Source organism: Pinisolibacter aquiterrae (genome assembly GCF_019160155.1).
GTDB lineage: Bacteria > Pseudomonadota > Alphaproteobacteria > Rhizobiales > Ancalomicrobiaceae > Pinisolibacter > Pinisolibacter aquiterrae.
Window position 1 is genome coordinate 56,641 of sequence record NZ_JAFNIH010000019.1, and the last position, 108,630, is coordinate 165,270.

At 69.6% G+C, this 108,630-nt stretch carries 112 protein-coding genes and 1 tRNA gene (1 of these 113 only partly in view); 62 read left to right on the forward strand and 51 right to left on the reverse strand.

Going from position 1 to position 108,630, the window contains the following annotated elements; genetic code table 11:
- Positions 1-47: 47 nt before the first annotated feature.
- Positions 48-2,393, reverse strand: a complete 2,346-nt coding sequence (locus J3S89_RS23475) for a mechanosensitive ion channel family protein (RefSeq protein ID WP_217926285.1) — start codon at positions 2,391-2,393, stop codon at positions 48-50.
- A gap of 170 nt (positions 2,394-2,563) precedes the next feature.
- Between J3S89_RS23475 and J3S89_RS04505 the strand changes: the two genes are divergently transcribed.
- The 3 genes from J3S89_RS04505 to J3S89_RS04515 are packed head-to-tail and all read left to right on the forward strand — an operon-like array spanning position 2,564 to position 5,108.
- Positions 2,564-3,451, forward strand: a complete 888-nt coding sequence (locus J3S89_RS04505) for an ABC transporter permease (RefSeq protein ID WP_217926286.1) — start codon at positions 2,564-2,566, stop codon at positions 3,449-3,451.
- Positions 3,452-3,453: 2 nt separating this feature from the next.
- Positions 3,454-4,356: an ABC transporter permease gene (locus J3S89_RS04510; RefSeq protein ID WP_217926287.1), complete on the forward strand. Its 903-nt coding sequence runs from the start codon at positions 3,454-3,456 to the stop codon at positions 4,354-4,356.
- A gap of 11 nt (positions 4,357-4,367) precedes the next feature.
- Complete coding sequence (locus J3S89_RS04515) at positions 4,368-5,108, forward strand: aspartate/glutamate racemase family protein (RefSeq protein WP_217926288.1); 741 nt, start codon at positions 4,368-4,370, stop codon at positions 5,106-5,108.
- On the opposite strand, the gene J3S89_RS04520 is transcribed toward J3S89_RS04515, so the two are convergent.
- From J3S89_RS04520 to J3S89_RS04530, 3 genes are all read right to left on the reverse strand, one after another.
- Complete coding sequence (locus J3S89_RS04520; protein ID WP_217926289.1) at positions 5,087-7,735, reverse strand: hybrid sensor histidine kinase/response regulator; 2,649 nt, start codon at positions 7,733-7,735, stop codon at positions 5,087-5,089. The two genes, J3S89_RS04515 and J3S89_RS04520, sit on opposite strands and share 22 nt — an antisense overlap.
- A gap of 52 nt (positions 7,736-7,787) precedes the next feature.
- Complete coding sequence (locus J3S89_RS04525) at positions 7,788-8,300, reverse strand: putative pterin-binding protein (protein ID WP_230489271.1); 513 nt, start codon at positions 8,298-8,300, stop codon at positions 7,788-7,790.
- 67 nt (positions 8,301-8,367) lie between these two features.
- Positions 8,368-9,423 carry an HD-GYP domain-containing protein gene (locus tag J3S89_RS04530; protein WP_217926290.1) on the reverse strand — a complete coding sequence of 352 codons (1,056 nt, stop codon included), beginning with the start codon at positions 9,421-9,423 and terminating at the stop codon, positions 8,368-8,370.
- A 363-nt stretch (positions 9,424-9,786) separates the two neighbouring features.
- On the opposite strand from J3S89_RS04530, the gene J3S89_RS04535 reads away from it, so the two are divergent.
- From J3S89_RS04535 to J3S89_RS04550, 4 genes are all read left to right on the forward strand, one after another.
- Positions 9,787-10,377, forward strand: coding sequence for a TetR/AcrR family transcriptional regulator (locus J3S89_RS04535; protein WP_217926291.1), 591 nt, complete (start codon positions 9,787-9,789; stop codon positions 10,375-10,377).
- A gap of 128 nt (positions 10,378-10,505) precedes the next feature.
- Positions 10,506-12,113 (forward strand): carboxyl transferase domain-containing protein, encoded by a 1,608-nt coding sequence (locus tag J3S89_RS04540; protein WP_217926292.1) that lies wholly within the window; start codon positions 10,506-10,508, stop codon positions 12,111-12,113.
- Positions 12,114-12,123: 10 nt separating this feature from the next.
- Positions 12,124-14,112, forward strand: coding sequence for an acetyl/propionyl/methylcrotonyl-CoA carboxylase subunit alpha (locus J3S89_RS04545; RefSeq protein ID WP_217926293.1), 1,989 nt, complete (start codon positions 12,124-12,126; stop codon positions 14,110-14,112).
- Between the two features lie 387 nt (positions 14,113-14,499).
- Positions 14,500-14,805, forward strand: a complete 306-nt coding sequence (locus tag J3S89_RS04550) for a hypothetical protein (RefSeq protein ID WP_230489270.1) — start codon at positions 14,500-14,502, stop codon at positions 14,803-14,805.
- A 2-nt stretch (positions 14,806-14,807) separates the two neighbouring features.
- Here the strand turns inward: J3S89_RS04550 and J3S89_RS04555 are convergent, their stop codons facing one another.
- The 5 genes from J3S89_RS04555 to J3S89_RS04575 all read right to left on the reverse strand — a co-directional run bounded on the left by J3S89_RS04555 (position 14,808) and on the right by J3S89_RS04575 (position 19,525).
- Positions 14,808-15,530 (reverse strand): HAD family hydrolase, encoded by a 723-nt coding sequence (locus J3S89_RS04555; protein ID WP_217926294.1) that lies wholly within the window; start codon positions 15,528-15,530, stop codon positions 14,808-14,810.
- 5 nt (positions 15,531-15,535) lie between these two features.
- Positions 15,536-16,585 carry an ABC transporter ATP-binding protein gene (locus J3S89_RS04560; RefSeq protein ID WP_217926295.1) on the reverse strand — a complete coding sequence of 350 codons (1,050 nt, stop codon included), beginning with the start codon at positions 16,583-16,585 and terminating at the stop codon, positions 15,536-15,538.
- 40 nt (positions 16,586-16,625) lie between these two features.
- Positions 16,626-17,405: an ABC transporter permease gene (locus J3S89_RS04565; protein ID WP_217926296.1), complete on the reverse strand. Its 780-nt coding sequence runs from the start codon at positions 17,403-17,405 to the stop codon at positions 16,626-16,628.
- Positions 17,402-18,235: an ABC transporter permease gene (locus tag J3S89_RS04570; protein ID WP_217926818.1), complete on the reverse strand. Its 834-nt coding sequence runs from the start codon at positions 18,233-18,235 to the stop codon at positions 17,402-17,404. Before J3S89_RS04570 ends, J3S89_RS04565 begins: the two co-directional genes overlap by 4 nt.
- Positions 18,236-18,427: 192 nt before the next feature.
- Complete coding sequence (locus J3S89_RS04575) at positions 18,428-19,525, reverse strand: ABC transporter substrate-binding protein (protein ID WP_217926297.1); 1,098 nt, start codon at positions 19,523-19,525, stop codon at positions 18,428-18,430.
- 515 nt (positions 19,526-20,040) lie between these two features.
- Here J3S89_RS04575 and acnB point away from each other — a divergent pair.
- The gene (acnB, locus tag J3S89_RS04580; RefSeq protein WP_230489269.1) at positions 20,041-22,632 is read left to right on the forward strand and encodes a bifunctional aconitate hydratase 2/2-methylisocitrate dehydratase; all 2,592 of its coding nucleotides are present in this window, start codon (positions 20,041-20,043) and stop codon (positions 22,630-22,632) included.
- Between the two features lie 395 nt (positions 22,633-23,027).
- On the opposite strand, the gene J3S89_RS04585 is transcribed toward acnB, so the two are convergent.
- Positions 23,028-23,516, reverse strand: coding sequence for a DUF2971 domain-containing protein (locus tag J3S89_RS04585; protein ID WP_217926298.1), 489 nt, complete (start codon positions 23,514-23,516; stop codon positions 23,028-23,030).
- Between the two features lie 642 nt (positions 23,517-24,158).
- Here J3S89_RS04585 and J3S89_RS04590 point away from each other — a divergent pair.
- A complete protein-coding gene (locus J3S89_RS04590) occupies positions 24,159-25,550 on the forward strand; it encodes a patatin-like phospholipase family protein (protein ID WP_217926299.1) in 1,392 nt (463 codons plus the stop codon).
- A gap of 30 nt (positions 25,551-25,580) precedes the next feature.
- The gene (locus J3S89_RS04595; protein ID WP_217926300.1) at positions 25,581-25,874 is read left to right on the forward strand and encodes a hypothetical protein; all 294 of its coding nucleotides are present in this window, start codon (positions 25,581-25,583) and stop codon (positions 25,872-25,874) included.
- 9 nt (positions 25,875-25,883) lie between these two features.
- Here J3S89_RS04595 and nikR read toward each other — a convergent pair whose 3' ends face one another.
- Complete coding sequence (gene nikR, locus J3S89_RS04600; RefSeq protein WP_217926301.1) at positions 25,884-26,339, reverse strand: nickel-responsive transcriptional regulator NikR; 456 nt, start codon at positions 26,337-26,339, stop codon at positions 25,884-25,886.
- A gap of 152 nt (positions 26,340-26,491) precedes the next feature.
- Between nikR and J3S89_RS04605 the strand changes: the two genes are divergently transcribed.
- The 5 genes from J3S89_RS04605 to J3S89_RS04625 all read left to right on the forward strand — a co-directional run bounded on the left by J3S89_RS04605 (position 26,492) and on the right by J3S89_RS04625 (position 30,696).
- Entirely contained in the window at positions 26,492-27,940 is a 1,449-nt protein-coding gene (locus J3S89_RS04605; RefSeq protein WP_217926302.1) for an NAD-dependent succinate-semialdehyde dehydrogenase, read from the forward strand.
- Between the two features lie 182 nt (positions 27,941-28,122).
- Positions 28,123-28,197: transfer RNA gene (locus J3S89_RS04610), tRNA-Glu, on the forward strand.
- 236 nt (positions 28,198-28,433) lie between these two features.
- Complete coding sequence (locus J3S89_RS04615; RefSeq protein WP_217926303.1) at positions 28,434-29,516, forward strand: DUF2336 domain-containing protein; 1,083 nt, start codon at positions 28,434-28,436, stop codon at positions 29,514-29,516.
- 81 nt (positions 29,517-29,597) lie between these two features.
- Entirely contained in the window at positions 29,598-30,314 is a 717-nt protein-coding gene (locus J3S89_RS04620) for a B3/B4 domain-containing protein (RefSeq protein ID WP_217926304.1), read from the forward strand.
- Between the two features lie 79 nt (positions 30,315-30,393).
- Positions 30,394-30,696, forward strand: coding sequence for a DUF6481 family protein (locus J3S89_RS04625; protein WP_217926305.1), 303 nt, complete (start codon positions 30,394-30,396; stop codon positions 30,694-30,696).
- 88 nt (positions 30,697-30,784) lie between these two features.
- On the opposite strand, the gene metH is transcribed toward J3S89_RS04625, so the two are convergent.
- From metH to J3S89_RS04650, 5 genes are all read right to left on the reverse strand, one after another.
- The gene (gene metH / locus J3S89_RS04630; protein ID WP_217926306.1) at positions 30,785-34,525 is read right to left on the reverse strand and encodes a methionine synthase; all 3,741 of its coding nucleotides are present in this window, start codon (positions 34,523-34,525) and stop codon (positions 30,785-30,787) included.
- A 44-nt stretch (positions 34,526-34,569) separates the two neighbouring features.
- Positions 34,570-35,448, reverse strand: a complete 879-nt coding sequence (gene metF, locus J3S89_RS04635) for a methylenetetrahydrofolate reductase [NAD(P)H] (RefSeq protein WP_217926307.1) — start codon at positions 35,446-35,448, stop codon at positions 34,570-34,572.
- Positions 35,445-36,431, reverse strand: coding sequence for an ArsR/SmtB family transcription factor (locus J3S89_RS04640; RefSeq protein ID WP_230489282.1), 987 nt, complete (start codon positions 36,429-36,431; stop codon positions 35,445-35,447). The genes metF and J3S89_RS04640 overlap by 4 nt, the downstream gene beginning before the upstream one ends.
- 220 nt (positions 36,432-36,651) lie before the next feature.
- Complete coding sequence (locus J3S89_RS04645) at positions 36,652-38,115, reverse strand: undecaprenyl-phosphate glucose phosphotransferase (protein WP_217926309.1); 1,464 nt, start codon at positions 38,113-38,115, stop codon at positions 36,652-36,654.
- Between the two features lie 199 nt (positions 38,116-38,314).
- Positions 38,315-40,393, reverse strand: a complete 2,079-nt coding sequence (locus J3S89_RS04650; protein WP_217926310.1) for an elongation factor G — start codon at positions 40,391-40,393, stop codon at positions 38,315-38,317.
- Positions 40,394-40,797: 404 nt separating this feature from the next.
- Between J3S89_RS04650 and J3S89_RS04655 the strand changes: the two genes are divergently transcribed.
- The gene (locus J3S89_RS04655; RefSeq protein WP_217926311.1) at positions 40,798-42,117 is read left to right on the forward strand and encodes a hemolysin family protein; all 1,320 of its coding nucleotides are present in this window, start codon (positions 40,798-40,800) and stop codon (positions 42,115-42,117) included.
- Between the two features lie 3 nt (positions 42,118-42,120).
- Here J3S89_RS04655 and J3S89_RS04660 read toward each other — a convergent pair whose 3' ends face one another.
- The 5 genes from J3S89_RS04660 to J3S89_RS04680 form a co-directional block, all read right to left on the reverse strand.
- A complete protein-coding gene (locus tag J3S89_RS04660; protein WP_217926312.1) occupies positions 42,121-43,323 on the reverse strand; it encodes a glycosyltransferase family 87 protein in 1,203 nt (400 codons plus the stop codon).
- Positions 43,324-43,435: 112 nt separating this feature from the next.
- Positions 43,436-44,638 carry a pyridoxal phosphate-dependent aminotransferase gene (locus J3S89_RS04665; RefSeq protein WP_217926313.1) on the reverse strand — a complete coding sequence of 401 codons (1,203 nt, stop codon included), beginning with the start codon at positions 44,636-44,638 and terminating at the stop codon, positions 43,436-43,438.
- A gap of 133 nt (positions 44,639-44,771) precedes the next feature.
- The gene (locus J3S89_RS04670; protein ID WP_230489268.1) at positions 44,772-45,038 is read right to left on the reverse strand and encodes a SemiSWEET family sugar transporter; all 267 of its coding nucleotides are present in this window, start codon (positions 45,036-45,038) and stop codon (positions 44,772-44,774) included.
- A 120-nt stretch (positions 45,039-45,158) separates the two neighbouring features.
- Complete coding sequence (locus J3S89_RS04675) at positions 45,159-45,881, reverse strand: FkbM family methyltransferase (protein ID WP_217926314.1); 723 nt, start codon at positions 45,879-45,881, stop codon at positions 45,159-45,161.
- Positions 45,882-45,980: 99 nt separating this feature from the next.
- Complete coding sequence (locus J3S89_RS04680; RefSeq protein WP_217926315.1) at positions 45,981-46,340, reverse strand: DMT family protein; 360 nt, start codon at positions 46,338-46,340, stop codon at positions 45,981-45,983.
- A 193-nt stretch (positions 46,341-46,533) separates the two neighbouring features.
- On the opposite strand from J3S89_RS04680, the gene J3S89_RS04685 reads away from it, so the two are divergent.
- Complete coding sequence (locus tag J3S89_RS04685) at positions 46,534-46,911, forward strand: DUF3775 domain-containing protein (protein WP_217926316.1); 378 nt, start codon at positions 46,534-46,536, stop codon at positions 46,909-46,911.
- Positions 46,912-46,915: 4 nt separating this feature from the next.
- Here J3S89_RS04685 and J3S89_RS04690 read toward each other — a convergent pair whose 3' ends face one another.
- On the reverse strand, positions 46,916-47,590 hold the full coding sequence (locus tag J3S89_RS04690) for an MBL fold metallo-hydrolase (protein ID WP_217926317.1): 675 nt from the start codon (positions 47,588-47,590) through the stop codon (positions 46,916-46,918).
- A 169-nt stretch (positions 47,591-47,759) separates the two neighbouring features.
- Here J3S89_RS04690 and J3S89_RS04695 point away from each other — a divergent pair, with 169 nt between their 5' ends.
- Complete coding sequence (locus J3S89_RS04695) at positions 47,760-48,320, forward strand: DM13 domain-containing protein (RefSeq protein WP_217926318.1); 561 nt, start codon at positions 47,760-47,762, stop codon at positions 48,318-48,320.
- A 213-nt stretch (positions 48,321-48,533) separates the two neighbouring features.
- Here the strand turns inward: J3S89_RS04695 and J3S89_RS23480 are convergent, their stop codons facing one another.
- Positions 48,534-49,073: a hypothetical protein gene (locus tag J3S89_RS23480; protein ID WP_230489267.1), complete on the reverse strand. Its 540-nt coding sequence runs from the start codon at positions 49,071-49,073 to the stop codon at positions 48,534-48,536.
- Between J3S89_RS23480 and J3S89_RS23485 the strand changes: the two genes are divergently transcribed.
- The 6 genes from J3S89_RS23485 to J3S89_RS04725 all read left to right on the forward strand — a co-directional run bounded on the left by J3S89_RS23485 (position 49,035) and on the right by J3S89_RS04725 (position 53,284).
- The gene (locus tag J3S89_RS23485; RefSeq protein WP_338020045.1) at positions 49,035-49,247 is read left to right on the forward strand and encodes a cold-shock protein; all 213 of its coding nucleotides are present in this window, start codon (positions 49,035-49,037) and stop codon (positions 49,245-49,247) included. The two genes, J3S89_RS23480 and J3S89_RS23485, sit on opposite strands and share 39 nt — an antisense overlap.
- Positions 49,248-49,405: 158 nt before the next feature.
- The gene (locus J3S89_RS04705) at positions 49,406-50,278 is read left to right on the forward strand and encodes a 23S rRNA (adenine(2030)-N(6))-methyltransferase RlmJ (RefSeq protein ID WP_217926320.1); all 873 of its coding nucleotides are present in this window, start codon (positions 49,406-49,408) and stop codon (positions 50,276-50,278) included.
- 113 nt (positions 50,279-50,391) lie between these two features.
- Entirely contained in the window at positions 50,392-50,853 is a 462-nt protein-coding gene (locus tag J3S89_RS04710) for a hypothetical protein (RefSeq protein WP_217926321.1), read from the forward strand.
- A 50-nt stretch (positions 50,854-50,903) separates the two neighbouring features.
- On the forward strand, positions 50,904-51,596 hold the full coding sequence (locus J3S89_RS04715) for a ribonuclease T2 family protein (protein ID WP_217926322.1): 693 nt from the start codon (positions 50,904-50,906) through the stop codon (positions 51,594-51,596).
- Positions 51,597-51,610: 14 nt separating this feature from the next.
- Positions 51,611-52,639, forward strand: coding sequence for a DUF1176 domain-containing protein (locus J3S89_RS04720; protein ID WP_217926323.1), 1,029 nt, complete (start codon positions 51,611-51,613; stop codon positions 52,637-52,639).
- 36 nt (positions 52,640-52,675) lie between these two features.
- Positions 52,676-53,284, forward strand: coding sequence for a glutathione S-transferase family protein (locus J3S89_RS04725; RefSeq protein WP_217926324.1), 609 nt, complete (start codon positions 52,676-52,678; stop codon positions 53,282-53,284).
- A 106-nt stretch (positions 53,285-53,390) separates the two neighbouring features.
- Here the strand turns inward: J3S89_RS04725 and J3S89_RS04730 are convergent, their stop codons facing one another.
- Together J3S89_RS04730 and J3S89_RS04735 are read right to left on the reverse strand one after the other, a co-directional pair.
- The gene (locus J3S89_RS04730; RefSeq protein ID WP_217926325.1) at positions 53,391-54,032 is read right to left on the reverse strand and encodes an outer membrane protein; all 642 of its coding nucleotides are present in this window, start codon (positions 54,030-54,032) and stop codon (positions 53,391-53,393) included.
- A 219-nt stretch (positions 54,033-54,251) separates the two neighbouring features.
- Entirely contained in the window at positions 54,252-54,890 is a 639-nt protein-coding gene (locus tag J3S89_RS04735; protein ID WP_217926326.1) for an outer membrane protein, read from the reverse strand.
- Between the two features lie 334 nt (positions 54,891-55,224).
- Between J3S89_RS04735 and J3S89_RS04740 the strand changes: the two genes are divergently transcribed.
- The 7 genes from J3S89_RS04740 (at position 55,225) to J3S89_RS04770 (ending at position 61,003) form a co-directional block, all read left to right on the forward strand.
- A complete protein-coding gene (locus J3S89_RS04740) occupies positions 55,225-55,995 on the forward strand; it encodes an SDR family oxidoreductase (RefSeq protein ID WP_217926327.1) in 771 nt (256 codons plus the stop codon).
- A gap of 150 nt (positions 55,996-56,145) precedes the next feature.
- On the forward strand, positions 56,146-58,128 hold the full coding sequence (gene uvrC / locus J3S89_RS04745; protein ID WP_217926328.1) for an excinuclease ABC subunit UvrC: 1,983 nt from the start codon (positions 56,146-56,148) through the stop codon (positions 58,126-58,128).
- A 58-nt stretch (positions 58,129-58,186) separates the two neighbouring features.
- Positions 58,187-59,098: a hypothetical protein gene (locus tag J3S89_RS04750; protein ID WP_217926329.1), complete on the forward strand. Its 912-nt coding sequence runs from the start codon at positions 58,187-58,189 to the stop codon at positions 59,096-59,098.
- Positions 59,099-59,191: 93 nt separating this feature from the next.
- A complete protein-coding gene (gene pgsA, locus J3S89_RS04755; RefSeq protein WP_217926330.1) occupies positions 59,192-59,764 on the forward strand; it encodes a CDP-diacylglycerol--glycerol-3-phosphate 3-phosphatidyltransferase in 573 nt (190 codons plus the stop codon).
- Between the two features lie 3 nt (positions 59,765-59,767).
- Complete coding sequence (moaD, locus tag J3S89_RS04760; protein ID WP_217926331.1) at positions 59,768-60,019, forward strand: molybdopterin converting factor subunit 1; 252 nt, start codon at positions 59,768-59,770, stop codon at positions 60,017-60,019.
- 1 nt (position 60,020) lies between these two features.
- The gene (locus J3S89_RS04765; protein WP_217926332.1) at positions 60,021-60,488 is read left to right on the forward strand and encodes a molybdenum cofactor biosynthesis protein MoaE; all 468 of its coding nucleotides are present in this window, start codon (positions 60,021-60,023) and stop codon (positions 60,486-60,488) included.
- Between the two features lie 107 nt (positions 60,489-60,595).
- Positions 60,596-61,003 (forward strand): hypothetical protein, encoded by a 408-nt coding sequence (locus J3S89_RS04770; RefSeq protein ID WP_230489265.1) that lies wholly within the window; start codon positions 60,596-60,598, stop codon positions 61,001-61,003.
- A 55-nt stretch (positions 61,004-61,058) separates the two neighbouring features.
- Here J3S89_RS04770 and J3S89_RS04775 read toward each other — a convergent pair whose 3' ends face one another.
- Together J3S89_RS04775 and J3S89_RS04780 are read right to left on the reverse strand one after the other, a co-directional pair.
- On the reverse strand, positions 61,059-61,523 hold the full coding sequence (locus J3S89_RS04775; RefSeq protein WP_217926333.1) for a ricin-type beta-trefoil lectin domain protein: 465 nt from the start codon (positions 61,521-61,523) through the stop codon (positions 61,059-61,061).
- A 132-nt stretch (positions 61,524-61,655) separates the two neighbouring features.
- On the reverse strand, positions 61,656-62,528 hold the full coding sequence (locus J3S89_RS04780; protein WP_217926334.1) for a branched-chain amino acid aminotransferase: 873 nt from the start codon (positions 62,526-62,528) through the stop codon (positions 61,656-61,658).
- Positions 62,529-62,745: 217 nt separating this feature from the next.
- Here J3S89_RS04780 and J3S89_RS04785 point away from each other — a divergent pair, with 217 nt between their 5' ends.
- Genes J3S89_RS04785 through J3S89_RS04795 form a run of 3 tightly spaced genes read left to right on the forward strand, consistent with a single transcriptional unit; the run spans position 62,746 to position 65,464 of the window.
- Positions 62,746-63,345, forward strand: a complete 600-nt coding sequence (locus tag J3S89_RS04785; RefSeq protein ID WP_217926335.1) for a MarR family winged helix-turn-helix transcriptional regulator — start codon at positions 62,746-62,748, stop codon at positions 63,343-63,345.
- Positions 63,342-64,064, forward strand: coding sequence for a response regulator (locus J3S89_RS04790; protein WP_217926336.1), 723 nt, complete (start codon positions 63,342-63,344; stop codon positions 64,062-64,064). The genes J3S89_RS04785 and J3S89_RS04790 overlap by 4 nt, the downstream gene beginning before the upstream one ends.
- Positions 64,061-65,464, forward strand: a complete 1,404-nt coding sequence (locus J3S89_RS04795; RefSeq protein ID WP_217926337.1) for an ATP-binding protein — start codon at positions 64,061-64,063, stop codon at positions 65,462-65,464. Before J3S89_RS04790 ends, J3S89_RS04795 begins: the two co-directional genes overlap by 4 nt.
- On the opposite strand, the gene J3S89_RS04800 is transcribed toward J3S89_RS04795, so the two are convergent.
- Positions 65,465-66,136 carry a TetR/AcrR family transcriptional regulator gene (locus tag J3S89_RS04800; protein ID WP_217926338.1) on the reverse strand — a complete coding sequence of 224 codons (672 nt, stop codon included), beginning with the start codon at positions 66,134-66,136 and terminating at the stop codon, positions 65,465-65,467.
- A gap of 76 nt (positions 66,137-66,212) precedes the next feature.
- Positions 66,213-66,755, reverse strand: coding sequence for an RICIN domain-containing protein (locus J3S89_RS04805; RefSeq protein WP_217926339.1), 543 nt, complete (start codon positions 66,753-66,755; stop codon positions 66,213-66,215).
- Positions 66,756-66,999: 244 nt separating this feature from the next.
- Between J3S89_RS04805 and J3S89_RS04810 the strand changes: the two genes are divergently transcribed.
- Positions 67,000-67,353 carry a VHL beta domain-containing protein gene (locus tag J3S89_RS04810; RefSeq protein WP_217926340.1) on the forward strand — a complete coding sequence of 118 codons (354 nt, stop codon included), beginning with the start codon at positions 67,000-67,002 and terminating at the stop codon, positions 67,351-67,353.
- A gap of 90 nt (positions 67,354-67,443) precedes the next feature.
- Here J3S89_RS04810 and J3S89_RS04815 read toward each other — a convergent pair whose 3' ends face one another.
- The 5 genes from J3S89_RS04815 to lgt form a co-directional block, all read right to left on the reverse strand.
- Entirely contained in the window at positions 67,444-68,376 is a 933-nt protein-coding gene (locus J3S89_RS04815; RefSeq protein ID WP_217926341.1) for a ribose-phosphate pyrophosphokinase, read from the reverse strand.
- A gap of 142 nt (positions 68,377-68,518) precedes the next feature.
- Entirely contained in the window at positions 68,519-69,064 is a 546-nt protein-coding gene (locus J3S89_RS04820; RefSeq protein WP_217926342.1) for a hypothetical protein, read from the reverse strand.
- A 109-nt stretch (positions 69,065-69,173) separates the two neighbouring features.
- Positions 69,174-69,941, reverse strand: coding sequence for a peptidoglycan editing factor PgeF (gene pgeF, locus J3S89_RS04825; RefSeq protein ID WP_217926343.1), 768 nt, complete (start codon positions 69,939-69,941; stop codon positions 69,174-69,176).
- Positions 69,938-71,059: a class I SAM-dependent methyltransferase gene (locus tag J3S89_RS04830; protein WP_217926344.1), complete on the reverse strand. Its 1,122-nt coding sequence runs from the start codon at positions 71,057-71,059 to the stop codon at positions 69,938-69,940. The genes pgeF and J3S89_RS04830 overlap by 4 nt, the downstream gene beginning before the upstream one ends.
- Positions 71,056-71,895: a prolipoprotein diacylglyceryl transferase gene (gene lgt, locus J3S89_RS04835; protein WP_217926345.1), complete on the reverse strand. Its 840-nt coding sequence runs from the start codon at positions 71,893-71,895 to the stop codon at positions 71,056-71,058. Before lgt ends, J3S89_RS04830 begins: the two co-directional genes overlap by 4 nt.
- Positions 71,896-72,067: 172 nt before the next feature.
- Between lgt and J3S89_RS04840 the strand changes: the two genes are divergently transcribed.
- From J3S89_RS04840 to proC, 4 genes are all read left to right on the forward strand, one after another.
- Positions 72,068-72,391 (forward strand): accessory factor UbiK family protein, encoded by a 324-nt coding sequence (locus J3S89_RS04840; RefSeq protein ID WP_217926346.1) that lies wholly within the window; start codon positions 72,068-72,070, stop codon positions 72,389-72,391.
- Positions 72,392-72,396: 5 nt separating this feature from the next.
- A complete protein-coding gene (locus J3S89_RS04845) occupies positions 72,397-72,882 on the forward strand; it encodes a 2-thiouracil desulfurase family protein (RefSeq protein WP_217926347.1) in 486 nt (161 codons plus the stop codon).
- Between the two features lie 258 nt (positions 72,883-73,140).
- The gene (locus J3S89_RS04850; protein WP_217926348.1) at positions 73,141-73,641 is read left to right on the forward strand and encodes a type III secretion system chaperone family protein; all 501 of its coding nucleotides are present in this window, start codon (positions 73,141-73,143) and stop codon (positions 73,639-73,641) included.
- Positions 73,638-74,462 carry a pyrroline-5-carboxylate reductase gene (gene proC / locus J3S89_RS04855; protein ID WP_217926349.1) on the forward strand — a complete coding sequence of 275 codons (825 nt, stop codon included), beginning with the start codon at positions 73,638-73,640 and terminating at the stop codon, positions 74,460-74,462. The genes J3S89_RS04850 and proC overlap by 4 nt, the downstream gene beginning before the upstream one ends.
- Before the next feature lie 153 nt (positions 74,463-74,615).
- On the opposite strand, the gene J3S89_RS04860 is transcribed toward proC, so the two are convergent.
- Complete coding sequence (locus tag J3S89_RS04860; protein WP_217926350.1) at positions 74,616-75,248, reverse strand: glutathione S-transferase family protein; 633 nt, start codon at positions 75,246-75,248, stop codon at positions 74,616-74,618.
- Positions 75,249-75,406: 158 nt separating this feature from the next.
- Between J3S89_RS04860 and J3S89_RS04865 the strand changes: the two genes are divergently transcribed.
- The 6 genes from J3S89_RS04865 (at position 75,407) to ychF (ending at position 79,898) form a co-directional block, all read left to right on the forward strand.
- Positions 75,407-76,429, forward strand: coding sequence for an alpha/beta hydrolase (locus J3S89_RS04865; protein WP_217926351.1), 1,023 nt, complete (start codon positions 75,407-75,409; stop codon positions 76,427-76,429).
- Between the two features lie 198 nt (positions 76,430-76,627).
- Positions 76,628-77,239 carry a 50S ribosomal protein L25/general stress protein Ctc gene (locus J3S89_RS04870; RefSeq protein WP_217926352.1) on the forward strand — a complete coding sequence of 204 codons (612 nt, stop codon included), beginning with the start codon at positions 76,628-76,630 and terminating at the stop codon, positions 77,237-77,239.
- Positions 77,240-77,271: 32 nt separating this feature from the next.
- On the forward strand, positions 77,272-77,961 hold the full coding sequence (gene pth / locus J3S89_RS04875) for an aminoacyl-tRNA hydrolase (protein WP_217926353.1): 690 nt from the start codon (positions 77,272-77,274) through the stop codon (positions 77,959-77,961).
- Between the two features lie 210 nt (positions 77,962-78,171).
- Positions 78,172-78,381 carry a cold-shock protein gene (locus tag J3S89_RS04880; RefSeq protein WP_217926354.1) on the forward strand — a complete coding sequence of 70 codons (210 nt, stop codon included), beginning with the start codon at positions 78,172-78,174 and terminating at the stop codon, positions 78,379-78,381.
- A 113-nt stretch (positions 78,382-78,494) separates the two neighbouring features.
- Entirely contained in the window at positions 78,495-78,767 is a 273-nt protein-coding gene (gene infA, locus J3S89_RS04885; RefSeq protein WP_217926355.1) for a translation initiation factor IF-1, read from the forward strand.
- A gap of 33 nt (positions 78,768-78,800) precedes the next feature.
- Positions 78,801-79,898 carry a redox-regulated ATPase YchF gene (ychF, locus tag J3S89_RS04890; protein ID WP_217926356.1) on the forward strand — a complete coding sequence of 366 codons (1,098 nt, stop codon included), beginning with the start codon at positions 78,801-78,803 and terminating at the stop codon, positions 79,896-79,898.
- Positions 79,899-79,939: 41 nt separating this feature from the next.
- Here the strand turns inward: ychF and J3S89_RS04895 are convergent, their stop codons facing one another.
- Positions 79,940-80,230 (reverse strand): DUF4282 domain-containing protein, encoded by a 291-nt coding sequence (locus J3S89_RS04895; RefSeq protein WP_217926357.1) that lies wholly within the window; start codon positions 80,228-80,230, stop codon positions 79,940-79,942.
- A 69-nt stretch (positions 80,231-80,299) separates the two neighbouring features.
- Here J3S89_RS04895 and J3S89_RS04900 point away from each other — a divergent pair, with 69 nt between their 5' ends.
- Together J3S89_RS04900 and J3S89_RS04905 are read left to right on the forward strand one after the other, a co-directional pair.
- Positions 80,300-80,758: a MaoC family dehydratase gene (locus J3S89_RS04900; protein WP_217926358.1), complete on the forward strand. Its 459-nt coding sequence runs from the start codon at positions 80,300-80,302 to the stop codon at positions 80,756-80,758.
- Positions 80,755-81,237, forward strand: coding sequence for a MaoC family dehydratase (locus J3S89_RS04905; protein WP_217926359.1), 483 nt, complete (start codon positions 80,755-80,757; stop codon positions 81,235-81,237). The genes J3S89_RS04900 and J3S89_RS04905 overlap by 4 nt, the downstream gene beginning before the upstream one ends.
- Before the next feature lie 3 nt (positions 81,238-81,240).
- Here the strand turns inward: J3S89_RS04905 and J3S89_RS04910 are convergent, their stop codons facing one another.
- Positions 81,241-81,696 carry a carboxymuconolactone decarboxylase family protein gene (locus J3S89_RS04910; protein WP_217926360.1) on the reverse strand — a complete coding sequence of 152 codons (456 nt, stop codon included), beginning with the start codon at positions 81,694-81,696 and terminating at the stop codon, positions 81,241-81,243.
- A gap of 114 nt (positions 81,697-81,810) precedes the next feature.
- On the opposite strand from J3S89_RS04910, the gene J3S89_RS04915 reads away from it, so the two are divergent.
- The gene (locus J3S89_RS04915) at positions 81,811-82,305 is read left to right on the forward strand and encodes an RrF2 family transcriptional regulator (protein WP_217926361.1); all 495 of its coding nucleotides are present in this window, start codon (positions 81,811-81,813) and stop codon (positions 82,303-82,305) included.
- 95 nt (positions 82,306-82,400) lie between these two features.
- On the forward strand, positions 82,401-83,321 hold the full coding sequence (locus J3S89_RS04920; protein ID WP_217926362.1) for a pirin family protein: 921 nt from the start codon (positions 82,401-82,403) through the stop codon (positions 83,319-83,321).
- Positions 83,322-83,578: 257 nt separating this feature from the next.
- Here the strand turns inward: J3S89_RS04920 and efp are convergent, their stop codons facing one another.
- Positions 83,579-84,145: an elongation factor P gene (efp, locus tag J3S89_RS04925; RefSeq protein ID WP_217926363.1), complete on the reverse strand. Its 567-nt coding sequence runs from the start codon at positions 84,143-84,145 to the stop codon at positions 83,579-83,581.
- A gap of 108 nt (positions 84,146-84,253) precedes the next feature.
- On the opposite strand from efp, the gene epmA reads away from it, so the two are divergent.
- Both epmA and J3S89_RS04935 read left to right on the forward strand, forming a co-directional pair.
- Entirely contained in the window at positions 84,254-85,300 is a 1,047-nt protein-coding gene (gene epmA / locus J3S89_RS04930; protein WP_217926364.1) for an EF-P lysine aminoacylase EpmA, read from the forward strand.
- A gap of 84 nt (positions 85,301-85,384) precedes the next feature.
- Positions 85,385-86,404, forward strand: a complete 1,020-nt coding sequence (locus J3S89_RS04935) for a cation diffusion facilitator family transporter (protein ID WP_217926365.1) — start codon at positions 85,385-85,387, stop codon at positions 86,402-86,404.
- 27 nt (positions 86,405-86,431) lie between these two features.
- Here the strand turns inward: J3S89_RS04935 and J3S89_RS04940 are convergent, their stop codons facing one another.
- The 6 genes from J3S89_RS04940 to petA all read right to left on the reverse strand — a co-directional run bounded on the left by J3S89_RS04940 (position 86,432) and on the right by petA (position 91,126).
- Positions 86,432-86,959: an adenine phosphoribosyltransferase gene (locus J3S89_RS04940; RefSeq protein WP_217926366.1), complete on the reverse strand. Its 528-nt coding sequence runs from the start codon at positions 86,957-86,959 to the stop codon at positions 86,432-86,434.
- Positions 86,959-87,420: an SAM-dependent methyltransferase gene (locus J3S89_RS04945; protein WP_217926367.1), complete on the reverse strand. Its 462-nt coding sequence runs from the start codon at positions 87,418-87,420 to the stop codon at positions 86,959-86,961. The genes J3S89_RS04940 and J3S89_RS04945 overlap by 1 nt, the downstream gene beginning before the upstream one ends.
- The gene (locus tag J3S89_RS04950; RefSeq protein ID WP_217926368.1) at positions 87,417-88,298 is read right to left on the reverse strand and encodes an S-methyl-5'-thioadenosine phosphorylase; all 882 of its coding nucleotides are present in this window, start codon (positions 88,296-88,298) and stop codon (positions 87,417-87,419) included. The genes J3S89_RS04945 and J3S89_RS04950 overlap by 4 nt, the downstream gene beginning before the upstream one ends.
- 159 nt (positions 88,299-88,457) lie before the next feature.
- Positions 88,458-89,318, reverse strand: coding sequence for a cytochrome c1 (locus J3S89_RS04955; protein ID WP_230489264.1), 861 nt, complete (start codon positions 89,316-89,318; stop codon positions 88,458-88,460).
- A 25-nt stretch (positions 89,319-89,343) separates the two neighbouring features.
- Positions 89,344-90,576, reverse strand: a complete 1,233-nt coding sequence (locus J3S89_RS04960; RefSeq protein WP_217926369.1) for a cytochrome b — start codon at positions 90,574-90,576, stop codon at positions 89,344-89,346.
- 25 nt (positions 90,577-90,601) lie between these two features.
- Entirely contained in the window at positions 90,602-91,126 is a 525-nt protein-coding gene (gene petA / locus J3S89_RS04965; protein WP_217926370.1) for a ubiquinol-cytochrome c reductase iron-sulfur subunit, read from the reverse strand.
- A 299-nt stretch (positions 91,127-91,425) separates the two neighbouring features.
- Between petA and J3S89_RS04970 the strand changes: the two genes are divergently transcribed.
- The 3 genes from J3S89_RS04970 to J3S89_RS04980 all read left to right on the forward strand — a co-directional run bounded on the left by J3S89_RS04970 (position 91,426) and on the right by J3S89_RS04980 (position 93,192).
- Positions 91,426-91,998: a tRNA (cytidine(34)-2'-O)-methyltransferase gene (locus J3S89_RS04970; RefSeq protein ID WP_230489263.1), complete on the forward strand. Its 573-nt coding sequence runs from the start codon at positions 91,426-91,428 to the stop codon at positions 91,996-91,998.
- Positions 91,995-92,888 (forward strand): oxygen-dependent coproporphyrinogen oxidase, encoded by an 894-nt coding sequence (gene hemF / locus J3S89_RS04975; protein ID WP_217926371.1) that lies wholly within the window; start codon positions 91,995-91,997, stop codon positions 92,886-92,888. The genes J3S89_RS04970 and hemF overlap by 4 nt, the downstream gene beginning before the upstream one ends.
- 85 nt (positions 92,889-92,973) lie before the next feature.
- Complete coding sequence (locus tag J3S89_RS04980; RefSeq protein ID WP_217926372.1) at positions 92,974-93,192, forward strand: DUF2158 domain-containing protein; 219 nt, start codon at positions 92,974-92,976, stop codon at positions 93,190-93,192.
- 64 nt (positions 93,193-93,256) lie between these two features.
- Here the strand turns inward: J3S89_RS04980 and J3S89_RS04985 are convergent, their stop codons facing one another.
- The 5 genes from J3S89_RS04985 to J3S89_RS05005 are packed head-to-tail and all read right to left on the reverse strand — an operon-like array spanning position 93,257 to position 97,460.
- The gene (locus tag J3S89_RS04985; RefSeq protein ID WP_217926373.1) at positions 93,257-94,522 is read right to left on the reverse strand and encodes a GGDEF domain-containing protein; all 1,266 of its coding nucleotides are present in this window, start codon (positions 94,520-94,522) and stop codon (positions 93,257-93,259) included.
- Between the two features lie 59 nt (positions 94,523-94,581).
- Positions 94,582-95,850 (reverse strand): CCA tRNA nucleotidyltransferase, encoded by a 1,269-nt coding sequence (locus tag J3S89_RS04990; RefSeq protein WP_217926374.1) that lies wholly within the window; start codon positions 95,848-95,850, stop codon positions 94,582-94,584.
- Positions 95,851-95,872: 22 nt separating this feature from the next.
- Positions 95,873-96,136, reverse strand: coding sequence for a DUF6111 family protein (locus tag J3S89_RS04995; RefSeq protein ID WP_217926375.1), 264 nt, complete (start codon positions 96,134-96,136; stop codon positions 95,873-95,875).
- Positions 96,133-96,852 carry a CoA pyrophosphatase gene (locus tag J3S89_RS05000; protein ID WP_217926376.1) on the reverse strand — a complete coding sequence of 240 codons (720 nt, stop codon included), beginning with the start codon at positions 96,850-96,852 and terminating at the stop codon, positions 96,133-96,135. The genes J3S89_RS04995 and J3S89_RS05000 overlap by 4 nt, the downstream gene beginning before the upstream one ends.
- Positions 96,849-97,460: a DUF1285 domain-containing protein gene (locus J3S89_RS05005; protein ID WP_420801354.1), complete on the reverse strand. Its 612-nt coding sequence runs from the start codon at positions 97,458-97,460 to the stop codon at positions 96,849-96,851. The genes J3S89_RS05000 and J3S89_RS05005 overlap by 4 nt, the downstream gene beginning before the upstream one ends.
- Before the next feature lie 160 nt (positions 97,461-97,620).
- On the opposite strand from J3S89_RS05005, the gene J3S89_RS05010 reads away from it, so the two are divergent.
- The 4 genes from J3S89_RS05010 to J3S89_RS05025 are packed head-to-tail and all read left to right on the forward strand — an operon-like array spanning position 97,621 to position 104,636.
- Complete coding sequence (locus tag J3S89_RS05010; protein WP_217926377.1) at positions 97,621-98,628, forward strand: AAA family ATPase; 1,008 nt, start codon at positions 97,621-97,623, stop codon at positions 98,626-98,628.
- A gap of 23 nt (positions 98,629-98,651) precedes the next feature.
- On the forward strand, positions 98,652-99,611 hold the full coding sequence (locus tag J3S89_RS05015; protein WP_217926378.1) for a DUF58 domain-containing protein: 960 nt from the start codon (positions 98,652-98,654) through the stop codon (positions 99,609-99,611).
- Positions 99,608-102,538: a DUF4159 domain-containing protein gene (locus tag J3S89_RS23360; protein ID WP_217926379.1), complete on the forward strand. Its 2,931-nt coding sequence runs from the start codon at positions 99,608-99,610 to the stop codon at positions 102,536-102,538. Before J3S89_RS05015 ends, J3S89_RS23360 begins: the two co-directional genes overlap by 4 nt.
- A gap of 16 nt (positions 102,539-102,554) precedes the next feature.
- The gene (locus J3S89_RS05025) at positions 102,555-104,636 is read left to right on the forward strand and encodes a hypothetical protein (RefSeq protein WP_217926380.1); all 2,082 of its coding nucleotides are present in this window, start codon (positions 102,555-102,557) and stop codon (positions 104,634-104,636) included.
- Between the two features lie 40 nt (positions 104,637-104,676).
- Here J3S89_RS05025 and J3S89_RS05030 read toward each other — a convergent pair whose 3' ends face one another.
- A complete protein-coding gene (locus tag J3S89_RS05030) occupies positions 104,677-105,180 on the reverse strand; it encodes a GNAT family N-acetyltransferase (RefSeq protein ID WP_217926381.1) in 504 nt (167 codons plus the stop codon).
- A gap of 256 nt (positions 105,181-105,436) precedes the next feature.
- The gene (locus J3S89_RS05035; RefSeq protein WP_217926382.1) at positions 105,437-105,907 is read right to left on the reverse strand and encodes an NUDIX domain-containing protein; all 471 of its coding nucleotides are present in this window, start codon (positions 105,905-105,907) and stop codon (positions 105,437-105,439) included.
- Positions 105,908-105,974: 67 nt separating this feature from the next.
- On the opposite strand from J3S89_RS05035, the gene J3S89_RS05040 reads away from it, so the two are divergent.
- The 4 genes from J3S89_RS05040 to folP form a co-directional block, all read left to right on the forward strand.
- Positions 105,975-106,271: a hypothetical protein gene (locus tag J3S89_RS05040; RefSeq protein WP_217926383.1), complete on the forward strand. Its 297-nt coding sequence runs from the start codon at positions 105,975-105,977 to the stop codon at positions 106,269-106,271.
- A gap of 129 nt (positions 106,272-106,400) precedes the next feature.
- Positions 106,401-107,312: a metallophosphoesterase family protein gene (locus J3S89_RS05045; protein WP_217926384.1), complete on the forward strand. Its 912-nt coding sequence runs from the start codon at positions 106,401-106,403 to the stop codon at positions 107,310-107,312.
- A complete protein-coding gene (locus J3S89_RS05050; RefSeq protein ID WP_217926385.1) occupies positions 107,309-107,800 on the forward strand; it encodes a YbaK/EbsC family protein in 492 nt (163 codons plus the stop codon). Before J3S89_RS05045 ends, J3S89_RS05050 begins: the two co-directional genes overlap by 4 nt.
- Positions 107,801-107,908: 108 nt before the next feature.
- On the forward strand, positions 107,909-108,630 hold the 5' portion of the coding sequence (gene folP, locus J3S89_RS05055; protein WP_217926386.1) for a dihydropteroate synthase. Its footprint extends 97 nt past the window's final position; 722 of the gene's 819 nt are visible here — the first part of the coding sequence; it begins with the start codon at positions 107,909-107,911; its stop codon lies off the right edge, out of view.

A 108,630-nucleotide genomic window follows, 5' to 3' on the forward strand; every position in this document is an offset into this window, starting at 1 on the left:
TGCCCCCCGCCGGCCGTCCCGCCACGCCGCCCCCGCGACGCCGGCTCTCAGCCGGCGCCGGTGGCGAGCGCGATGCCGGCCTCGCGGAACTTCATCACCGTCACGTAGATCAGATCCGAGCGCACCGAATTCAGCTTGGCGAGATCGGCGCAGATCACGTTGAGATCGATCTCGATGCCGTTGTCGGCGATCTTCACGAAGTGGACCGACGGCGCCGGATCGCGCAACACGCCCGGATGCGCCGCCGCCACCCCCATCAGGATCGAGAAGACCGCCTTCAGATCGCTCTCGTGCTTGACCGTGAGCTTGATCGTCACCCGATGGGTCGGATCGGAGAGGGTCCGGTTCTTGACGATCGACGAGACGATGTCGGAATTCGGCACGATCACCGACGACTTCTCGCCGAGTTGCAGCTCGGTCGAGCGCACGTTGATGCGCCGCACCTTGCCCTCCTCGCCCTTGACCACGATCACGTCGCCGACCCGGATCGGACGTTCCGCCAGCACGATCAGGCCGGCGACGAAGTTCGACACCACCTGCTGCAGGCCGAAACCGATGCCGACCGAGAGCGCGCCGGCGACGAGGGCGATGTTCTGGAGCTGCACGCCGGCCTGACCGAGCGCCACCGCCAGCGCCACCGCGAAGCCGGCATAGCCGGCGATGGTCGTGACCGAATGGCGCAGACCCACGTCGAAGGTGGTGCGCGGCAGCAGCTGCCGATCGAGCCAGGCCACGAACACCCGCGTGCACAGGAGACCGACGCCGAACAGGACCGTCGCGATCCCCGCCGCGCCGATCCAGCGCCGAAGGTCGGCGAACCGCACGCCGAAGAACACGTCCGAGAACGGATTGACGTGGCCGAACTCGATACCCCACGGGCTGAACAGCATCAGGATCGCCACCGCCGTGACGGCCACGCGCAGGAACCCGCCGACCACGGTACCGACCAGATCGACCGTCCGCGCGTCGAGACCGAGCGCGCCGGCGACGGCGCGATTGGCCGACGTCCCCGGGGAGAAGCCCTCACTGACGAAGACCTCGATCGAGACGTAGAGATAGACCGCCAGACACAGGATGATGCAGGAGGCGACCACGCGGCCGACGATCATGCCGGCGAGCGAGATGAAGCCGAGCAGCAGGGCCGCCACCACGGCGAGGCCGAGCAGCCAGAACAGCGGCCGCATCAGATGGAGCGGCGCCCGCACGAGCCCGGTCGCCCCGGCGGACGCGGTGACGCGGCGCGTCGTCGCCAGCATCGAGAGGCCGGTCACCACCGAGCCCATCGCCGCGAAGGCGGTCATGGCGATCGTGTCGACGGTCGGCGCCGACAGGGCGGCGATCGCCCCGAGCAGCACGAGGCCGATCAGATAGACCACCATCGTCACCCTGAGGATCCGGTCGAAACGCTCCGCCGTGCGGTCGTCGGCGACGACGATGCGATGCGCCGGCGAGCCGGGCGAGAACACCGCATGGACCACGCCGACCGACGCGCCCCAGGCGGCGATCGCCCCGGCGATGCCGCGGATGAAGGTCTCGATCTGATCGGGCAGAATGTGGAACCGCTTGACCAGCATCGCCAGCAGGAACCCGACCGCCATCGATGGCAGCGCACTCACCGCGAACACCAGCGAGGCATGGACGACGACCGCGCGCTTGCTCGGCGCCACCTCGGGCGCATCGGCCAGGAGTCGTCCGACCCAGCGGCGGCGCGCCCACATCAGCCCGAGCCCGGCCACGCTCACCAGACCCACCAGCAGCTTCAGCTCGAACCAGGCATCGGCCCGCGTCAGCTGATAGTCGGCCTCCATCAGAGTGAGACCGGCGCGATAGCGCAGCCGAGGAACGCCCACCTCGAAGAAGTGCCGCCAGAAACCGGGATAGAGAATGCTCTCGGAATACTGGAAGATGCGCGAATTGAACAAGGCGCGCCGGCTGTCGGTGAGCTTCACCCAGATGTTCTCGATGTGGACGAGCATCACCCGCATCGCCGCGACCTCGCGCTCGAGGCGTTCGACCGTCTCGCGCCGTTGCGCCCGGTCGGCCGTCTGACCGGGGGATTCCGCGGGCGCCCCCGCCGCCGGAGCGGGACCGAACGCGGCGAGTTCGGCGCGCGCGCCTCCGAGCTGCTGCTCGGCCTCGCCGATCATGTCGAGCACTTCGTCGTGGATCGGGTCGAGCTGCTCGCGCAGATCGAACAACCCGTCGAAACTGTCGGCCTTTTCGGCCTGTTCCTTCTCGACCTTCTCGAGCGCGGCGCGGGCCGCCTCGAGCCGCGACGTCTCCGCCACCGGCGCGACCACCTGCGCGGACGCCCCGTGCCGATCGGGCATCGTCATCGTGAAGCCGAAGAAGATCATCGCCGCTGCGATGAGAGCGAGAGCGAGGCGATACACGGGACGGCGCCCCTCGATTGGAGAGACAGGGTGGTGGGATCGAAACGATCGGATTCAACAGGTTTCTCGATCGGACACAAGTACCGCCAGGGGCCCCGATCCGCCCGAATTCGCGCCATTTTCCGCCGCCCCGCCCTCCTCCTCCCGCCGCCGCCACCGGAGCCCTGCCCATGACCCCGTCGACGATCTCCCGCCACATGGTGGCCTGGGCCCAGGCCGCGCCGATGGCGCTGGTCTTTCTCGCCTTCTTCCTGGTGCCGTTGGCGCTGGTCGTGATGGTCTCGTTCTGGGACTACAACGATTACGCGATGATCCCGACCTTCTCCGGTCGCGGCTATACCGAGAGCTTCGAGGGCTGCCTCACCAGACTTCCCGAGGCCTGCACCATGCTCAAGACCTACGGCCAGACGCTGAAGTTCTGCGCCATGGTCTGGGCGATCACCCTGGTGGTCGGCTTCACGGTCGCCTATTTCCTCGCCTTCCACGTCAAGTCGGTGACGTGGCAGATCGCCCTGTCGCTGGTCTGCACCATCCCCTTCTGGACCTCCAACGTGATCCGCATGATCGCCTGGATCCCGCTGCTCGGCCGCAACGGGTTGATCAACAAGACGCTGGTGGGGCTGCACATCGTCGACAAGCCGATCGAATGGCTGCTCTATTCGCAGTTCTCGGTGGTCCTGGCGCTGGTGCACCTCTTCACCTTCTTCATGGTGATCCCGATCTTCAATTCGATGATCCGCATCGACAAGTCGCTGATCGAGGCCGCCTACGACGCCGGCGCCTCCGGCTGGCAGACGCTGTGGACGGTGATCGTGCCGCTCTGCAAGCCCGGCATCGTCATCGGCTCGATCTTCGTCGTCACCATCGTCATGGGCGACTTCGTGACGATCGGCGTGATGGGCGGCCAGCAGATCGCCTCCGCCGGCAAGGTCGTCGAAACCCACCTGAACGCGCTGCAGTTCCCGGTCGCCGCCGCCAACGCGGTGATCCTGCTCGGCGTCACCTTGATGATCATCGCGGCGATGTCGAAGCTCGTCGACGTGCGCAAGGAGCTGTGACCATGACCGACGGACGCTCCCGCGCCTTCTATTTCCTGGCCGCCTTCTTCGCCGCCTATGTGCTCTTCCTCTACGGGCCGATGATCGCCATCTTCGTGCTGTCGTTCCAGGGACCGGACGGCGGCCTCACCTTCCCGATGAACGGCGTCTCGCTGACCTGGTTCGCCAAGCTCTGGGAGGGTCAGGGCATCGTCGACATCGGCGCCGCCTTCTGGCGCTCCGCCCGCCTCGGCCTCGTGGTGATGGCGCTGACCGTGGCGATCTCGGTCTCCGCCGGTCTCGCCTTCCGCCGCCGCTTCCCCGGCTCGGCCTTCCTCTTCTATGTGGCGATCGCCAGCCTGATCGTGCCCTCGATCGTCACCTCGCTCGGCATCGGCCTGGAGTTCCGCCTGATCGACGACACGATCAAGCACCTCGCCGACACCTTCGGCTGGGCCTATACCCAGCGCCACTACACCACCGCCATGGGCCTCTTCACCTCCGGCCTCGGCGCCCACCTGACCTGGACGCTGCCCTTCGGCCTCCTGATCATGTTCGCGGTCTTCAACCGCTTCGATCCCCGCTACGAGGAGGCCGCCCGCGACCTCGGCGCCACCCCCTGGCAGACCTTCCGCTTCGTCGTTCTGCCGATCATCCTGCCCTCGGTGGTCGGCATCGGCCTCTTCGGCTTCACCCTGTCGTGGGACGAGATCGCCCGCTCGTCCCAGGCGATCGGCTCGGTCAACACCCTGCCGCTCGATCTCCAGGGCTTGACCACCACCGTCACCACACCCGACATCTACGCGCTCGGCACCGTCACCTCGGCGGTGTCCTTCCTGGTGATCGGCCTCACCTTGACGACGATCCGCTCGCTCGCCCGGCGACGGACCCGCCACGGCGACGATTCCGGCTCGGGACTGGTGTGAGGGACGCCCCCATGTTGATTCATCTGGTCAATCCCAACACGACCCGGTCGATGACCGAGAAGGCGGCGCTCGCCGCCCGCGCCGTCGCCGCCCCCGGCACCGAGATCCGCGCCGACGAGAGCCGCGACGGACCCGCCTCGATCGAGGGCCCCTACGACGGCGCCCTGGCGGTGCCGGGCCTCCTCGCCCGCATCGAGGCTGCGATCGCCGCCGGGGCCGAGGCGCACGTCATCGCCTGTTTCGACGACACCGGCCTCGATGCCGCCCGCGCCCTCTCGCCCCATCCGGTGATCGGCATCGGCGAGGCCGCCTGCCACACCGCCTCGCTGGTCGCCGATCGCTTCACCGTGGTCACCACCCTGTCGCGCTCGGTGCCGACGCTGCGCGCCAACATCGCGCGCTACGGCCTCGCCGGGCGTTGCGCGGCGGTGCGCGCCGCCGAGGTGCCGGTTCTGGCGCTCGAGGAACCGGGGTCCGACGCCTGCCGCCGCATCTCCGCCGAGATCGCCCGCGCCCTCGCCGAGGACGGCAGCGAGGCGATCGTGCTCGGCTGCGCCGGCATGACCGATCTCGCCCGCGCGCTCTCCCGCGAACACGGCGTTCCGGTGATCGACGGTGTCACCGCCGCCGTGGTGATGGCGGAAGGTCTGGTGCGCCAGGGATTGGCGACGTCCAAACGCGGCGGTTGGGCCTCGCCGGCGCCCAAGGCCTGGATCGGCCGCCGCCTCGATCAGGCCCGCGTCGAGGCCTGACCGCGGTCCGGCGCCCGGCTCTCTTCCGCCAGTGCCCGCCACGCGGCGAGCAGCGCCGCGCCGATCCGTCCGACCGCCTCCGGCGCCGTGAGCCCGCCCTCGGCGCGGACCGCGTCGACGGCGGCGACCACCCCGACGAGACCGACGTTGGCCGCCGCGCCCTTCAGCGTGTGCAACGCCCGGCGCCCCGCCTCCTGGTCGCCCTCGGCCTGAGCCCGCACGATTTCCTTGAGGAGCCGGCCGGCGTCCTCCCGGAAGATCTCGGTGAGCTCGGTCGAGCCCTCCGCCCCGAGCGCCTCGAGGAGGCCCTCGCGATGGGCGCGATCGAGGACCGGCGCACGCTCGGGCACCTCGAGCACGTCGAACGCCCCGGCCGTCTCGCTCGAAGCCGCCGGCACCGGCGCCGCCTCCTCTCGCGCCGCCCGCCTCGGCGCCGCTTCCGCCGCCGCGCCCGCGTCGGGGAGGAACCGCGCCAACATCTCCGCCAATTTGTCGAGCGTCACCGGCTTCGACAGGAAGTCGTTCATTCCGGCCGCGACACAGGCCTCGCGATCGGCCGCGAAGGCATTGGCGGTGAGACCGACGATCGGCACCACCGCCGCCGCGCCCTGGCTCGCCCGGATCCGCCGCGTCGCCTCGAGGCCGTCCATCACCGGCATCTGCATGTCCATCAGCACCAGATCGACCCCGCCCCGCGTCATCCGCTCGACCGCGCGGGCGCCGTCCTCGACCATTTCGACGGTGAAGCCGAGCCGTTTCAGAAGACCGCAGGCGACGGTCCGGTTGACCGCGTTGTCCTCCGCCACCAGCACCCGGCCGCGACCGAGCGGGCGCGGGATCGCGGCCTCTCCGGTGAACGGCGACGCCGCCCCGGTGAAACGCGTCCCGGCGATCCGATGAGCGAGCAGTCGCGCCAGCCGCCGCGGCGTCAGCGGCCCCTCCACGAAGTCGGCCGCCTCCCCGGCGAAGGCGCGCGCGCCGACGCCGAACACCACCGCGTCGACGTCCTGCGCGATCCGTCCCGCCAACATCGCCCGGGCGAAGGCGGCAGTGTCGTAGAGGACCACGCGCTTGCGGGTCTCGGCGCGCGCCGCCGCGTGCGTCGAATGGCCGAGGAGCCGCAACGCCCGCATCACCACCGCCTCCACCAGCGGCGCGGCCGCCTCGACCCGCACGTCGAGCCCGGCGAGGACCGGCGCGTCGTCGGCGTCGTCGACCCGATCGACCGGGATCTCGAACCAGAAGGTCGCCCCCGCGCCGGCCCGGCTCTCGACGTGGATCTCCCCGCCGAGCGCATGCACGATCCGCCGGGTGATCGCCAGTCCGAGCCCGGTGCCGCCGTAGCGGCGGCTGATCGAGGCGTCGGCCTGGGTGAACTCCTTGAAGAGACGCGCCTGATTTTCGGCGGAGATGCCGATGCCGGTGTCCTCCACCAGCACCCTGAGGGCGATGCCCCCGTCGCGACGACGCGCCTCGAAGATCCGCACCGCGACGGTGCCGCGATCGGTGAACTTGACGGCGTTGCCGACCAGATTGATCAGGATCTGCCGGAACCGGGTGGGATCGGTGACGTAGCGCGTCATCGGGTGACAGGCGACGATCTCGATCCCCTTGGCCTCCGCCTTCGGCGCCAACATGTCGACGACGCCGTCGACCACCTCGGCGAGCGCCATCGGCCGCCGCTCGAGGTCGATCTGGCCGGATTCCAGCTTGGAGAAGTCGAGCACGTCGTCGATCAGCGCGATCAGACCGTCCGAGCACTGGCGAATGGTGCCGAGCTGTTCGCGTTGCTCGGGCCGGAGCTGCGTCGAGGCCAGAAGCTCGGCCATGCCGATGATGCCGTTGAGCGGCGTGCGGATCTCGTGGCTCATCGTCGCCAGGAACGCCGACTTGGCCTTGTTGCCGGCCTCCGCCGAGGCGGCCGATTGCGCCAGCTCCTCGGAGAGGCGCTGCAGACGGAAGCGCGAGACCTCGATCTGACGCAACTGCCGCCAGATCATCACGATCACCGTGCCCATCGCCAGGGTCATCGCCGCCAGGGCGAACCCGAGGAACGTGTAGATCCGATCGGTCTCGACCCGATCGTCGGCCTGGAGTTCGGCCTGGATGTGATGGGTCCGCGTGAGCAGCGCGTCGGTCGCCGAGCGCAACGCCCGCGCCTCGGCGATCATGCTCTCGAGCTCGTCGGCGCTCGCAACGCCGTCCGCGGCGATCCGATCGAACACCGGCACCATCCGATGCAGGACCGTGCCGACCGCCTCGGTCCGCGTCTCCAATTCGGGATCGTTGCGGAAGCGCGCCGGAAAATCGGCCGCCACCATCACCTCGTTGCGGGAATAGAGAATGTCGAAGCGCAGAGTGACGTCGGCGATCGTCACCTCCTTGGGATGGGCGACCGCTTCGTGCAGCACCTCGGCGAGACGCGTCGCCTCGCGATCGGTCTGATAGGTCGCCCACAACGCATCCTCGCGAATGCTGACCGAGACCGAATGATTGCGGGTCCACAGCGCGTGGAAGGTGGTCAGGACGCCGCCGAGCATCATCAGGCCGGCGAAGAGGAGTGCCACCACCGCCTTGTTGCGGCCGATCGCCCGCGCATAGGACGTCAGGATCCTGCCGGTCTTCATCCACGCCCTCCGACGGTCGACGCGTCCCTTCCGGGGGCGCGCGCCCCCGCCCTCATCGTACCTCGATCGACTTCACCTGCCACGCCGACCGCGCGAAGACCTTCTCGTTGTAGAGCGAGGCGTCCTGGTCGAAGGGATAGATGATGAAGATCGGTCCCTTGTCGCGCACCGCGATCTCCCGGCCGTCCTTGCGGATCGCGAGGATCACCGGCCACTTGCGCAGGTCCTCGACCGGCACGTCGACCGCGTAGTCGTTGAGGGCGACGACGTGCAGCGTCGTGCCGGTGGCCGCGACCGCCTCGAGCAGCGCCGAGCCGAGCGGCCCCTCGAACCGGATCACACCCTTGGTCCACGGCGTCTCGGTCTCGGTGACCCGCCCCGGCAGCGCCGCCAACATCGCCATGTCGAACAGCGCCGCGCCGTCGGCGTTGGTCACGCCGATCTTGCCGGTCACGGTGAGCACCACCGGCCCCTTCGGAGCGGCGAGCGACCCGGCCGCGGCCGGCAGCGCGCCGAGGAGAAGGGCGAGCACGCCGAACGCGGCGCGGCGAAGGTAGGGGATCATGAACGTCTCCGATGCGGACCGCCTGTCGCGGCCTTCTCGTGTTGGGGAAGCGCGATCTCGACCGGCGTCACGCCGCCGAGATCACGTCGTCGTCCCGCCCGGTTCCGGCGATCGCGGCGATCTCGTCGAAATGGGCGAAGAACGCCTCGACGCAGGCCGGATCGAAATGCGAGCCGGACCCGTCGGCGACGAAGGCGATGGCCTTCTCGATCGGCCAGGCGGGCTTGTAGGGCCGCACCGACATCAGCGCGTCGAAGACGTCGGCGAGCGCGGTGATGCGTCCGACCACCGGGATCGCCTCGCCGGCGAGCCCCTTGGGATAGCCGGTGCCGTCCCAACGCTCGTGATGGCTGACGGCGATCTCCGCCGCCATCTGCAGAAGTCGCGACTTCGAGCCCTCGAGGATGGTCCAGCCGAGATCGGTGTGGGTCTCCATCACCTTGCGTTCCTCGGGCGACAGCGCGCCCGGCTTGAACAGGATCTCGTCGGGAATGCCGACCTTGCCGACGTCGTGCATCTGCGCCGCGATCTCCACCAGCCGGCGATCCTCCACCGACAGGCCCATGCCCTCCGCCAGGATGCCGCAGATCCGCGACATGCGGGCGATGTGGTCGCCGGTGTCGGTATCGCGCCGCTCGGTCGCCTTGGTCAGGCGCCAGATGATCTCCTGCTCGCGCTCGACCAGTTCGCTGGTCTTGATCGACACCTCGCGGTCGAGGAGCGCGGCGCGCGCCGCCAACTGCTTCTGCGCCTTGCGCAGCGCCAGGAGATTGCGCACCCGGACTTTGAACTCGAGCGGATCGAGCGGTTTGGTCAGAAAGTCGGTCGCCCCGGCCTCCAGCGCCTGGAGCACCACCTCGCGCTCGTCGGTGGTGGTCACCATCACCACCGGCACGGTGGCATGTCGGCTCATCCGCCGAATCCGCCGGACGAACTCGACGCCGTCGATCTCCGGCATCACGTAGTCGACCAGAATCAGGTCGACGTCCGTCTCTCGGAGGGTCTCCAACGCCGAGGCCGGATCGGTGAAGGCGAGCGTCTCGCAGTCCTCCACGCGGCGCACGAGCTGCCGCACCAGCACCAGATTGGTCATGTTGTCGTCGACCATGAGAACCGTGTTCATGGGCGCGCTCCTCCACTCTTCATCTCCTATCGAAGAGCCATGAAATCACCTTGAAGACAATGATCTCGTTTGATTCGAAGAGGGATTCGGATGGATTGAGTGAACAGAAATTCAATTCAATTGTAGAAAGAGGCCATCGACCCACAGGAAGGAAACATCAACGAGAATCGGTCATGAAGACTTCGGATAAACTTTTAATGATCGTCCGAGCCGAGCCCCGCTCGCGACCCGGACGACCGCAGAGCGCCGCCGGCGCCGGCGCTCGCCCGCCCACCGGCGGGGTTTCCCGAAACGCCTCGCGCGATCCTCGCTTGCGCCGCCCCCTCGCCGCGCCGTAAAGCTCGAACCGAGGAGATCCTTTGCATGGCGCGCACGTTGGGTTCGGTGGGTGAGAAGACGTTCGAGGCGATCCGCGCCGCCGGGACACGTCTGATCTGGCAGCACGGTTTCGAGGCGATGAGCCTGCGCCGCCTCGCCGCCGAGGTCGGCATCCAGCCCGGCTCGCTCTACAATCACTTCGAGACGAAGCAGGCGCTCCTCTTCGACATCGTCCGCGAGCACATGGCGACGCTGACCGCCCGCCTCGACGAGGCCCTGGTCGGCCACGAGGCCCCGCGCGAGCGCCTCGTCGCCTTCACCTCCTTCCATGCCCGCTACCACATGACCCGGCGCATGCAGGTCTATGTCGCCAATTCCGAGCTGCGCAGCCTCGATCCGGAGAACCGCGCCGAGATCGTCGGTCTCCGCCGCGCCTACGAACGCCGCCTCGAGACGATCCTCGAGGCCGGGCGCGACGCCGGGCTCTTCCACGTCGCCGATCTCAAGATCACCACCTATGCCCTGATCTCGATGATGACCGGCATCTGCGAGTGGTATCAGCCCGACGGCCGCCTGACCGAGGCGGAACTGGTGGCGATCCACGTCGACATGGTCCTGCGCGCCGTCGCCGCCTGAGAGCGGGACCACACGCCTCCCCGCCCCCCTCGCGATCGCACGTCTCCCCCCTTCGGCCCCTTGACATCCCTCCGAATAAAAACGAACGTTCGTTCAAATCGAGCCTGAAGTCTCGGGAGGAAACGTCCATGTCGGTCATCGAGGACAGCCTCGATCGGCGCGCGCCCGCTTTCGCCGCCAATCGCGCGGCGTTGGAGGCGCGCGTCGCCGAATTGAACGCGCGCGTCGCCGCCATCGTCGAGGGCGGCGGCGAGACCGCCCGCGCCCGCCACGAGGCGCGCGGCAAGCTCTTCGTGCGCGACCGCATCCGCCTCCTGATCGACCGCGGCACCCCCTTCCTCGAACTCGGGCAACTCGCCGCGAACGGCCTCTACGGCGACGAGGTCCCCTCCGCCGGCCTCGTCACCGGCATCGGCCGCATCGAGGGGCGCGAATGCCTGATCGTCGCCAACGACGCGACCGTGAAGGGCGGCACCTATTTCCCGATGAGCGTGAAGAAGCATCTGCGCGCTCAAGAAATCGCCGCCAAGAACCGCCTGCCCTGCGTCTATCTGGTCGATTCCGGCGGCGCCAACCTGCCCAATCAGGACGAGGTCTTCCCCGACCGCGACCATTTCGGCCGCATCTTCTACAATCAGGCCCGCATGTCCGCCGACGGCATCCCCCAGATCGCCGTCGTCATGGGGTCGTGCACCGCCGGCGGCGCCTATGTGCCGGCCATGTCCGACCAGTCGATCATGGTGCGCGAACAGGCGACGATCTTCCTCGGCGGCCCGCCGCTGGTGAAGGCCGCGACCGGCGAAATCGTCACCGCCGAGGACCTCGGCGGTGCCGACGTCCATACCCGCACCTCCGGCGTCTCGGATCTGATGGCCGAGGACGACGCCCATGCGCTCGGCCTCGCCCGCCGCGCCGTCGCCGGCCTCGCCCGCCCGAAGCCGGCCGGCCCCGAGCTGCGCGAGCCGCGCCCGCCGCTCCTCGATCCGGAAGACCTGTTGTCGGTCGTCTCCGCCGACCCCAAACAGCCCTTCGACGTGCGCCAGATCATCGGCCGCATCGTCGACGGGTCCGAATTCGACGAGTTCAAGCCGCTCTACGGCCAGACGCTGGTCACCGGCTTCGCCCATGTCTGGGGCTATCCCGTCGGCATCGTCGCCAACAACGGCATCCTCTTCTCCGAGAGCGCGCTGAAGGGCGCCCATTTCGTCGAGCTCTGCGCCCAGCGCGGCATTCCCCTGCTGTTCCTCCAGAACATCACCGGCTTCATGGTCGGCCGCAAATACGAGGCCGGCGGCATCGCCAAGGACGGCGCCAAGATGGTGACGGCGGTCGCCTGCGCCGACGTGCCGAAGATCACCATCGTCGTCGGCAATTCCTTCGGCGCCGGCAATTACGGCATGTGCGGCCGCGCCTACGACCCCAATTTCCTCTTCATGTGGCCCAATGCCCGCATCTCCGTGATGGGCGGCGATCAGGCGGCGAACGTCCTCGCCCAGGTCCGCCGCGACGGCATCGAGGCCAAGGGCGGCAGTTGGGATCCGGCCGACGAGGAGGCCTTCAAGGCGCCGATCCGCGCCCAATACGAGGAACAGGGCTCGGCTTGGTATTCGACCGCGCGTCTCTGGGACGACGGCGTCATCGACCCGCGCGACACGCGCATGGTGCTGGCGCTCTCGCTCTCCGCCGCCTTCAACGCCCCCCCGAAGCCGACCCGCTTCGGCGTCTTCCGCATGTGAGGCGCGACCGATGACCCCGACCCGCCCGCTCCGCCGCCTGCTCGTCGCCAATCGCGGCGAGATCGCCGTGCGCATCATGAAGACCGCGAAGACGATGGGGATCGAGACCGTCGCCGTCTTCTCCGACGCCGACGCGGAAGCGCTCCATGTGCGCTCCGCCGATCTCGCCCATCGCCTCGGCCCGGCGCCTGCCCGCGAGAGCTATCTCGACGTCGACAAGATCCTGGAGGCGGCGCGGGCGACCGGCGCCGACGCGATCCATCCGGGCTACGGCTTCCTCTCGGAGAACGCCGATTTCGCCGACGCCGTCGCCGACGCCGGCCTGATCTTCGTCGGCCCGCCCGCTTCCGCGATCCGCGCCATGGGCTCCAAGGCCGCCGCCAAGGCGCTGATGGAAGAGGCCGGCGTCCCCCTCGTCCCCGGCTGGCACGGCGCCGACGCGTCCGAGGCGGTGCTCGCCCGCGAGGCCGAACGCATCGGCTTCCCCGTCCTGATCAAGGCCTCCGCCGGCGGCGGCGGCAAGGGCATGAAGGTGGTCGAGCGCGCCGAGGACCTCGCCGAGACGCTTCTCTCCGCGCGGCGCGAGGCGCAGGCCGCCTTCGGCGACGATCGCGTCCTGATCGAGAAGTATCTGACCCGGCCGCGCCACGTCGAAGTGCAGGTCTTCGCGGATTCCCACGGAGAGACCGTCCATCTCTTCGAGCGCGACTGCTCGCTCCAGCGACGCCATCAGAAGGTGATCGAGGAGGCCCCCGCCCCCGGCATCACCCCCGAGCGCCGCGCCGCCATGGGCAAGGCGGCGATCGACGCCGCCCGAGCCGTCGGTTACGTCGGCGCCGGCACGGTCGAATTCATCACGCAGGGCGACGACTTCTTCTTCATGGAGATGAACACCCGTCTCCAGGTCGAGCATCCGGTGACCGAGGCGATCACAGGCCTCGATCTGGTCGAATGGCAGATCCGGGTCGCCCGGGGCGAGCCGCTGCCGCTCACCCAGGACGAGATCCTGCTCGTCGGCCACGCCGTCGAGGCCCGGCTCTATGCCGAGGATCCCGCGCGCGACTTCCTGCCCCAGACCGGCCGCCTGACGCGGCTCGCCTTCCCCGAGGGTGTGCGCGTCGACACCGGCGTCGAAGAGGGCGACGAGATCTCGCGTCATTATGATCCGATGATCGCCAAGCTGATCGCCCACGGGCCGACCCGCGCCGAGGCGCTCGCCCGTCTCGCGGTGGCGCTGCGCGCGACCGAGCTCGACGGCCCCGCCACCAACCTCGGCTTCCTCGAACGCCTCGTCGGCCATCCGGGCGTCGTCGGCGACACCCACGACACCGGCTTCATCGCCCGTGAGGCCGACGCCCTCCTCGCCGAGCCCCCCGCCGACGAGCGCCTGTGGAACGCCGCCGCACTCGTCCGCCTCGCCCGCGAGGAGGCCGAGGCGAAGCGCGCGCCGGCCGACCCGTTCTCGCCCTTCGCGACCGCCGGGGCCTGGGGCCTCAACGTGGCCGCCCGGCGCGTCGTCACCCTCGACGACGGCACCGCCCCGCGCACGCTGACCTTCGAGACCGACCGCTCCGGCACCCGCCTCGTGACCGCCGGCGGCGCGATGCCCGTCGCCTGCCGGCTCGCGGCCGACCGCGCGACCATCACCCTCGGCGACGCGCGGTTCGCCGTGACCTTCGCCGAGGACGGCGACCGCCTCACCCTCGCCTCCCCGCTCGGCCGCGCCCGCTTCCGCGAGATCGATCCGCGCGCCGGCACCGCCAGCACCCACCACCATGCCGACCGGCTGGTGGCGCCGATGCCGGGTTCGGTGGTCCAGGTCCTGGTCGAGGCCGGCGCCAGCGTCACCGCCGGCACGCCGCTGGTGGTGGTCGAGGCGATGAAGATGGAACACGTCGTCCGCGCCCCCCACGACGGCATCGTCGAAAAGGTCGAGGTCGCCGTCGGCGACGTCGTGGCGGAGGGCTTCGAGCTGGCGGTGATGGCGGCGGAGGCTTGAGCCGGGGGCGGCCCCGCCCCGGCTTCGCCGAGCGTCGTCGCCACCGAACGCCCGTTCACGGTACACCGTCACCCCGGAGCGCCGGCCCGACACCGTGCCCCTGGCGCGTGCCGCGAGCACCACCGTCACTCCCTCCGCGCCGACGGCGCTCCGGCCGGGAACGACGGCCCCCGAGGGCGGTCGCGCGTCGACTTCCTGCCCTGCCCCCTGTTTGGCTTCACCCTGAGACGCCCGATCGAAGATCGGGCCTCGAAGGGCGAAGCCACGACGGACCTCACCCCACGCCCCCGGGGCCACTCGCCCGCCCGCCTCGAAACACAACCAAAAGTCGATTCAACTGCGCAGGGACCCGTGGTGATCTCCTTCCGTCCCGATGGAGCCCCACCCATGCCGGCTTCCCCACATCCCCTCGTTCCGATGCTCGCGTTCGTCGTCTCGGCCTTCCTCGCGCCGGTCGCCGAGGCCGGCTGCGACCTCTCCTCGGCGCCGCCGTGCCGAGGCTGCGGCTGCAAGGGCGGTCCGGGCTGGCGTCACATCGCCACCGGGAGCTGCGTCGGGTTCCGCGACATCGATCAGAAATGCGGCCGCCCGCCGTCGAGCGCGCTCTGCGTCTTCGAGAATGCTCCCGGCACCGGCGCCAATCGCGACTGCGCCCTCGCCCCGGCGACGCCGCCGGCCGCGCCGGGCCGCTGAGATCACCCGAACAGCGCCCGCTCCAGATCGCAGACGCTGTCGAGCACCAGATCCGCCTGCGCCCCCAGGCTCTCGCGCGTGCCGGTCCCGGTCAGGACGCCGATCGCGAGCCCCGCTCCGGCCGCGCGCGCCAGCCCCATGTCGTGGCCGGTGTCGCCGACCACCGCGATCTCCCGCGGGCCGCAGCCGACCGCCGCCGCGAAGGCGAGCGCGATCCCCGCCTCGGGCTTGGCGCCGTGGCCGCTGTCCCAACCGGCGGTGAAGACGAGGAGATCGGCGATGCCGAAGCGTTCGGCCATGGCGCGCACGCTCGCCTCGTTGTCGCTCGAGGCGACGCCGAGCGCGAGCCCGCGCGTCGAAAGCCGCCCGAGGATCACCGGGAGATCGCCGACCGCGACCATGTCGTCGACACCGGCGAGAAAGAGATCGTCGAGCGCCCGTGTCAGCGCCGCCGGCTCGAACCGAGCGCCGGCCGCGACCAGCGCCGCCGCGATCTCGCCCGCCGAGCCCGCGGCCATGATCGACGTCGGCGACAACGCCCGCCCCCCGGCATCGACCCCGACCGCCGCGCGCAACCGCTCGGCCAGCGCCGCGTCACCTTCCGCAGCGAGCGCGATCGCGCGGGCATTGATCGGCGTCCACGAGGCCGCGTAGTCGACCAGCGTTCCGTCCTTGTCGAAGAGGATCGCCCGGATGCCCGGCCGGCGCGGATCGACACCCGGCATCGCCCTCACCCCTCGCCGAGCACCAGCAGATCCTCGGCGCCGAACACCAGCCGCACGGCCGTTCCCGGCTCCGGCGGGCGCTGGGTGGTCTGATTGAAGGCGTCGAGCGTCACCACCTGGGTGTCGAGCCTGACCTTCACGCGCACCACCGCGCCGAGGAAGCTCACCGCCTCCACCGTGCCCGGCAGCCCGGTCGCCGTCGCCCCCAGCGTCACCGCCTCGGGGCGCAGCGCCACCGTCACCGTTTCGCCGGCCCGCCGTCCCGCGAGCCCGCGCCCGACCGTCACCTCGCGCCCGTCGAGCGTCAGCCGTCCCTCGTCGACGACGACGCCGTCGAGGAGATTGAGCGTGCCGACGAAGGAAGCGACGAAACGGTTCTTCGGCCACGTATAGACCTCGAACGGCGTGCCCACCTGCGCCGCCCGCCCCTCGTTCATCACCACGATGCGGTCGGACATCGACAGCGCCTCTTCCTGGTCGTGGGTGACGAAGATGGTGGTGATGCCGAGGTCGCGCTGCAGCGCCCGGATCTCCTCGCGAAGCGAGACGCGGATCTTGGCGTCGAGCGCCGACAGCGGCTCGTCGAGGAGGAGGACCTGCGGCCGGACGGCGATCGCCCGCGCCAGCGCCACACGCTGCTGCTGGCCGCCGGAGAGCTGCCAGGGATAGCGATCGGCGAGATCGGGCAGCTTGATGATCGCCAGCATCTCGGCGACCCGCTCGCGGATCTCCGCCGCGCTCTTTTTGGCGATCCGCAAGCCGAAGGCGATGTTCTCGCCGACGGTCATGTTGGGGAAGAGGGCGTAGGACTGGAACACCATGCCGACGTCGCGCTTGGCCGGCGGCAGGCGCGTCACCTCGCGCCCGTCGATCGCGATGCGCCCGGCGCTGGCCGCCTCGAAGCCGGCGATCATCCTGAGGATCGTCGTCTTGCCGCAGCCCGACGGCCCGAGGAAGGAGACGAACTCGCCCTTCTCGATGCCGAGATCGAAGTCGTGGACGACCGTGACCGGGCCGAAGGCCTTCTTCAGGCCGGTGATGTCGATGAAGCTCATCGTTCCTCCGAAAGAGCTGGAAGGGCGGGGAACGAAGGGCTCATTTCGACCCCTTCCGCGCGGCGCCGAACACCTGGATCAGCCCCAGCGAGGCCCAGGTGACGACGAAGGCGATGATGGCGAGCGCCGCCGGCTCATAGGCCCGATTGGCCCCGACGAGCTGGAGATAGGGACCGAAGGCCGGTCGATTGAGGAGGCTGGCGAAGGTGAACTCGCCGATGACGATCGCGAAGGTCAGGAACGCGCCCGACAGGAGACCGGCACGGATGTTGGGAAAGATCACCCGCGTCAAGGTCGCGGTGCGGCTCGCCCCCAGGCTCTCGGCCGCCTCCGTGAGCGTCGCCACGTCGATCGCGGCGAGCGCGGTGTCGACCGAGCGATACATGTAGGGGAGCGACAGCGTCACGTAGCCGAAGGTGAGCAGCAGATCGGTGCCGAAGGAGGAGTCGGTCAGGGGCAGGATCGACTGCGAATTGTACATCCGGAGATGGCCGAAGACGATGACGATCGCCGGCACCACCAGGGGCAACAGGGTCACGAATTCGACCACCGGCCGCATCTTCGGCAGCTTCAGCCGCACCCAATAGGCGGTCGGCACCACGATCACCGCGCCGACCACGATCGTCGCCAACGCCAGCACCACCGAGTAGAGGAACGACGCCTGGAAACTCGGATCGGTCAACACGATCCGATAGGCCTCGAAGGAATAGACGCCGCGTTTCAGCCGAAGCGAGAATTCGAAGGTCGCGATCAGCGGCAGCAGGAAATAGACCGCGCCGATCGCCACCGAGATCCAGGAACCGAGGGTCGAGCGCTTCATTTCACCCACCTCTCGGCCCGACCGCGCAGCCAGATGTAACCGACGTTGGCGCCGCCGGTGATCACGATCATGCCGAGCGCCAGCGCGTAACCGAGGTTCTGGTCGTGCAGCACGTCGCCGCGGATCTGCGCGTAGAGCAGGATGGTGACGATGTTGAGCGACGAGCCGGTGAGCGCGTAGGCGGTCGCGACCGCGCCGAAGGCGTTGGCGAAGAGGAGCAGCGTCGCCCCGAGCAGGCTCGGCCACAGCACCGGCAGCGCCACCATCCGCCAATATTGCAGGGAGGACGCGCCGAGGATCGAGGCCGCCTCGCCCCATTCCTTCTTCAGCCCCTCCAGCGCGGGGGTGAGGATCAGCACCATCAGCGGGATCTGGAAATAGAGATAGGTGAGCGTCAGCCCGAGGAAACTCAGGAGCTTGAACCCGGTCGCGTAGAGATTGAACCCGAACCACTCCATCAGCGCCCAGGTGACGAGCCCGGTCCGTCCCAGCGTGGCGAGGAACGCGAAGGCGAGCGGCACGCCGGCGAAGTTGGAGGCGACGCCGGAGAAGGTCGTCACCGTCGGGCGCACCCATCCGGGTAGGCCGCCCGAGACGATCGCCCGCGCCAGGAAGAAGCCGATCACCGCGCCGCCGAGCGCGGAAGCCGCCGAGATCTCGAGGCTGATCACATAGGCCGCGACGATCGAGGGATGCAGCAGTCCGGCGAGATTGGCGAGCGTGAAGGACCCGTCGGCGGTCTGGAACGCCCCGACCACCAGAAGCCCGGTCGGCGCGATCAGAAACAGCGTGGCGAAGACGAAGAACGGCACCACCCCGAGCCAAGTCAGCGAGAAGCCGCGTCCCGGCGAAGGCCGTCCCCCCTGCGCCGCCGTTCGCTCGACCGGCGCGCCCGTCGTTTCACTGCCCAAACCCCGTACCCCCGCTCACGACGACGCGCCCTCCCCGACCATGGCCGGAAGAGAGCGCGGCGCGGAAGACCGATCGGGCGCGCTCCCCCCCGGGAGCCGCGCCCGAAGACGTCACTTGCCGACGTTGGCGCCGACCACGGCGTCCCACTGCTTGGTGATCACTTCCTTGGCCGCGCCCTGTTCGGCGAGCGTCGGGAAGACCGCCTTCTCGTAGGATTCCGCCGCCGGCAGCTTCGCCATCACGTCGGCCGGGATCTTGCCGGCCTTGGAGAGGTCGCCGAAGCGGACCGGATGGCAATAGCCCTTGAGCCAGCCGATCTGACCCTCGTCGGAATAGAGATACTCGAGCCACAGCTTGGCGGCGTTCGGATGCGGCGCATAGGCCGAGATCGCCTGGACGTAGACGCCGGCGACGACGCCGGTCTTGGGGATCACCACGTCGACCGGCGGGTTGCCCTTGAGCGTGTCGCGATCGGCGAGAGCGTTGTAGTCCCAACGGATCACGATCGGGGTGGCGCCCTGCGCCAGCGACGCGGCCTTGCCGATGACCGGCACGAAGTTGCCGGCCTTGTTGAGGTCGGCGAAGAACTTCAGACCCGCCTCGCCGGCCTTGGCGGCATCGCCCTTGGCGGCGGAGAGGCCGGCGGCATAGACGCCCTGGATCGCCTGGGACGAGGCGCGCGGATCACCGGCGAGCGCCACCGCGTTCTTGTATTCCGGCTTCAGCAGATCGGCCCAGTCGGAGGGCGAGGACTTGACGATGTCCTTGTTCACCTCGAACGAGAGCACGCCGTAATAGTCGCCGGTCCAATAACCCTCGGGATCCTTCTGGCTCGCCGGGATCGAATCCCAGGTCGAGACCTTGTAGGGCATCAGCAGCCCTTCGGCCTTGGCGCTCGGACCGAACGAGAGGCCGACGTCGATCACGTCGGGCGCCTGCGGACCCTTGTTGCCCTTGTTGGCCTTGATCGCCTCGATCTCGTCGCCCGAACCGGCGTCCGGATTGAGCTCGTTGACCTTGAGACCATACTTCTTCTTGAACCCGTCGATCACGCCGCCGTAGCCGCACCAGTCGTGCGGCAGCGCGATGACCGTCAGCTCGCCTTCCGCCTTGGCGGCGGCGACCAGATCGTCGAGCGAGGCGGCCGAGGCCGGCAGCACGGCCCCCACCAGGAGAAGGGCGGACGAAGCGAGAAGAGCGGTCTTCATGGAAGCACATTCCTTCGACGAACCCACCGGAGCGGCGGGAGGAGGGATGAGGAGGGGACCGCTCGGGGAGCGATCATCCGGTCTTGCGTATCGCCTCGCCATGACGGTTCCGTGTCGGTATCCCCACCGCCGATCCGGCGACGGGCGGTAACGGCCGGCGAGCGCGCCCGAAAGAGCGTCACGAAACCGTCGTGCCGGCGTCATGCGGCGAGTGAAGCCGATGCCCCCCGACCCGGTCAAGGGGGAGGCGCACATCCCGTGGGCGAGATCGGCGAATGATTCGAATATGTGCAGAAGTCGGTCTGGACGCCCCGCCGATCCCCGCTAGATTCCCCTCCGAGCCGGTCGGTCGCGCGACCCCGACGGCGCCGACCGCCACGCCCTCGGGGCGCGTTTTCCACCCCCTCGCCCTCGACCAAGGTCGAGACGAGGAAGCGATGGGATCCGCGCCGAAAAGCGGCTATATACGCGCGACACTTCGTCACGCACTCGCACTTCCACGGAAAGAGTCAGACATGTCGATGCTCGAAACCTACCGTCAGCACGTGTCCGAACGTGGCGCGCTCGGTATTCCGCCGCTGCCGCTCTCGGCAAAGCAGACCGAGGGGCTGATCGCCCTGCTGCGTGAACCGCCTGCCGGTGAGGAAGCCTTCCTCGTCGAACTTCTGACCCATCGCGTTCCCGCCGGCGTCGACGACGCCGCCCGCATCAAGGCCGGCTTCCTCGACGCCGTCGCCAAGGGTGTGGAAAAGAACGCGCTCGTCTCGCGCAAGCTCGCGACCGAACTGCTCGCCACCATGCTCGGCGGCTTCAACATCAAGCCGCTGATCGACCTTCTCGGCGATACGGAAGTCGGCGCCGTGGCGGCCGAGGGTCTGAAGAAGACCCTGCTGATGTTCGACTATTTCCACGACGTCAAGGAACTGGCCGACAAGGGCAACGCCAATGCGAAGGGCGTCCTCCAGTCCTGGGCCGACGGCGAGTGGTTCACCTCGCGCCCCGAGGTCCCGGCCTCCTTCACCGTCACCGTGTTCAAGGTCAACGGCGAGACCAACACCGACGACCTGTCGCCGGCGCCGGACGCCTCGACCCGCCCCGACATCCCGCTGCATGCGCTCGCCATGCTGAAAAACGCCCGCCCCGGCATCGTCCCCGACGAGCCCGGTGTGCGCGGGCCCATCAAGCAGCTCGAGGCGCTGGTCGCCAAGGGCCTGCCGGTCGCCTATGTCGGCGACGTCGTCGGCACCGGCTCCTCGCGCAAGTCGGCCACCAATTCGGTGCTGTGGTTCACCGGGCAGGACATCCCCTACGTCCCCAACAAGCGCTTCGGCGGCGTCTGCCTCGGCTCCAAGATCGCCCCGATCTTCTACAACACCATGGAAGACGCCGGCGCCCTGCCGATCGAACTCGACGTCTCCAAGATGGAGACCGGCGACGTCGTCGAGCTGCGTCCCTATGAGGGCAAGGCGCTGAAGAACGGCGAGGTGATCGCCGAATTCTCCGTCAAGTCCGACGTGATCTTCGACGAGGTGCGCGCCGGCGGCCGCATCCCGCTGATCATCGGCCGCGGCCTCACCACCAAGGCCCGCGAGGCGCTCGGCCTTCCGGTCTCGACGCTGTTCCGTCTGCCGGCGGTTCCCGCCGACACCCACAAGGGCTTCACCCTCGCCCAGAAGATGGTCGGCCGCGCCTGTGGCCTGCCCGAGGGCAAGGGCGTGCGTCCCGGCACCTATTGCGAGCCGAAGATGACGACGGTCGGGTCCCAGGACACCACCGGCCCGATGACCCGCGACGAGCTGAAGGACCTCGCCTGCCTCGGCTTCTCCGCCGATCTGGTGATGCAGTCCTTCTGCCACACCGCCGCCTATCCGAAGCTGGTCGACGTCCAGACCCATCACGAGCTGCCCGGCTTCATCTCCAACCGTGGCGGCATCTCGCTGCGCCCGGGCGACGGCGTCATCCACTCCTGGCTGAACCGCCTGCTGCTCCCCGACACCGTCGGCACCGGCGGCGACAGCCACACCCGCTTCCCGATCGGCATCTCCTTCCCGGCCGGCTCCGGCCTCGTCGCCTTCGCGGCGGCGACCGGCGTGATGCCGCTCGACATGCCGGAATCGGTGCTGGTGCGCTTCAAGGGCGAGATGCAGCCCGGCATCACCCTGCGTGATCTGGTCAACGCCATCCCCTACGCGGCGATCCAGAACGGCTCGCTGACCGTGGAGAAGAAGGGCAAGAAGAACGTCTTCAACGGCCGCATCCTCGAGATCGAGGGGCTGCCGGACCTGAAGGTGGAACAGGCCTTCGAGCTCTCCGACGCCTCCGCCGAGCGCTCCGCCGCCGGCTGCACCGTGCGCCTGAACAAGGAGCCGATCATCGAGTACATGACGTCGAACGTCGTGCTCATGAAGTGGATGATCGCCAACGGCTACGAGGACAAGCGGTCGCTCGAGCGCCGCATCGCCAAGATGGAGGCGTGGATCGCCGATCCGCAGCTCCTCGCCCCCGATGCCGACGCCGAATACGCGGCGGTGTTCGAGATCGATCTGGCGACCATCAAGGAGCCGCTGCTCGCCTGCCCGAACGACCCCGACGACATCAAGCCGCTGTCGGCGGTCGCCGGCGACAAGATCGACGAGGTCTTCATCGGCTCCTGCATGACCAACATCGGTCACTTCCGCGCCGCCGGTAAGATCCTCGCCGGCAACTCGGACATCCCGACCCGCCTGTGGATCGCCCCGCCGACCAAGATGGACGCCCACATCCTGACCGAGGAGGGCTACTACGCCACCCTCGGCAAGTCCGGCGCCCGCATGGAAATGCCCGGCTGCTCGCTGTGCATGGGCAACCAGGCCCAGGTCCGCAAGGGCTCGACGGCGATCTCGACCTCGACCCGCAACTTCCCGAACCGTCTCGGCATCGACACCCGGGTGTATCTCTCCTCGGCGGAGCTCGCCTCCGTCGCGGCACTCCTCGGCAAGATCCCGACCTTCGAGGAGTACATGGCGGAACTCGGCGGCCTGAAGGGCAAGGAAGCCGACGTCTACCGCTACATGAACTTCGACCAGATCCCCGAATTCGCCGACGTCGCGGCGACGGTGACCGCCTGATCGAACTCATCCGAGCACGAGACCAGAGACCCCCGCCGCGAGGCGGGGGTTTTCGTTTGAAGAGGCCCGCCTCGCTCCGCCCTTCTCTCCCCCGCCCTTCTTTCCTCCGCTCTTCTTTCCTCCGCCCTTCTTCTCGCGCTCCCCTCGCCGTCGTCATGCCCGGGCTCGACCCGGGCATCCACGAGGCCACTCCCCGAGCGACCACGCCCCATGGATCCCCGGGTCGAGCCCGGGGATGACGAGGTGGCGAGTTTGGGGAGCGACACTAGCCGTTTGCGTCGGAGGGGAAGAGTGAGAGGTCAGGGAGCCGCTAAGTTCCCTACCTGGCGCGACCCGTAAGTAATTCTTAGCCAATTTGCCAGTCGCTGTGAAATAATGGACTGTCGCTATATGCCTCAGGAAATCTTCGGAGGAGGAGCTAGGAGCTTTGATGCGGTGACTGGGAAGCGGAGACCCAGTTGATCCCTCAATCGTTCGATCATCGACAAATACCAAGAAGGAGCAAATGGCGAAACGATCAATCTCTCTATTAGGACATCGACGTCACACTGAAAAGAATAACCTGGAGTCAAAGTTCTCTGATCTTCCACCAAATCATCAAAGCGCATCGTCAATTCATTCCACGCGTCGTTCGCAAGTGCGTCGTGAAAGACCCCCGTATCCCAATAAACAAGCCTGACCTCCTTCTCGTAGGAGTAGCTCTCGCGTTTGACGAGCAATGAATCGAACAAGTTTGACATCCCAAATTCCAAAATGTCGGGATTCTCATAACGCACTTTGCCAAGGTGGAAGTCCTCGGAATTTGTGGCGAGAGCCTCCCCCAGTCTGCCACCATTGGACACGACCGCAACCCCCGCTCCGGGCGAGCCGTAAATCTTCCACATTGCCAGAGACTCATATTCCGACGCATGCCAACAGTTCACGAAGTACTCACGCCGTCCGAAATGCCTCATTATGCAAACTTGCTCCTCAATCTGAAGCCAAGCGCGAAAGCACGCCTCAGGGGAGGCATCGGAGCCTCGACTATATTTTTTAAGTATCTGCACCCGAAGAACTTCAGGAACTTCCTCAATATTTCTCCACGTTCTGTGAGGGAACTGAATCGGCCCAGGCAAACCCTCATATGGGTCCTCAGAAGCCAGTACCTCCGCGTTCGTCAGCCAGAGCCGTCGTGACGTCAGCAAGTCTAGAAATTTTGGCAAGTCAGTGTATCGCCAGAGTCGCGATGAGATCGGCGGTCGCTCAAAACTAGGGTGCTCTCGGATTGGCAAGTGATCTCTCCGGCCGAAGCTTGAAATTTAATCGAGAAAGGAGCCTGTATGGGCTTCAGTATAGACTACTTCCATATTCTCCGATGTGTTGATCAAAAACACTTTTGATGATGCATCATCGGAGGGAACCCCATAGATCAGTGCGCTCGCCACACCGCACCGCAGCAATTTCCCCTCCCCTCGCCCTCTCCCCGCCGCATTCCCCCGCTTTGTAGGAGCTGCCCCCTCTCCTCCGTCGAAACCGCCGTACGCCTCATGTCGCTCTCGATTCTCTCGCGCGCCCTCGCCGTGCCCGCGCTTCTCGCGGGCCTCCTCACGAGCTGCGCCTCGATCGACAATGCGCCGGTCAATCGCCCCTCCGCCCTGCCGCGTCTGACCCAGGTCAACACGATGGCCGGCGACGACACGCTGCGCTCGACCATCGTCGCGCTCGCCTTCTCCGGCGGCGGCACCCGCGCGGCCGCCTTCTCCTTCGGCGTGCTGAAGGGCCTGTCGCAGGTCGAGGCGCCCGGCGGCGGCGCCATGATCGATCAGGTCCGCTTCGTCTCCGGCGTCTCCGGCGGCTCGGTCACGGCGGCCTATTTCGGCCTCAAGGGACGCGGCGCCCTCACCGATTTCGAGAGCCGCTTCCTCTATCGCGACGCCGAGGAGAGCCTGCGCACCCAGGTCTATTCGGTCGGCAACATGGTCCGCGCCATGGACGGCGGCGTGAACGACCGATCGGGCCTGCCGACCTGGCTCCAGAAGAACCTCTTCGGCAACGCCACCCTGAAGGATCTCTCCCGCCCCGGCCGCCCGGTGGTGTGGATCAACGCCTCCGACATCTACGCCAAGACCCCCTTCGTCTTCGAGCCGGTCACCTTCGCGGCGATCTGCTCGGATTGGGAAAGCTATCCGGTCTCCGAGGCCGTCGCCGCCTCGGCCGCCGTGCCGATCGTCTTCGCGCCGGAGGTGATCCAGAACTACGCCAAGAAATGCGGCTTCAAGCTGCCCGACGACCTCGAGGCCCAGGCCCACAGCCGCGACACCTCGCCGATCGTCAAAGCCTATCTGAAGGCGCTGAACGACTATCGCGACGCCGACAAGATCAAGTTCCTCAAGCTGCTCGACGGCGGCCTGACCGACAACTGGGGCCTCTCCGCCTTCAACGTGCAGATGGCCGCGGCCCGCGAGCCCTATCGCCCGATGACCAAGGCCGACGCGATCTCGGTGTCGAACTTCCAGTTCATCGTCGTCGACGCCGGCCGCAACGTCGCCGGCGACTGGACCAAGACCCTCGAGGGCCCCAACGCCCAGGAGCTGCTCGACGCCGTCGCCGACACCGCCGTCGACAGCGCCGTGCGCTCCTCCTACGAGGTCATGCGGCTTCAGATGAAACTGTGGGAACAGCGGCTGAAACAGTGGCGCTGCTCGCTCCCGCCCGACGAGGTCACCGCCGTGCGCGGCTCGACCGAGGGCTGGGTCTGCGACGCCGTCTCGATCCGTCTCGACCGCGTCTCCTTCGAGGATCTGGGGACCACCCGCGCGGCGGCGCTCGGTCGCGTGCCGACCCGCTTCAAACTCGAGCCCGATCAGGTCAAGATGACGGTGGAAGCGGGCGAGGCGGTGATCCGCAAGGTGTTCGGGCCGAAGTCGGACGAACGCTGATCACGCCCCCGGCGCGAGCGGGAGAACGCGATGCACGACGAGACCACGGCTCATGGCCATGCCCATCCCGAGCCGCACGAGCACCCGCACGAGCATCGCCACGCCCATCCGCACACGCACGTGCATTCTCACGAGCACCGCCACGGCGACCTCGTCCACGACCATCCGCATGCCCATACCCATACCCACGAGCATGCCCATACCCATGAGCATCTGCATCAGGGCGCCCACGATCACGCCGACCCGCACGAGGGCGCCGGCGAGACCCATGATCACGATCACGGCGATCACGTCCACGGCAGCCACGGCCACGGCCACCGCTGAAGGCGCGGCTCAGTCCTGCGCTTCGTAGGCGAGCCCGTCGGCGTCGACGACCGGCCGGGCCTCCTCGCCGAGCGGCACGACGACCAGCCGGCCGTGACGCACCCCGCGCTCGGTGGTGATCGTCTCGGCCAAGCGACGCACCTCCGAGGTCGAGCCCTCGAGCAACGCCACCTCGAGCCGCCCGTCCGCCCCGAGCGGCGTCGCCAGGACGCCGAGCCCGAGATCGCGCCGGCTCTGGTGGATCTCCACCAGCCGCCGCGCCAGATCGCGCACCTGCGGGTCATAGGCATAGATCAGCGCGGCGACGCAAGCGCGATCCGCCCCGACCCCTTCGTCGGCATGGGCGATGCCGGCGCGCGCCAGATCGCGCAGCGCCTCGGAGCGGTTGGAATAGCCGCGATCTCCCATGAAGCGATCGATCTCGCCCATCAGGTCGTCGTCGAGAGTGACGGTCACGCGTTGCATCGGCGAATCCTCGAAATCGAACGGAGCCTAAGCCCTGCGCCGCGCGGCGTCATCCGCTCCGCAGAGCTCTCGAGCGGCGGCGGCCCTTGACGATCGTTCGGGAGGCGGATCCTCTTCTCCCGACCACGAACACCCATGACGGAGGAAACGCCGTGAGCGCGAGCAATCCCTTCCTGCGCGAAGCCAATCTCATCGCCGGCGCCTGGGTCGGCGCCGACAGCGGCGAGACCCACGCCGTGATCAATCCGGCGACCGGCGCCGAGATCGGCCGCATCCCCAACTGCGGCCGCGCCGAGACCGCCCGCGCCATCGCCGCGGCCGAGGCCGCCTTCCCGGCCTGGGCCGCCAAGACCGCCGCCGAGCGCGCCACCATCCTGCACCGCCTCGCCGACCTGATCCTCGAGAACGTCGACGCCCTCGGCGAACTCCTCACCCTCGAACAGGGCAAGCCCCTGGCCGAGGCCAAGGGCGAGGTCTCCGGCTCGGCCGCCTATGTGCGCTGGTTCGCGGAAGAAGCCCGCCGCGTCTACGGCGACACCATCCCCTCGCCCTGGGCCGACCGCCGCATCCTCGTCCAGAAGGAGCCCGTCGGCGTGATCGCCGCGATCACCCCCTGGAACTTCCCCTCCTCGATGATCTCCAGGAAGCTCGGCGCCGCGCTCGCCGCCGGCTGCACGGCGGTGGTGAAGCCGGCCGAGCTCACCCCCTATTCCGGTCTCGCCTGGGGCATCCTCGCCGAGAAGGCCGGAGTACCGGCCGGCGTCGTCAACATCGTCACCGGCACCGCCGCGCCGATCGGCGACGAGTTCATCGAGAACCCGGCCGTCCGCAAGATCACCTTCACCGGCTCGACCGCCGTCGGCCGCCGGCTCGCCGGCCGGGCGTCGGAAGCGCTGAAGCGCGTCTCGATGGAACTCGGCGGCAACGCGCCCTTCCTCATCTTCGACGACACCGACGTCGATCTGGCGGTCACCCAGGCGGTCGCCTCGAAGTTCCGCAACTCCGGCCAGACCTGCGTCTGCACCAACCGCTTCTTCGTCCAGGCCGGCGTCTACGACGCCTTCGCCACCAAGTTCGCGGCCGCCGTCGCGAGCCTGAAGGTCGGCGACGGCTTCGAGGCCGGCGTCGTCCAAGGCCCGCTGATCGAGGAGAAGGCGGTCGTCAAGGTCGAGAGCTTCGTCGCCGACGCCCTCGCCAAGGGCGGCACCATCGCCGTCGGAGGCAAGCGCCATGCGCTCGGGCTGACCTTCTACGAGCCGACCGTGATCACCGGCGCGACGCCCGACATGGCCTTCGCCGTCGACGAGATCTTCGGCCCCGTCGCCCCCCTCTTCCGCTTCGAGACCGAGGAGGAGGCGATCCGCCTCGCCAACGGGTCGGACTACGGCCTCGCCGGCTACGTCTTCACCCGCGACCTCGGCCGCGCCTTCCGCGTCTCGGAGAAGATGAAGTTCGGCCAGATCGGCGTCAACGCCGGCGTCATCACCACCGAGGTCGCCCCGTTCGGCGGCGTCAAGGCGTCGGGATTCGGGCGCGAGGGCTCCAAATACGGCCTCGACGACTATCTCGACGTCAAATACCTGTGCATCGGCGGCCTTTGAGCGCCCCTCGACGGACGGGAGACGGCGGCGGCGACGCCGCCGCTTCCCGCCGCCCGCCCGAGGTTTTCCACGGCCTCGACACGAGGGAACGATTTCGCCGTCGAAATCACGTTCCCCCACTTGCACGGGTCCTCCGACCCCGCTATATCGACCCCCGTCTGGCGCATCGCCGCCGACCCGCTGCTCCCATCGTCTAGCGGTCAGGACGTCGCCCTCTCACGGCGAAAACAGGGGTTCGATTCCCCTTGGGAGTGCCATTTTTCCCGCACGCGTCTCGTCGTCTCCGGCTTGCCGATTTCCATCCGAAATCGCACGATCCGTAGAGTTCGGTAGACGTCGGGGCAGGTCGTGGCTTTCGGCGCGCGCGTCGCTTCTCGCTTCATCTTTCACAAACCCTGGCGACCGTCTCCCCTTGATTTTCGCCCGATTCGAGGCGTTTGATCGATCTCTCGGAACAGGGTGGGACCTCCGACAGATGCCGATTCGAGCCACGATGTCGATTTCGCGAGATCTCGCGCGGGTCGCAGATCAGATCGCCACGAAGAACGATCTGCGACCGGACTTCTGCGATCGACTGACGCGCGCGCTCGCCCAGTTGTGGAGCGCCGGCGCCGATGGCCTCGCGCCCGACGACGTCAGCCGCTTCGATTCCATTTTCGTTCGCATCGTCCCCACCTCCACGGTCGGCACCCGGATCGAACTGTCCGATCGCATCGCCACCGCCGCGGCCCCCCCGCGCGGAGTCCTGCTGGTCCTCGCCCAGGACGACATCGACGTGGCCGGGCCGATCCTGCGGCTCTCCCCGGCCCTCACCGACGAGGATCTCGTCGACGTCGCCCGCCGTTGCGGCAGCAGCCACATGGGCGCCATCGCCGAGCGGCCCGAGCTGTCGATCCGCGTCACCGACGTCCTGGTCCTGCGCGGCGACGACGACGTCCGCCGCATCGTCACCGGCAATGCCGGGGCCCATTTCTCCGACAAGAGCTTCGCCCGCCTGTCGCTCCAGGCGCGCGACGACGAGAAGGTCGGCCTGGTGCTGATCGCCCGCGTCGATCTGCCCGATCTCGTGGTGCGCTTCCTCCAGGCCAACGGCAGCGCGGAAATCCGCCGCTCCCTCGGGGACCGCGTCAGTCATCGCCGCGACGGCGATTCGATCGCCCATGTCGCCCGCTCGATCCGCCTGACCGAGGACGGCTGGCTCGAGAGCTGGGACTTCGATTCTGCCGCCTCCGTGCTCTCGCGCCTCGGCGAGGCCCGCCACCAGCTCGACCCCTTCATCCGCCGGCTCGCCCAGACCGACCGCTTCCCCGAGATCGTCCATGTCCTCACCGAAGTGACCGGGCTGCCGCTCGATCTCGTCAAACACATGATGGTGTCGCTCGACACCGAGGCCTTCGTGAAGGTCGCCCGCGCCGTCGGCCTCAAGAGCGAGACCGTCGCCGAAGTGCTGATGATCGGGCCGTGGCTGCACCGGCTCGACGCGCGCGCCCGCGAGGCGGCGATGCTCGCGTTCCAGGCCACCGACGCCGACGAGGCACGCGCCCGCGTCCGCCGTTGGGCGGGCGAGAAGGTCTGAACCTCGCGACGACCGGGGTTGGAGACGGCGCGCTCCGCCGGTAGGATCGCACCGAGTCCCGCCCACGGCGAAACGGTTTCCATGCACGTCGATCTCTCCGACCTCGCCGCCTCCTTTCCCGATTTCCGCGTCGGGGTCGTCGTCGCCGAGGGGTTGACGATCCCCTCCGAACGCCCGCCCGAACTCGACCGGCTGATCGCCACCCGCGCCGAGGCCGTGCGCGCCGCCTGGGGCGGCCGCGAACTCGGCGACATCCCCGGCATCAAGGCCTGGCGGCTCGCCTACAAGGCCTTCGGCATCAAGTCGACGCGCTACCGCTGCTCGGTCGAGCGGCTGGTCAAGAACGTGCTCGCCGAACGCGAGGCGCCGCGCATCAACGGTTTCGTCGACGCCTACAACGCCGTCTCGTCGAGCCATGTGTTCCCGATCGGCGCCGACGATCTCGACCGCATCGTCGGGGATGTCTTCTTCCGCCTCTCCCGCCCCGACGACACCTTCGTCGACATGGCCGGCGGCGAGGAGGCCGACCCGGCCGATGCCGCGCCGAAGCCGGGCGAAGTGGTCTATACCGACGCCGAGAAGGTGCTCTGCCGCCGCTGGAACTGGCGCCAGGACGCCCGCTCGCTGGTCGCGCCGACCTCGACGCGGGTGGTCCTGACCATCCAGTCCCTCGGCGTCGGCGATCTCGACGCCGCTCTCGCCGACGTCTGCGGCCTGATCGAGGGCTTCTGCGGCGGCCGCACGGCGGTTACGGTCGCCGATGCGGCGACGCCCCGCGCGGCGCTGGCGATGCCGTGACCCCCGCCCCCCTCGAAGACCGCAGGGAAATCCATTCGCCGGGCTGGTCAAACCCGGCCGCGAACACTATGAAGACGCAATGAAGAACCGTGACTCTTTCTCCGAACGCCGCAAGACCGCCGACGCCGCCAAGGCGGCCCTGCTCGAGAAGTTCAAGGCGCGCCCCGCCGCCGACGATCCGGAGGTGATGGCACGCACAGCCGCGCGCCTCGCCGCCGCCGAGGCCAAGGAACAGGCGCGCCTCGCCAAGATCGAGGCCGAGAAGGCCGCCCGCGACGCCGCCGAAGCCCAGGCCGCCGCGGACGCCGAGGCCGCCGCCGCTGCCGCCAAGGCCGCGCGCGACGCCCGCTACGCCGCCCGCAAGGCGCGCAAGCAGGGCTGATCGGCCCCTCCTCGACCGTTCCGAACGGAAACGACCGTCGCCCCCGGGCGACGGTCGCATCGTCGTGTCCGAGTGGATCCGGCGGCCCTCAGGCCGCCGGCTTTCCCGGCTGATAGGCGAGGATCGGCGCCAGCCACCGCTCGGCGGTGGCGAGATCCCAGCCCTTGCGCTTCGCGTAGTCCTCGACCTGATCGCGCTCGATCTTGCCGACGCCGAAATAATGGCTGTCGGGATGCGAGAAATAGAGCCCCGACACCGACGCCGCCGGATGCATGGCGAAGCTCTCGGTCAACTCGATCCCGGCACGATGCGACGGATCGAGCAGCTTCCACAAGGTCGCCTTCTCGGTGTGGTCGGGCTGGGCCGGATAGCCCGGCGCCGGCCGAATGCCCTGGTACTTCTCCGCGATCAGATCGGCCGGCGTCAGCGCCTCGTCGCTCGCATAGCCCCACAGCTCCTTGCGGACCTGCTGGTGCAGCCACTCGGCGAAGGCCTCCGCCAGACGATCGGCGAGCGCCTGACTGAGGATCTTGGAATAGTCGTCGTTGGCCCGCGCATAGGCCTCCGCGATCGCCGCCTCGCCGATGCCGGCGGTGACGGCGAAGGCGCCGACCCAGTCCTTCGGCCCGCCGATCGGCGCGACGAAGTCGGAGAGCGCCAAGTTCGCGCGCGCCCCGCCCTTGCGGTCCATCTGCTGACGCAGGGTGTGGAGCGTGGCGATCCGGGTGTGGCGGCCGTCCTCGGCATAGATCGCGATGTCGTCGCCGTCGGCCTGCGCCGGCCAAAAGCCGACCACGCCCTTGGCGACGAGCGACCCTTCCGCGATCAGCTTCTTCAGCATCGCCTGCGCGTCCTCGAAGAGCGCCTTCGCCGCCGGGCCGACCTTGGCGTCGGAGAGGATCGCCGGATAGCGGCCGATCAGCTCCCAGGTGGCGAAGAACGGCGTCCAGTCGATGAAGGGCACCAGCGTCTCGATCGCCACGTCGATGGGTCGCAGGCCCAGGAGCGACGGCTTCTTCGGCGGATGGGCGACGAAATCGGGCTTGAAGGCGGCGGCGCGCGCGTCGGCCAACGATACCCGCTCCTTCTCGGCTCGACCACGCGCATGACCCTCGCGGATCTTGACGTAGTCGGCGGCGATCTCCGCCTTGACGCGGGTCCGGTCGGCGCCGATCAGCGACGAGGCGACCCCGACCGCGCGGCTGGCGTCGACCACATAGACCGCTTGATTGCGGTCGTAGGCCGGATCGATCTTCACCGCCGTGTGGACGCGCGACGTCGTCGCGCCACCGATCAGAAGCGGCACGTCGAAGCCCTGCCGCTCCATCTCCGAGGCGACGTGCACCATCTCGTCGAGCGACGGCGTGATGAGGCCGGAGAGACCGATGATGTCGGCCTTCTCCTCGCGCGCCCGCTCCAGGATCTTGGCGGCCGGCACCATCACGCCGAGGTCGACCACGTCGAAATTGTTGCAGGCGAGCACGACGCCGACGATGTTCTTGCCGATGTCGTGGACGTCGCCCTTGACGGTGGCGAGCACGATCTTGCCCGCCGTCGAACGCCCCTCGCCGCCACCGGCCGCCTTTTCCGCGTCCATGTAGGGCATCAGCACGGCGACCGCCTGCTTCATCACCCGGGCCGACTTCACCACCTGCGGCAGGAACATCTTGCCCGAGCCGAAGAGGTCGCCGACCACGTTCATGCCGGCCATCAGCGGCCCCTCGATCACGTCGAGCGGACGCGCCGAGGCGACGCGCGCCTCCTCCACGTCGGCCTCGATGTAGTCGGTGATGCCGTTGACCAGCGCGTGTTCGAGCCGCTTCGCGACCGGCGCCTCGCGCCAGGAGAGATCGACCTCGCGCGCCTTGCCGACCTCGCCCTTGAAGCGCGGCGCGGCTTCGAGCAGCCGCTCGGTGGCGTCCGCACGGCGGTTCAGCACCACGTCCTCGGCGAGATCGCGCAGATCCGGCGTCAGCTCGTCATAGACCTTGAGCTGGCCGGCGTTGACGATGCCGAAGTCCATGCCGACCTGGATCGCGTGGTAGAGGAACACCGAATGCATCGCCTCGCGGACGGGATCGTTGCCGCGGAAGGCGAAGGAGAGGTTCGAGACGCCGCCCGAGACATGGGCATGCGGCAGCGTGTCGTGGATGAAGCGGGTCGCCTCGATGAAGTCGACGCCGTAATTGGCGTGTTCCTCGATGCCGGTCGCCACCGCGAAGACGTTGGGATCGAAGATGATGTCTTCCGGCGGGAAGCCGACTTGCCTCGTCAGGATCTCGTAGGAGCGGGCGCAGATCTCCTTCTTGCGGGCGAGCGTGTCGGCCTGTCCGGTCTCGTCGAAGGCCATGACGACCACGGCGGCGCCATAGGCGCGCACCTTCCGCGCCTGCGCGACGAAGGCTTCCTCGCCCTCCTTGAGCGAGATCGAATTGACGATCCCCTTGCCCTGCAGGCACTTCAGCCCCGCCTCGATCACCGACCATTTCGACGAATCGACCATCACCGGCACCTTGGCGATGTCGGGTTCGGAGGCGACGAGATTGAGGAAGGTCGTCATCGCGGCCTCGCCGTCGAGCAGGCCCTCGTCCATGTTGACGTCGATGATCGCCGCGCCCGCCTCGATCTGCTCCTTGGCGACGGCGAGCGCCGCCGTGTAGTCGCCCGCCTGGATCAGCTTGCGGAACTTGGCCGAGCCGGTGACGTTGGTGCGCTCGCCGATGTTGACGAAGCGCATCTCGGGAAGATGCACGAAGGGCTCGAGGCCGGAGAGGCGCATGCGCGGCTCGATCTCCGGCACGACGCGCGGCGCATGGCCGGCGACGGCCTTGGCGATCGCCGCGATGTGGTCCGGCGTGGTGCCGCAGCAGCCGCCGACCACGTTGACGAGGCCGGAGGCGGCGAATTCGCCGACGAGCGCCGACATCGCCTCCGGGCTCTCGTCGTAGAGGCCGAATTCGTTGGGAAGCCCCGCGTTCGGATAGGCGCAGACGAAGGTGTCGGCGACCCGGCCGATCTCGTCGATGTGGGCACGCATCTCGCGCGCGCCGAGCGCGCAGTTGAGGCCGATCGAGAACGGCTTCGCATGGCGGAGCGAGTACCAGAATGCCGCCGGCGTCTGGCCGGAGAGCGTGCGGCCCGAGAGATCGGTGATCGTGCCGGAAATCATCACCGGCAGGCGGAAGCCCTTCTCCTCGAACACCTCGTCGATCGCGAAGAGCGCCGCCTTGGCGTTGAGCGTGTCGAAGATCGTCTCGACCAGGAGAATGTCGGCGCCGCCGTCGACGAGCCCGCGCGCCGCTTCCGCGTAGGCCACCCGCAGATCGTCGAAACTCACGGCGCGGAAGCCGGGATCGTTGACGTCCGGCGAGATCGAGGCGGTGCGGTTGGTCGGCCCGATCGCCCCGGCGACGAAGCGCGGCCGCGACGGATCGGCGGCGAAGGCCGCGTCGCAGGCCTCGCGCGCCCGCCGCGCGCCCTCGACGTTGAGATCGTAGGCGGCGCTCTCGAGCGCGTAATCGGCCTGCGCGATCGTCGTCGCCGAGAAGGTGTTGGTCTCGACGATGTCGGCGCCGGCGGCGAGATACTGGGCATGGATGCCGCGGATCACGTCGGGCCGGGTGATCGAGAGGAGATCGTTGTTGCCCTTGAGGTCGCGCTCGTGGGCCGCGAAGCGGTCGCCGCGATAATCGGCCTCGGTCAGGCCGTGGCGCTGGATCATCGTGCCCATGGCGCCGTCGAGGACGAGGATGCGCGCGCTTGCCGCCGCGTTCAGCGTCTCGGCGAGTTTCGCGGCGGTGGCGGCGGAATGGGTGAAGGGCGCGGTCATGGACGTGTCTTTCGATCGGGAAGCGAGGATGGACGAGGGGTCGGTCAGGCGAGCGTCTCGGGCGACCAGATCCCCAGCGCCTCGACGATGCGCGTGACCAGATCCGCGCGGTTCATCGTGTAGAAATGGAAGTCCTCGACGCCGCGCGCGCGCAAGTCGGCGACCTGCTCGATGCCGAAGTCGATCGCCGCCTGCGCCCGTTCCTCGGGCGTGTCGCCGACCCGACCGAAGCGTTCGCCGACCGAGCGCGGGACGCTGGCGCCGGTCTTCTCGGCGAAGCCCGCGACGGCGGAGAAATTGTGGATCGGAATGATCCCCGGCACGATCGGGATCGAGATCCCGGCCGCGCGCACTCGCTCGAGGAAATCCTCGAAGAGATCGTCGTCGAAGAAGAACTGGGTGATCGCCCGGCTAGCCCCGGCATCGACCTTGCGCTTCAGATTGTCGATCTCGGTCGCCCAGTCGGCGCTCTCGGGATGGCGCTCGGGATAGGCCCCGACCGAAATCTCGAAGCCGCCGATGGCCGCGATCCCGGCGACGAGATCGGAGGCGTAGGCGTAGCCGCCCGGATGGGGCCGATAGGCCTCGCCGACGCCCTCCGGCGGATCGCCGCGCAGCGCCACGATGTGGCCGACGCCCGCCGCCGCATAGGCGCGGATCACCTCGTCGACCTCCGCCCGCGTCGCCGAGACGCAGGTCAGATGCGCCGCCGGCTTCAGCGTCGTCTCGCGCACGATGCGCGCGACCGTGTCGTGGGTGCGCTCCCGCGTCGACCCGCCCGCGCCGTAGGTGACCGAGACGAAGGACGGCGCGAGCGGCGCCAGCGCCTCGATCGCCCGCCACAGGGCGGCTTCCATCTTCTCCGTCTTGGGCGGGAAGAATTCGAAGGAGATCGAGGGACGAGAGGGCGAGGACGCGGTCATGTCGTGACTTTCGAGTGAGTATCGGAGGCGACGAGGATCCGGGGATCGCGGGCGAGCCAGAGCGTGACGGTGAGCGCCCCGTCGCCGCCGCAGGCGCGGTCGGGGCTCGGCGGCAGGTCGCGGATCTCGACGAGTTCGAGCCCGGCCTGTTCCATCAGCCGGGCGAGATCGGCATGGGCGAAGCCGAGCCGGCGATGGGCGTGGCTCTCGCGCAGGAACTCGAGCGCATGCGGCGCGAAGTCGACCACCAGCAGCCGCCCGCCCGGCCGGAGCGCGCGCGCCGCCTCGCGGATCGCCGAACCGGGATCGTCGAGATAGTGCAGCACCTGATGGATGGTGACGACGTCGAAGGCATCGCGCGGCTGCCCGAGCGCATGGACGTCGCCCTGCTGCACCCGCGCCCGCGTCAGTCCGGCGCGATCGAGCTCGCTACGCGCCGCCGTCAACATGTCGTGCGAGGCGTCGATGCCGACGGCGCGGTCGTAGCGATCGGCGAGGAGCGTCAGGAGCCGCCCGGTGCCGGTGCCGACGTCGAGCAGCGCCGCGAAGGGCGCGTTGCCGAGGATCGAGCGGATCGCCTCCTCCACCCGCGCCTCCTCCACATGGAGCGAGCGCAGCCGTTCCCAGTCCCCGGCATGGGCGGCGAAATAGGCGGCGGTGCGTTCCGCATGCGCCCGCTTGACCGCCGCCAGCCGCTCGAGATCGCGCGACGTCGTCGGATCCGCCCGGTCGAGCGCGGCGATCAGCCCGCCGACCAGCGCCCCCACCGCGCCGCGATCGGCGAGCCGGTAATAGACCCAGGCCCCCTCGGGGAAGCGATCGACCAGCCCCGCCTCGGTCAGAAGCTTCAGATGGCGCGAGATGCGCGGCTGCGATTGGCCGAGGATGCCGGTCAGATCCTTGACCGTGAGATCACCCTCGGCGAGCAGCGTCAGGATCCTGAGACGCGACGGTTCGCCCCCCGCCCGGAGCGCCGCCACCATCGCCTCCGACGAGACCCCGTGGAGGCGCGGCGAGGCGAGCGCCACGGCGCCGGAACCCGGTGTCGCGTCGCTCGCGGAGAAAGGAAGGTGGGGCACGGCCTCGGTCGTCATGGAAGAACGATATAAAGATATCTTTATATCATTTCAACGACCGAATGATCGCGCCGTTCGGATCGGCGTCCGAGGCGGGGAGGCGGGGGCGGGCGGCCCTCGCCTGCCCTCAGTAGGCGTTCTCGTCGAAGAAGACCTTGAGCGCCGTCAGCAGGATGATGCGGATGTCGAGCCAGATCGACCAGTTGTTGATGTACCACAGATCGTGCTCGACCCGCGCCCGCATCTGCTCGACGTCGCGGGTCTCGCCGCGCAAGCCCTTCACCTGGGCCCAGCCGGTGATGCCCGGCTTGACGTGCTGGCGCAGCGCATAGGAGGCGATCAGCCCGTCGTAATAATCGTCGTGGGCGACCGCGTGCGGCCGCGGCCCGACGATCGACATGTCGCCCTTCAGCACGTTGAAGAGCTGCGGCAGTTCGTCGATCGAGGTGCGGCGGATCATCCGCCCGACCCGCGTCACCCGCGCGTCGCGGCGCGAGGCCTGGACGACGTCGTCGCCGTTCTCGCGCACCGTCATCGAGCGGAATTTGAGGATGGAGAAGGGCCGCGCCCCGAACCCCTTGCGATGCTGCCGGAACAGCACCGGGAAGCCGCTCTCCGCCACCACCGCCAGCGCGGTGAGCCCCATCAACGGCGCCAGCAGCACCAGCCCGACCAACGCCACGACGATGTCGAGCATCCGCTTCAGCGCGCGGTCGAGCCGGGTCAGCGGCGCGCGCTGCAGCTCGAGCCCGATCAGATCACCGACATGGACCTGGGGACGCCGCAGCATCCGCTCCATCTCGTGATCGGCGAAGAGATGCATCTGCACCGGAACCGGCGACAACACCGCCTTCAACTCCTCGATCCGGCGGCGGTCGTTCCACGAGCCGAACACGAAGATCCCGTCGAGACGACGATCGGCGAGCGCCGTGCGGACGTCGACGGCGACGCTGCGCCCCGCCTCCTCCGCCGCCGCCGCGCTCTGCTCGGACGGCGAGATCAGCGAGACCGAGGCGATCTCGATCCCCTCGCGCGCCAGCCGCTCGACGATGCGGATCGCCCCGACCTCCTCGGCGATCGCCACCACCGCCACCCGGCTGTGCGCGATCCGCCCCTCGACATAGGCCCGCGCCAGCATCTTGGCGCCGAAGCCGTGCGCGGCGAAGAGCAGGAAGCCGCCGATCACGAACCACAGCGAGACCGTGCCGCGCGAGAACGCCTCGGTGCTTCTGAGGAGGAAGGCGATCCACGCCAGATTGAAGAAGACGAACGCCCAGCCCTGCAACACCCACACCGCCTGATGGCGCGCCTCGCTCAGATGAGCGATGCGATAGGCGCCGCGCAGCGCCATGTAGCCGACCAGAAGCAGCGCCGCGAGCAGCGAGACCGAGACCAGAAGGTCGCTCATGTCGGCCGGGAAATAGCCCTGATAGACATAGGCCGCGAGCAGGGCGCTGCCGATGGCGAGGACCACGTCGACGACCACGGCGGTCGCCTGAAGGAATTCGATCGACCATCGCCGGCTGTTGCGGCCGACCAGACCACCCTTCCAGAGATGTGCGCTTGGTCGACTGTGATCGAACGTGGCCATGACCCAACCCGAGACGAAACTGTACCGACGCCATAAACGATTTCTCAACCATTTGACCTCGGGTCAGGCCCGCATTCCAGCGAGAACTGGTTCCAGGGTTAATGTCCACCGCCGCGCCGGAAGGCAGAAGCGCCCGGATCGCGGCGAAAAAAGGCCGGCGAATCGCTCCGCCGGCCGCTGTTCGTCGAATGGAAGGAGATCAGGCCGCGTGACTGGCCGCCGCCGCCCGCGCCCGCTCCAGAACCTTCTGGGCGACGTGGCCGGTGACCTCGGCGAGATTGTCGAAGACCTGGGTGTAGGAGCCCACACCCTGCGTCGCCGACCGGATCTCGACGATGAGATGATCCATCTCCGCCTGCGGGATCAGCGCCTCGACCACGTCCCAGCCCTCCCAACCGGGCCGCGCGTCGTAGCCGAGCAACTGCCCGCGACGACCCGAGACGATCTGGTTGATCCGCGCCGTCGCCTCGGACGGCGTGGCGATCGACACCTTGAGGATCGGTTCGAGCAACACCGAATTGAGCTGGCCCATCGCCTCGCGCATGCCGAGCTGTGCCGCCGTCTTGAAGGCCATGTCGGAGCTGTCGACGGTGTGATAGCTGCCGTCGACCAGCCGCACCTTCAGATCGACCACCGGGAAGCCGTTGAGGCCCTTGTGGAGGAACTCGCGCACCCCTTCCTCGACCGCCGGGATGTATTGGCGCGGAACCACGCCGCCGGTGATCTCGTCGACGAAGGTGAAGCCCGAGCCGCGTTCCGCCGCCGCCACCTCGAGCGCCACGTCGCCGAACTGACCGTGACCGCCCGACTGCTTCTTGTGGCGCCCACGCACCGACGCCTGTCCGTGGACCGACTCCTTGTAGGGAACCGACGTCGGCTGCGTGCGGACCTTGATGCCGTACTTGTGCTCGAGCCGCTCCAGCGCCACCCGCAGATGCATCTCGCCCTGACCCTCGACGATGGTCTCGGCGGTGTCCTGATCCTGGCGCACGACGATCGAGGGATCCTCCTCGGCGATCTTGGTGAGCGCGGCCGACAGTTTGACGTCGTCCTTGTGCTCCAGCGCGGCGATGGCGAAGCTCATCACCGGCGCCGGCGGTACCAGCGTCACCAGGTCGGGCATGCCGGCCTTGGCGGTCGTCAGCGTCCGCCCGGTCTGGGCCGGTTCGACCTTGCCGAGCGCCACCGTCTCGCCCGCCACCGCCTCCGCCTTCTTCTGCTGATCCTTGCCGACCAGCTTGTAGATGCCGGAGATGCGGTCCGCCGCGCCGTCGGAAGCGGTCAGCGTGACGCCGTCGACGACCTTGCCGGCGAGCACGCGGCTGATCGAGAGCTTGCCGCCGTGCGGGGTGTGCACGGTCTTCAGAACCTGGACGACGGTCTCGGCGCCGGCCGTCAGACCGAGGCGATCGCAGGTCTCCTCGAGACCCGGCGCCTCGTGACGCAGCGCCTTCATCAGGCGTCCGACGCCGTTGCCGCGCTCGGCCGAGCCGATGAACACCGGACAGATCAGACCCGACTGCAATTCCTTGGCGAGATCGCCGAAGACCTCGTCGGTCGGCGGCTGCACGTCGGTGAGGAGTTCCTCCATCAGATGATCGTCGTAATCGGCGATGCGCTCGAGCATCGCGTAACGCGCTTCGACTTCCGCCGCCTTCTCCGCGTCGGGAATGGGCGCGATCTCCGACGGCGCGTGATCGTGCCAGACATAGGCCCGCTCCAGCGCCAGATCGATCGATCCGACCGTCGCTCCGTCCTTCATCAGCGGGATCTGGCGCAGCACCAGGGGCGCGCGCGAGGCCGGCTGCATCAGTTCGAGCACGTCACGGACGCCGCCCTCGGTCTTGTCGAGCTTGTTGAGGAAGAGAATGTGCGGAATGCCGCGGTCCTCGAGCAGGCGCAGCGAGAGCTGGAGCGCGGGGATCTTCTTCTCGTCCGCCTCCGCCACCACCACCGCGACGTCGACGCCGGCGAGCACCGCTTCCGATTCGAAGAGATATTCCACCGACCCGGGGCAATCCAGGAAGGTGTAACGGTCGCCGAGGAATTCACATTCGGCGATGTTGAGCTCCACACCCATGCGGTGATCGCGGGCTTCCTGCGAGGCGTCGCCCACCGACGTGCCCGCCGCCACGGCTCCGGCTCGGTTCACGGCCCCCGTGCGTTCGAGGATCGCCTCGAGCAACGACGTCTTGCCGCTGCCGAAAGGCCCCACGAGCGCCACGCACCGGGGCCCGCCTCGTCTGCCGCTGCTCGATCCTCCGTTGGCGTCGGTCATGACTGTCTCCAATTCTGTTGTGTTCTCTTTATGTTCACGGCCGTCACGCCCCCCGCGACCGCTGGATCCGGGGGGCTCGGCGCCGGGACCGCACCGAGGAGGGCCGATCCGTCGCCGGGCCGGATCGTTGCGCCGTTTCGCCGCGCTGACAAGCGGCGCGGCCCCCTTCGCCCCGCCAATTCGATGCTGCGCCGCCGCGAGACCGACGCCGGGGAAGGCCGGCAATTCCTTGATGAGAAAGGATCTTTTCCACGCCGGCGGTGCACGCCTCGGCGTCTTTCCGATCCGGTATGCCCCTTAGCCGCGAAAGACCTGCGCACTAGGCGCGCGAAGTTCCCCCCGCGGCGGCGATTTCTGATAGGGTACGGACTTCACGGTTCGGAGGGGCTCGGCCCGCGTCTTGGATGTTGATCGTCGAACTCTCGGTTTTCGCGGTACTGACCCTCGTCAACGCCTTCTTCGTCGCCTCCGAAATGGCGCTGGTCTCGGTGCGCCGGGTGCGCCTCGTCACGCTGGCCGAGGATGGCGACCGTCGCGCGCAGCGCGCCCTCGATCTCGGTGAGCATCCGAGCCGCTTTCTCTCCACGGTCCAGATCGGCATCACCGTGACCGGCCTCGCCGCCGGCGCGTCCTCCGGCGCCCAGCTCTCGGCGCGCCTCGCCGGCTGGATCGCGGCCATGACGCCGAGCCTCGCCGTCGCCGCCCACGAGATCGCCTTCACGCTGGTGATGGTCGCCATGACCTTCTTCACCATCGTCTTCGGCGAACTGGTGCCGAAGCGCATCGCCATCGCCCGGCCCGAGCCGATCGCCATCGCCGTCGCCGGCGTGGTCGACCTGTTCTCGCGGGTGACCGCCCCCTTCATCTCGCTGCTGACCGTGACCTCCGGCCGCGTTCTGCGCCTGCTGCACGTCGACGAGACGACCGGATCCGACGTCACCGAGGACGAGGTGATGCACGTCCTCGCCGAGGGTGTGCAGTCCGGCGTCCTCGATCCGGAGGAGCGCGAGATGCTGGAAGGCGTCATGCGCGTCGCCGACCGGCCGGTCCGCGCGGTGATGACGCCGCGCCCCGACCTCTATTGGATCGACCCGTCCGACCCGCCCGAGCGCATCCGCGCCGAGATCCTCGACTGCCCCTATTCCGCGATGATCGTCGCCGAGGGCTCGGTCGACGAACCGATCGGCCTTCTCTACAAGAAGGATCTGCTGCGCGACGCCGTCGAGGGCCGTCCGCTCGATCCGCGCGCCCACATCAAGGATCCGCTGGTCGTCCCCGAGACCGCCCCGGTCCTGAAACTGCTCGAGCGCTTCCGCGGCACCCCCGTCCACGCCGCCTTCGTCGTCGACGAATACGGCGGGCTCCAGGGCCTCGTCACCCTGACCGACATCGTCGAGGGCATCGCCGGCGACTTCGCCGACGTCGACGCCCCCCAGGTCTCCGGCCCGACCCGCCGCGACGACGGCTCCTGGCTGATCGACGGCGACGAATCGATCGACGAACTCGAACGCCTCGTCCAACTGCCCGACCTCGAGCACGGCGGCTATCACACCGTCGGCGGCATGATCATGGCGGCGCTGAACCGCATTCCGACCGAGGGTGACAAGGCGGTGATCGGCGACTGGATCTTCGAGGTGGTCGACATGGACGGCCGCCGCATCGACAAGGTTCTGGCGAGCCCGCGCACCCCCGCCGAGGCGATCCCGGAGGAGGACGAGGCGTGAGGCTCACGCCTCGCCCGTGACCGTTCCGCGCCCGACCCGTCGCGCCACCACTGCGAACAATGCGGCGACGACCAGCGGCGCGATCGGCACATGGAGCCCGAGCGCCAGCGGCCGCGCCAGCGCCGGCAGCACGAAGGCGGCGAGGAGCGTGATCTTCTCGTAATCCTCGAAGCCGTGCCGCAGCCCCTCGCGCGCGACGACGGCCATCGCCACTGCCAGGATCATCAGATCGTAGTCGAGCACGAAGGGGCTCGCCGTCACCGTGGCGACGGCGGCGAGCACCACCGCGCCCTCGGCCGAACGCCCGCGCCGCGCCGCGACCCAGGTCGCGACCAGCACCAGCGCCGTGACCGCGCCCTGGACGAGCGAGGCCACCGCGCTCGACCCACCGAGCACCCGCGTCGCCGCGAAGGCGCTCACCATCTTGCCCGGCTCGACGAAGCCGAGATCGAGCGTCGCCCGCGCCACTTTCGACATGGCGAGAAAGGCGACCCACGCCTCGGTGCCGAACAGCGCCCAGGCGAGCGCGCACCACAGCGCCGCGAAGGCGCCGGTGGCGAGGAAGAGCCGCCACGCGCCCGCCGCCGCCAGTGCCACCGGCAACGCGATCGCCAATTGCGGCTTGAAGACGAGAGCCCCGAGCAGCGCCCCGGCGAGGATCGGACGGCTCGTCGCGAACCGCGCCCCGCCGGCGAAGAGCGCCGTGGAGAGAAAGGCATTCTGACCATGGCCGAGGGTCACGAAGGTCGCGGGATAGGCGAGAAGGGCGATCGCCCCGATCCCCTCGCCGATCGCCCCGCGCGCCAGCGCCGCGAGCCCCCGCCACGCCGCGACCCAGGTCACGGCGAGCCACGCCGCGAGCGCCGCGAGATAGGGCAGGAGCCCGAGCGGCCACACGATCATCAGGAACACCGGCGGGTAGAAGAAGGCGGTGAACCCCTCGCGCGGACCGAAGGTCGCGTCCTGCTCCGCCTGGAGCCGCGCCCCGTCCCAGACCGCCGCCGCCCCGTCGGCGATCGCCACCCGCGCCGCCGTCCAGAACGAGAGGAAGTCGGTGCCGAGCGGCCGCCCGAGCGGATCGACCCCGCCACGCGAGACGACGATGCCGGCGAGGACGACGAGACCCGTCATCGCCGCCGCGATCACCAGCCATGCCCGCACCCGCGCGCGGTCGAGAAAGTCCGCCCGTCTGAGGATCTCTATCACGCCCGTCCCCGTCTCCGATCGCCGTCGGCGACAGTCTCGCCGACGAGGCCTCGAGAAAACGAAAACGGCCGGCCCCTTTCGGAACCGGCCGCCGTCGAGAAGGCGGGATTACTCAGCGCAGATTGCCGCAGAAGCGCTGGATGCGCTTGCAGGCTTCCTCGAGCGCCGAGGTCGCGGTCGCGTAGGAGATGCGGAAATGCGGCGCCAGACCGAAGGCCGAGCCCTGCACCACCGCCACGCCTTCCGTCTCCAGAAGCTCGGTGACGAAGTCGTCGTCGGACGTGATCACGTTGCCCGACGGCGCGGTCTTGCCGATCGTGCCCTTGCACGAGGGATAGACGTAGAAGGCGCCTTCCGGGGTCGGGCAGGTGAGGCCCGAGGCCTGGTTGAGCATGGCGACGACGAGATCGCGGCGCTCCTTGAACACCTTGTTGTTGGCGGCGATGAAGTCCTGCGGCCCGTTGAGCGCCTCGACCGACGCATACTGTGAGATCGACGAGGGGTTCGAGGTCGACTGCGACTGCAGCGTCGCCATCGCCTTGATCAGCTTCTCCGGACCGGCGCCGTAGCCGATGCGCCAGCCGGTCATGCAATAGGCCTTGGAGACGCCGTTGACCGTCAGGGTGCGATCGTAGAGGCCGGGCTCGACCTGGGCCGGGGTGGCGAACACGAAGTCGTCGTAGACGAGGTGCTCGTACATGTCGTCGCTCATCACCCAGACCTGGGGATGGCGCATCAGCACGTCGGTCAGCGCCTTGATCTCGGCGAAGGTGTAGGCCGCGCCCGAGGGGTTGGAGGGCGAGTTGAAGATCAGCCACTTGGTCTTGGGCGTGATCGCCGCCTCCAGCGCCTCGGCGGTCATCTTGAAGCCGGTCTCGATGCCGGCCTCGACGAAGACCGGAGTGCCGCCGCCGAGCAGGACGATGTCGGGATAGGAGACCCAATAGGGCGCCGGGATGATCACCTCGTCGCCGGGATTCAGCGTCGCGAGCAGGGCGTTGTAGAGCACCTGCTTGCCGCCGGTGCCGACCGACACCTGGCTCGGCTTGTAGGTGAGGCCGTTCTCGCGCGCGAACTTGTCGACGATCGCCTTCTTCAGCTCGGGGATGCCGTCGACGGCGGTGTACTTGGTCATCCCGTCGCGGATCGCCTTGATCGCGGCTTCCTTGATGTTCTCGGGCGTATCGAAGTCCGGCTCGCCGGCGCCGAGCCCGATGACGTCGCGACCGGCCGCTTTCAGCTCGCGCGCCTTGTTCGTCACCGCGATCGTGGCGGACGGCTTGATGCGCGAAAGGCTGTCGGCGAGGAAGGCCATGATGGGTCTCCGAAAGAGATGAGGTGAGATACCGAAACCCACGCCGACGGGCTCGTCGGCTCGCGCCGCGTGAGGAACGCCGGACCGTAGTCTCGCCCCACCGCGACGGCAAGAGCTTTCCCGTGACCCCGCCTCAGCCGTGGCGGATCTTCTGGAACACGATCGCGAGATTGAGCACCAGCGAGAACATGTTGGCGAGGATGACCGGCCACGAGCCGATCAGGATCCCGTAGACCAGCCACAGGAAGATGCCGCCGGAGAAGATCACGAAGGTGAAGAGCGACAGCGACGCCACGTCGCGATGGCGGATCGCCCGAATCGTCTGCGGCAACCAGCACAGCGTGGTCATCAGCGCGGCGAGCCCGCCGAGCAATTCGATCTGGAGAGGCGACAGAAACACGTCCACATCCTCGATTGTAGGAAATCGGCCGTCGGCGACGCCCCCGGAATTCGAACGCCGACATCGCGACGGCCGTATGACCGATCCCCCGCCCGCTCCCTCGCGCGCAGGTCTCTTCGATCAACCCGTCCGGTCCGCGAAGATGAGATTGACCGGCGTCGCCGCGATCAGATCGTAGCCCTTGGTCGCCATGAATTCGAAGATCTGGCGACCGTTGCCGGCGATGTGATGGTTGGACGGCTCCGCCTGGACGAACCACGGCCGGTACTTCGAGAAATCGAGATCCTTGAGGATCCTGAGATCGAGCCCCTCGACGTCGATCGAGACATAGACGGGCGGAGCATCGGGAAAATGCTCGGCGAGAATGCCGTCGATGCGCAGGGCCGGCACTTCCACGAGCGCCTTCTCCCCGACGCTGCCGCCGGCCCATTCCTTCACGAAGCGCCGATCGAGCGAGCTCAATTCACTCTGGTTCGATTTCGACAGCATCACCGTCTTGCGATCCTCGTCCTGGACCGCGCCGAAGACCACCGTGTCCTTGGGCCGCCCCTTGCGCAGATCCGCCAAGAGATCCTCGTTCGCCTCGACGATGACGCCGGTCATGCCCAACGTCTTCCCCAACAGATAGGTCGCCGAGGTGGCGAAGGGGTGATTGCCGCCGACCTCGAGATATTTCCGGGTCTTGAGCTCGACGCCGCGTGACGCCGCACGCGCCTCGAGCAGGGCACGAACGATCAGATCTTCACCGCACTGGCCGTAGAATTCGTAGGACCGACAAGGAATGTCGGGGAAGCGAACCCCTTCGCGAATACACTGGGCATAGACCCAATCGTTCAACAACATGTCGATTCCATCCTCAGGTTCTGCACCCGAATCGCCTCGATCCGCGCTTCCTTCGCCAGTTTCGGCCCGAATACGTCGCGGGCCTAGCCCTCGCGTGCCTCACCATTTCTGAAAAACGAGCCCCGCCCCGAGCGCGATGAAGCCGAAGCCGAGCAGGTGGTTCCACCCCAACGGCTCCTTCAACCACAGGGCCGAGAACACCGCGAAGATCACCAGTGTCACCACCTCCTGGATCGTCTTCAACTCGATCGCGGAATAGAAGGCGTGGCCCCAGCGATTGGCCGGCACGGCGATGCAATATTCGAAGAAGGCGATCCCCCAGGAGACCACCACCACCAGCCACAGCGGGCGGTTGGGATAGGCGAGGTGGCCGTACCAGGCGAAGGTCATGAACACGTTGGAGGCGACGAGCATCACGACCGGCAGCAGCAGGCCGGGAAGGGACGAGGAAACGGGCATCGAAGGCGTCCATGCGAGGGGTGACGGAAGGTGAAGGGCATCGAATCGCGCCCGGAGCGGGGAAATTCGATGAATTTCCAATGGATCGTTTTTGATCCGGCTCAAGGTCTCCCCCGTCGCGGCGGGTCACTATGCGCGGGCCGACCTCGAAAGAGCCCAACCAAGAAGAACGACGGACGGCGAGGAGACGGAGATGGAGATCGCGATTGCCAAGGTCCTGGAACTGATCGAACACCTCAGGATGCTCGACGCCGAGAACGGCGACGGACGGATCGAGGGAGCGGACGACGACGTCGAATCCGGTGCCGGTCATCTCTTCGAGGATTTCGATCAGGACGGCACCGAGAGCCAAGTGCGCGGTGTCATCGACGCGCTCAACGTCGACGAGCAGGCCGATCTGGTCGCTCTGGTATGGATCGGTCGCGGCGATTTCGAGGCCGAGGAATGGCCCGTCGCCCGCCGCCGCGCCCTGGAACGCCGCCACCGCTCGACCGCCACCTATCTGATGGGTATCCCCAACGCCGGCGACCTCCTCGAGGAGGGCCTCGCCGCCGTCGCCGTCGACGCCTGATCCCTCAGTCGTCGACCAGGAACGGATTGGAGACCCGCTCCTGCCCGAAGGTGGAGGTGGGGCCGTGCCCCGGCAGGAAGCCGACGTCGTCGCCGAGCGGCAGCAACTTGTCGCGGATCGAGGCGATGAGGGCCGCATGATCGCCGCGCGGCAGATCCGTGCGGCCGATCGACCCGGCGAAGATCACGTCACCGACGATGGCGAACCGCGCCTCGCGCTGGAAATAGACCACGTGCCCCGGCGAATGGCCTGGGCAATGGATCACCTCGAACGGAATGCCGCCGACCGAGACGGTGTCCCCGTCGGTCAGCCAGCGATCCGGCGCCACCGAGGAAAAGCCCGAGAATCCCCATTTCGCCGCCGCCTCGCTCACCCGCGACAAGAGGAACTCGTCGTCGACGTGCGGCCCCTCGATCGGCACCACCCCGCCCTGACGCGCCTCGAGCGCCGCCTTGAGCGGCGTCGCCCCGCCGGCATGGTCGAAATGGCCGTGGGTGAGGAGAATCCGTTCGACCCGCACCCCGAGCTGGTCGAGCGCCTGGAGAATCTGGTCGACGTCGCCCCCCGGATCGGTCACCGCCGCCCGTTTGCTCGCCTCGTCGAAGACGATCGAACAGTTCTGCTGGAGCGGCGTCACCGGAAGGACGGCGAGCCGGAGACGGGAAGGCGTGTCGCTCATCGGAACTCCTCGAAAGGCTCGAGCGTCGCGCGGCATCGACGATCGAGAGGAACGCATCGAGCCGGAGGTCGGTCTGGTGCGGCGCGGCGATGCATACCATATTGATATCGACGAGGCACGACGATCGAACCGCTCCGCTTCGCGCCCCTCGACGGAGGATCCCCCCGGCATGCGCCTTCCCCGCCTCGCGACCGCCGCCGTCCTCGCCGCGACCGTCGCCGGCCTCCTCTTCCACCCCGCCTTCGCCCAGGACGAACCGCCCGCTCCCGTCCCCGGCCCCTTGCGTCCCCTCGCCCCCGTCGTCTCGGATCCGCAGGGAACCCCGGCGACGCCGCCGAAGCGTCCGCTCGCCCAGCGCCGCGACCCGACGCCGCCGCAGGCCGTGCGGACCTGGAGAGGCGCCCTCGCCCCGCGGGCGAGCGGCGAACTCGCCCGCGGCCGGGTGGTCCTCGACGTCGTCACCCATCAGGTCCGCATCGACGACTTCGCCGTCACCGACTCTCCCGGCCTCGAGATCGCCCTCGTCGCCGGCGACCCGCCCAAGACCAATGCCGACGTGCTCGCCGCCAAACGCGTCTCGCTCGGCCGACTGCGCCGGATTCGCGCCACGGTGATCCTGCGTTTCCCGGCGGAACTCGACCCGGCGGTCTACCGCACGCTGGTGGTGTGGTCGCGCCGTGACCGGGCCCCGCGAGGGCTGGCGCGCCTGACGCCGAGCAGGGCCGGTTGAGGCCGTCGAAGGCGCTCTGTCCGGACGCGGCGCCCTTGCCCTTTTCTGCCGTTTCGTCCATAAATCGGAGCGGCGGCGGTTCGGAACTTGGGCGAGACGGTCGGCGCGACCGGTTCTTCAAGTCCTCGATGATCGGGATCTCGATCCACGACGTCGGGGATGGCGGGAAAAACAGCGCAAATCATGTCCCGACGTGTAACGTACCTGCCTGGTCTACCCCTGTGACCATCGAGTCCCGGGGGGACGTGTCGTGCAAACGGGGCGAGGCCCCGCGGGAAAGGACTTGGAATGAGGGATCGTGGTTTCGGCGGCGGACGTGGCGGCGACCGCGGCGGTTTCGGGCGTGATCGTGAAGGTTTCGGCGGCCGCGACGAGGGTTTCGGTGGCGGCCGCGGTGGTGATCGCGGCGGCTTCGGTGGTGGTGATCGCGGCGGCTTCGGTGGTGGCGATCGCGGCGGCTTCGGCGGCGGCCGTGGTGGATTCGGTGATCGCGACCGTGGCTTCGGCGGCGGCGGCGGCGACCGCGGCGGCTTCGGCGGTGGTGATCGCGGCGGCTTCGGCGGTGGCGAAGGCGGCGGTTTCCGTCCGCGTCGTCCGTTCGGCGGTGACGAAGGCGGCTTCGGCGGCCCGCGTGCGCCCCGTCCGCCGGTCGAGCGTGGCCCGCGTCAGAACGGCGTGGTGAAGTTCTTCAACGCCGAAAAGGGCTACGGCTTCGTGACTCCCGACGAGGGTGGCGCGGACGTGTTCGTCCATGTCTCGGCGGTCGAGCGCTCCGGCCTCGGCACCCTCGACAAGGGCCAGAAGGTCTCCTTCGAGACCGAGCCGGACAAGCGCGGCAAGGGCCCCAAGGCCGTCAACCTGCAGCCCCTCGAGGGCGGTGAGGCTCCGGCCGACGACTTCGAGATGCCGGACTCCGACGAGGAGTGAGGCCGGGCGGCTCGGTCTCGAGCCGCTTCCTCCGCCGGCCCTCTCCGAGGGCGCCGGCGACGCATCCGTGAACGAAAACGACCCTCCCGCGCGTCTCGCCGGGAGGGTTTTTCGTGGGCCGACCCCGACGCCCACGCTCAACGAGACGACCCGCGCCGATGAACTATCGCCACGCCTTTCATGCCGGGAACTTCGCCGACGTCGTCAAACACGCCGCGCTCGCCCGCATCCTGGTGCATCTCGCCGCCAAGCCGACGCCCTTCCGCGTCCTCGACACCCACGCCGGCATCGGTCTCTACGACCTCGCCGGCGATCCGGCCGAGCGCACCGGCGAATGGCGCGACGGCATCGGCCGCGTCCTCGCCGCGCCCTTCCCCGCCCCGGTCGCGGCCCTGCTCGAGCCCTGGCTCGCGGCGGTCGCCCGGGTCAACGGACTGACCAGCCCCGACCATCTGACCCCGGAGCGCCTCGCCGTCTATCCCGGCTCGCCGCTGGTGATCCGCGCCGGTCTCCGGCCCGGCGACCACGCCGTCGTCACCGAGCTGCACCCGGCCGACGCCGCCACCCTCGCCGACCTCTTCGCCGGCGACGCCCGCCTCAAGGTGGTCGAGCTCGACGGCTGGCTGGCGCTGAAGAGCTTCCTCCCCTTCAAGGAGCGGCGCGGCGCCGTGGTGATCGACCCGCCCTTCGAGCAGCCCGGCGAATTCGACCGTCTCACCCGCGGCCTCGTCGCCGCGACCCGGCGCTTCGCCGGCGGCATCTACCTGATCTGGCACCCGATCAAGGACCGCGCCGACCTCGCCCGATGGCACGCCGATCTGATCGCGACCGGGATCCGCCGGATCCTCGCCGTCGATTTCGCGGTCGCCGCGTCGCGCGCCGACGGGCCCCTCGTCGCCTGTGGCCTGACGATCGTCAATCCGCCCTGGAAGCTGGCCGAGGAGCTGGCCCTCCTGCTGCCGGCCCTGGTCGAACGCCTGGCGATCGGCCCCGGCGCCGCCGCCCGGGTCGAGTGGCTGGTGCCGGAATGACACCCCTTCGGCGGTGCGGCGATCGCGGTGCCGTTCTCATGGCTTGACCCGGAGCCGTCACTCGCCCATCGTCGCCGTGACCCTCGATGTTCGGAAGGGAAATCCCGATGTCCATGCCGTTCTCGTCCCGCGTCCGGTCCGCCGTCGCCGCCGCCCTCGGTCTCGCCGCCCTCGCCGCGCCCGCGCTTGCGGCCGACCCCGTCCGCGTCGCCGCGCGCGACCTCGACGTGCCCGCCTGCGACGCCCCGGAGGTGCTGGCGCGGGTCCGCACGACCTTCGAATACGGCGCCGCCCACGTCGAGAAGCGCACCCTCGCCATCGCCGACTTCGGCCGGATCCGCAGCCAGGGCGTCCATGTCAACGATCCCTCGCCGATCGCCCGGCGCTGGTGCTACGCCCCCGTCACCCTGACCGACGGCCACCGCTCGACCGCCTATTGGCGCATCGATCGCGGCATGGGCTTCGCCTCGCCCGGCTATGCCGGCCTGACCGACGACGTCGAATCCTGCGTCCTCGGCCACGACCGCTGGCGCGTCCACGACGGCACCTGCCGCACCACCCGCCGCTGGTGGTGAGCGGCCCCCTGCTCGTCGCCCCTCCCGATCCCGATCTCGCAAGGTGCCCGATGTCGAAGGTCGCCGCGTTCGCCCGTCTCCGTTCGGCCGCCTCGGCGCTCGCCCCTCTCCTCGCGATCGCCTGCTTTCTGGCGGTCGCGCTGGTCGCGCCGGTGGAGGCGCGGTCGCGTGACCGCGCCGGCGACTATGACTTCTGGGTGCTGTCGCTCTCCTGGTCGCCGAGCTGGTGCGAGGCGACCGGCAACGCGCGCGGCGACGCCCAGTGCGCCCGGCCCTTCGCCTTCGTGGTCCACGGCCTGTGGCCGCAATACGATCGCGGCTTCCCCTCCGATTGCCCGACCCGGGCGGCCGAGCCGACCCGCGCCCAGATCGACGCGGTGCTCGACGTCATGCCGAGCCCCGGGCTGGTGCGCCACGAATGGCGCAAGCACGGCACCTGCTCCGGCCTCACCGCCGACGGTTATCTGAAGGTGATCCGCAAGCTCTTCGAGAAGATCCGCATCCCCGACGAGTTCAAGGCCCCGGCGGAACCGCGCATGGTCCAGACCCGCGCGGTCGAGCGCGCCTTCATGGCGATCAACAATGGCCTCGACGCCGAGGAGATCTCGATCCTGTGCGACCAGCGCCGGCTCCAGGAGGTGCGTCTGTGCCTGAAGAAGGATCTCTCCGCCTTCGTCTCCTGCCCCGAGGTGGAGCGCCGCGAGTGCCGCGCCGACCGTGTCTACATGCCCGCCGTACGCTGACGAGCGAGATGATCATGCGTTTCCCGTCCTTCTTCGCCGTGGCCGGGCTCGTCGCCCTCGCCTCCCCCCTCGCCGCCGAGACGGTCGAGACCCGGATCGCCGGCTGGAACGCCGTCTGCGAGGCGCCGGTCTGTCGCGCCAGCCTCGCCTCCGCCTCCGGTGAGCAGGCCCTGCTGATCGGCCGCTTCGAGATCGGCGACGGCATCGCCGTCGGCCTCGCCACCCCCGGCGCCGCCGCCGATCGCGAGCGCCCGATGACCGTGCGCCTCGACGGCCGCCGCATCGGCGACGCCGAGCCGAGGAGCGGTTACCGCCCCTTCGAGAAGCCCGAGACCTTCTGGATCACCGACCCGCGTCTCGTCGAGGCGATCCTCGCCGCGCGCGGCACCGCCAAGACCCTGCGCATCGAATATATCGACGTGATCGGCGCCCCCCACGACGCCGACTTCGACCTGACCGATCTCTCCAAGGTGATCGCCTGGACCGGCGAGCGGCTCGGCCGCCCCGCCGACAAGGTCGTCGGCACCGCCCCCAAGGGGCTCCTCGCCGCGCCCGAGATCGGCCGGTCCGAACTGGTCGCCAAGCTCGGCATCCCCCCGCGTCTCGCCAAGAAGCACATGACGGTGAGCGAATGCGAGGCGCCCGATTCGCCCCTGCTGCGCGCCTTCAAGCCGGTGATCGGCGTGCTCTCCTCGACCGCGACCCTCTACGCCATCCCCTGCACGGCCTCGGCCGGCAACGTCTCCTTCCGCCTGTGGGTTCTGGAGAACGGCGAGATCGGCGGGCTGACGCCGCAGTATTTCGCCACTTTCGACCCCGCCTACGGCTGGCGCGGCTCCGATCTTCTCCACAACGTCGCCTACGACGAGAAGACCCAGCGCCTCACCTCGACCTTCCGCGCCGGTGGCGGCTGCGGCGCGCGCGGTGTCTGGCACTGGAAGAAATGGACCTTCGAGATGCTCGAGACCCGCGTCGCCTCGACCTGCGTCGAAGGCAAGGACCCCGCCGACTGGCCGGTGGTCTGGCAATCGCCCGCCCCCTGACGCCTCTTCTTCCGCTCGAACCCCTCCGGAGCCCCGATGCCGATCCTGCGTTCGTCGCCCCCCTCGCCCTTCGGCCGCAAGGTCAAGATCGCCGCCGCCGAACTCGGCCTGATGGATCGTCTCACCATCCAGATGGCCGACACGTCCGACCCGAGCGACAGCCTGCGCGCGCAGAATCCGCTCGGCAAGATCCCGGCTCTCGTCTTCGACGACGGCGCGACGCTGTTCGACAGCCGAGTGATTCTCGAATGGCTCGACGTCGAGGCCGGCGGCGGCCGCATCCTGCCCGCCGCGCCCGAGGCCCGATTCGCCGCGCTCCGCCTCCAGGCCCTGGCCGACGGCATCACCGACGCCGCGATCCTGATCGTCTACGAGAACCGCTTCCGCAACGAGGGCGAGCGCAGCGCCGCCTGGATCGAGCATCAGTCGGGCAAGATCGACCGCACCCTCGCCCATCTCGAGGCGAACCCGCCCGCCGACGACGCCCCGCTCACCGTCGGCACCATCGCGCTCGCCTGCGCCCTCGGCTATCTCGACCTGCGCTTCGCCGGACGCTGGCGCGAGACCCACCCGCGCCTCGTCGCCTGGCTCGACGGCTTCACCGCCCGGGTGCCGAGCGTGGAGACCACCCGCTTCAAGGGCTGACCCGCGCCGATCGGACATGAGACGCGAACGCCCCGCCGGAGAGATCCGGCGGGGCGTTCCCGATGAGCGCTCCGGTGTGAGAGCGCAGGCTCTTGCGAGCAGGAGATCAGAACTTGTAGGCGGCGCCGGTGCGCAGCACGGTGCTGCTGACGTTGTTGTCCTGCACCGTCCAGGCGTTGATGTGGCTGGTGCCGCCGAAGCCGGTGTGCATCAGCTCGCCCTTGACCGAGATCTTGTCGGTGACGCGCCCCTCGACGCCGAGGCCGACGACATAGCCGACCTTGGTGGTGGTGTCGGTGGCGCCGAAGCCCTTGACGGTGTCGTCGGCGAAGGCGATGCCGACGGTCGCATAGGGCATCACCTTGTCGAACGCGACGCCGGCGCGCGCCCGCACCGCGGCGTTCCAGTCGGACGACTTCTTGATCAGCTCACCGGCACTCACGGTGTGGCGGGTCTGGCCGGCGATGTTGACCTCGGCCTCGGCGCCGACGACGATGTTCGAGCCGATGGCGGTGTTGACGCCGCCGTAGATGCCGCCCTGCGGACCATGCAGGCCGTCCTTGCCCCAGGCATAGCCGAGCTGACCGCCGGCATAGGCGCCGGTCCACTGGGACGCGGGCCCTGCGCCCGAGTCCTGATAGCCGTAAGAGGCCGACGGAGCCGGGCTTCCGTACATGTCGGCGGCGGCGGCGGGGGTGATCGCCGCGACGGTGGCGACGAGCGCGAGAGCTTTGAGGGCGCGGGACATGTTCGAACCTTCGCGTTGCTGTTCAGCGACAATCCTTCGGAGTTTCCAAAGGAGATGTTGACCATATTGGCCCCGACGCGGTTAAGAACAGGTAAGTCGACATGCTTAATTTTTCGTGAAAATTCGTTTCCGAAAGACTAATCACGCAGAACAAATAAAAACCCGGGCTCTTCATCGAGGAGCCCGGGTTCGTTTTCGAGATCTTTCGAGGTCGAAAGATCAGAAGCGATAGTTCACGCCGACGCGAACCAGATGATCGGAGAGGTCGTGAGACGTCACGCCGACATTGGCCTTGCCGTAATCGGCGTAGAGATACTCGCCCTTGACCGAGATGTTCCGGTTGACGGCGTATTCGAGGCCGCCACCGACGGTCCAGCCGGCGCGGGTGGTGGTGCGGCTGTCGACGCCGTCGGCGAGCTTGAAGTTCGCCCAGGCGAGACCGCCGGTGCCGTAGACCAGCACGTTGTCGAAGGCGTAGCCGGCGCGGGCGCGCACGGTGCCCGACCAGTTCTTCTCGAAGCTGACGGCACCATTGGTGCCCTTGGCGCGGCCGTAGCCGACATCGGCCTCGGCGCCGAGCACCCACGGGCCGGTCTGGAAGTTGTAGCCGCCCTGGAGGCCGCCGAAGACGGTGCCGGGGTTGATCGAGCCGGTCGAGGCCGCGCCGAGCTTGTCGCGCGCGAAGTCGCCGCCGAGGTTCACACCGGCATAAAGGCCGGTCCAGTTGTAGGCCGTCACGGGCGCCGCGATGGGGGTCGCCGGCGGGGCCTTCCGGTACATGTCGGCCGCATTGGCGGCGCCGGCGACGGTCAGGAGCGCGACACCGGCAACGGTGGCACGAAGGAAGGTCGTATTCATCGCAAGTCCTCGTCTACACACGGTCGTCCGCCCCGCCCCACACCTGGGTGCCGCCCCCTGCTCCTCATGGAGCGGACGGCCGGGACCGGATCGACATCACTCGGTCACTGGGTCCGAATGACTCGAGGAAGCGCGGCGAATGTGGCGATCCTCGAGCAAAAAGGCGACCACCTCGCCATGATCGAAATTTCGCACATGCATTTCACTGCATGGTGAACGAGTGGTGTATGCGTGCAACACATGCCTCAACGGAACCCGCAATCCGCCTTCGCATCCGTCGCCGGAGCGCATTAGGATCGTCGTCGAAGCCCACGCCTGCCGAGACGGTGCCCTCATGTCCCTCGCCCCCGCCCCCCGGACCGCCCTCGTCACCGGCGCCGCGCGCCGCATCGGCGCCGCCGTCGCCCGCGATCTCGGCCGTGCCGGCTGGCGCGTCGCGCTCCATGCCAACACCTCCCGGGCCGAGGCCGAGTCGGTCGCCGAGGAGATTCGCGCCGCCGGCGGCGAGGCCGTCGTCGTCCTCGCCGACCTCGCCGACACCGCCGCCCTCGCCCCGCTGGTCGACGAGGCCGTCGCCGCGCTGGGGCCGCTCGGCCTCCTGGTGAACAATGCGTCGGAGTTCGAGCCCGACGAGATCGGCAGCCTCGATCCCGTCCGGTTCGAACGCCACCTGCGCGTCGACCTGGTCTCGCCCTGCCTCCTCGCCGACGCCTTCGTCGGCCGGCTGCCGGCCGACATGCGCGGCCAGATCGTCAACGTGATCGACCAGCGCGTCCTGCGCCTCACCCCGCGCTTCTTCTCCTACACGCTGGCGAAATCGGCGCTGTGGACCGCCACCCGCACCATGGCCCAGGCGCTCGCCCCCCGCGTGCGGGTCAACGCGATCGGCCCCGGCCCCTCCTTCGCCAACACCCGCCAGACCGCCGAGGACTTCGCCCGCCAGTCGGCCGCCGTGCCGCTCGGGGCCGGCCCGGCGCCGGAGGAGTTCGGCCGCGCCGTCCGCTTCCTGGTCGAGACCGCCTCGATCACCGGACAGATGATCTGCCTCGACGGCGGCCAGCACCTCGCCTGGGAGACCCCCGACGTGGTCGGCATCGGCGAGTGACCCCACCGCGCCGCCCCGCCGCCCGCGCGGGCGGCCCTGCGCATGTGCATTTCGCGCGTGACGACCGCCCGTCCCTGGCGCCCGCGCCCGGCCTGCGCCATATGGGGAAGGGGCGCCGGTGAATCGCGCCCGGATCCTTCAGCCAGCACCATGACCGACGACACCGCCGCCGACACGCCCGAGCCGACCGCCCCGCCGCCGCCCACGCCGGCGAACGAGATCGCGCCCGAGGCCCCGCCCGAGATCGTGCACGCGCCGCCGCGTATCGGCGTCGAGGTCGTGGCCGATCAGGTCAAGCGGCTGCCCAACGCGCCGGGCGTCTATCGCATGCTCGGCGTCGACGGCGCCGTCCTCTATGTCGGCAAGGCGCGCAATCTGAAGAAGCGCGTGGTGAACTACACCCGCGGCCAGGGCCTCACCGCGCGTATCCTGCGCATGGTGCGCGAGACGGCGGCGATGGAATTCGTCCAGACCCGCACCGAGACCGAGGCGCTGCTCCTCGAGGCCAATCTCATCAAGCGCCTGCGGCCGCGCTTCAACGTCCTGCTGCGCGACGACAAGTCCTTTCCCTATATCCTGGTGACCGGCGACCACGACGCCCCGGCGCTGGTCAAGCATCGCGGACCCCGCAAGCGCAAGGGCGCCTATTACGGCCCCTTCGCCTCGGCGGGAGCCGTCGGGCGCACCATCAACGCGCTGCAGAAGGCGTTCCTGATCCGCACCTGCACGGACTCGGTCTACGACGTCCGCACCCGGCCCTGCCTGCTCTTCCAGATCAAGCGCTGCGCCGCTCCCTGCACCGGCGAGATCTCGCTCGCCGACTACGCGACCCTGGTCGACGAGGCCGGCCGTTTCCTCTCCGGCAAGAGCCGATCGGTCCAGGGCGAACTCGCCGAGGCGATGCACGCCGCCGCCGAGGATCTCGACTTCGAGCGCGCCGCCGTCTACCGCGACCGCCTCGCCGCGCTCTCCCATGTCCAGTCCCATCAGGGCATCAACCCGCAAGGGGTCGAGGAGGCCGACGTCTTCGCCCTCCACCAGGACGGCGGCCAGACCTGCATCCAGGTCTTCTTCTTCCGCACCGGCCAGAACTGGGGCAATCACGCCTTCTACCCCCGCGCCGACCGCTCGCTCGAGCCGGAGGAGGTGCTGGAGAGCTTCGTCGCCCAGTTCTACGACGACAAGCCGGTGCCGCGCCTGATCCTGCTCTCCCACGAGACGCCGGAACGCGACCTGTTGGAGGAGGCGCTGTCGGAGCGCTCGCAGTACCGGGTCGAGATCGCCGCGCCGAAACGCGGCGAGAAGAAGGATCTGGTCGACCATGCCCTCCTCAACGCCCGCGAGGCGCTCGGCCGCAAACTCGCCGAGACCTCCAGTCAGGCGAGCCTGATGGAGGGCGTCGCCCGCGCCTTCGCGCTCTCCGAGACGCCGAAGCGCATCGAGGTCTACGACAACGCGCACGTCTCCGGCACCCACGCCGTCGGCGGCATGATCGTCGCCGGGCCGGAAGGCTTCGTGAAGGGCCAGTATCGCAAGTTCGACATCAAGTCGCCCGACACCACCCCCGGCGACGACTACGCCATGATGCGCGAGGTGCTGACCCGCCGCCTCTCCCGCCTCGTCAAGGAGAACGGCAGCCGCGCCGAGGCCGCCCGCGACGAGCAGGGCTTCGGCCCCTGGCCCGACCTGATCCTGGTCGACGGCGGCAAGGGCCAGCTCGAGATCGCCCGTCAGGTCGCCGAGGAGACCGGCGTCCTCGATCAGATCGCCTTCGTCGGCATCGCCAAGGGTCCCGACCGCGACGCCGGCCGCGAAAAGTTCTTCTTTCTGGACCGCCCCGACATCATGCTGCCGGAGCGCGATCCGGTGCTCTATTTCGTCCAGCGCCTGCGCGACGAGGCCCATCGCTTCGCCAACGGCACCCACCGGGCGAAACGCTCCAAGGCGATCCGCCAATCGACGCTCGACGAGATCCCCGGCATCGGCCCGACCCGCAAGAAGGCGCTGCTGAACCACTTCGGCACCGTCAAGGCGATCGGCCGCGCCGCCGTCGGCGACCTGATGGAGGTCGACGGCATCTCCCAGGGCATGGCCGAGACCATCCGGGGCTGGTTCCATCAGGGCGAGGGGTGAGGTCGCCGGTCGACCCGGGCGGACCTCGGGGATCCGACGTTCGGAAGGAGAGCCGAATATGGCCCGATATCCCGAAAAGGCGCTCCAGCTGCGCGCCACACTCCGGCTCGCGCAGGATCGCGGCTATGTCGAACACTTCTCCGACGAGGAGGGGCGTGGCGCGCGCATGGACAGCGCCGGCCTGATCGACGGCCGATTGGTTCTGATCGAGGTCAAGCATCGGATCGGCGCGAGCCTCCTCGCCGCGGCGAGCGCCGAGGCCGGCCCGATCGAGGCCAAGATCGCGGCGGCGCTCACCGGCCTCTACCGCGCGCACCCCGACCCGCTCTCGACCGTCGCCGGCGCGATCTGGGATCGCCGCCGGCCACCTCTCGTGGCGCTTCTCGCCGAACATTGGTCGCCGAAGGCGCGCGGCGATCTCGCCGTGCTCTGCCGCCGCCGCGCGGACGAATGGGGCTTCGACTGGGCATTCTGGCGTTGGACCGGCGAACGGGTCGAGACGATCGACGAAGGCTCGACCTCCCTTCCCCCACCCGTCGACGCCGCCGCCTGGGCCGCGCTCCCCATCCCGGGCCTGCGCGCCACGGCGAAGCGCGCGCCGAACCGAACGATCGACGATCTCCGCGCGATCGCCGCCGAACGTGGCGTCGCCGATCTCTTCGAGACGTTTCTGGCGGAGGCCGGCGCCGCCGGTCATCGGACGAAGCCGGCCCGCGCCAGCCTCACCGTCCAGGTGCGAGGCCAGCCCGGCTACGCGACCACCGCCGCCGTCTATGCCGCCTATCTCGACGCCTCCACGCCCGGCCGGCTCGCCGTCGGCGTCTGGAGCGAAAGGCTCGCGGCCGCCCCCGGCGACCTGCCGGGCGCCGCGAGCCCCCACCCTTTCGGTTTCCTCGGAGACGATCGATTCCTGTCGGAACCGGACGAGGTCACCCGTCTCTTTGCTCTGCCCCTTCGCGCATCGGGATGATCACGGCGACGAAGGACGCGTCCGATCGTCCATCCGGCCGTTGACGCCCCCGCCTCCCGCATGCTCTGTCTGGAATGTCGACGAGGAAGTCCGATGTCCGCGCTGAGTCTGCCCAATATCCTGACCTACGGCCGTATCCTGACCGTCCCGGTGGTGGTGGCCTGTTTCACCCTGCCGAGCATGCCGACCTTCACGTCGCGCTGGATCGCCTTCACCTTCTATGCCCTGGCGGCGGTGACCGACTTCTTCGACGGCTACCTCGCCCGCATCTGGAAGCAGCAGTCGAAACTCGGCCGCATGCTCGATCCGATCGCCGACAAGCTCCTGGTCGCCTCCTGTCTCCTGGTGCTGGTCGCCGACGGCTCGATCGAGGGCCTCTCGGTGATCGCCGCCGTGATCATCCTCTGCCGCGAGATCCTGGTCTCGGGTCTGCGCGAGTTCCTCGCCGAACTGCGCGTCTCGGTGCCGGTGACCTGGCTCGCCAAATGGAAGACCACGGTCCAGCTCTTCGCCCTCGGCTTCTTCATCACCGGCCCGGCGGGCGTGCCCGTCTATCCGTGGACGGTGGAGACCGGCACCGTTCTGCTGTGGATTTCCGCCCTTCTGACCCTCTACACCGGCTGGGACTACTTCCGCTCCGGCATCGGTCACGTGATGGACGAATGAGCCATGAAGGTCCGCTATTTCGCCTGGGTTCGTGAACGCATCGGCAAGGCCGAGGAGATCCTCGATCCCCCCGCCGAGGTCGTCACCACCGCCGATCTCCTCGCGTGGCTGAAGACGCGCGGGCCGGAATACGAATGGGCGCTGGAGAAGTCGGACTTCATCCGCGTCGCCGTCGATCAGGTCCACGCGAGCCCCGACACGCCGCTCGGGCCGGCGCGCGAGGTCGCCCTGTTCCCGCCGATGACCGGGGGCTGACATGGCCGACGTGCCCCTGACGATCCGCGTCCAGGCCGAGCCTTTCGACGTCGCCGCCGAGACCGAGCGCCTCACCGCCGGCCGCACCGACATCGGCGCCGTCGTCACCTTCACCGGCCTCTGCCGCGCCGAGGAGGGCCGCCTCTCCGCCCTCGAGCTCGAGCATTACCCCGGCATGGCCGAGGCCGAGATCGAGCGCACCGCCCACGAGGCGCTGGCGCGCTGGCCGCTCTTCGGCGTCACCGCCATCCACCGTCACGGGGTGATCCGGCCGGGCGAGCCGATCGTTCTGGTGATCACCACCTCGTCGCATCGGGTCGCCGCCTTCGAGGCGGCCGAGTTCCTGATGGACTTCCTCAAGACCCGCGCCCCCTTCTGGAAGAAGGAAGTGGCGCTCGACGGCACGAAGGGCGGCTGGGTCGACGCGCGCGAGGTCGACGACGCCGCCGCCGCGAAATGGGGCGCGTGAGGCCCACCCCACGCGACGACCAAAGTCGGTGGGCGGGCCTCTCGTCCCGGTGGTAGACTGCTCCCGCGCGGGCGACGCATCCCGCCACGCAGTCCCAGGAGGACCACATGACCATCCCCGCCGTGTCCCGCCTCCCCCTGATCGCCGCCCTCTCGGGCCTGACGCTCGGCCTCCTCGGCCTCGCCCCCGCCTCGGCGCAGACGCTGATCGAGAGCTACACCGCCCGCCTGTCGAGCAACGATCACTACAATTCGAGCGGCGAACGCCTGACCTCGCCGGCCGCGATCATCCGCCAGGATCGCGCCAACTTCCACAAGTTCGGCCTGCGCGACCCCGAGGACGAGGGCGACCGCTACTTCGCCTCCGCCTCCAACCGCGCGCTGATGGAGCGCCTGCTGGAGCGCGGCCGCACCACCGGCTCGGCCCGCCGTTCGATCGTCGACGGGACGCCGCTGATCCACATCGAGGTCTACGACGCCCCCGGCGGCGCCTACGTCAAGGCGACCGTCGACTGAGCCGACTTCGACGAGACGGACGCGCGCCGAGCCGGCTCGGCGCGCACCCTCGCGATCAGAAATAAAAGAACTGTTGGTTCGCCTTGCCGTGGCAGGGCCACAGGATCATGCGCGTGCGCGGCTCGAGCTTGCCGCCGGCCGCATCCCAGCAGCGCCCGTCCTGGCTGCGCATCTGGCTCCTCGCCGCGTCGTAGCTCCACCGCATCCGCGTGGCGTTGCACTTGACCAGCGCCAGCCCTTGCCGCACCACGTCGTCGACGCAGAAGCTGCGATTGCCCCGCGCCACCACCGCCTTGCGGGCGGGATCGTAGTCGAGCAGCTGCGGCGCCTTGCCGTGGCACGGCCACAGCATGATCGGCGTCCCCTCGACGAACCTGCCTCCGGCGATGTCGACGCAGAGCGTGCTCTTCTGCGCCAGATAGAAAGTCTCCGCCCGGGCCGCGCCGGTCGTCGCCAGCCCCGTCGTCACGACGGCCGCCATCGCCGCGGCGCGAACCGCGGTCCTCCCCCATGTCGTCATATTCGCCCCCCGTCGGGCCACACGGCCCTCGGGGGGAGAGAATGCCGGTGGAATTCGACGTCCGTCAAATTCATTCGAAGGCCGAATGCGGCCGGCGCCACTCCCCTCGGGGCGGCGTCGGTCGAGCCCTCGTCACTTCGGCTGGACTTCCGCCATATAGGCCTCGAGCAGGCCGAGCGAGATCATGCCGGGGGTGAAGGAATAGGGGCCGATCTCGGCGACCGGGGTCACCTCCGCCGCCGTTCCGGTGAGGAAACACTCGGAGAAGCCGGCCATCTCCTCCGGCAGGATGCGCCGCTCGACCACCTCGATGCCGCGCGCCTTCGCGAGCCCGATCACCGTGCGGCGGGTGATGCCGTCGAGGAAGCGGTCGGCGAGCGGGGTGTGGATCACGCCGTCCTTGACGAAGAACACGTTGGCCCCGGTCGCCTCGGCGACGTTGCCCTCCCAATCGAGCATCAGGGCGTCGGCATAGCCCTTCTTCTCGGCGGCATGTTTGGAGATGGTGCAGATCATGTAGAGCCCGGCCGCCTTCGACTTCGACGGCGCGGTGCGCGGATCGGGACGGCGATATTCGGCGAGATCGAGCCGGATCCCCTTCATCCGCTCCTCCGGCTTGAAGTAGCTCGGCCACTCCCAGGCGGCGATGGCGACGTGGATGGTGTTGGCCTGCGCCGAGACGCCCATCATCTCCGAGCCGCGCCAGGCGATCGGCCGCACATAGGCGTCGACGAAATTCATCCGCCGCAGCACCGCCTCGCAGGCCTCGTCCAGCACCTCGACCGAATAAGGGATCTCGAAGCCGAGGATGTTCGCCGAGGCGTGCAGGCGCTCGTGGTGTTCGCGCTGCTTGTAGACCACGCCGCCATAGGCGCGCTGCCCCTCGAACACGGCCGAGCCGTAGTGCAGCGCGTGGGTCAGCACATGGATCTTGGCGTCGCGCCAATCGACGAACGCCCCGTCGAACCAGATGACGCCGTCGCGATCGTCGAAGGTGGGGCTCATGGTCTCGGTCTCCTCCCGGGATGATGTCGGTTCCGCGCGCCTCCTGGGAAGCGCCGGCCCTCGGCTCTACGGTTTCTCCGAAACCGGGGTCCGACGCAAGCCGGCGAAGGACGCGGATCGACCGGCCGAGCGACTTTGCCAGAACGGTCGTCCTCGAGCTATCGTGTCGCCACTTCTCGCGAGGGTCCCCGACCCGCGCGCCATTCGACGAAGGCTCATGGTCGACACGCCCCCGCCCGACGATACCGTGACCCGCCCGATCGCCCGTCCGCGCCGCCCGTCCGCGCCGCCGCGCGCTCCCGGCGCCGCGCGGCCCGAATTGCCGGCTTCCGCCTTCCTCGAGATGCTGGAGCTGTTCTTCTTCGCCTATCGCGACTTCGTCGCCGACCCGGACGTGATTCTCGCCCGCTATGGATTCGGCCGCGCCCATCACCGGGTGCTCCATTTCGTCGATCGCAATCCCGGCCTTTCGGTCGCCGAACTGCTCGACATCCTGAAGATCACCAAGCAGAGCCTCGCCCGTGTGCTGAAGGAACTCGTGGAGACCGGCCACATCGAGAGCCGCACCGGCTCCACCGATCGCCGCCAGCGCCTGCTCTACGCCACCGACAAGGGTCGGGCGCTGGCCCGTTCGCTGTCGCTGCCGCAGATCGGGCGCATCGCCGCCGCCTTCCAGGCGCTCGGCCCCGACGGCGCGGCCCGCGCCCGCGACTTCCTGCGCCTGATGATCGACGCCGACGAGCGGCCCCGCGTCAGCCGCTACACCAATCGGCCGGACAATCGCACCGATCCGCGTCGGGAGCGCGACCCCGCATGAGCGACACGATCGAACCGCGCGCGCCCGTCGACGAGGCGCCCCACCTCCTCGTGGTCGACGACGACAGCCGCATCCGCACCCTGATCTCGCGCTTCCTGGTCGAGAACGGCTTCCGCGTCACCGCCGCCCAATCGGCGGAGGAGGCGCGCAAGAAGATGGGCATCATCGCCTTCGATCTCCTCATCGTCGACGTGATGATGCCGGGCGAGAACGGCATGGACTTCACCGCCGCCGTTCGTGCCGCCTCCTCGGTGCCGATTCTGATGCTGACCGCCCGCTCCGAGACCGAGAACCGCATTCGCGGCCTCGAGCTCGGCGCCGACGACTATCTCGCCAAGCCCTTCGACCCGCGCGAGCTCCTGCTGCGCCTCAACAACATCCTCAAGCGCGGCGCCCCCGCCGTGCGGGTCCGGGCCAAGGATCTGCGCTTCGGCCCCTTCGTCTGGGACGGCGAACGCGACGAGCTGCGCCGTGGCGACGAGGTCGTCCGCCTGACCGACGGCGAATTGCGGCTGATGCGCATGTTCGCCGAACGCCCGGGCGAGACCATCCCCCGCCATGAGATCGTCCAGGGCGAGAGCGCGCTCGGCGACCGCACCGCCGACGTCCAGATCAACCGCCTGCGTCGCAAGATCGAGGCCGATCCGGCCAACCCGCTCCATCTGGTCACGGTGCGCGGCCAGGGCTACCGCCTCAAGACCGATCAGGCCGCGCCATGACCCCGGTCGACCCCGGCCCCGCCCGTGCCGCGCGGCCGCTGCGCGACGAACCGTGGATCCGCGTCCGCCTCGCCTGGCGCCGCTTCGCCCGCCGCATCGCCGACCGCATGCCGAAGGGCCTCTACGCCCGCTCGCTGCTGATCGTCATCCTGCCGATGCTGATCCTCCAGTCGGTGGTCGCCTATGTCTTCATGGAGCGCCATTGGCGCCTCGTCACCGGCCGCCTCTCCGAGGCGCTCGCCCGCGACATCGCCGCCATCATCGAGGTCATCGACACCTGGCCGCAGGATCCCGACTGGCGCAAGATCGGCGGCATCGCCGAGCGCGATCTCGGTTTCTCCGTCACGGTCCTGCCCGGCTCGACCCTGCCGCCGCCGATGCCGAAGCCCTTCTTCTCGCTGCTCGACAGCGCCCTCTCCGACGAGATCGAGGTCCGCGTCGGTCGGCCCTTTTGGATCGACACCGTCGGCAATTCCGATCTGGTCGAGATCCGCATCGTCATGAAGACCGGCATCCTGCGCGTCATCGCCCGGCGCTCGCAGGCCTATGCCTCCAATTCCCACATCTTCCTGGTGTGGATGGTCATCACCTCGCTGGTGCTCTTGACCATCGCCATCCTGTTCCTGCGCAACCAGATCCGCCCGATCCAGCAACTCGCCGACGCCGCCGACAGTTTCGGCAAGGGCCGCTCGATCGAGGAATTCACCCCGCGCGGCGCCCGCGAGGTCCGTCGCGCCGGCGAGGCCTTCACCCTGATGAAGCGGCGCATCGAGCGCCAGATCGAACAACGCACCGCCATGCTCGCCGGCGTCAGCCACGATCTGCGCACCGTGCTCACCCGCTTCCGTCTCCAGACCGCGCTGATGCCGCCCGGCCCCGACCGCGAGGCGCTCGAGACCGACGTCGACGAGATGCAGGCCATGCTCGAGGCCTATCTCGCCTTCGCCCGCGGCGAGGGCAACGAGGAGGCCGTCGCCACCGACATGGCCGAGCTGCTGCGCGCCATCGGCCAGGACGCCGAGCGCGCCGGCTTCGAGATCCGTCAGGTCTTCGACGGCGATCCGATCGTCGTCGTGCGCCCCAACGCCATCAAACGGCTGATCGGCAATCTGGTCGGCAACGCCCTGCGCCATGCCGACGTGGTCGAGGTCTGGGCCCGCCACGCCGACGATTGGCTGACCGTCTACGTCGACGACGACGGCCCCGGCGTGCCCGAGAGCGAACGCGAGAACGTGTTCCGCCCGTTCTACCGGCTCGACGAGGCGCGCAACCAGGACGAGGGCGGCACCGGCCTCGGCCTCGCCATCGCCCGCGACATCGCGCGCGGCCATGGCGGCGACATCGAGCTCGACAGCTCGCCGCTCGGCGGCCTCAGGGCGATCGTCCGCATTCCCGGTTGATCAGATCGCCGGATCGATCGCCTCGCCGGCCGCTTCCGCCGTGGCGGTCGTCTCGCGCTTGCCGGGACGGCAACGCGTCAGGATCGACCGGCATCGCGCCCGGACCCGGCCCGTCCGCTCCGCCAGCCGCCCGAGCCGGTCGAGCGCCGCGTCGAGCGCCGCCATGGTCTTGGGCAGACCCGCCTCGGCATCGGCGAAGAAGGTCGGCGCCAACCGCACCAGCGCCGCCGACAGCGCCGCCGCCTTGGCCGCGCCGTAAGGACCGTTCGCCGAGACGCCCGAGGCCTCGAGGATCCACGCCTGCGAGCCGATCAGGAGGCGGGCGAGATGGACGGCGAGCACCGGATCGCGCCGCGCCGACCGGGCGAGCCCCTCGAGCCCCGGCCGATGCGGCGCCAAGAGGTCGTAGCGCCGCATCAGCGCGTCGAGCAGCCGATCCTTGATCGGCTCGCCCGCCATCGCCGGATCGTCGCCCTCGAGCACGGCGACGTCGATGCGCCGGGTGAAACCGGAGAGAATGTCGAGCGGCCCCTCGTAGGCCCGCCGCAGATCGGCGAGCGGCACGCCGGCCCGCGTCGCGACGTCGACGAGGCGGACGTCGCGAAAGGGCGTCTCGGCGAGAAGCCCGAGCAGGGCCTCCTCGGCACGGCGGGTCGGACCATCGTCGTTCATCGCGGCCTCCTGAAGTCGGTCCCCGTCGATATGGGGTGCCGGCCGCTCGCCCGCCAGTCCCTGCCCGAGGCGTCGCTCAGAACCGCCAACGCTGATCGGTGAGCGAGCCGTTGGGATTGCGCCCGCTGGTCTCGCAGTCCCAGAGCAGGAGCGGCGCTCCGTTGTTCGTGCCGGGCGCCCCGGAGACGTCGATGCACTTCATCGAATATTGATTGACGATCGAACCGTCGTCGCGCGTGAACCACATCTGATCGCTCGGCTGCCCGTTCGGCGACCGTTCGTTGAATTCGCACTTGGCGAGGATCAGGCGACTGCCGTTCGCCGTGCCCGGTTGTCCTTTGACGTCGAGGCAGAGACCGGAGAGGACGTTGCGAATGAAACCGCCCTTCACCCACTCCCAACGCTGATCGGTGACGGCGCCGTTCATGCTGCGCCCACGGGTCTCACAGTCCCACAATTGAAGAGCCGTGCCCTGCGCGGTGCCGGGCTGCCCGGGTACGTCGATGCACCTGTTGGACAGGAGATTGACGATCGGCCGGCCCTGAGCGAGGGCCGCCGATGCGCCGAGCGCGAGAACCACGAAGGCGCAGGCGGCGGCCAGAACCGAGAACGAACGCATCAGACTGTCTCCCGACGATCGAGACCCCGAGGGCGCGCGCGACGATCCGGCGTTCCCGTGCCTCACGCACGATCCCGACATGACGCGAGTTCGAACATACGTAAAATGACGCAGATCGCGTCCCCGAGCCGGGTCGCGGGGTTGCCACGGGCCCGAAGACCACGTTACCTCTCTCTAGGGAAGATTGCGTATGCGACGTAGAGGCATCGCGGCGTTTTCGCGCGAGAAGCGAAGGGAGAGAACCATGAAGTTCGGGATCGCATCGGCCGCCACCTGCCTGATCCTCGCCGCCGTGTCGCAGGAGGCGGCCGCCGCCGGTCGCAATTGCCCCGCGCCCGGCACCGAGCGCTCGACGAACAGCTCGACCAAGGTCGTGCTGCACTTCGCCAATTCGAGCAATCGCGCGGCCAAGCTCTATTGGCTCGACTATCAGGGCGTCCGCCAGTTCTACAAGGAGCTGAAGCCCGGCCAGGACTATAAGCAGCCCTCCTACATGACCCATCCCTGGATCGCCGTCGACCCGAAGGGCGACTGCATCGACGGCGTCATGAAGGCGCACCAACCGGGCGAGAACGTCATGGAATTCTTCGGGGACTGACCCCGCGACGCGAAGAACCCCGAACGCGAAGAACCCGGAGCCGCGAGGCCCCGGGTTCTCGAAGATCGCGATCGTGGCGGCGGGGCCCGATCAATCGAACAGGCTCGACACCGACTTTTCCTGCGCGGTGCGGGCGATCGCCTCGCCGAGCAGCGGCGCGATCGACAGGACGCGGATGTTGGAGGCCGCCCGGACCGCGTCGGTCGCCTGGATCGAATCGGTGATGACCAGCTCCTTCAGCGCCGAGGAGGTGATGCGGGTGACCGCGCCGCCCGACAGTACGCCGTGGGTACAATAGGCGGAGACGTCCTTGGCGCCGCGCTTCAGGAGCGCCTCGGCGGCGTTGCAGAGGGTGCCGCCCGAATCGATGATGTCGTCGACCAGGATGCAGGAGCGTCCCTCGACGTTGCCGATGACGTTCATCACTTCCGATTCGCCCGGCCGCTCGCGGCGCTTGTCGACGATGGCGAGTTGGGCGTCGATGCGCTTGGCGAGCGCGCGGGCGCGCACCACGCCGCCGACGTCCGGCGAGACCACCATGACGGTGCCCGGCGCGTAGCGTTCCTTGATGTCGCGCATCATCACCGGCGCGGCATAGAGATTGTCGGTCGGGATGTCGAAGAAGCCTTGGATCTGCCCGGCGTGGAGATCGAGCGTCAGAACGCGGTCGGCGCCGGCATGGGTGATCAGATTGGCGACGAGCTTGGCGGAGATCGGCGTGCGCGGACCCGGTTTGCGGTCCTGGCGGGCGTAGCCGAAATAGGGCAGCACCGCGGTGATCCGCTTGGCCGAGGATCGACGCAGCGCGTCGGTCATGATCAGGAGTTCCATCAGGTGGTCGTTGGCCGGATAGCTCGTCGACTGAATGACGAACGTGTCCTCACCGCGCACGTTCTCCTGGATTTCGACGAAGATCTCCTGATCGGCGAACCGCTTGACCGAACAGGCCGACAGCGGGATCTCGAGATACTTGGCGATCTCTCCGGCCAGCACTCGGTTCGAATTGCCGCAGACGAGCTTCATCGGATGCCTCACGACGGAAACGACGGGAGAGGCGGTTCCCCGCCCGCCCCCGTCTGAACGCGACGCCCCTCGGGCGCCCTGGGATGGCCGGCCTTTTATCGAGTTTGCGGCGGCGCGTAAACCGCGACCTCGCCGGCAAGGCTCATCGCCGGCTGCGATTGAGCCATGCCTGAATGTCGCGCGCCGAGCGCTTGGCCAGCCGGGTCTGCACGTCGCCGTCGACCGCGCCCCACGGGTCGCCGTCGGCGCCCCCCGCCACGTCCTGGCCGACGATGCGATGCACCGGCGTCCCCGCGGCGTCGTAGATGTCGTAGGTGTAGAGGATCGTCGAGGAGGTCGAATGGCCGAGCGCGACGAAGTGGCCCTGGATGCGCCACGTCGCCGGATCCTCCAGCCGATGGACCAGATCGATGTTGGCGGCGGCCGCCTCGGTGCGGAAGCTGCGATAGATCGCGTCGCCGATCGTCACGGGAATGCCGCTGAAGGGCAGCATCTGCACCGTCTCGCGGCCCGCCGGCGGCGCCTCGCGCAAGGGGGCGAGACGAATGCGGCCGGAGAGCGTCGCCCCGGCCTGTTCGAGCGCCGACTGATCGCTGCATCCGGCGACCAGCGTCAGACCGAGCGCGACGAGGCCGGCGCGCGCGAGGGTACGCGGAAGACGAAGGCCGAGGGGACGGAAGGACAGCATCGCTTGGGCGCCTCGTCGGACGATGGGGGTTCCGCGCCTGTCTAGCCGGAAACCGAGCCTCGGTCCAGAAATCATGGCCTCGTCGGCACCGCGCCGACGAGCCCGAACCTCACGCCACCAGAGCGATCGCCGAGACCAGCCGCCCGTAATCGGGCTCGCCGCGATGGGTCGTGCGCCGATAGGAGAAGAACCGCTCCTCCTGCGCATAGGTGCAGAGCGCCAGATCGCCGGCCGCGCCGACCCCGGCCTCGGCGAGCCGCAGCGCGATGAAGGCCGGCAGATCGAACATCGCATGGCCGACCCGCCCCGACGGCCGGAAGAACCGCGCCCATCCCGCCTCGCGCGCGACGAAGCGCTCGACGAACTCCGGCCCGACCTCGTAGGCCTCCCCCGAGATCGTCGGCCCCAACACCGCCGTGATCCCGCCGCGCGAGGCGCCGAGCCCCTCCATCGCCGCGACCGTCGCCTCGATCACGCCGTGAAACGCCCCCTGCCAACCGGCATGCGCCGCCCCGACCACCCGCGCCCGCGCGTCGGCGAAGAGAATCGGCCCGCAATCGGCCGTCGCCACGCCGACCGCCACCCCCGGCCGCGCCGTCACCACCGCGTCGGCCTTCGGCCCCTCGCCCGGCGCCCACGCCTCCTCGACCACCACCACGTCGGGCGAATGGACCTGATAGGGCATCGCCAGACGACCCGGCGCGACGCCGAGCGCCGTCGCCACCCGGCCGCGATTGGCCATCACCCGGTCGCGATCGTCGCGCGAGCCGAGCCCGATGTTGAGACTGGCGTAGATCCCCTCGGAGACGCCCCCCTCGCGGGTGAAGAAACCATGGGCGACGCCCGGAAGATCGGAGAGGAGCGGCGAACGGATCACGGACGGGACCTCGTGTCGGAAAGGGGGAACGTCGGCGCCAGCCCCGGCAGGGCCACGCCCGGGCGAGTGACCGCCATGACCTTGAAGAGCGAGCCCATCTCGTCCGGGCCGACCAGCCGCTCGACCTGACCGACGATGTCGGCCCGCGTCGCCTCGTCCTTGTCGGCGCCGAGCCGGCCGGCCCGCTCCGCGAGACCGAGCGACAGCAGGAAATCGCCCTGCTCGACCGGCCCGTGCACCGCCGCCCCGGCCCCGCGCGCCGCGGCCCCCAGCGCAGTGAAATCCACGTGCGCGGTGAGATCGGCCTCGCCCGGCCGCTCCAGCGCCTCGACCGGGGTGTGACTGCGCACCGCCTGGAACGTGTCGCCGAAGGCCGGGCCCGAATAGCCGTAGTCGATCGCCAGCAGAACCCCGCCCTCGGCGGCGATCCGTCGCGCCAGCCCGGCCATGATCGCCACCCCGACCGGCGAGACCTCGACGATCGCGCCGTCCTCGGCCGCCGCCAGACGCTCCGGCAGGCCCGCCCCCGGCAGCGCCGTCGCGCCGAGGCCCATGACGAGACGCCCCTCGCCGTCGAGCCCGACCATGCGCTCGCGCCACGCGTCGCCGGCCCGTTCGAACTGGCGGATCGGCAGCGCGTCGAAGAATTCGTTGGCGACCGCGATCAGCGGCCCGGCCGGGATCTCCTCGGCCGCGGCGTACCACGTCGGCGAGAGCGGCCCGCCGGCGAGCGTCGCCGCTTGCCGCGCGCGAAGCCGCGGGCTGGTCTCGACGAGCCCGAGCCGCGCCGCCGCCACGAAGGCCGGCGCGCGCCTGGCGACCCGGAGGAGATCGGCCATCAGCGTGCCGCGCCCCGGCCCGAACTCGACCAGCTGGAACGGCGCCGGCCGGCCGAGCCGCTCCCAGGTCTCCACCAGGAAGGCGCCGATCACCTCGCCGAACATCTGCGAGACTTCGGGCGCGGTGACGAAGTCGCCGCCGGCCCCGAAGGGTTCTCGCGCCATGTAGTAGCCGTGTTCGGGATCGCCCAGGCACGTCCCCATGAAATCGAACACCGACATCGGTCCGTCGAGACGGATCCGAGCCTTGATGCGATGTTCGAGGGGCGTGACGGTCATGGCCTCTCCGCGCTCGTGACGGTGGTCCCGCGCCGCGCCGCCCAGATCGCCAGCGCCGCCCCGGCCGCCACCATCGGCAGCGACAGGATCTGGCCCATGGTGATGAAGCCCCAGAGATAGCCGAGCTGGGCGTCGGGCTCGCGGAAATACTCGACCGTGAACCGCGCCAGCCCGTAGCCGATCGCGAAGAGACCGGCGATCACGCCCGGACGCTTCAGCAGATCGGTGCGGAAGACGAGATGGCCGATCACCGCGAAGAGGACGATCCCCTCGAGCGCCGCCTCGTAGAGCTGGCTCGGATGGCGGGCGAGCGGCCCGCCGTGCGGAAACACCATCGCCCACGGCACGTCCGCCGCCCGGCCCCAGAGCTCGCCATTGATGAAATTGGCGATCCGCCCGAAGAACAGGCCGATCGGCGCCGCCGCCGCCGCCAGATCGAACAGGGTCAGCAGCGGATAGGGCTTCCTTCGCGTGAACAGCACCATCGCCGTGATCACGCCGAGGAAGCCGCCGTGGAACGACATGCCGCCACCCCACACCATCGGGATCTCTTCCGGATGGGCGAAATAATGGGCGGGGTTGTAGAAGAGCACGTAGCCGATGCGCCCGCCGAGCACGATGCCGAGCGTCGCCCACAGCACGAAATCGTCGAGATCGGCCGCGCTCGGACGCGCCGCCCGCCCCCACAGCCGATCGGCCGCGATCAGTCGCCGCATGTACCACCAGCCGATCAGGATGCCGGCGACATAGGCCAGCGCATACCACCGGATCGCCAGCGGACCGACTTGCAGCGCGATCGGATCGATCACCGGGAAGGGCAGAGCGAACAGGGGCATGGGCGGCGAAATCTCGTGAACGTCGGTCGGCGCGGACAGTGCGGCGCCGGCCGGTGCCCGTCAAGCGCCGGTCCGGCCCGCGCCCCTTGCGGGAGGCGGATCGCCACCCCATAACACCGACGATGGGGCGAAACCATGATCGCCCGCCCGGCCACCATGGGAGCCACCGACCATGACCCAGACCAGCAACCGCTTCTTCGACGACATCGCCAAGCTGATGACCGATGCCGCCGGCGTCGCCCAGGGTTTCGGCAAGGAGGTCGAGACCGCCGTGCGCGCCCGCGCCGAGAGCTTCGTCACCGACATGGATCTGGTGAAGCGCGAGGATTACGAGGTCGTCCGCGAGATGGCCGCCAAGGCCCGCGCCGAGAACGAGGCGCTCTCCGCCCGCCTCGACGCGCTCGAAGCCCGGCTCGCGAAACTCGAGGGCGGCAAGAGCAACCTCTCCGAGACCCTGATCGCCGGCGGCGATCCCGCCGCGCCGATGATCGGCTGACCACCTTGGACAGGATCCTGGTCTCGGCCTGCCTGATCGGCTGGCCGGTCCGCTGGGACGGCGGCGCCAAGACCGCGCACCACCCCCTCCTCGCCCGATGGGCCGAGGAGGGGCGGCTGGTGCCGCTCTGCCCCGAGACCGTGGCCGGCCTGCCGACGCCGCGCCCCGCCGCCGAGGTCGAACCCGGCGCCACCGCCCGCGACGTGCTCGAGCGCCGCGCCACCGTGCGCGACGCCGCCGGTGGCGATCACGGCGACGCCTTCCGCGAGGGCGCCCGCATCGCGCTCGCCACCGCCCGCGTGCGCTCGATCCGCTTCGCGCTCCTGACCGACGGCAGTCCCTCCTGCGGCACGACGGGGATCGCCGACGGCACCTTCTCGCGCACCCGCCGCATCGGTGAGGGCGTGACGGCGCGCGCGCTCGCCGACGCCGAGATCGAGGTCTTCCCCCTCCACGAAATCGAGGCCCTCGCCGCCCGGCTCGACCTCTAGGGTCGCGCCGCTATCCACAAGCCCGCGAACTCTCCACAGTTTCGCGGGCGCGGCCCGGGGAAATCGATCGCGCCCAGGTCTTCCGCGCCTATACTGAAATCGTACGAGAGATTCGCTCTGCGGTGTTCGGTCTTTCGAGTGAGTGGCCTGTCTCGATGCTGTTCCGGCCGACGTACTCGTCGTCACCGGCGGCCGGGAAGGATGCTTTCGGTCTAGTATTCCCCGCGTTCGGCCCACATTCCACGCGAGGCCTCCTCGATGAGCCTGATCGAATTGGAACTGGAACGGCATGCCAATCCGGTCGACGTGATCGAACACGTCGCCGCGCTCGAGGACTGGAGCTTCGAGCGCTCCGGAGACGACGAGATCACCATCTCCATCGCCGGATCCTGGTGCGACTACCACGTCTCCGTCTCCTGGATGGAGGACGTCGAGGCGCTGCATCTGGCCTGTGCCTTCGACCTCAAGGTGACCGAGCCGCGCCGCGCCGAGGTGATGCGCCTGCTCACCCTCGTCAACGAACAGATGTGGCTCGGCCATTTCGACCTGTGGTCGGGCGACGGCGTCGTGATGTATCGTCACGCCCTGCTGCTCGCCGGCGGCGCCGAACCCTCGGCGCGCCAGATCGGGGCCATGCTGGTCGGGGCCATCGAGGCCTGCGATCGTTATTATCAGGCGTTCCAATTCGTCGTCTGGGCCGGTCGCACCGCCCAGGAGGCGCTCGAGGGCGCTCTCTTCGAAACCATGGGCAACGCATGATCGAGACCTTCACCGCCGCCGCTCCGCTCGTCCTCGTCGGTTGCGGCAAGATGGGTGGCGCCATGTTGACCGGCTGGCTCGACCGCGGCCTCGCTCCCGAGGGCGTGGTCGTCGTCGAGAAGATGCCGTCGCAGGCGCTCTCCGCCCTCGCCGCCGAACGCGGCCTCACCCTCCATGCCACCGCGCCGGAGGGCGTCACCGCCCGGGTGATGCTCGTCGCCGTCAAGCCGCAGGGCCTCGACGCCGCCTTCGCGACGTTGAAGCCGCTGGTCGGACCCGAGACCGTGGTGGTCTCGGTGGTCGCCGGCAAGACCATCGCCGCCTTCACCGCCGGTCTCTCGAGCGAGCGGATCGTCCGCACCATTCCCAACACCCCGGCCCAGGTCGGACGCGGCATCACCGCCGCGGTCGCCGGCCCCGCCGTGACCGCCGCCGACCGCGAGTTGGTCTCCGCCCTGCTGGCGGCGATCGGCGAGGTCGAGTGGGTCGAGGTCGAGGATCACATCGATCTCGTCACCGCCGTCTCCGGCTCCGGCCCGGCCTATGTCTTCCACATGGTCGAGGCACTCGCCGCCGCCGGCGCCGCCGCCGGCCTCGCCCCCGATCTCGCCGCCCGTCTCGCCCGCGCCACCATCGAAGGGGCCGGCGAACTGCTGTGGCAGAGCCCGGAGACCCCGGAACAGCTGCGCGTCAACGTCACCTCGCCGGCCGGCACCACCGCCGCCGCCCTCGCCGTGCTGATGGGCGAGAACGGGTTGACGCCCCTGATGACCGAGGCCGTCGCCGCCGCCGCCCGCCGCTCGCGCGAACTGGCCGGCTGAGACCGAACTCACGACGTCTCGACCGCTTCGAAACGTCGCGACCGAAAGCGAGCCGACCGGGCATCATCCGGCCGGTCGTGGCGCTCGTGAGACGAGGACACGTCCGAAGGTCACGAGCCGAGCCCGAGCCGCCGCGCCCTCCCGGGCGGCCGGTCAGCCCCCCTTCTGCTTCGCCGCGAGATCGGCGTCGATCGCCGCGGTCTTCGCCGCCGCCGGCCGCGCCGCGAAACGCTCGACATAGGCCGCGATCCCCGGCGTCGCCGGCACCAGGCCGAAGGCGGTGAGCCAGGTCAGCGCCGGCCCGAAGACCCCGTCGACGATCGTGAAGCTCTCGCCGAGGAACCACGGCCCGGTCGCGAGCTGCCCCTCGACCGCCGCCATCGTGTCCTCGTAGGAGCCGTAGCCGGCCATGCTGGCCTTGGGCGCCTCCCATTTCATCGCCTTCTGCAGCACCGCCGGCTCGACGCAGTCGCCGTAGAAGAAGAGCCAGCGCAGCAGCGACCCGCGCAAGGGATCGCCCGGCTGCGGACACATCCCCGTCTCCGGAAAGAGGTCGCCGAGATAGAGCGCGATCGCGCCCTGTTCCGTCACCACCACCTCGCCATGGCGGATCGCCGGCACCTTGCCCATCGGATTGATGGCGAGATAGGCCGGTGCCTTGTGCTCGCCCTTGGCGAGATCGAGGACGTGGAGGTCGTAGGGAAGGCCCATTTCCTCGGCGAGCCGCAGCGTGCAGCTGGACCGCGTCTGCGGGGCGTGGAAGAGCGTGAAGCGACGATCGGACACGAGCGACTCCTGCGCTGGAACGGAGAGCGCAGAATGGAACAAACATCGAACACAAACAAGAGGGCGACCACCACGAATTCGGTCTCGCCGCCGCAATCTCGGCGGGTTCCTCTCGTGGAATATCAATCTCGAGATCGTTCGAACCGACGGATCGCCCCATGCTCCCCGCCCTGTCTCGCCTGCGCTCCCTCCTCGCCCTCGGCGCCCTCGCGCTCCTCGTCGCCGCGCCGAACGCCGGCGCCGCCGGCCTCGTCGAGACCGCCCGCGCCTGCCGCGCCGATCGCGCCGCGTTCTGCGGCGACGTCTCGCTCGGCGGTGGCGCCGTCCGCGCCTGCCTGCGCGCCCGGCTCGACGCGCTCTCCACCCGCTGCCGCGAGGCCCTCCTCGCCTCCGCCGACGCGACCCCGTCGCGGACGACGGCGCCCGACGCGCCCTTGCGCGACCTCGCCTACGGCCCCGACCCGAAACAACGCCTCGACGTCTACCGCCCCGCCGAGGCGCGCGGCGCGCCGGTCCTCTTCATGGTCCACGGCGGCGCCTGGGCGATCGGCGACAAGGAGGCCGACGCCGTCGTCGACGCCAAAGTGGCGCATTTCCTGCCGCAGGGCTGGATCTTCATCTCCGTCGACTACCGCCTCCTACCCGCCGCCGATGTCGCCACCCAGGCCGAGGACGTCGCCCGCGCGCTCGCCTTCGCGCAACGCCATGCGACCGAATGGGGCGGCGACCCGCGCCGCTTCGTGCTGATGGGCCACTCCGCCGGCGCCCATCTCGTCGCCCTCCTCACCGCCGATCCCGCCCTCGCCCGCCGCTTCGGCGCCGCGCCCTGGCGCGGCACGGTCGCCCTCGACAGCGCCGTCTACGACGTACCCGCGCTGATGACGGCGCGCCACCTGCGGCTCTACGATCGCGCCTTCGGAACCGACCCGGCCGCCTGGACCGAGGTCTCGCCACTCCATCGCCTGAGCGGGCGTCCGGCGCCGATGCTGCTGATCTGCTCGACCCGACGCGACGACGCCTGCCCGCAGGCTCGCGCCTTCGCCGCCGCCGCCCGCGCGCGCGGCGGCGACGCCCGGATCTTCGCCACCCCGCAGAGCCATCGCGAGATCAACCGCGACCTCGGCGAGGCCAATGCGGAGACGCGCGCCGTCGACGCCTTCCTCGCCGCCGCCGTCCCCTGAGATCGGCGGCGAAAAGGGCGGAAATCCTTGCGCCTCGTGCCCTTCGGTGCTAGGAACCCGCCCGTTCCCACACGCCGACACCCCTGGAGGCACCGTGAGGGACCCCGCCCACGCGCCCGTGAGGGTCCGGGAGCGGGAGGCGAAAGGGCCGGTCGACCGGCCTTTTTCTTTTGATCTTCATCGAGAAGGAAGCACCCCATGAGCCGCAAGTCCTACGAGCTCGAGGCCTCGGTGCGTGAACGGGTCGGCAAGGGGGCCGCTCGTGCACTGCGTCTGGAAGGCCGTGTCCCCGCCGTGATCTACGGCGACAAGAAGCCCCCGCTGGCGATCTCCCTCCCCTTCAAGGAGGCGGACAAGCGCCTGCGCGCCGGCGGCTTCCTCACCACCGTCGCCACCATCGTGGTCGGCGCCGAGAAGATCCGCGTGATCCCCAAGGATTACCACATGCACGTGGTCAAGGACACGCTGACCCACGTCGACTTCCTGCGCATCTCCGACGAGACCATCGTCACCGTCTTCGTTCCGGTCCATGCCGTGAACCAGGAGGCTTCGGTCGGCCTGAAGCGTGGCGGTGCCCTGTCGATCGTCCATCACGAGATCGAGTGCAAGTGCCGCGCGGACGCGATCCCGGAGTCGATCGACGTCGACGTCGCCCCCCTCAACATCGGCGCCTCCGTCCACATCGAGGACGTGGTCCTGCCGAAGGGCGTCGAAGCGGTCGTCCACGAGAAGAACTTCACCGTTCTCTCGATCACCGCGCCGGTCGGCTTCTCCGAGACCGCCGAGGCCGCCGAGACCCCGGCCGCCTGATTTCGCGAGCGCGACGCGCCGGAGGTTCGCCCATGCTTCTCTTCGTGGGGCTCGGCAATCCCGGCGCGGACTACGCCCGGAATCGCCACAACATCGGATTCATGGCGGTGGACACGATCGTCCGCCGCCATTCCTTTTCCCCCTGGCGCGCCAAGTTCCAGGGCGAGGTCTGCGAAGGCGTGATCGGATCGGAGAAGATCGTCGCGCTGAAGCCGATGACCTACATGAACGAGAGCGGCCGCTCCGTCGCCGCCTGCGCCCAATTCTACAAGATCGAGCCGAAGGACATCGTCGTCTTCCACGACGAACTCGACCTCGATCCCGGCCGCATCCGCGTCAAGCTCGGCGGCGGCCATGCCGGCCACAACGGCCTGCGCTCGATCCACGCCCATCTCGGCCCCGATTATCGCCGCGTCCGCCTCGGCATCGGCCATCCCGGTTCGAAGGAACGGGTCACGGCGCACGTGCTCGGCGACTTCGCCAAGGTCGATCGCGAGTGGCTGGAGCCGCTCCTCGACGACGTCGCCGACGCCGCGACCTTCCTCGTCGAAAGCGACGACACCGGCTTCATGAACCGAATCGCCGGCAAGCCGGCCGAAAAGTCGGCGCCGGCGAAACCCACCCCGGCCACGCCGAAATCGACCGGCCCCGGCCCCGAACCGGCGGCCCGCAACGCCATGGCCGAGACCCTGCGCCGGCTTCTGGCACAGAAGAAACGCTGATCTCGGCGATCGAACCGATCCATCCTTGCCGTTCCCCCCTCGAAGGAGTATGGTTCGGCATCGGACTTTGGCCGGACGCTGGGCTATATCACTCGAAGCCGATTTCGGGTGCTCTCGTCAGATCTCTCCAAAATTCGACTGAAACGAACGGGGCACGATTCGTCGCGCCGCGTTCGACTGCACATGAAACGACGAGAAGGAAACTCTCCAATGCCGGTCGGAACTGTCAAGTTCTTCAACGAATCCAAGGGTTACGGCTTCATCCAGCCGGAAGACGGCTCCAAGGACGTGTTCGTCCACATCTCCGCCGTCGAGCGTTCGGGCATGCGCTCGCTGATGGAAGGTCAGAAGGTCTCCTTCGAGATCGAGACCGACCGTCGCTCCGGCAAGGCCGCCGCGGCCAATCTCGCCGCCGTCTGAGGCCGCGACATCGCCGATTTCGGGCCGGGAACACGGGCTTTCCCCGTTTCCGGCCCGATGCATTTCGGCTATATGCCTCACCCGAGCGAACCATTTGGATGGAACGACGCCACATGGCCAAGGAAGAATTGATTCAGTTCGAGGGATTGGTACTCGAAATTCTGCCCGACGCGCGGTTCCGCGTCCGTCTCGAAAACGGTCACGAGATCATCGCCTATACTGCCGGCAAGATGAAGAAGAACCGGATCAAGACCCTGGCCGGCGATCGTGTCACCGTCGAGATGTCGCCTTACGATCTCGAGAAGGGCCGCCTGGTGTTCCGTCACCGCGAAGTCCGTCCCGACGGCGCTCCGCGCCCGCCGCAGCAGCAGTTCCGCCGCCGCTGACGGCCGGCCTTCTTCGAGACGGATACGAGACCCATGGGCTTCAAGTGCGGCATCGTCGGACTGCCGAACGTCGGCAAGTCGACCCTCTTCAATGCGTTGACCCGGACCGCCGCGGCCCAGGCCGCCAACTATCCCTTCTGCACCATCGAGCCGAACACCGGCGAGGTGGGCGTGCCCGATCCCCGCATGGACGCGATCGCCAAGATCGGCAAGTCGGCGCAGATCGTCCCGACCCGCATCACCTTCGTCGACATCGCCGGCCTGGTGCGCGGCGCCTCCAAGGGTGAAGGGCTCGGGAACCAGTTCCTCGCCAACATCCGCGAGGTCGATGCCATCGTCCACGTGCTGCGTTGCTTCGAGGATGGTGACGTCACCCACGTCGAGGGCCGGGTCGATCCGGTCGCCGACGCCGAGACCGTCGAGACCGAGCTGATGCTCTCCGACCTCGACAGCCTCGAGCGCCGCGTGGTGGCGACCCGCAAGAAGGCCGCCGGCGGCGATCGCGACGCCAAGCTGGTCCTGCCCGTGATGGAAGCCGCGCTGGCGCTGCTCCAGGACGGCAAGCCCGTGCGCCTGCTCGAGGTCTCGCACGAGGACAAGCCCCTGCTCGACGGGCTGATGCTGCTCACCTCCAAGCCGGTCCTCTACGTCTGCAACGTCGAGGAGGCCGCCGCCGCGACCGGCAACGCCCATTCCGCCGCCGTCGAGGCGATGGCGAAGGCGCAAGGCGCGAAGTCGGTGGTCATCTCCGCCGCCATCGAGGCCGAGATCGCCCAGCTGTCGGACGAGGAGGAGCTCGAGTTCCTCGAAGGCATGGGGCTCCACGAGCCCGGCCTCGATCGCCTCATCCGCGCCGGCTACGACCTGCTCGGCCTGATCACCTATTTCACGGTCGGCCCCAAGGAGACCCGCGCCTGGACGATCACCAGGGGCACGAAGGCCCCCGGTGCCGCCGGCGTGATCCACTCCGACTTCGAGCGCGGCTTCATTCGAGCCCAGACCATCGCCTATGACGACTTCGTCCGGCTCGGTGGCGAGGCGGCGTGCAAGGAAGCCGGCAAGGCCCGCGACGAAGGCAAGGAATACGTCGTCCAGGACGGCGACATCCTGCTGTTCCGCTTCAACGCCTGAGACGAAGACCCGGCGACGCGCGGCGGTTCGCCCTCCGCGCGTCACGCCGTGCGCGACACCCGAGCCCCGATCGCCTCGCCGGCGGCGCGTTGAGCGAAGACGATCGTCACCGCCTCCGCCGTCAGCCGGACGCCGAGGAACACGGTGACGCCGGTGAGCCCACCGATGCCGATCACGAAGAGGCCGAGCAGGACCGACCAGGTCATGGTCGCCACGCCGAGCAGAAGGCCGATCCCCGCCAGAAGCAGAGCCAGCGCGCTGCCGGCGATGTAGAAGGGACGGACGAGCAGCGGTCCGACGGGCGTGTCGAGCGTCGACAGGGCGGCGATCATCGAGGGGTCCTCGCGCGATTCGAACGGGTCGGCGAGACGACAGTTTGGACGGGGGCGACGGTCGACGCCATGGCCGAGACGACACGATGGTTCGAAGACTTCCACGCCGGCGAGGCGATCCCGCTCGGCTCCCATGAGATGACCCGCGAGGCGATCGTCGCCTTCGCACGCGCCTGGGATCCGCAGCCGATGCATCTCGACGACGTCGGCGGCGCCACCTCGCTCCTCGGCGCGCTGTCCGCCTCCGGCTGGCATTCGGGCTGCGTCCTGATGCGCCTCTTCGTCGACAACCTCCTCGCCGGCTCCGCCTCGCTCGGCTCGCCCGGCATCGAGACGCTGAAATGGCTGAAGCCGGTCCATGCCGGCGACCGCCTCACCGCCGTGATGAACGTGCTCGAGACCCGCGCCTCCGGCAGCCGCCCGCGCATGGGCCTGATCCGCGCCCGCTTCGACGTCACCAATCAGGCCGGGGCCCTCGTGCTGATGATGCGCTCGACGCTGATGATGGGCCGGAGGGCGGCCGCATGATGTATCTCGAGGAAATCCCCGCCGACTGGGCGGTCGATCTCGGCACCCACACCTTCACCGCCGAGGCGATCGTCGCCTTCGCCCGCGACTTCGACCCGCAGCCCTTCCACCTCGACGAGGAGGCGGGCAAGGCCTCGCTCTTCGGCGGTCTGGCGGCCTCCGGCTGGCACGTCGCCTGCGCCTGGATGGCGCTGTGGATCGCCCATCAGAACCGCGAGATGGAGGCCCGTGCCGCGCGCGGCGAGATCGTGCCGGTGCCCGGCCCCTCCCCGGGCTTCGACGACATGAAATGGCTGAAGCCGGTGCTCGCCGGCCAGACGGTGAGCTATCGCTCGTCGCTGGTGCGCGCCCGCCCCTCGGTCAGCCGGCCCGAATGGGGCATCTTCACCACCCGCAACGAGGGCTTCGTCGACGGCGAGCTGGTGTTCCACTTCACCGGCAACGTGATGTGGCCGCGGCGGCCGCACGGCGACGAGTGACGCTCACACGAGCCGCCCGTCGACCGGATGCAGCATCCGCGAGGCGACCGCGACGCGGTTCCAGATGTTGATCGTGCCGATCGCGACGATCAGGCGGGCGATGTCCTCGTCCGAGAAATGCGCCCGGATCCCCTCCCAGGCTTCGTCCGGCACGCCGGTCTCGGCGAGGCGGGTGACACATTCGGTCCATTCCAGCACCGCCCGGTCGCGCGCGTCGAAGAGCGGCGATTCCCGCCACGTCGCGACGAGATGCAACACCCGCGCGTCGATGCCGGCGGCGAGCGATTCCGCGACGTGCAGATCGACGCAATAGGCGCAGCCGTTGATCTGCGACGCTCTGAGCTTGACGAGATGCAACAGGCGCGTATCGATGCCGGACGCCTTCACGGCACCGTCGAGGGCGCGGATCGCACGGTAGAGCTCGGGAGCGGCCTCGGCCACGTTCAGTCTGCGCTTCATGTCGGTTCTCCTCTCGTCGACGGCACGCGATGTCGCGTCGAATCATGGATAAAATATATCGATGATTATGAAACACAATGCCCGTCCGTCGAAATCCGTGCGAAGGCCGCCGCCATGAGGCGTCTCGGCGACGGCGTCGAGGCGGCGCTGCACTGCCTCCTGGTGTTGGCGGGGCTCGAACGCGGACGCGTCCTGCCGGGCAAGGCGCTCGCCGAGATCCACGGCGTCTCGGAGAGCTATCTTCTGAAGCACCTGCGCGAACTGACCGCCGCCGGTCTGATCGAGGCCGTCGCCGGCCCGCGCGGCGGCTATCGCCTCACCCGCGAGCCGGTCGCGGTGTCGCTGCTCGACGTCGTCGAGGCGATCGACGGGCGCGAGCCGACCTTCGTCTGCCGCGAGATCCGCCGCAACTGTCCCGGCAAGTCGCAGGACCCCGCCGTCTGGCGCCAGGACTGCTTCATCAAGACCCGCATGATGGCGGCCGAACGGGTCTGGCGCGACGCGCTGCGCGCCCAGACGCTGGCCGATCTGGTCGCCGACGGCGAGCGCCTGATCGACCCGGAGAACAGACGCATCGTCGCCGGCCACGTCGAGAAGGCGCAGCGCTGACCGCGCCTCGGCCCTCGCCGAACACATCGTTTCTCGTTCGGCGACTGGTCTGCCGGCGCGAATGCGCCATCTTCTCCCGAGAAGAGGAGAGCCCGATGACCGCCACCGCCGCCCTGCCCCCGATCGAGAAGGTCGTCCTGCCCCGTCTCCACGATCTCGGCGACGGGTTCGAGGTGCGCCGCGCCCTGCCGACGGTCGAGCGCCGCATGGTCGGCCCCTTCGTCTTCCTCGACCAGATGGGCCCGGTGGCGCTCGCCCCCGGCCACGGCCAGGACGTCCGCCCCCATCCCCACATCGGCCTCTCGACCCTGACCTGGCTGTTCGAGGGCGAGATCCGCCACAGAGATTCCACCGGCGCCGTCGAGGTGATCCGCCCCGGCGCGGTCAATTGGATGACCGCCGGCCGCGGCATCGTCCATTCCGAGCGCACGCCCGAGGAGAGCCGCCCCCACGGCGGTCGCCTGTCGGGGCTGCAATTGTGGATCGCCCTGCCGCGCGACCGCGAGGAGATCGAACCGAGCTTCCATCACGTCGCCGCCGAGGCGCTCCCCCGGCTCGACGGCGACGGCGTGAGCGCGACCCTCGTCGCCGGCACCGCCTTCGGCCGCGTCTCGCCGGTACCCACGCTCTCGCCCCTGATGCAGCTCGACGTCACCCTCGAGGCCGGCGCCCGCTTCGCGCTCCCCGCCGAGATGCCGGAACGGGCGATCTACACCGTCTCCGGCACCGTCTCGGTCGAGGGTGAGGAGGGGGCGTTCGAGCCCGGCCGTCTGGTGGTGCTGCGTCCCGGCGCCGAGATCGTCCTGCGCGCCGAGACCCCGGCCCGCTTCGCCGTCGTCGGCGGCGAACCCTTCCCGGAACGGCGCTTCCTCTATTGGAACTTCATCTCCTCGTCCAAGGACCGCATCGAGGCGGCCAAGGCCGACTGGCGCGCCGGGAGATTCCAGGGCGTCCCCGGCGAGACCGAATTCATCCCGCTGCCGCCCGACCCGCCCGGCGTCGTGTGGAAAGGGTGAGGCGTGGGCGCATCCGTCCCTCGCTCATGGTTCGAGGGCCGACCTGCGGTCGGTCCCCTCACCATGAAGCCTCACGAGGCGTCGCCCCGTCGCCCTGCCGCCCCGCCACCCGTTCGGCTTCACCCTGAGGCGCGAGCGGAGCGAGCCTCGAAGGGCGAAGCCCCGGCACTCCTTCTCCACACGAAAAAACCCGGCCTCACGGCCGGGTTCTCCATCTCTCGTCGCAGGAGGGCGGGGCGGATCGGCCGCCCACACGCTCAGTCCTTGGCGCGTTCGACGTAGGAGCCGTCGGCGGTCATGACGACCACGCGGGTGCCGACGCCGACATGCGGCGGCACGGCGGTCTTGACGCCGTTCGACAGGATCGCCGGCTTGTAGGACGACGAGGCGGTCTGGCCCTTGGTCACCGGCTCGGTCTCGACGATCTCGAGGGTGACGCGGGCCGGGATCTCGATCGACACCGGAACGTCCTGATAGACCGCGACCTGGCACTCCATGTCTTCCTGGAGATAGGCCGAGAGATCGCCCACCACGTCCTTGGGAACCACGATCTGGTCGTAGTTCTCCTTGTTCATGAAGTGGAAGCCTTCGTCGTCGTTGTAGAGATAGGCGTAGGCACGCTCGTCGAGCATGGCGCGCTCGACCTGCTCCGTGGTCTTCCAACGCTCGGACACCTTCACCCCGTCGGAAATGCGGCGCATGTCGATCTGGGTGGTCGGCGTACCCTTACCCGGATGGAAGCTTTCGGCCGAAAGAACGACGTAGAGCTTGCCGTCCATCTCGACGACGTTGCCCTTGCGGAGATTCTGAGCATTGACTCTCATGGAGACCGGACCTCTATCGAAACGAATAAGAGCGCGCGCCGACCCGGCGGGCCGCGCGTTGTCGGGTCTCCTGTCTCACGTCTGACGCCTCGAGGAAAGCAAAAAGTCATGAAAACCGCCGATCCCTGGTGGGACCGCGACCGCCACGCCGATCGTCGGCCCGCTCTCCTCGCCCGCAACGCCGTCAAACGCGCCTTCCGCGCCCATCTCGAGGCCGACGGCTTCACCGAGGTCGAGACCACCGCGCTCCAGATCTCCCCCGGCAACGAGACCCATCTCCACGCCTTCGAGGTCACCGCGATCGGCGACGACGGTGCCCCGCGCACGCGCTATCTCCACACCTCCCCCGAATTCGCCATGAAGAAGCTGATCGCCGCCGGCGAGACGAAGATCTTCGATTTCGCCCGCGTCTGGCGCAATCGCGAGGGCGGACCGACCCATGCGCTCGAATTCACCATGCTCGAATGGTATCGCGCCGGCGCCCCCTACGAGACCTTGATGGAGGATTGCGCCGCCCTGCTGGCGCTCGCCGCCGACACCGTGGGCGCGCGCGACTTCCGCCACCGCGCCCGCGCCTGCGATCCTCGCCTCGCCCCCGAGCGGATCACCGTCGCCGAGGCCTTCGACCGCTTCGCCGGCGTAGACCTGCTGGCGACGATCCCGCCCGACCCCACCGCCGAACCCGACCGCGACCGCCTCGCCGCCGCCGCGCGCGCGCTCGGGCTCCGCGTCGCCGACGACGACACGTGGTCGGACGTCTTCTCACGCCTCCTCGCGGAGCACGTCGAGCCGCGTCTCGGCGACGGCCGCCCGGCGATCCTGATGGAATACCCGTCCCGCGAGGCCGCCCTCGCCCGCCCCTGCCCGCACGACTCGCGCGTCGCCGAACGCTTCGAACTGTGGGCCTGCGGCGTCGAACTCGCCAATGCCTTCGGCGAACTGACCGACCCGGTCGAGCAGCGCCGCCGCTTCCGGATCGAGATGGACGAGAAGGAGCGTCTCTATGGCGAGCGCTATCCCCTCGACGAGGACCTGCTGGCGGCGCTCGCCCATATGCCGCCGACCAGCGGCATCGCCCTCGGCTTCGATCGCCTCGTCATGCTGGCGACCGGCGTCCCGCGCCTCGCCGACATCCTGTGGACGCCGGTCCCGTGACGCCCATGGTGCGGGCACGACTGTAATTGTATCCGCCCGCGTCTCGGGCCACTCTCCCTCGCACATGCGAAGGACCGAGGCGCAATGAGCGGCGACACCCATTCCCACGATCACGATCACGGCCCCGCCCAGTGCCAGGGACACGGGCACGACCACGACCACGACCATGATCACGGTCACCATGATCATCACGGCCACGCCCATGGCGGTCTCGGCCATGTCCATGCGCCCGTCGACTTCGGCCGCGCCTTCGCCGTCGGCATCGCGCTCAACACCGGCTTCGTGGTGATCGAGGCCGGATTCGGCGTCGCCGCCAATTCGATGGCACTGCTCGCCGACGCCGGCCACAATCTCTCCGACGTGCTGGCGCTCATCGTCGCCTGGGTCGCCGATCGCGCCACCCGCCGCGCCCCGAGCCCGCGCTTCACCTACGGCTTCGCCGGATCCTCGATCATGGCGGCGCTGTTCAACGCGGTCTTCCTGATGCTGGCGGTCGGCGCCATCGCGCTCGAGGCGGTGCAGCGCCTGTTCAGCCCCGAGCCGGTCTCCGGCCTCACCATGATCGTCGTCGCCGGCATCGGCATCCTCGTCAACGGCGTCACCGCATGGCTCTTTGCCGGCGGCTCCAAGGGCGACCTCAACATCCGCGGCGCCTATCTGCACATGCTGACCGACGCGCTGATCTCGGCCGGCGTCGTCGTCGCCGGCCTCGCGGTCTGGGCGACCGGCTGGATCGCGATCGACCCGATCGTCTCGCTGATCGTCGTCGCCGTCGTCGTCTGGGGCACCTGGGGGCTCCTGCGCGAGAGCTCCGCCCTCTCCGTCGCCGGCGTCCCCGCCGCGATCGACCCCGCCGAGGTCCGCGCCGCGCTCGCGAGCCTCCCCGGCGTCGTCGCCCTGCACGATCTCCACATCTGGGCGATGTCGACCACCGAGGTGGCGCTGACCGCCCATCTGGTGATGCCCGACGGCGCGCCCGGTGACGATTTCCTGCACACCGCGTCCGAGATGCTGGAGCACCGTTTCGACATCGGCCACATGACACTGCAGATCGAGACCGGCGACGGCGCCTGGTGCCGTCTGGTCCCCGACGCGGTGTTGTGACGCCCGGCCGGGACCGGCCGGCGCGCCTCAATGCCCTTCGAACGACACCAGCGAGCGCACCGGCACGTTCATCGCGCGCAGTCTCGAAGCACCGCCGAGATCCGGAAGGTCGATCACGAAACAGGTCGCCACCACGTCGGCGCCGAGATTGCGCAGAAGCTGCACGGCGGCGCAGGCGGTGCCGCCGGTGGCGATGAGGTCGTCGACCAGCACCACCTTCTCGCCCTCGAGAACGGCGTCGCGATGGACCTCCATCTGATCGACGCCGTATTCGAGGCTGTAGGCGATCGACACCACCTCGTGCGGCAGCTTGCCCTTCTTGCGGATCGGCACGAAACCGGCCGAGAGCTGATGCGCCACGGCGCCGCCGAGGATGAAGCCACGCGCCTCCATCCCCGCCACCTTCTCGATCTTCTCGCCCGCGAAAGGCTGAACCAGCTCGTCGACGGCGCGGCGGAAGGCGCGGGGATTGCCGAGCAGCGTGGTGATGTCGCGGAACATGATCCCGGGCTTGGGATAGTCGGGGATCGAGCGAATCGTGTCGCGCAGGTTCATCACCAGTAGTCCTTCATGATTTCTCTGGCCCAATCCGGCTCGCGGAGGACCCCTCGCGGCTCGAAGCCGCTCATCACCGGCTTGATGTCGACCACCGGCGTGCCGTCGATGGCGTCGAGCCCGCGCACCCGCACGACCCCGCCCTCGACCCCGAGGATCTCCACCGTCGTCACCCCGAGCCGGTTCGGCCGCGGGCTGCCGCGCTGCGCGAAGATGCCGACCTCCGGCCAATCCGCGCGCCCGCGCGGCCGCCGCGCCCCGACGACGATCGCCTCCGGATCGATCATGTCGAAGTGAAAGACGATCAGCGCGTGGGAGAATTGATCGAGCCCGGCCAGCGCCGAGACCGGAAAGGCGGGATCGAGCACGATCTCCGCCTCGACCGTACCCCAGTCGTCGTCGGTCGCCTCGGCGCGGCCGCCGCGCACCCGCGCCACCACGTCGAGTTCGAGACGGCTCATGGGCGCGCCCCCAGAACCCGCCCGGCGACCGCGTCGAGCTTGGCGAGCAGCAGCGGGTCGCGCGCGTCGCGCGCCGTCATGATCGCGTGGTCGAGCGCGTGGTCCGAGCCGATCGGACAGGCCGGATGCTCGACGGGGAAGTCCTGGGCGAAACGCGCCACCAGCCGCCGTGCCTTGTCGGCATTGTCGTGCACCACCTTGATCACGGCGGCGACGTCGACGTGGTCGTGGTCCTGGTGCCAGCAATCGAAGTCGGTGACCATGGCGACGGTCGCGTAGGGGATCTCCGCCTCGCGCGCCAGCTTCGCCTCGGGCATGTTGGTCATGCCGATCACGTCGAACCCGGCCGACTTGTACCAGAGGCTCTCCGCGAGTGTGGAGAACTGCGGCCCCTCCATGCAGACGTAGGTGCCGCCGCGCCGATGCGGGATCGCTTCCGCCGTCGCCGCCGCCTCGAGCCGATCCATCAACCCCGGGCTGACCGGGTGGCCGAAGCCGACATGGGCGACGCAGCCCGCGCCGAAGAAGCTCGACTCGCGCTTCACGGTGCGATCGACGAACTGGTCGATCAGCACGAAGGTGCCCGGCGGCAGATCCTCCCGGTAGCTGCCGACCGCCGACACCGAGACGATGTCGGTCACCCCGGCCCGCTTCATCGCGTCGATGTTGGCGCGATAGTCGATCTCGGAGGGCGGGATCCGGTGGCCGCGCCCGTGACGCGGCAGGAACACCAGCGTCTTGCCGCCGATCTCGCCGATCAGGAGATCGTCCGACGGCGTCCCCCACGGGCTCGACACGGTCATCCACTCGGCATTGGTCAGCCCCGGCAGGTCGTAGAGCCCCGAACCGCCGATCACCCCGATCACCGATGCCGTCATGATTCACCTCTCCGGTCGCGTGCTGCGAGTGTCCCCATTCCGCGTCGCAATGCAATCCGGGAAGCACGCAGTCCGCCCCGTCGGCGCCGCGAAAGACCCACGAAACGCGAAGGGCTCCCGGTCACCCGGAAGCCCTCGCCGTCGTCGGTGTCGAACCGCTCAGTGAGCGACGCTCGACCAGACCTTGCGCTTGGTCAGATAGAGCAGGCCGGCGAAGACGATGAGGAACATCATCACCTTGAGGCCGGTCGACTTGCGCGCCTCGAGCTTGGGCTCGGCGGTCCACATCAGGAAGGCGGCGACGTCGCGGGCATAGTTCTGAACGGTGCCCTTGGTGCCGTCGTCATAGGTGACGATGTCGTCGGTCAGCGGAGGCGGCATGGCGATGCAGGTGCCGCCGATGAACGACTGGTTGTACTGCAGCGCGCCGTCGCAGGTCACGCCGTGCGGCGCTTCGACGTAGCCGGTCAGCAGGTTGTAGACGTAATCCGGACCCGCTTCCGCATAGAGGGTGAAGGGGTCGCCGAGGAACGAGGCGCCGCCGCGATGAACGGCGCGCGCCTTGGCGATCAGCGACAGATCCGGCGGCAGGGCGCCGCCGAAGGAGGCGCGGGCCGCCTCGTCGTTCGGGAAGGGCGCGGCGAAGCGATCGGACGGACGGCCGTCGCGCTCGAACATCTCGCCGGCGTCGTTGGGGCCGTCCTTGACCTTGATGGTCGCGGCCAGCGCCTTCGCCTGGTCCATGGTGAAGCCCGGTCCGCCGGCGTCCGCGAGGTTGCGGAAGGAGACGAGGTTCATCGAATGGCAGGTCGAGCAGACCTCCTTGTAGACCTTGTAGCCGCGCTGCAGCTGAGCCTTGTCGAACCGGCCGAACGGGCCGGCGAAGGACCAGGACTGCGTCTCGACGACCGGCCCGCCGGCTTCGCTGGCGAAGGCCGGAGCGGCGAAGGCGAGGCCGGCGACGAGCGCCGCGGCGCCCATCGCACGACCGATCTTGGTGACGGAAAGGATCATGGTCATGTCAGTGTCTCCCGATCTCTTCCGTTCAATGCGCGGCGTTCTTGGCGAGCACGGCGGCCGTCACCGATTCCGGCAGCGGACGCGGCTTCTCCACGAGGCCCAGGACCGGCAGGATCACCAGGAAGTGGAAGAAGTACCAAGCAGTGAGGATGCGCGAGGCGACGACGTAACCGCCCTCGGCCGGCTGCGAGCCGAGATAGCCGAGGCCGAGGCCGCAGATCACCAGGACCCAGAAGAACTGCTTGTAGAGCGGACGATAGGTCGCCGACTTCACCTTGGACGTGTCGAGCCAGGGCAGCACGAACAGGACCGCGATGGCGCCGAACATGGCGAGGACGCCGCCGAGCTTGTCCGGGATCGAGCGCAGGATCGCGTAGAACGGCAGGAAGTACCATTCCGGAACGATGTGCGCCGGGGTCACCATCGGGTTGGCCGGGATGTAGTTGTCCGGGTGGCCCATGTAGTTCGGCGAATAGAACAGGAACCACGAGAAGAAGATCAGGAACACGACCATGCCGAACGCGTCCTTGACGGTCGCGTACGGGGTGAAGGCGACGCTGTCCTGCTCGCTCTTCAGCTCGACGCCGGTCGGGTTGTTCTGGCCGACGACATGCAGCGCCCACACGTGCAGCACGACGACGCCGACGATGACGAAGGGCAGCAGATAGTGCAGCGAGAAGAAGCGGTTGAGGGTCGGGTTGTCGACCGAGAAGCCGCCCCACAGCCAGGTCACGATCGGATCGCCGACCAGCGGGATCGCCGAGAACAGGTTGGTGATGACGGTGGCGCCCCAGAAGGACATCTGGCCCCAGGGCAGCACGTAGCCCATGAAGGCGGTCGCCATCATGAGGAGGAAGATCACCACGCCGAGGATCCACAGGATCTCGCGCGGCGCCTTGTAGGAGCCGTAGTAGAGACCACGCAGGATGTGGACGTAGACCGCGATGAAGAACATCGAGGCTCCGTTGGCGTGCATGTAGCGCATCAGCCAGCCCCAGTTCACGTCGCGCATGATGTGCTCGACGGAATTGAAGGCCATCAGGGTGTTCGGCGTGTAGTGCATCACCAGCACGATGCCGGTGATCAGCTGAACCGCCAGCATCATCGACAGGATGGCGCCGAAGGCCCACCAGTAATTGAGATTCCGCGGGGTCGGGTAGGCGACGAAGCTGTCGTAGCCGAGCCGGATGATCGGCAGCCGCGAGTCGATCCAGCGCGTGAAGCCGTTCGACGGCGTGTAGGTCGAGTGACCACTCATGTCTTGCTCTCCTGAGGCGCTGGCGTCAGCCGATCTTCACGACCTTGTCCGAGATGAACTCGTACGGCGGAACGGGCAGGTTGAGGGGCGCCGGGCCGGCATGGATACGGCCGGAGGCGTCGTAGACCGAGCCGTGGCACGGGCAGAACCACCCGTCGAACTCGCCGGCATGACCGAGCGGGACGCAGCCGAGATGCGTGCACACGCCGACGACGATGAGCATGTGCTCGTGGCCCTTCTTGACGCGGGCCTCGTCGGTCTGCGGATCGCGCAGCGCCTTCACGTCCATCCCCGCGAGCTTCTTCATCTCGTCGTCGGTGCGGTTGCGGATGAAGACCGGCTTGCCGCGCCACTTGACGGTGATGATCTGCCCCGGAGCGACGGACGAGACGTCGACCTCGGTGGAGGCGAGAGCCAGCGCCGAGGCGTCGGGATTCATCTGGTCGATGAACGGCCACGCGACGGAGGCGACGCCGACGGCGCCGACGGCGCCCGTCGCGATGTAGAGGAAGTCGCGGCGCGACGGTTCTGCGGTGTCCATGGTAGCCAAGGTCGGATCCTCTCGAAGGTCGTCGGATCGATCACCCCCGCCGCGTCCGCCGACCGCATCACCTCGGGGAAATCGTCCCGAGAGACCCGATCGATGGGCCACGTGAGGAGAATTCACGCGGAAATGGGACACCGAAAGCCGATTGCCCCCAGTCTCCGATCGGCCGCCGTTTTGACACCACGTCGACGCAATGTCCAGATGCGGGCGCGGCCCCACCCCCCCGACCTTGGAATTGTTTCACTCGAAATATGTCATTGAAGACACTGCCCATCCCTCGAGCCTGCGACGATAATGCGCACATGTCCGTAGAAACCCCGATGAACGACGATCGTGCCACCGCGACGGCCCCTGTTTCCGCCGCCGATCCGCTCGCCTTCGCCCTCTCGACGCGCCTGCGTCTGGCGCTCTACGAGCCCGACATTCCCCAGAACACCGGCACCCTGTTGCGCACCGCCGCCTGTCTCGGCCTCGCCGTCGATCTGATCGAGCCGGCCGGTTTCGCGATCACCGACAAGACCCTGCGCCGTGCCGGCCTCGACTATCTCGACGCCGCCGTCCTCACCCGCCATGCGAGCTGGACCGCCTTCGACGCCCGCCGCCGCGACGAGGGGCGCCGCCTCGTCCTGCTGACGACCAGGGCTTCGACGCGCCACGTCGATTTCGCCTTTCGCCCCGACGACGTGATCATGGTCGGGCGCGAATCGGCGGGCGTGCCCGACCACGTCCACGACGCCGTCGACGCCCGCCTGATCGTGCCGATGCGCGCGGGCCTGCGCTCGCTCAACGTCGCGGTGGCCGCCGTCGTCGTCCTCGGCGAGGCGCTGCGACAACTCGACGCCTACCCGGCTCTCCCCCGAGGATGCCCCCGATGACCACCGCCCTCCCCGCCGATCTCGACGCCCTGAAGGCCGCGACCGCCACCTGGTTCGAGGCGCTGCGCGATCGAATCACCGCCGCCTTCGAGCGCCTCGAGGACGAGATCGCCACCCCCGGCGTCGATGCCGCCCCCGGCCGCTTCGTGCGCACGCCCTGGGCGCGGGTCGATCACACCGGCACGCCGGGCGGCGGTGGCACCATGGCGATGATGCACGGCCGCGTCTTCGAGAAGGTCGGCGTCCACGTCTCCGCCGTCCACGGCGAATTCGCCCCGGAATTCCGCAAGGAGATCCCCGGCGCCGCCGAGGATCCGCGCTTCTGGGCCTCCGGCGTGTCGCTGATCGCCCATCCCTGGAACCCGAACGTCCCCGCCGTCCACATGAACACCCGCCACGTCGTGACGACCCGGCGCTGGTTCGGCGGCGGCGCCGATCTGACTCCGGTGCTCGATCGCCGTCGCGTCGAGACCGATCCCGACACGATCGCCTTCCACGCCGCCATGAAGGCCGCCTGCGACGCCCACGCGGTCGCCGACCACGAGCGCTACAAGGCCTGGTGCGACGACTATTTCTTCCTGCCCCATCGCGGCGAGCCGCGCGGCGTCGGCGGCATCTTCTACGACCGCCTCGACAGCGGCGACGTCGCGGCCGACTTCGCCTTCACCCGCGCGGTCGGCGAGGCCTTTCTCGGCATCTATCCCGAACTGGTGCGGCGAAACGGCGCGACGCCCTGGACCGCGGCCGATCGCGAGGAACAGCTGATCCGGCGCGGCCGCTACGTCGAGTTCAACCTGCTCCACGATCGCGGCACCATCTTCGGCCTGAAGACGGGCGGCAACGTCGCCTCGATCCTGTCGTCGATGCCGCCGGTGGTGAAATGGCCCTGAGACGCGTCGCCCGGCCGTCATGAAGCGCGCCCACCCTCGATCTCGCGAGCGGCATCCGTTCCGCCGCGATTCGAGGGAGCCTCCCATGAGCGAGACAGAAACGCCCGTAACCACCCTGTCGGCCGGCGACGTCGTGGTTCTGAAATCCGGCGGTCCGATGCTGACGGTCGCCTCGATCCTCGGCGATCTCGCCTCCTGCGTCTGGTTCTGCGAGGAGGAACAGGCCTATCGCTTCGAGGACCTGCCCGCCGCCGTCCTGATCGCCGTCGCCTTCGAGGACGACGAGGACGAGGACGCCGGCTGAGCCCGTCCCGCCGGCTCCGCCCGACCTCGGTCGGCCCGCGACCGTCGGGGCGCCGCCCCGACGCTCACGCGGCGCTGGAGAGGGCGCGTCCGCCCGGCGCGATCTCGCACGGATCGAATGCGTCGCAAGGCGCGCCCTCGGGGCGGAGATCGAGCGGCGCGACCCGATTGCGGCCCGCGCGTTTGGCGGCGTAGAGCTCGGCGTCGGCGGCGCGCAAGAGATCGTCGATGGTATGGTGGGCGGAGACGACGCCGGCGCTGCAGCCGATGCTGACCGTGACCACGCGCCCGGCTCGTCCGCCCGCCTGCGGAATCTCGAGCCGTTCGATCGCCACGCGGATCCGTTCCGCCACCCGCATCACCGCCTCGAGCCCCGCCCCCGGCAGCACCGCCAGGAACTCCTCGCCACCGAACCGGCCGATCAGATCGTCCTTGCTCCGGATCTGATCGCTCGCCGCCCGCGCCACCGCGATCAGACAGCGGTCGCCCTCCTGATGCCCGAAACGGTCGTTGAACGACTTGAAGTGATCGACGTCGATCATCATCACCGCGACCACCTCGCCCTCGCTCGACGACTGTTCGGAGATCTCCGGCAGACGCAGATCGATCGAGCGGCGATTGGCGAGCCCGGTCAGCGTGTCGACCTCGCTCAGTACCTTGAGCTCGTCGTTGCGGTGGGTGAGGCGATGCGCCGCGAGGTCGCTGCGCAGCCGGCCCATGTGTTCCCGCCGCAACGCCCCCTCGACGGTCTGCCCGGCCACCAGCGCGATCAGCACCACCGCGCTCGCCACCGCCAACGGCCCCAGCACCGCCGGCGCGAAATCCCCGCTCGGGATCACCGCCCCCCACAGGAGGGCGAGCCCGATCCCGGCGACGGCCGTCGCGACGGCGCGGCCCGGCCGCACGAAGAGACACAGCGAGAGGATCGGCAGAACCGCGACGAGATCGAACGCCCGTTCCTCGCGCGCCGCGCCGACGCGGTGACCGATCAGCGTCGCCGCCACCGCCATCAGCGCCACGCTCCCCGCCTGCACCTCGGCCGGCAGGGCCGACCGGCGCCCGTCGACGCGGCTGCCGATCAGCAGCGCCCAGGGGATCACCATGCCGAAATGCAGCGCCACCATCACCGGCGACACCGCCGTCGACAGGAGGCACTCCATCAGCGGCACCAGGCTCCACAGCCCAGCGAACCAGATCATCGCCCGCCCCAGGCGCCGGGCCTCGAGCGTGCGGCGATCCGCCTGGAAACGCAGACGAACCAGGGCGTCGAACCGCTCCTCGCCGTCGAAATGCGGCGCGAACGCGGATCGAGAGGAAACGAGCGTCGTCATGAGGCGGATCCGGGAGCAGGAGGTCTCCCGGTTCTACGAAGCCGGCCTTCAGGGAGGGTTTACCGATTGGTTAAAATGCCGGCGATCTCTGCCTCAGCGGAAGCGAGCAGGGAGGCACGATCCGGACGGAACCCCTGGTTGATCCAGAGAGCGCGCAAATCCGCCAGAATTCGCCCGACCGCGGCGCCCGACGGCAGGCCCAGTGACACGAGGTCGCGCCCGGCGATCGGCAGCACCGGAACCGGCCGCGAGGCCGCCTGTGACAAAGCTGTGGAAACTTCTTCACGCCCCGCCAGGGCCCGCGCATGGGCGAGGACGAGCGCGTCGCGCGCGCCCTCCCGACCCGCCTCGAACAGCAGCCGATCGATCGCCGCCGCCGTCGCGAGCGTACCCTGCGGAAGCGTCCGCGCCCGACCGACCGCCGCCACCATCCGCTCGCGCGTCGCGTTGGAGAGGCGCAGGCGCTGCCACAGGTCGAGCGCGTCGGCCTCGCTCCAGGCCGCCAGCGCCGCCAGGAACACCGCCGCGTCACCGTCGCGGGTCGGCCCGCCGTCGCAGCCGACGAGACCATGCGCTCGCGCGAACCCGCCGAGATCGGCGGCGCGCCCGATGACCCGTTGCAGGAGGCCGGCGTCGCTCATCGCCGCCACCGTCGCCGGCGCGCCCTCGGCCACGACGAGCTTCATCGTCTCCTGGCCGATCCGCTCGGCCGAGAGCCCGGCGAGCCCGTCGCGCGCGGCGATCGCCGCCGCGAGCCCCTCCGGGTCGAGCGCCCCGCGCCCATAGGCGGCGTGAAAGCGGAAGAACCGCAGGATCCTCAGCCGATCCTCGCGGATCCGCGCCGCCGCCCGGCCGATGAAACGGACCCGCCCGGCCCGGCAGTCGGCGATGCCGCCGACGAAGTCGTGGACCACCCCGTCGAGCGAGACGTAGAGCGCGTTCATCGTGAAGTCGCGGCGATGGGCGTCGACCGACCAGTCGCGCCCGAAGGCGACGGTGGCATGGCGGCCGTGGCTCTCCACGTCCTGGCGCAGCGTCGTCACCTCGTAAGCGTGCCCCTCGACCACCACCGTGACGGTGCCGTGGTCGATGCCGGTCGGCACCGGCTTCAGCCCGGCCGCCGCCGCCCGCGCCGTCACCACCGCCGGCAGCGCCGTGGTCGCCACGTCGACGTCGCCGACGGGTCGCTCGAGCAGCGTGTTGCGCACCGCCCCGCCGACCACATAGGCGGTATCGCCGTCGCGTTCGATCGCCGCGAACAGGCGATGCAGCCGCGGATCGGCGAGCCAGTCCGCCGCGATTCGCGTCTCGGTCGCCGCTCGCCTCACGGCACGATCCTCATCTGACGCCTCAGTCGATGTGACCGGGGACGATCCGCCCGTTCTCGAACCGATCCGGCACGTAGGTTCCCGACACCGATCCGCCGTCGAAGGCCGCCAGCACCAGGAAGGCGACGATGGTCAGCACGAAGCCGATCGCCGCCAGCTTGGCGAGCGGCGCCCGCGCCTCGACCTCGAGCAGATCGCCGTCGCTGCCCCGGAATTTCGCGACGATCGCCCACACCGCGAAGGGAAGAAGGAACAGCGCGACCTGGATCGCCACCAGCCGAATCATGAAGTCTCCTCACTCGCCGGATCCGGTTCGCCGATGCCGATCCCCGGCGTCCCCGGGGCCGGCGGCGCGCCGCGACCATAGGTCCGCTCGAAGATCTGTCGGACGATCCCGGCCGTCACCCCCCAGATATAGCGATCGCCGAAGGGCATTTCATAGAAATATCGCCGCCGCCCCTGCCAGACCCGATTGCCGACGCGGTGATTGGCGCCGTTCATCAGGAACCCGAGCGGCACCTCGAACACGTCCGCCACCTCGTGCGGATTGGCGACGAGCTCGACCCCCGGCCGGACCAACCCGATCACCGGCACGATCCGGTATCCGGAATTGGAGGCATAGGCCGGGAAGCATCCGAGCGGCATCACATGAGCGCGGTCGAGCCCGATCTCTTCCTCCGCCTCGCGCAGGGCCGCCTCGATCGGCCCGGAATCCTCCCGGTCGATCTTGCCACCGGGAAAGGCGACCTGCCCGGCATGGGAGGAGAGATGCTCGGTCCGCTGCGTCAGGATCACCCCCGCCTCGCGCGGCCGGGTGACGATCGGCACGAGCACCGCCGCGTCGCGCAGCGTCGCCCGCGCCATCGAGGCCGCGAGCGAGGGATTGAGCGTTGTGTCGCCGAACCGGGGCGGCAGCGTCACCTCGTCGCCCTCGCGAACGAGATGGGGCGCGACCCGAGCGGCGAAGGCCTCGGCGCGATAATCGATCGGACCACCGCTCATGAGAGTCTCTCGAGCTCGGCGGTCGGCACCACGGGGAAGAAGCGGCCCGCGCTCCACACCCCGAACCAGGTCTCTCCGTCGATCACGCTCTCCGAGCCGCGCTCGACGAGATCGTAGAGAACGGCCCGGGTCAGCCGCGCCTCGAGCCGCCCCCGCACCAGGACATAGGGCTTGAGGCCGTGATTGTGCTCGTCGTGGGCGAAGCGCAGCGGATGAGCGTCGTCGACGGTGACGACGTCGCCGACATTGGTGCGGAACCCCAGCACCTGGGCCTCGTCCTCGCCCTCCGCCGACAGCTCGACGGCGAGGAACGGCACGTCCTCGACGGTGATGCCGCATTTCTCCACAGGCGTGACCAGATAGGTGCGGCCGTCGTCGTCGCGTCGGAGCACCGAGGCGAACAGACGCACCATCGCCTCGCGCCCGATCGGCGTGCCGCCGTAGAACCACGTCCCGTCGGCCGCGATGCGCATGTCGATGTCGCCGCAGAAGGGCGGATTCCAGCGCTCCACGGGCGCCGGCCCGCGTCCGCCGCCGGCCTCGCCGAGCCGCGCCGCCAACCCTGTGATGCCCGTCGATCCGGTCGTCGCCGTCTTGTCCTCGACCACGGTTTCGCCGTCTCCTCACCGCACCATGTCGCGATGCGACGTTTCGGGGTGCCATCCGTCCCCGATCCTGTCAAACTCCCGCCCCCGAGGGAAGACGCCCGCGATCAACTCCCCACGCACGATCGTCCGGGACCCGAGATCGAGACCTGTGGACGCCATCATGACCGAGCCGACGACCGAGACCTCCGATGCGACCGTCGTCGCGCGCGCCGAACGGGCGATCGAGCGCATGAGCCGCGTGCGCGAGGCCATCGGCCGCGTCGTCTTCGGCCAGGAGGAGGTGGTCGAGCGCGCCCTGGTGACGCTGCTCTCCGGCGGTCACGGCCTCCTCGTCGGGGTGCCCGGCCTCGCCAAGACCCGCCTCGTCGAGACTCTCGGCGTGGTGCTCGGCCTCGACACCCGCCGCATCCAATTCACCCCCGATCTGATGCCCTCCGACATCCTCGGCTCGGAAGTGCTCGATCAGGCCCCCGACGGCACCCGCTCGTTCCGCTTCGTGAAGGGGCCGGTCTTCACCCGTCTCCTGATGGCCGACGAGATCAACCGCGCGAGCCCGCGCACCCAGTCCGCCCTGCTCCAGGCGATGCAGGAGGCCCACGTCACCATCGCCGGCGTCCGTCACGATCTGCCGCGCCCGTTCCACGTCCTCGCCACCCAGAACCCGCTGGAGCAGGAGGGCACCTACCCCCTGCCCGAGGCCCAGCTCGACCGCTTCCTGATGCAGATCGATGTCGATTGGCCCGATCTCGCCACCGAGCGCCGCATCCTGCTCGAGACCACCGGCGCGAGCGAGACCAAGCCCGAGCCGGTCCTCGGCGGCGACGAACTGATGGATCTCCAGGCCCTGGTGCGCCTGATGCCGGTCGGCGAGAGCGTCGTCGACGCCATTCTCGCCCTGGTCCGCTCCGCCCGTCCCGCCGGTCCGCCCGCCCCGAACGATCCCGCCGCCGCCGTCGCCTGGGGTCCCGGCCCGCGCGCCGGTCAGGCCCTGATGCTGACGGTGCGCGCCCGCGCCCTCCTCCAGGGTCGCCTCGCCCCCGACGTCGGCGACGTGATCGCACTCGCCGAGCCGATCCTGCAGCATCGCATGGCGCTGACCTTCGCCGCCCGCGCCGACGGCGTCGGCGTGCGCGACGTCGTCGCCCGCCTCACCGCCCGCATCGGCTGACCCGCCACACGAGGCCCGAGCCCTTGGATCGTCCGTCCCCCGCCGTCCCGCCCCACCCGCCGTCGTCCGCGACGAAGGCGGGGGCGCGACCGCGCGACGCCCGGCCGCTCCTCGCCGCCCGCCGTCTCGCCGAGGCCCTGCCCGATCTCCTGGTCGAGGCCAACCGCGTCGCCGCCACCGTCGCCGCCGGCTGGCACGGCCGCCGCCGCGTCGGCGCCGGCGAGACCTTCTGGCAATATCGCCCCCACATCCCCGGCGAGCCGACCCACGCCATCGACTGGCGCCGCTCGGCGCGCGGCGACGATCTCCACGTGCGGGAACGGGAATGGGAAGCCGCCCACACCGTCTGGATCGTCCTCGACCGCAGCCGCTCGATGGACTGGCGCTCCGATCTCGCTTCCGTCACCAAGGCCGAGCGCGCCCTGGTGCTGGCCCTGGCACTCGCCGAACTCCTCGGCCGCGCCGGCGAGCGCGTCGGCGTCCCCGGCCTTCTCGCCCCGCGCGCCGACCGCCGCTCCGCCGAACGCCTCGCCGAGGCGCTCGCCCGCGCCGAGAACGACGCCGTCCCCGCGCCCACCGCCCCGGTCGGGCGCGCCTGCGAGGTGGTGGCGATCGGCGATCTCCTCGACGACCCCGGCGCGATCGAGGCGCGGCTCGGCCGCTTCTCCGCCGAGGGCGCGCGCCTCCACCTGCTCAGGGTCCACGACCCGGCCGAGGCGGCGCTGCCCTGGTCCGGGCCGATCGAATTCCGCGACCCCGAGACCGGCGAGCGCTTCCACGGCCGCCGCGCCGAGGCGCTGGTCGCCGGCTGGTCGGACCGCTGGGCCGCCCATGGCGAGGCGCTCGCCCGTCTCGCCGCCCGCCACCGCTGGAGCCTCGTCACCCACGCCACCGACCGCCCGGCGAGCGAGGCCCTGCTCGCCCTCCACGCCGCCCTCGGCGGCGCGCGCCACCTCGACGGCGGACGAGGGCAACGGCGATGAGCGCGCTCCTCGCCCTCGGCTTCGGCGCCCCGGCCGCGCTGCTCGCGCTCCTCGCGCTGCCGGCGCTGATCTGGCTGTTGCGGCTCACCCCGCCGCGCCCGAAGACGGTCGACTTCCCGCCGACCGCCCTGATGCGCGATCTCGAGAACCGCGAGGAGACCCCGGCCCGCACGCCGTGGTGGCTTCTTCTCCTGCGCGTCGCCGTGGTCGCCTGCCTCGCCCTCGCCCTCGCCCGGCCGGTTCTGAACCCCGGCGGCGACGACGACGGCGGCACCGGCCCGCTGTGGCTCCTGGTCGACGACGGTTGGCCCGCCGCCGCCCATTGGGAGGAGACCGTCGCCCGGCTCTCCCGCCGCCTCGACGCCGCCGAGGCGCGCGGCCGCCCGGTGGTGCTGATCGGGCTCGCCGGCGAGGCCGATCAGACTTTCGCGCCGCAGAGCGTGGAGGCCGCCCGCCGCCGCCTCGCCGTCGCAGCGCCCCACCCCTGGGCCGAGACCCGCGCGGCGCTCCTGCCGGCGCTCGCCCGCTCCGCCGAGACCGATCCGCCCGGCTCCGTCGTCTGGGTCGCCCATGGCGCCGACCTCGCCCCGGCGGCCGAGACCCGCGCCTTCCTCGACGGTCTCGTGAAGGCCGCGAAGGACGCCCCGATCGCCGTCTCGCTCCCCGGCCGGGTCGACGCGATCGCCGTCGACCGGCTCGACAACGGCGCCGAGGCGATCACCGCCGGCCTCCTCCGCGCCGAGACCGGCGGCGGCGAGGAGGGCCGCCTCGCCGCGCTCGATCGCAAGGGCCGCCGCCTCGCCGAGGTGCCCTGGCGCTTCGAGGCCGGCGCCCCCCGCGCCGAGGTCCGCTTCGAACTGCCGCTCGATCTGCGCAACGACGTCGCCCGGGTCGAGATCGTCGATCGTCCCGGCGCCGGCGCCACCCGTCTCGTCGACGACCGCTGGCGCCGCCGAACCGTCGGCCTCGTCACCGGCACCGGCTTCGACCGCGACCAGCCCCTGCTCGCCCCGACCCATTATCTCGACGCCGCCCTCGCCCCGGTCTCCGAGCGGCGCCTGCCCAAGGCGACCGAGATCGGCGCCGGCATCCGCGAGCTGATCGATCACGGCCTCTCGGTCCTGGTGCTCGCCGACGTCGGCGCGGTGCCGCCCGACGCCGCCGCCGCGCTCGCCGCCTGGGTCGAGAAGGGCGGCATCCTGCTGCGTTTCGCCGGACCGCGCCTCGCCGCCGCCGCGACCGACGATCCGCTCCTGCCGGTCGGCCTGCGCCGGGGCGAACGCGCGCTCGGCGGCGCCCTCTCCTGGGCGAGCCCGCGCGGCCTCGGCCCCTTCCCCAAGACCGGCCCCTTCGCCGATCTGACCGCGCCCTCCGAGGTCCGCGTCACCCGCCAGATCCTCGCCGAGCCCGGCCCCGAACTCGCCGAACGCACCTGGGCCGCGCTGACCGACGGCACGCCCGTCGTCACCGCCGTCCCGCGCGGACGCGGGCGCATCGTGCTGTTCCACGTCGGCGCCGACACCGCCTGGTCGGATCTGCCGCTCTCCGGCGTCTTCCCGAAGATGCTGCGCCGGATCGTCGCCCTCGCCGGCGCCCCGGCCACCGCGCCGGCCGACGCCGCCGCGACGGAGGCCGGGACCTCCGCCCCCGCCGCGACCGCCCTCGCCGCGACCGATCGCGCCACGCTGCCGCCCTGGCGGCTCCTCGACGGCTTCGGCCGGCTCGGCCCGCCCGGCCCCGAGGCCCGGCCGATCACCGCCGCCGCGATCGCCGGGACCCGTCCCGACCGCCGTCACCCGCCCGGCCTGTGGGGCCGTGGCGAGGCCCTCGCCGCGCTCCAGCCGATCGCCTCCGGCGCGACGCTGGAACCGCTCGAGCCGCGCCTCGCCGAGGCGAAGGTGACGCTCCTCGGCCGGGCCGGCGCCGACGCCACCCCGCTCGCCCCCGGCTTCCTGGTGGCGGCGATCGTCGCCGCCCTGATCGACGCGATCCTCCGCCTCGCCCCCGCGTGGTGCCGCCGCCGCCCGCGCCCCGGCCTCGCCGCGAGCCTCGTCGTCGCCGCCGCCCTCGGCCTCCTCGCCCTCGCCCCGAGCCCGGCCCATGCGGCGGAGGCGCCGCCGATCGACGACAAGGCGAAGGCCGCCGCCCTCGCCCCGCGCCTCGCCTGGATCGAGACCGGCGACGCCACCCTCGACGACGTCGCCCGGCGCGGCCTTCTCGGCCTGTCGCGCGCGCTCGCCGACCGCACCTCCTTCGAGCCCGCCGACCCGGTCGGGGTCGATCCGGCGAGCGACGATCTCACCGTCTATCCGCTGCTCTATTGGCCGGTGGCGCCGGACGCCGCCGTGTCGCCCAAGGCCCTCGCCCGGGTCGACGCCTACATGCGCTCCGGCGGCACGGTCGTCTTCGACACCCGCGACGCCGACGAAGCCGAGGCCCTGCGCGGCACCGGCCGCTCGACCCCGGCCGGCGCGGCGCTGCGCCGTCTCCTCACCGGGCTCGATCTGCCGGAGCTGGAGCCGGTGCCCCCCGACCACGTCCTCGGCCGCACCTTCTATCTCTTGCAGGCCTTCCCCGGCCGGTTCGACGGGCGCCTCTGGGTCGAGGCGTCCGGCGCCGAGCCGCGCGACGATCTCGCCCCGGCCGGCCCCGCTCCGGACGGCGCCCCCGGCGAGCGCGCCGCGCCCGCCCGCCCCGTCCGCGCCGCCGACGGCGTCTCGCCGATCCTCGTCACCGGCAACGATCTGGTCGGCGCCTGGGCCCGCACCGACGGCGACGACGACCTCCTGCCGATGGCGAGCGCCGATCCGCGCGGCCGCGAAATGGCGCTGCGCACCGGCATCAACCTGGTGATGTACGTGCTGACCGGCAACTACAAGGCCGATCAGGTCCACATCCCCGCCCTGCTCGAGAGGCTCGGCCGATGAGCGGGAGGCGCGCGCGATGACCTGGAGCCTCGACTTCGCCCCCTTCGTCGGGTCGACGCTGCTGATCGGCCTCGGCCTCGCCGTCGCGGCCGTCGCCGTCGCCGGCCTCCTCGCGCGCCGTCGCGGCGCCGGCCTGCGCGCGCTCACGCTCGCCCTTCTCTTCCTCGCCCTGACCGGCCCGGAGATCCGCCGCGAACGCTCGGAGACCCTGCCCGGCGTCGTCGTGCTCCTGACCGACCGCTCGGCCAGCCAGCGCCTGCCCGGCCGCGAGGCGACCACCGAGGCCACCCGCGCCGGCATGGTCGAGCGCCTGCGCGCGCTCCCCGGCATCGAACTGCGCGAGGCGATCTTCGACGACCGGACCGACCCCGGCGGCGACGGCACCCGCCTCTTCGAGACCCTCGCCCGCACCCTCGCCGACGTGCCGCCCGAACGTGTCTCGGGCGTCGTCGCGATCACCGACGGCGTCGTCCACGACGTCCCGGCGAACCCCGCCGGGCTCGGCTTCACCGCGCCCGTCCATGCCCTGATCACCGGCCGCGCCGACGAGATCGACCGCCGCACCGTGGTCGTCGCCGCACCGCGCTTCGGCCTCGTCGGCAAGACCCAGACGCTGACCTTCCGTGTCGACGACGAGGGCGTCGCCGGCCCGCGCCCGCCGGTCGAGGTGCGCCTCGCCCGCGACGGCACCGAGATCGCCCGCCGCAAGGTGACGCCGGGTCGGCCGTTCTCCTTCGAGGTCGAGGTGCCGCATGCCGGCGAGATCGTCTTCGAGGCGACGGTCGAGCCGCTTCCCGGCGACGTCACGCCCCTCGACGATCGCGCCGTGGTGAGCCTTCGCGGCGTGCGCGAGAACCTGCGCGTGCTGCTGATCTCCGGCGAGCCCCACCCCGGCGAGCGCGCCTGGCGCAACCTCCTGAAATCCGACGCCTCGGTCGACCTCGTCCATTTCACCATCCTGCGCCAGCCCGAGAAGCAGGATCTGGTGCCGGTCGGCGAACTGGCGCTGATCGCCTTCCCGACCCGCGAATTGTTCCAGGAGCGGCTGCGCGACTTCGACCTGATCGTCTTCGACCGCTATCGCCGGCGCGGCCTGCTGACCTGGGGCTATTTCCACAACATCGTCGACTATGTCCGCGCCGGTGGCGCCGTCCTGGTGGCGAGCGGCCCCGATCTCGCCGACCCGGACGGCCTGACCGACACGCCCCTCGGCGAGATCCTGCCCGCCACCGCCCGCGACGCGCCCGCCGTCGATCCGTTCCGCCCGGCGCTGACCACCCTCGGCACCCGCCACCCGGTCACCCGCGACCTGCCCGGCGGCGGCACGACGCCCGACTGGGGACGCTGGCTGCGCCTCTCCCCGGTCACCGCCGCGCCCGACGCCGCCACCCTGCTTGCCGGCCCGGCCGAGCGCCCGCTTCTGTTGCTCGCCCATCGCGGCAAGGGCCGCGTCGGCCTCCTCGCCTCCGATCAGATCTGGCTGTGGGCGCGCGGCTTCGACGGTGGCGGCCCGCATGGGCCACTGCTGCGCCGCGTCGCCCATTGGCTGATGAAGGAACCCGACCTCGAGGAGGAGGCGCTGCGCCTGGCGAGCGACGGCCGCACCCTCACGATCGAGCGCCACACCCTCGCAGACACCGCCGCCCCGGTCACCGTGACCGACCCCACCGGCCGCGAGCGCAAGATCGATCTCGCCGCCGCCGAGCCCGGCCTGTGGCGTGGCGGTCTGCCCGCCGACGTCCAGGGCCTCTGGCGCGCGAGCGACGGCAAACTGACCGCCCTCGCCCATGTCGGCCCCGCCGATCCGCTCGAATTCGCGGCGATGCGTTCGACCGAGGCGATGCTGCGCCCGCTCGCCACGGCGACCGGCGGCTCGGTCCGCCGCCTCCTCGCCGGCCCGGGCGACACGCCCCGGCTGCCGCGCGTCACCGTGCGCGACGGCGCCGGCCCCCGGGCCGGCGACGATTGGATCGGACTTTCGGCCTCGCGCGCGGTCGTCACCAGGGGCGCCGAGCGCACCGCGCTCGCCTCCGGCCTCGCCGCCGTGGCGCTCCTCTTCGCGCTCTTCGCGGCGGTGTGGTGGCGCGAGGGGCGCTGACCTCGCTCGCTCGGCGCGGCGTCGATCGGCGTGGCGAAGATCAGTGCGGCGCCCGCGCGACCAGCCCCTGCGCCGCCTCGCGCGCGCCCTCGACCAGTTCGGCGACGAGCACCCGGCGCGGATCGACCGGCCCCGGCATCCGCACCCGCTCCGGCGACACCGGATGGAACCCGAGCCGGCCGTAATAGGGGCCGTCGCCGACGAGAAGCACCAGCCGATGCCCGGCCGCCGCCGCCCGCGCCAGGGTCTCGCGCACCAGCGCGCGGCCGATGCCCCGGTTCTCGAAGTCCGGATCGACCGCGAGCGGCCCGAGCAGCAGCGCCGGCTCCGCGCCGATCAGGATCGGAGTCATGGTGACGGACCCGGCCAGACGCGGCCCGACCCGCGCCACCAGCGACAGATCGGGATCGGCCGCCACCCCCTCGCGCAGACGCGAGGCGGTGCGGGCGAACCGGCCCGGTCCGAAGGCATGGTCGTGCAACGCGGCGATCGCGTCGTGGTCGGCGGCCGTCTCGGGCCGTATTTCGGGAGAAAGATCGATCATGTGGAGCGCATCCGGTCGTCGGGTCGAACCGTCGCGCTCCTCGGCCGAGCCGCGCCGAACGCTCGACGTCAACGAGCGAGGGCGGCGGCGCGGTCGCGACGGGGCGCGACGACGGCAGGGGCGAAGCCCCGTCGCTCGGTTCGTCGTCGCTGAATGCGCGCCATCGGCATCGTCACGCCCGTCTCGTTCGTCGCCCGGATCGCGGGCCCGGCAGCCGGTAGCACGACAGCCGAGGCCGACGCAAGTCCGAGTTCCCTCACCACACCCGCTCCGGCCGCCGCCCCTCGATCACCTCGACAATCCGCCGCGCCGTCGCCCCGGTCACCCCCTCCGGCAACGTGTCGGGCGCGAAGAACCCGACCTCCGCGATCTCGCCGGTCCGCGCCCGCGCCGTCGCCGCCTCGGTCCGGCCGACGAAGAAGGCGACGTGGTCGCGCGGCGACACGCGGATGTTGAGGTGCATCGATACCAGTCGCGGCGGCTCGACGAGAACCACCGCCGTCTCCTCGAGAACTTCCCGCTCCGCCGCCTCCGCCGCGGTCTCGTTCGCCTCGACACCCCCTCCCGGAAAATACCATCCGGGGACATAGGTATGTCGCAGGAGCAGAACACGCCCGTCGGGGCCGAAGACCAGCGCGCGCGCACCCAGGGTGGTTCGCGCCGCCAGTCGCGCCTTCAGAACCGCAAGACGCCTTGCCGCCGAAGCGATCAGGGGCCATTCACGCATGATTCACCTCGTTCACCGATCACGGAGCCGACCATGGCACGATTGTGACGCTTTCCGACGGCCATGCATGGCACGCATGGGTGACCGGCTCGCCTCCGACTGGTTCTTTCTCGAGCAATTGCATATATCTGCGTCATACGAATTCAACGAGGCGATGTCGCCCTCGGTCCACGACGGATCGACGGTTCCCGTCGTCGTCGCCGAGAGGCGCCGACGGCCCCGCTCGCCCGAACTCTGGAAGACGACGATGTTCTCGCTGTTCCGCCGCAAGGCCCCCAAGACCACCTCCTACACCTGGAAGCCCGCGCTCGATCTCACCGATCCCCGCGTCTCGGCGATCCTGAAGACCTTCGGCTGGGCCTGATCGCCCCGCCATGCCGTGCCGTTCGAGGCGGATCCCGGGGGGATCCGCCTTTTTTTTGTGCCGTCACACCGCCGTGTTCGCCCTTGTGCAGGCTGGACGTCCGCCTTCCGGAACGGTAGTTCCTGCCGCATGTTTCGCCTCGCTCACGTCTCCGATCCCCACCTCGGCCCGCTGCCCGACGTTCGCCTCCGCGAACTGATGGGAAAGCGCATGCTCGGCTGGATCAATTGGCGCCTCAATCGCGGCCGCGGCGGCATGCGCCCCGCCGTCCTCGGCGATCTCGTCGCCGATCTCCGGGCTCATGGCCCCGATCATGTCGCGGTCACCGGCGACATCGTCAACATCGCCCTCGACGCCGAACTCGAGCCGGCCCGCCGCTGGCTCGCCTCGCTCGGGCCGGCGCGCGACGTCTCCGCCGTCCCCGGCAACCACGACGCCTATGTGCCGAGCGCCGTCAAGCGGACGTCGGAAGCCTGGGGCGCCTTCATGAAGGGCGACGACGCCGGCGAGACCATCCACTGGCCCTATGTGCGCCGCCGTGGCCCGGTCGCGATCATCGGCGTCTCCTCGGCCGAGGCGACCGCCCCCTTCATGGCGACCGGCCGCTTCGAGGCGGGTCAGGCACTGCGTCTGACCGAACTGCTCGAGCACACCGCCCGCGACGGCCTCTATCGCGTGGTGTTGATCCACCATCCGCCCGCGCGCAAGCCGATCCATTGGGCCGGCCGCCTGATCGGCGCCTCGCGCCTGCGCAAGGTGATCCAGACCCACGGCGCCGAGCTGATCCTGCACGGCCACACCCACCGCTCCTCCGTCGAATGGCTCGCCGGGCCTCACCGTCCGGTACCGCTGGTGGGCGTGCCCTCGGCCTCGCGCAATCCCGGCCCCGACCGCCGCGGCGCCGGCTGGAACCTGTTCGAGATCGACGGGGAGCCCGGCGCCTGGCGCACCCTCAGGATCGAACGCGGGTTCCGCGACGCGACCTCCGGCCTGATCGAGATCTCGCGCCGCAAGCTCCTGCCCGAGGACCAGTCCTCATGACCGGCGCTCCCGAGACACCGCTGCGCGACAGCGCCGTCCGCGTCGCCGAGGCCGCCCGCGCCCTCGGCCTTGCCGTCACCGTGCGCGAGATGCCCGGCTCGACCCGCACCGCCCAGGAGGCGGCCGACGCCTGCGGCTGCACGCTCGCCCAGATCGCCAAATCGCTGATCTTTCGCGGCAAGACCAGCGGAACGCCATGGCTGTTCCTGGTCTCCGGCGCCAATCGGGTCGCCGAGAAGCGCATGGTCGAGGTGATCGGCGAGCCCGTCGTCCGGGTCGATGCCGACGACGTCCGGGCGCTGACCGGCTATGCCATCGGCGGCGTGCCGCCCTTCGGCCACGCGACCGCCCTTCCGACCGTCATGGACGAGGATCTCTTCGCCCATGACGTGATCTGGGCCGCCGCCGGCACCCCCTTCGCGGTCTTCGAGACGACGCCGCGCGCCCTCGCCGACGCCGTCGGCGCCCGCATCGCCCGCGTGTCGTGACGCGCGAGCCCTCTCGGCACGCTCGCGGTTTTTCGCGCCGGCCTCTCGCCACCGCCGCCGCCGGGCGCTAGAGGTGGAGCGCCCGCGCGCCGGTCCGAAGGAGCGATCATGAGCCGCCTCGCCGATCTCCTGCCCGATCTCGGCCGTCGCACCCTGGTGATGGGCATCCTCAACGCCACGCCCGACAGTTTCTCCGACGGCGGCCGCTGGAACGAACTCGACGCGGCACTCACCCACGCCCGCGACATGATCGCCGAAGGCGCCGACCTCCTCGACGTCGGCGGCGAATCGACCCGCCCCGGCCACACGCCCGTCGACGCCGCCGACGAGATCGCCCGCGTCGTCCCCGTGATCGAACGCCTCGCCTCGGAGACCGCGCTGCCGATCTCGATCGACACCTTCAAGGCGGCGACCGCCGAGGCCGCCTTCCGCGCCGGCGCCACCCTCCTCAACGACGTCTGGGGCCTCACCCGCGATCCCGACCTCGCTCGCGTCGCCGCCGATCACGGCGCTCCCGTGATCGTGATGCACAACCGCGACACGCCCGATCCGGACGCCGACGTCGTCGCGGAGATGCGCGCCTTCTTCGCCCGCTCGATCGAGATCGCGCTCGCCGCCGGCATCCCCGAGGACGACGTCGTGATCGATCCCGGCATCGGCTTCGGCAAGACGCCGGAACAGGATCTCGCCGCCCTCGCCCGCCTCGACGAGCTGAAGGACCTAGGCCGGCCGATCCTGCTCGGAACCTCGCGCAAGCGCATCGTCGGGCGCATTCTCGACCTGCCCCCGTCCGAGCGGCTCTACGGCACGCTCGCCACCAATGTCGTCGG

What these genes read in the sequence shown, in the direction of transcription:
- J3S89_RS04505 (WP_217926286.1), top strand. Translation starts at nt 2,564, where the DNA reads ATGACCCCGTCGACGATCTCCCGCCACATGGTGGCCTGGGCCCAGGCC.
- J3S89_RS04510 (WP_217926287.1), top strand. Translation starts at nt 3,454, where the DNA reads ATGACCGACGGACGCTCCCGCGCCTTCTATTTCCTGGCCGCCTTCTTC.
- J3S89_RS04515 (WP_217926288.1), top strand. Translation starts at nt 4,368, where the DNA reads ATGTTGATTCATCTGGTCAATCCCAACACGACCCGGTCGATGACCGAG.
- J3S89_RS04520 (WP_217926289.1), bottom strand. Translation starts at nt 7,735, where the DNA reads ATGAAGACCGGCAGGATCCTGACGTCCTATGCGCGGGCGATCGGCCGC.
- J3S89_RS04525 (WP_230489271.1), bottom strand. Translation starts at nt 8,300, where the DNA reads ATGATCCCCTACCTTCGCCGCGCCGCGTTCGGCGTGCTCGCCCTTCTC.
- J3S89_RS04530 (WP_217926290.1), bottom strand. Translation starts at nt 9,423, where the DNA reads ATGAACACGGTTCTCATGGTCGACGACAACATGACCAATCTGGTGCTG.
- J3S89_RS04535 (WP_217926291.1), top strand. Translation starts at nt 9,787, where the DNA reads ATGGCGCGCACGTTGGGTTCGGTGGGTGAGAAGACGTTCGAGGCGATC.
- J3S89_RS04540 (WP_217926292.1), top strand. Translation starts at nt 10,506, where the DNA reads ATGTCGGTCATCGAGGACAGCCTCGATCGGCGCGCGCCCGCTTTCGCC.
- J3S89_RS04545 (WP_217926293.1), top strand. Translation starts at nt 12,124, where the DNA reads ATGACCCCGACCCGCCCGCTCCGCCGCCTGCTCGTCGCCAATCGCGGC.
- J3S89_RS04550 (WP_230489270.1), top strand. Translation starts at nt 14,500, where the DNA reads ATGCCGGCTTCCCCACATCCCCTCGTTCCGATGCTCGCGTTCGTCGTC.
- J3S89_RS04555 (WP_217926294.1), bottom strand. Translation starts at nt 15,530, where the DNA reads ATGCCGGGTGTCGATCCGCGCCGGCCGGGCATCCGGGCGATCCTCTTC.
- J3S89_RS04560 (WP_217926295.1), bottom strand. Translation starts at nt 16,585, where the DNA reads ATGAGCTTCATCGACATCACCGGCCTGAAGAAGGCCTTCGGCCCGGTC.
- J3S89_RS04565 (WP_217926296.1), bottom strand. Translation starts at nt 17,405, where the DNA reads ATGAAGCGCTCGACCCTCGGTTCCTGGATCTCGGTGGCGATCGGCGCG.
- J3S89_RS04575 (WP_217926297.1), bottom strand. Translation starts at nt 19,525, where the DNA reads ATGAAGACCGCTCTTCTCGCTTCGTCCGCCCTTCTCCTGGTGGGGGCC.
- acnB (WP_230489269.1), top strand. Translation starts at nt 20,041, where the DNA reads ATGTCGATGCTCGAAACCTACCGTCAGCACGTGTCCGAACGTGGCGCG.
- J3S89_RS04585 (WP_217926298.1), bottom strand. Translation starts at nt 23,516, where the DNA reads ATGTGGAAGATTTACGGCTCGCCCGGAGCGGGGGTTGCGGTCGTGTCC.
- J3S89_RS04590 (WP_217926299.1), top strand. Translation starts at nt 24,159, where the DNA reads ATGTCGCTCTCGATTCTCTCGCGCGCCCTCGCCGTGCCCGCGCTTCTC.
- J3S89_RS04595 (WP_217926300.1), top strand. Translation starts at nt 25,581, where the DNA reads ATGCACGACGAGACCACGGCTCATGGCCATGCCCATCCCGAGCCGCAC.
- nikR (WP_217926301.1), bottom strand. Translation starts at nt 26,339, where the DNA reads ATGCAACGCGTGACCGTCACTCTCGACGACGACCTGATGGGCGAGATC.
- J3S89_RS04615 (WP_217926303.1), top strand. Translation starts at nt 28,434, where the DNA reads ATGTCGATTTCGCGAGATCTCGCGCGGGTCGCAGATCAGATCGCCACG.
- J3S89_RS04620 (WP_217926304.1), top strand. Translation starts at nt 29,598, where the DNA reads ATGCACGTCGATCTCTCCGACCTCGCCGCCTCCTTTCCCGATTTCCGC.
- J3S89_RS04625 (WP_217926305.1), top strand. Translation starts at nt 30,394, where the DNA reads ATGAAGAACCGTGACTCTTTCTCCGAACGCCGCAAGACCGCCGACGCC.
- metH (WP_217926306.1), bottom strand. Translation starts at nt 34,525, where the DNA reads ATGACCGCGCCCTTCACCCATTCCGCCGCCACCGCCGCGAAACTCGCC.
- metF (WP_217926307.1), bottom strand. Translation starts at nt 35,448, where the DNA reads ATGACCGCGTCCTCGCCCTCTCGTCCCTCGATCTCCTTCGAATTCTTC.
- J3S89_RS04640 (WP_230489282.1), bottom strand. Translation starts at nt 36,431, where the DNA reads ATGGTGGCGGCGCTCCGGGCGGGGGGCGAACCGTCGCGTCTCAGGATC.
- J3S89_RS04645 (WP_217926309.1), bottom strand. Translation starts at nt 38,115, where the DNA reads ATGGCCACGTTCGATCACAGTCGACCAAGCGCACATCTCTGGAAGGGT.
- J3S89_RS04650 (WP_217926310.1), bottom strand. Translation starts at nt 40,393, where the DNA reads ATGACCGACGCCAACGGAGGATCGAGCAGCGGCAGACGAGGCGGGCCC.
- J3S89_RS04655 (WP_217926311.1), top strand. Translation starts at nt 40,798, where the DNA reads ATGTTGATCGTCGAACTCTCGGTTTTCGCGGTACTGACCCTCGTCAAC.
- J3S89_RS04665 (WP_217926313.1), bottom strand. Translation starts at nt 44,638, where the DNA reads ATGGCCTTCCTCGCCGACAGCCTTTCGCGCATCAAGCCGTCCGCCACG.
- J3S89_RS04675 (WP_217926314.1), bottom strand. Translation starts at nt 45,881, where the DNA reads ATGTTGTTGAACGATTGGGTCTATGCCCAGTGTATTCGCGAAGGGGTT.
- J3S89_RS04680 (WP_217926315.1), bottom strand. Translation starts at nt 46,340, where the DNA reads ATGCCCGTTTCCTCGTCCCTTCCCGGCCTGCTGCTGCCGGTCGTGATG.
- J3S89_RS04685 (WP_217926316.1), top strand. Translation starts at nt 46,534, where the DNA reads ATGGAGATCGCGATTGCCAAGGTCCTGGAACTGATCGAACACCTCAGG.
- J3S89_RS04690 (WP_217926317.1), bottom strand. Translation starts at nt 47,590, where the DNA reads ATGAGCGACACGCCTTCCCGTCTCCGGCTCGCCGTCCTTCCGGTGACG.
- J3S89_RS04695 (WP_217926318.1), top strand. Translation starts at nt 47,760, where the DNA reads ATGCGCCTTCCCCGCCTCGCGACCGCCGCCGTCCTCGCCGCGACCGTC.
- J3S89_RS23480 (WP_230489267.1), bottom strand. Translation starts at nt 49,073, where the DNA reads ATGGACGAACACGTCCGCGCCACCCTCGTCGGGAGTCACGAAGCCGTA.
- J3S89_RS04705 (WP_217926320.1), top strand. Translation starts at nt 49,406, where the DNA reads ATGAACTATCGCCACGCCTTTCATGCCGGGAACTTCGCCGACGTCGTC.
- J3S89_RS04710 (WP_217926321.1), top strand. Translation starts at nt 50,392, where the DNA reads ATGCCGTTCTCGTCCCGCGTCCGGTCCGCCGTCGCCGCCGCCCTCGGT.
- J3S89_RS04715 (WP_217926322.1), top strand. Translation starts at nt 50,904, where the DNA reads ATGTCGAAGGTCGCCGCGTTCGCCCGTCTCCGTTCGGCCGCCTCGGCG.
- J3S89_RS04720 (WP_217926323.1), top strand. Translation starts at nt 51,611, where the DNA reads ATGCGTTTCCCGTCCTTCTTCGCCGTGGCCGGGCTCGTCGCCCTCGCC.
- J3S89_RS04725 (WP_217926324.1), top strand. Translation starts at nt 52,676, where the DNA reads ATGCCGATCCTGCGTTCGTCGCCCCCCTCGCCCTTCGGCCGCAAGGTC.
- J3S89_RS04730 (WP_217926325.1), bottom strand. Translation starts at nt 54,032, where the DNA reads ATGTCCCGCGCCCTCAAAGCTCTCGCGCTCGTCGCCACCGTCGCGGCG.
- J3S89_RS04735 (WP_217926326.1), bottom strand. Translation starts at nt 54,890, where the DNA reads ATGAATACGACCTTCCTTCGTGCCACCGTTGCCGGTGTCGCGCTCCTG.
- J3S89_RS04740 (WP_217926327.1), top strand. Translation starts at nt 55,225, where the DNA reads ATGTCCCTCGCCCCCGCCCCCCGGACCGCCCTCGTCACCGGCGCCGCG.
- uvrC (WP_217926328.1), top strand. Translation starts at nt 56,146, where the DNA reads ATGACCGACGACACCGCCGCCGACACGCCCGAGCCGACCGCCCCGCCG.
- J3S89_RS04750 (WP_217926329.1), top strand. Translation starts at nt 58,187, where the DNA reads ATGGCCCGATATCCCGAAAAGGCGCTCCAGCTGCGCGCCACACTCCGG.
- pgsA (WP_217926330.1), top strand. Translation starts at nt 59,192, where the DNA reads ATGTCCGCGCTGAGTCTGCCCAATATCCTGACCTACGGCCGTATCCTG.
- moaD (WP_217926331.1), top strand. Translation starts at nt 59,768, where the DNA reads ATGAAGGTCCGCTATTTCGCCTGGGTTCGTGAACGCATCGGCAAGGCC.
- J3S89_RS04765 (WP_217926332.1), top strand. Translation starts at nt 60,021, where the DNA reads ATGGCCGACGTGCCCCTGACGATCCGCGTCCAGGCCGAGCCTTTCGAC.
- J3S89_RS04770 (WP_230489265.1), top strand. Translation starts at nt 60,596, where the DNA reads ATGACCATCCCCGCCGTGTCCCGCCTCCCCCTGATCGCCGCCCTCTCG.
- J3S89_RS04775 (WP_217926333.1), bottom strand. Translation starts at nt 61,523, where the DNA reads ATGACGACATGGGGGAGGACCGCGGTTCGCGCCGCGGCGATGGCGGCC.
- J3S89_RS04780 (WP_217926334.1), bottom strand. Translation starts at nt 62,528, where the DNA reads ATGAGCCCCACCTTCGACGATCGCGACGGCGTCATCTGGTTCGACGGG.
- J3S89_RS04785 (WP_217926335.1), top strand. Translation starts at nt 62,746, where the DNA reads ATGGTCGACACGCCCCCGCCCGACGATACCGTGACCCGCCCGATCGCC.
- J3S89_RS04790 (WP_217926336.1), top strand. Translation starts at nt 63,342, where the DNA reads ATGAGCGACACGATCGAACCGCGCGCGCCCGTCGACGAGGCGCCCCAC.
- J3S89_RS04795 (WP_217926337.1), top strand. Translation starts at nt 64,061, where the DNA reads ATGACCCCGGTCGACCCCGGCCCCGCCCGTGCCGCGCGGCCGCTGCGC.
- J3S89_RS04800 (WP_217926338.1), bottom strand. Translation starts at nt 66,136, where the DNA reads ATGAACGACGATGGTCCGACCCGCCGTGCCGAGGAGGCCCTGCTCGGG.
- J3S89_RS04805 (WP_217926339.1), bottom strand. Translation starts at nt 66,755, where the DNA reads ATGCGTTCGTTCTCGGTTCTGGCCGCCGCCTGCGCCTTCGTGGTTCTC.
- J3S89_RS04810 (WP_217926340.1), top strand. Translation starts at nt 67,000, where the DNA reads ATGAAGTTCGGGATCGCATCGGCCGCCACCTGCCTGATCCTCGCCGCC.
- J3S89_RS04815 (WP_217926341.1), bottom strand. Translation starts at nt 68,376, where the DNA reads ATGAAGCTCGTCTGCGGCAATTCGAACCGAGTGCTGGCCGGAGAGATC.
- J3S89_RS04820 (WP_217926342.1), bottom strand. Translation starts at nt 69,064, where the DNA reads ATGCTGTCCTTCCGTCCCCTCGGCCTTCGTCTTCCGCGTACCCTCGCG.
- J3S89_RS04830 (WP_217926344.1), bottom strand. Translation starts at nt 71,059, where the DNA reads ATGACCGTCACGCCCCTCGAACATCGCATCAAGGCTCGGATCCGTCTC.
- lgt (WP_217926345.1), bottom strand. Translation starts at nt 71,895, where the DNA reads ATGCCCCTGTTCGCTCTGCCCTTCCCGGTGATCGATCCGATCGCGCTG.
- J3S89_RS04840 (WP_217926346.1), top strand. Translation starts at nt 72,068, where the DNA reads ATGACCCAGACCAGCAACCGCTTCTTCGACGACATCGCCAAGCTGATG.
- J3S89_RS04850 (WP_217926348.1), top strand. Translation starts at nt 73,141, where the DNA reads ATGAGCCTGATCGAATTGGAACTGGAACGGCATGCCAATCCGGTCGAC.
- proC (WP_217926349.1), top strand. Translation starts at nt 73,638, where the DNA reads ATGATCGAGACCTTCACCGCCGCCGCTCCGCTCGTCCTCGTCGGTTGC.
- J3S89_RS04865 (WP_217926351.1), top strand. Translation starts at nt 75,407, where the DNA reads ATGCTCCCCGCCCTGTCTCGCCTGCGCTCCCTCCTCGCCCTCGGCGCC.
- J3S89_RS04870 (WP_217926352.1), top strand. Translation starts at nt 76,628, where the DNA reads ATGAGCCGCAAGTCCTACGAGCTCGAGGCCTCGGTGCGTGAACGGGTC.
- pth (WP_217926353.1), top strand. Translation starts at nt 77,272, where the DNA reads ATGCTTCTCTTCGTGGGGCTCGGCAATCCCGGCGCGGACTACGCCCGG.
- J3S89_RS04880 (WP_217926354.1), top strand. Translation starts at nt 78,172, where the DNA reads ATGCCGGTCGGAACTGTCAAGTTCTTCAACGAATCCAAGGGTTACGGC.
- infA (WP_217926355.1), top strand. Translation starts at nt 78,495, where the DNA reads ATGGCCAAGGAAGAATTGATTCAGTTCGAGGGATTGGTACTCGAAATT.
- ychF (WP_217926356.1), top strand. Translation starts at nt 78,801, where the DNA reads ATGGGCTTCAAGTGCGGCATCGTCGGACTGCCGAACGTCGGCAAGTCG.
- J3S89_RS04895 (WP_217926357.1), bottom strand. Translation starts at nt 80,230, where the DNA reads ATGATCGCCGCCCTGTCGACGCTCGACACGCCCGTCGGACCGCTGCTC.
- J3S89_RS04900 (WP_217926358.1), top strand. Translation starts at nt 80,300, where the DNA reads ATGGCCGAGACGACACGATGGTTCGAAGACTTCCACGCCGGCGAGGCG.
- J3S89_RS04905 (WP_217926359.1), top strand. Translation starts at nt 80,755, where the DNA reads ATGATGTATCTCGAGGAAATCCCCGCCGACTGGGCGGTCGATCTCGGC.
- J3S89_RS04910 (WP_217926360.1), bottom strand. Translation starts at nt 81,696, where the DNA reads ATGAAGCGCAGACTGAACGTGGCCGAGGCCGCTCCCGAGCTCTACCGT.
- J3S89_RS04915 (WP_217926361.1), top strand. Translation starts at nt 81,811, where the DNA reads ATGAGGCGTCTCGGCGACGGCGTCGAGGCGGCGCTGCACTGCCTCCTG.
- J3S89_RS04920 (WP_217926362.1), top strand. Translation starts at nt 82,401, where the DNA reads ATGACCGCCACCGCCGCCCTGCCCCCGATCGAGAAGGTCGTCCTGCCC.
- efp (WP_217926363.1), bottom strand. Translation starts at nt 84,145, where the DNA reads ATGAGAGTCAATGCTCAGAATCTCCGCAAGGGCAACGTCGTCGAGATG.
- epmA (WP_217926364.1), top strand. Translation starts at nt 84,254, where the DNA reads ATGAAAACCGCCGATCCCTGGTGGGACCGCGACCGCCACGCCGATCGT.
- J3S89_RS04935 (WP_217926365.1), top strand. Translation starts at nt 85,385, where the DNA reads ATGAGCGGCGACACCCATTCCCACGATCACGATCACGGCCCCGCCCAG.
- J3S89_RS04940 (WP_217926366.1), bottom strand. Translation starts at nt 86,959, where the DNA reads ATGAACCTGCGCGACACGATTCGCTCGATCCCCGACTATCCCAAGCCC.
- J3S89_RS04945 (WP_217926367.1), bottom strand. Translation starts at nt 87,420, where the DNA reads ATGAGCCGTCTCGAACTCGACGTGGTGGCGCGGGTGCGCGGCGGCCGC.
- J3S89_RS04950 (WP_217926368.1), bottom strand. Translation starts at nt 88,298, where the DNA reads ATGACGGCATCGGTGATCGGGGTGATCGGCGGTTCGGGGCTCTACGAC.
- J3S89_RS04955 (WP_230489264.1), bottom strand. Translation starts at nt 89,318, where the DNA reads ATGACCATGATCCTTTCCGTCACCAAGATCGGTCGTGCGATGGGCGCC.
- J3S89_RS04960 (WP_217926369.1), bottom strand. Translation starts at nt 90,576, where the DNA reads ATGAGTGGTCACTCGACCTACACGCCGTCGAACGGCTTCACGCGCTGG.
- J3S89_RS04970 (WP_230489263.1), top strand. Translation starts at nt 91,426, where the DNA reads ATGTCCGTAGAAACCCCGATGAACGACGATCGTGCCACCGCGACGGCC.
- hemF (WP_217926371.1), top strand. Translation starts at nt 91,995, where the DNA reads ATGACCACCGCCCTCCCCGCCGATCTCGACGCCCTGAAGGCCGCGACC.
- J3S89_RS04980 (WP_217926372.1), top strand. Translation starts at nt 92,974, where the DNA reads ATGAGCGAGACAGAAACGCCCGTAACCACCCTGTCGGCCGGCGACGTC.
- J3S89_RS04985 (WP_217926373.1), bottom strand. Translation starts at nt 94,522, where the DNA reads ATGACGACGCTCGTTTCCTCTCGATCCGCGTTCGCGCCGCATTTCGAC.
- J3S89_RS04995 (WP_217926375.1), bottom strand. Translation starts at nt 96,136, where the DNA reads ATGATTCGGCTGGTGGCGATCCAGGTCGCGCTGTTCCTTCTTCCCTTC.
- J3S89_RS05000 (WP_217926376.1), bottom strand. Translation starts at nt 96,852, where the DNA reads ATGAGCGGTGGTCCGATCGATTATCGCGCCGAGGCCTTCGCCGCTCGG.
- J3S89_RS05010 (WP_217926377.1), top strand. Translation starts at nt 97,621, where the DNA reads ATGACCGAGCCGACGACCGAGACCTCCGATGCGACCGTCGTCGCGCGC.
- J3S89_RS23360 (WP_217926379.1), top strand. Translation starts at nt 99,608, where the DNA reads ATGAGCGCGCTCCTCGCCCTCGGCTTCGGCGCCCCGGCCGCGCTGCTC.
- J3S89_RS05025 (WP_217926380.1), top strand. Translation starts at nt 102,555, where the DNA reads ATGACCTGGAGCCTCGACTTCGCCCCCTTCGTCGGGTCGACGCTGCTG.
- J3S89_RS05030 (WP_217926381.1), bottom strand. Translation starts at nt 105,180, where the DNA reads ATGATCGATCTTTCTCCCGAAATACGGCCCGAGACGGCCGCCGACCAC.
- J3S89_RS05035 (WP_217926382.1), bottom strand. Translation starts at nt 105,907, where the DNA reads ATGCGTGAATGGCCCCTGATCGCTTCGGCGGCAAGGCGTCTTGCGGTT.
- J3S89_RS05040 (WP_217926383.1), top strand. Translation starts at nt 105,975, where the DNA reads ATGGCACGCATGGGTGACCGGCTCGCCTCCGACTGGTTCTTTCTCGAG.
- J3S89_RS05045 (WP_217926384.1), top strand. Translation starts at nt 106,401, where the DNA reads ATGTTTCGCCTCGCTCACGTCTCCGATCCCCACCTCGGCCCGCTGCCC.
- J3S89_RS05050 (WP_217926385.1), top strand. Translation starts at nt 107,309, where the DNA reads ATGACCGGCGCTCCCGAGACACCGCTGCGCGACAGCGCCGTCCGCGTC.